87 protein-coding genes and 1 tRNA gene (2 of these 88 only partly in view) are annotated in these 115,343 nt (G+C 39.5%); 53 read left to right on the forward strand and 35 right to left on the reverse strand.

Annotated elements, in window-relative coordinates:
• From Q4597_RS00960 to Q4597_RS00985, 6 genes are all read right to left on the reverse strand, one after another.
• Positions 1 to 4, reverse strand: partial view of an NAD(P)/FAD-dependent oxidoreductase gene (locus Q4597_RS00960; RefSeq protein ID WP_303404415.1) — the 5' portion only. It extends 1,271 nt beyond the left edge of the window; only the first 4 of its 1,275 coding nucleotides appear in the window; the start codon lies at positions 2 to 4; its stop codon lies off the left edge, out of view.
• Positions 4 to 699, reverse strand: a complete 696-nt coding sequence (locus Q4597_RS00965) for a glycerophosphodiester phosphodiesterase family protein (protein WP_303404416.1) — start codon at positions 697 to 699, stop codon at positions 4 to 6. Before Q4597_RS00965 ends, Q4597_RS00960 begins: the two co-directional genes overlap by 1 nt.
• Positions 700 to 759: 60 nt before the next feature.
• A complete protein-coding gene (locus tag Q4597_RS00970) occupies positions 760 to 2,538 on the reverse strand; it encodes an alpha-amylase family protein (RefSeq protein WP_303404417.1) in 1,779 nt (592 codons plus the stop codon).
• Between the two features lie 3 nt (positions 2,539 to 2,541).
• Positions 2,542 to 4,845 carry a glycoside hydrolase family 65 protein gene (locus Q4597_RS00975; protein WP_303404418.1) on the reverse strand — a complete coding sequence of 768 codons (2,304 nt, stop codon included), beginning with the start codon at positions 4,843 to 4,845 and terminating at the stop codon, positions 2,542 to 2,544.
• A 31-nt stretch (positions 4,846 to 4,876) separates the two neighbouring features.
• On the reverse strand, positions 4,877 to 5,539 hold the full coding sequence (gene pgmB, locus Q4597_RS00980; protein WP_303404419.1) for a beta-phosphoglucomutase: 663 nt from the start codon (positions 5,537 to 5,539) through the stop codon (positions 4,877 to 4,879).
• Positions 5,540 to 5,612: 73 nt separating this feature from the next.
• Positions 5,613 to 6,644, reverse strand: coding sequence for a LacI family DNA-binding transcriptional regulator (locus Q4597_RS00985; protein ID WP_303404420.1), 1,032 nt, complete (start codon positions 6,642 to 6,644; stop codon positions 5,613 to 5,615).
• 345 nt (positions 6,645 to 6,989) lie between these two features.
• On the opposite strand from Q4597_RS00985, the gene Q4597_RS00990 reads away from it, so the two are divergent.
• The 6 genes from Q4597_RS00990 (at position 6,990) to dinB (ending at position 20,572) form a co-directional block, all read left to right on the forward strand.
• Positions 6,990 to 10,070, forward strand: a complete 3,081-nt coding sequence (locus Q4597_RS00990; RefSeq protein WP_303404421.1) for a SusC/RagA family TonB-linked outer membrane protein — start codon at positions 6,990 to 6,992, stop codon at positions 10,068 to 10,070.
• Between the two features lie 10 nt (positions 10,071 to 10,080).
• Positions 10,081 to 11,673 (forward strand): RagB/SusD family nutrient uptake outer membrane protein, encoded by a 1,593-nt coding sequence (locus tag Q4597_RS00995; RefSeq protein WP_289037196.1) that lies wholly within the window; start codon positions 10,081 to 10,083, stop codon positions 11,671 to 11,673.
• A gap of 234 nt (positions 11,674 to 11,907) precedes the next feature.
• The gene (locus tag Q4597_RS01000) at positions 11,908 to 15,171 is read left to right on the forward strand and encodes a VCBS repeat-containing protein (RefSeq protein WP_303404422.1); all 3,264 of its coding nucleotides are present in this window, start codon (positions 11,908 to 11,910) and stop codon (positions 15,169 to 15,171) included.
• 14 nt (positions 15,172 to 15,185) lie between these two features.
• The gene (locus tag Q4597_RS01005) at positions 15,186 to 16,088 is read left to right on the forward strand and encodes a GyrI-like domain-containing protein (protein ID WP_303404423.1); all 903 of its coding nucleotides are present in this window, start codon (positions 15,186 to 15,188) and stop codon (positions 16,086 to 16,088) included.
• Between the two features lie 294 nt (positions 16,089 to 16,382).
• A complete protein-coding gene (locus Q4597_RS01010; RefSeq protein ID WP_303404424.1) occupies positions 16,383 to 19,355 on the forward strand; it encodes a DNA polymerase III subunit alpha in 2,973 nt (990 codons plus the stop codon).
• Entirely contained in the window at positions 19,355 to 20,572 is a 1,218-nt protein-coding gene (gene dinB / locus Q4597_RS01015; protein ID WP_215913774.1) for a DNA polymerase IV, read from the forward strand. The genes Q4597_RS01010 and dinB overlap by 1 nt, the downstream gene beginning before the upstream one ends.
• Before the next feature lie 73 nt (positions 20,573 to 20,645).
• Here the strand turns inward: dinB and Q4597_RS01020 are convergent, their stop codons facing one another.
• Positions 20,646 to 22,298 (reverse strand): solute:sodium symporter family transporter, encoded by a 1,653-nt coding sequence (locus tag Q4597_RS01020; RefSeq protein WP_303404425.1) that lies wholly within the window; start codon positions 22,296 to 22,298, stop codon positions 20,646 to 20,648.
• Positions 22,299 to 22,753: 455 nt separating this feature from the next.
• On the opposite strand from Q4597_RS01020, the gene Q4597_RS01025 reads away from it, so the two are divergent.
• The 3 genes from Q4597_RS01025 to Q4597_RS01035 all read left to right on the forward strand — a co-directional run bounded on the left by Q4597_RS01025 (position 22,754) and on the right by Q4597_RS01035 (position 28,767).
• Positions 22,754 to 26,101 (forward strand): VCBS repeat-containing protein, encoded by a 3,348-nt coding sequence (locus Q4597_RS01025; RefSeq protein WP_303404426.1) that lies wholly within the window; start codon positions 22,754 to 22,756, stop codon positions 26,099 to 26,101.
• Positions 26,102 to 26,360: 259 nt separating this feature from the next.
• Positions 26,361 to 27,713 (forward strand): vanadium-dependent haloperoxidase, encoded by a 1,353-nt coding sequence (locus Q4597_RS01030; RefSeq protein WP_303404427.1) that lies wholly within the window; start codon positions 26,361 to 26,363, stop codon positions 27,711 to 27,713.
• 187 nt (positions 27,714 to 27,900) lie between these two features.
• The gene (locus Q4597_RS01035; protein WP_303404428.1) at positions 27,901 to 28,767 is read left to right on the forward strand and encodes a hypothetical protein; all 867 of its coding nucleotides are present in this window, start codon (positions 27,901 to 27,903) and stop codon (positions 28,765 to 28,767) included.
• Positions 28,768 to 28,796: 29 nt separating this feature from the next.
• Here the strand turns inward: Q4597_RS01035 and Q4597_RS01040 are convergent, their stop codons facing one another.
• Positions 28,797 to 32,522 (reverse strand): metallophosphoesterase, encoded by a 3,726-nt coding sequence (locus tag Q4597_RS01040; RefSeq protein ID WP_303404429.1) that lies wholly within the window; start codon positions 32,520 to 32,522, stop codon positions 28,797 to 28,799.
• 39 nt (positions 32,523 to 32,561) lie between these two features.
• Between Q4597_RS01040 and Q4597_RS01045 the strand changes: the two genes are divergently transcribed.
• Positions 32,562 to 33,764 (forward strand): Pycsar system effector family protein, encoded by a 1,203-nt coding sequence (locus Q4597_RS01045; RefSeq protein ID WP_215913767.1) that lies wholly within the window; start codon positions 32,562 to 32,564, stop codon positions 33,762 to 33,764.
• Here Q4597_RS01045 and Q4597_RS01050 read toward each other — a convergent pair.
• Positions 33,761 to 36,139 (reverse strand): GAF domain-containing protein, encoded by a 2,379-nt coding sequence (locus Q4597_RS01050; protein ID WP_289060801.1) that lies wholly within the window; start codon positions 36,137 to 36,139, stop codon positions 33,761 to 33,763. The genes Q4597_RS01045 and Q4597_RS01050 overlap by 4 nt on opposite strands.
• A gap of 116 nt (positions 36,140 to 36,255) precedes the next feature.
• On the opposite strand from Q4597_RS01050, the gene Q4597_RS01055 reads away from it, so the two are divergent.
• From Q4597_RS01055 to Q4597_RS01085, 7 genes are all read left to right on the forward strand, one after another.
• The gene (locus Q4597_RS01055) at positions 36,256 to 37,158 is read left to right on the forward strand and encodes a serine/threonine protein phosphatase (protein WP_289060799.1); all 903 of its coding nucleotides are present in this window, start codon (positions 36,256 to 36,258) and stop codon (positions 37,156 to 37,158) included.
• A gap of 45 nt (positions 37,159 to 37,203) precedes the next feature.
• Positions 37,204 to 37,854 (forward strand): hypothetical protein, encoded by a 651-nt coding sequence (locus Q4597_RS01060; RefSeq protein ID WP_215437670.1) that lies wholly within the window; start codon positions 37,204 to 37,206, stop codon positions 37,852 to 37,854.
• 119 nt (positions 37,855 to 37,973) lie between these two features.
• Positions 37,974 to 41,696 (forward strand): two-component regulator propeller domain-containing protein, encoded by a 3,723-nt coding sequence (locus tag Q4597_RS01065; protein WP_303404430.1) that lies wholly within the window; start codon positions 37,974 to 37,976, stop codon positions 41,694 to 41,696.
• Positions 41,697 to 41,874: 178 nt separating this feature from the next.
• On the forward strand, positions 41,875 to 44,940 hold the full coding sequence (locus Q4597_RS01070; RefSeq protein WP_303404431.1) for a TonB-dependent receptor: 3,066 nt from the start codon (positions 41,875 to 41,877) through the stop codon (positions 44,938 to 44,940).
• A gap of 19 nt (positions 44,941 to 44,959) precedes the next feature.
• The gene (locus Q4597_RS01075; RefSeq protein WP_303404432.1) at positions 44,960 to 46,549 is read left to right on the forward strand and encodes a RagB/SusD family nutrient uptake outer membrane protein; all 1,590 of its coding nucleotides are present in this window, start codon (positions 44,960 to 44,962) and stop codon (positions 46,547 to 46,549) included.
• A gap of 75 nt (positions 46,550 to 46,624) precedes the next feature.
• Positions 46,625 to 48,433, forward strand: coding sequence for an alkaline phosphatase (locus Q4597_RS01080; RefSeq protein WP_303404433.1), 1,809 nt, complete (start codon positions 46,625 to 46,627; stop codon positions 48,431 to 48,433).
• Positions 48,434 to 48,446: 13 nt separating this feature from the next.
• Positions 48,447 to 49,550: an acyltransferase family protein gene (locus tag Q4597_RS01085; RefSeq protein WP_303404434.1), complete on the forward strand. Its 1,104-nt coding sequence runs from the start codon at positions 48,447 to 48,449 to the stop codon at positions 49,548 to 49,550.
• A 110-nt stretch (positions 49,551 to 49,660) separates the two neighbouring features.
• On the opposite strand, the gene Q4597_RS01090 is transcribed toward Q4597_RS01085, so the two are convergent.
• Together Q4597_RS01090 and Q4597_RS01095 are read right to left on the reverse strand one after the other, a co-directional pair.
• Positions 49,661 to 51,895 (reverse strand): hypothetical protein, encoded by a 2,235-nt coding sequence (locus Q4597_RS01090; protein WP_303404435.1) that lies wholly within the window; start codon positions 51,893 to 51,895, stop codon positions 49,661 to 49,663.
• A 50-nt stretch (positions 51,896 to 51,945) separates the two neighbouring features.
• The gene (locus Q4597_RS01095) at positions 51,946 to 54,789 is read right to left on the reverse strand and encodes a TonB-dependent receptor (protein WP_303404436.1); all 2,844 of its coding nucleotides are present in this window, start codon (positions 54,787 to 54,789) and stop codon (positions 51,946 to 51,948) included.
• Between the two features lie 178 nt (positions 54,790 to 54,967).
• Between Q4597_RS01095 and Q4597_RS01100 the strand changes: the two genes are divergently transcribed.
• The 5 genes from Q4597_RS01100 (at position 54,968) to Q4597_RS01120 (ending at position 58,488) form a co-directional block, all read left to right on the forward strand.
• Positions 54,968 to 55,654: a response regulator transcription factor gene (locus Q4597_RS01100; RefSeq protein ID WP_215437653.1), complete on the forward strand. Its 687-nt coding sequence runs from the start codon at positions 54,968 to 54,970 to the stop codon at positions 55,652 to 55,654.
• A 111-nt stretch (positions 55,655 to 55,765) separates the two neighbouring features.
• The gene (locus Q4597_RS01105) at positions 55,766 to 56,842 is read left to right on the forward strand and encodes a cell wall metabolism sensor histidine kinase WalK (RefSeq protein WP_303404437.1); all 1,077 of its coding nucleotides are present in this window, start codon (positions 55,766 to 55,768) and stop codon (positions 56,840 to 56,842) included.
• A gap of 10 nt (positions 56,843 to 56,852) precedes the next feature.
• Positions 56,853 to 57,521 carry a tRNA (guanosine(46)-N7)-methyltransferase TrmB gene (gene trmB, locus Q4597_RS01110; protein ID WP_303404438.1) on the forward strand — a complete coding sequence of 223 codons (669 nt, stop codon included), beginning with the start codon at positions 56,853 to 56,855 and terminating at the stop codon, positions 57,519 to 57,521.
• Between the two features lie 2 nt (positions 57,522 to 57,523).
• Positions 57,524 to 58,153, forward strand: coding sequence for a LysE family transporter (locus Q4597_RS01115; protein WP_215913755.1), 630 nt, complete (start codon positions 57,524 to 57,526; stop codon positions 58,151 to 58,153).
• Entirely contained in the window at positions 58,153 to 58,488 is a 336-nt protein-coding gene (locus tag Q4597_RS01120) for an MGMT family protein (protein WP_215437643.1), read from the forward strand. The genes Q4597_RS01115 and Q4597_RS01120 overlap by 1 nt, the downstream gene beginning before the upstream one ends.
• Before the next feature lie 10 nt (positions 58,489 to 58,498).
• Here Q4597_RS01120 and Q4597_RS01125 read toward each other — a convergent pair whose 3' ends face one another.
• Entirely contained in the window at positions 58,499 to 59,845 is a 1,347-nt protein-coding gene (locus tag Q4597_RS01125) for a PAS domain-containing sensor histidine kinase (RefSeq protein WP_303404439.1), read from the reverse strand.
• Positions 59,846 to 59,858: 13 nt separating this feature from the next.
• On the reverse strand, positions 59,859 to 61,226 hold the full coding sequence (locus tag Q4597_RS01130) for a sigma-54 dependent transcriptional regulator (RefSeq protein WP_303404440.1): 1,368 nt from the start codon (positions 61,224 to 61,226) through the stop codon (positions 59,859 to 59,861).
• A gap of 249 nt (positions 61,227 to 61,475) precedes the next feature.
• On the opposite strand from Q4597_RS01130, the gene Q4597_RS01135 reads away from it, so the two are divergent.
• The 11 genes from Q4597_RS01135 to Q4597_RS01185 all read left to right on the forward strand — a co-directional run bounded on the left by Q4597_RS01135 (position 61,476) and on the right by Q4597_RS01185 (position 76,007).
• Positions 61,476 to 62,789 carry a TolC family protein gene (locus Q4597_RS01135; protein WP_303404441.1) on the forward strand — a complete coding sequence of 438 codons (1,314 nt, stop codon included), beginning with the start codon at positions 61,476 to 61,478 and terminating at the stop codon, positions 62,787 to 62,789.
• A 43-nt stretch (positions 62,790 to 62,832) separates the two neighbouring features.
• Positions 62,833 to 64,083 (forward strand): efflux RND transporter periplasmic adaptor subunit, encoded by a 1,251-nt coding sequence (locus Q4597_RS01140; protein ID WP_303404442.1) that lies wholly within the window; start codon positions 62,833 to 62,835, stop codon positions 64,081 to 64,083.
• Positions 64,084 to 64,147: 64 nt separating this feature from the next.
• Positions 64,148 to 64,843: an ABC transporter ATP-binding protein gene (locus Q4597_RS01145; protein ID WP_215437628.1), complete on the forward strand. Its 696-nt coding sequence runs from the start codon at positions 64,148 to 64,150 to the stop codon at positions 64,841 to 64,843.
• A gap of 74 nt (positions 64,844 to 64,917) precedes the next feature.
• Complete coding sequence (locus Q4597_RS01150; protein ID WP_303404443.1) at positions 64,918 to 67,353, forward strand: ABC transporter permease; 2,436 nt, start codon at positions 64,918 to 64,920, stop codon at positions 67,351 to 67,353.
• A 30-nt stretch (positions 67,354 to 67,383) separates the two neighbouring features.
• A complete protein-coding gene (locus Q4597_RS01155) occupies positions 67,384 to 69,813 on the forward strand; it encodes an ABC transporter permease (RefSeq protein ID WP_303404444.1) in 2,430 nt (809 codons plus the stop codon).
• Positions 69,814 to 69,847: 34 nt separating this feature from the next.
• Positions 69,848 to 72,247 (forward strand): ABC transporter permease, encoded by a 2,400-nt coding sequence (locus tag Q4597_RS01160; protein ID WP_303404445.1) that lies wholly within the window; start codon positions 69,848 to 69,850, stop codon positions 72,245 to 72,247.
• Positions 72,248 to 72,276: 29 nt separating this feature from the next.
• Positions 72,277 to 72,939: an ABC transporter ATP-binding protein gene (locus Q4597_RS01165; protein ID WP_289037240.1), complete on the forward strand. Its 663-nt coding sequence runs from the start codon at positions 72,277 to 72,279 to the stop codon at positions 72,937 to 72,939.
• Between the two features lie 169 nt (positions 72,940 to 73,108).
• Positions 73,109 to 74,248: an Mrp/NBP35 family ATP-binding protein gene (locus tag Q4597_RS01170; RefSeq protein WP_303404446.1), complete on the forward strand. Its 1,140-nt coding sequence runs from the start codon at positions 73,109 to 73,111 to the stop codon at positions 74,246 to 74,248.
• 31 nt (positions 74,249 to 74,279) lie between these two features.
• Positions 74,280 to 74,522, forward strand: a complete 243-nt coding sequence (locus tag Q4597_RS01175; RefSeq protein ID WP_303404803.1) for a NifU family protein — start codon at positions 74,280 to 74,282, stop codon at positions 74,520 to 74,522.
• 70 nt (positions 74,523 to 74,592) lie between these two features.
• Positions 74,593 to 75,651 (forward strand): NAD(P)/FAD-dependent oxidoreductase, encoded by a 1,059-nt coding sequence (locus Q4597_RS01180; protein WP_303404447.1) that lies wholly within the window; start codon positions 74,593 to 74,595, stop codon positions 75,649 to 75,651.
• A gap of 26 nt (positions 75,652 to 75,677) precedes the next feature.
• Positions 75,678 to 76,007: a 2Fe-2S iron-sulfur cluster-binding protein gene (locus Q4597_RS01185; RefSeq protein ID WP_215437608.1), complete on the forward strand. Its 330-nt coding sequence runs from the start codon at positions 75,678 to 75,680 to the stop codon at positions 76,005 to 76,007.
• Here the strand turns inward: Q4597_RS01185 and Q4597_RS01190 are convergent.
• From Q4597_RS01190 to Q4597_RS01250, 13 genes are all read right to left on the reverse strand, one after another.
• Positions 76,004 to 77,740: an ABC transporter ATP-binding protein gene (locus Q4597_RS01190; protein ID WP_303404448.1), complete on the reverse strand. Its 1,737-nt coding sequence runs from the start codon at positions 77,738 to 77,740 to the stop codon at positions 76,004 to 76,006. The genes Q4597_RS01185 and Q4597_RS01190 overlap by 4 nt on opposite strands.
• Before the next feature lie 125 nt (positions 77,741 to 77,865).
• A complete protein-coding gene (locus tag Q4597_RS01195; RefSeq protein WP_215913743.1) occupies positions 77,866 to 78,528 on the reverse strand; it encodes a hypothetical protein in 663 nt (220 codons plus the stop codon).
• Between the two features lie 59 nt (positions 78,529 to 78,587).
• Complete coding sequence (locus tag Q4597_RS01200; protein ID WP_289037244.1) at positions 78,588 to 79,325, reverse strand: GDSL-type esterase/lipase family protein; 738 nt, start codon at positions 79,323 to 79,325, stop codon at positions 78,588 to 78,590.
• Between the two features lie 19 nt (positions 79,326 to 79,344).
• Positions 79,345 to 80,661 (reverse strand): gluconate:H+ symporter, encoded by a 1,317-nt coding sequence (locus Q4597_RS01205; RefSeq protein ID WP_303404449.1) that lies wholly within the window; start codon positions 80,659 to 80,661, stop codon positions 79,345 to 79,347.
• A gap of 106 nt (positions 80,662 to 80,767) precedes the next feature.
• Complete coding sequence (locus Q4597_RS01210) at positions 80,768 to 81,166, reverse strand: ACT domain-containing protein (protein ID WP_303404450.1); 399 nt, start codon at positions 81,164 to 81,166, stop codon at positions 80,768 to 80,770.
• Between the two features lie 183 nt (positions 81,167 to 81,349).
• Positions 81,350 to 82,228: a pirin family protein gene (locus Q4597_RS01215; RefSeq protein ID WP_303404451.1), complete on the reverse strand. Its 879-nt coding sequence runs from the start codon at positions 82,226 to 82,228 to the stop codon at positions 81,350 to 81,352.
• A gap of 68 nt (positions 82,229 to 82,296) precedes the next feature.
• Positions 82,297 to 82,890 carry a Crp/Fnr family transcriptional regulator gene (locus Q4597_RS01220; protein WP_289060747.1) on the reverse strand — a complete coding sequence of 198 codons (594 nt, stop codon included), beginning with the start codon at positions 82,888 to 82,890 and terminating at the stop codon, positions 82,297 to 82,299.
• A 70-nt stretch (positions 82,891 to 82,960) separates the two neighbouring features.
• Positions 82,961 to 84,091, reverse strand: a complete 1,131-nt coding sequence (locus Q4597_RS01225; RefSeq protein WP_303404452.1) for a PAS domain-containing sensor histidine kinase — start codon at positions 84,089 to 84,091, stop codon at positions 82,961 to 82,963.
• 290 nt (positions 84,092 to 84,381) lie between these two features.
• Positions 84,382 to 84,765, reverse strand: a complete 384-nt coding sequence (locus tag Q4597_RS01230) for a DUF3037 domain-containing protein (RefSeq protein WP_303404804.1) — start codon at positions 84,763 to 84,765, stop codon at positions 84,382 to 84,384.
• Complete coding sequence (locus tag Q4597_RS01235) at positions 84,755 to 85,534, reverse strand: HipA family kinase (RefSeq protein WP_303404453.1); 780 nt, start codon at positions 85,532 to 85,534, stop codon at positions 84,755 to 84,757. Before Q4597_RS01235 ends, Q4597_RS01230 begins: the two co-directional genes overlap by 11 nt.
• A gap of 114 nt (positions 85,535 to 85,648) precedes the next feature.
• Entirely contained in the window at positions 85,649 to 86,620 is a 972-nt protein-coding gene (locus Q4597_RS01240; protein WP_303404454.1) for an alpha/beta fold hydrolase, read from the reverse strand.
• A 51-nt stretch (positions 86,621 to 86,671) separates the two neighbouring features.
• Positions 86,672 to 87,235, reverse strand: coding sequence for a TetR/AcrR family transcriptional regulator (locus Q4597_RS01245; protein ID WP_303404455.1), 564 nt, complete (start codon positions 87,233 to 87,235; stop codon positions 86,672 to 86,674).
• 167 nt (positions 87,236 to 87,402) lie between these two features.
• Positions 87,403 to 87,483, reverse strand: a tRNA-Leu gene (locus tag Q4597_RS01250).
• A gap of 149 nt (positions 87,484 to 87,632) precedes the next feature.
• Between Q4597_RS01250 and Q4597_RS01255 the strand changes: the two genes are divergently transcribed.
• The 3 genes from Q4597_RS01255 to pth all read left to right on the forward strand — a co-directional run bounded on the left by Q4597_RS01255 (position 87,633) and on the right by pth (position 90,007).
• Entirely contained in the window at positions 87,633 to 88,574 is a 942-nt protein-coding gene (locus Q4597_RS01255; RefSeq protein WP_215437574.1) for a ribose-phosphate pyrophosphokinase, read from the forward strand.
• Positions 88,575 to 88,620: 46 nt separating this feature from the next.
• Positions 88,621 to 89,256 (forward strand): 50S ribosomal protein L25/general stress protein Ctc, encoded by a 636-nt coding sequence (locus Q4597_RS01260; protein ID WP_215437571.1) that lies wholly within the window; start codon positions 88,621 to 88,623, stop codon positions 89,254 to 89,256.
• A gap of 118 nt (positions 89,257 to 89,374) precedes the next feature.
• Entirely contained in the window at positions 89,375 to 90,007 is a 633-nt protein-coding gene (gene pth, locus Q4597_RS01265; RefSeq protein ID WP_252735791.1) for an aminoacyl-tRNA hydrolase, read from the forward strand.
• Here the strand turns inward: pth and Q4597_RS01270 are convergent.
• Positions 89,994 to 90,593, reverse strand: coding sequence for a hypothetical protein (locus Q4597_RS01270; RefSeq protein ID WP_303404456.1), 600 nt, complete (start codon positions 90,591 to 90,593; stop codon positions 89,994 to 89,996). The two genes, pth and Q4597_RS01270, sit on opposite strands and share 14 nt — an antisense overlap.
• Before the next feature lie 77 nt (positions 90,594 to 90,670).
• A complete protein-coding gene (locus Q4597_RS01275; protein WP_303404457.1) occupies positions 90,671 to 94,456 on the reverse strand; it encodes a reprolysin-like metallopeptidase in 3,786 nt (1,261 codons plus the stop codon).
• A 52-nt stretch (positions 94,457 to 94,508) separates the two neighbouring features.
• Between Q4597_RS01275 and Q4597_RS01280 the strand changes: the two genes are divergently transcribed.
• Both Q4597_RS01280 and Q4597_RS01285 read left to right on the forward strand, forming a co-directional pair.
• Positions 94,509 to 95,435, forward strand: coding sequence for a bifunctional riboflavin kinase/FAD synthetase (locus tag Q4597_RS01280; protein WP_303404458.1), 927 nt, complete (start codon positions 94,509 to 94,511; stop codon positions 95,433 to 95,435).
• Positions 95,436 to 96,767, forward strand: a complete 1,332-nt coding sequence (locus Q4597_RS01285; RefSeq protein ID WP_303404459.1) for an HTTM domain-containing protein — start codon at positions 95,436 to 95,438, stop codon at positions 96,765 to 96,767.
• Here the strand turns inward: Q4597_RS01285 and Q4597_RS01290 are convergent.
• On the reverse strand, positions 96,764 to 97,141 hold the full coding sequence (locus Q4597_RS01290) for a VOC family protein (protein WP_303404460.1): 378 nt from the start codon (positions 97,139 to 97,141) through the stop codon (positions 96,764 to 96,766). The two genes, Q4597_RS01285 and Q4597_RS01290, sit on opposite strands and share 4 nt — an antisense overlap.
• A gap of 79 nt (positions 97,142 to 97,220) precedes the next feature.
• Here Q4597_RS01290 and serS point away from each other — a divergent pair, with 79 nt between their 5' ends.
• Positions 97,221 to 98,492, forward strand: coding sequence for a serine--tRNA ligase (gene serS, locus Q4597_RS01295; protein ID WP_303404461.1), 1,272 nt, complete (start codon positions 97,221 to 97,223; stop codon positions 98,490 to 98,492).
• Positions 98,493 to 98,561: 69 nt separating this feature from the next.
• Here the strand turns inward: serS and Q4597_RS01300 are convergent, their stop codons facing one another.
• A complete protein-coding gene (locus Q4597_RS01300) occupies positions 98,562 to 98,873 on the reverse strand; it encodes a hypothetical protein (RefSeq protein ID WP_303404462.1) in 312 nt (103 codons plus the stop codon).
• A gap of 206 nt (positions 98,874 to 99,079) precedes the next feature.
• Between Q4597_RS01300 and Q4597_RS01305 the strand changes: the two genes are divergently transcribed.
• From Q4597_RS01305 to Q4597_RS01360, 12 genes are all read left to right on the forward strand, one after another.
• On the forward strand, positions 99,080 to 100,864 hold the full coding sequence (locus tag Q4597_RS01305) for a tetratricopeptide repeat protein (RefSeq protein WP_303404463.1): 1,785 nt from the start codon (positions 99,080 to 99,082) through the stop codon (positions 100,862 to 100,864).
• A 30-nt stretch (positions 100,865 to 100,894) separates the two neighbouring features.
• A complete protein-coding gene (locus Q4597_RS01310; protein ID WP_303404464.1) occupies positions 100,895 to 102,553 on the forward strand; it encodes a S41 family peptidase in 1,659 nt (552 codons plus the stop codon).
• Positions 102,554 to 102,566: 13 nt separating this feature from the next.
• Complete coding sequence (locus tag Q4597_RS01315; RefSeq protein ID WP_303404465.1) at positions 102,567 to 102,878, forward strand: DUF4286 family protein; 312 nt, start codon at positions 102,567 to 102,569, stop codon at positions 102,876 to 102,878.
• A gap of 4 nt (positions 102,879 to 102,882) precedes the next feature.
• Positions 102,883 to 103,185, forward strand: a complete 303-nt coding sequence (locus Q4597_RS01320) for a gamma-glutamylcyclotransferase family protein (RefSeq protein ID WP_303404466.1) — start codon at positions 102,883 to 102,885, stop codon at positions 103,183 to 103,185.
• A gap of 9 nt (positions 103,186 to 103,194) precedes the next feature.
• Entirely contained in the window at positions 103,195 to 104,058 is an 864-nt protein-coding gene (gene rsmA / locus Q4597_RS01325) for a 16S rRNA (adenine(1518)-N(6)/adenine(1519)-N(6))-dimethyltransferase RsmA (protein WP_303404467.1), read from the forward strand.
• A gap of 173 nt (positions 104,059 to 104,231) precedes the next feature.
• On the forward strand, positions 104,232 to 105,584 hold the full coding sequence (gene mgtE, locus Q4597_RS01330) for a magnesium transporter (RefSeq protein WP_215437540.1): 1,353 nt from the start codon (positions 104,232 to 104,234) through the stop codon (positions 105,582 to 105,584).
• 199 nt (positions 105,585 to 105,783) lie between these two features.
• Entirely contained in the window at positions 105,784 to 106,746 is a 963-nt protein-coding gene (locus Q4597_RS01335; protein WP_303404805.1) for a 2-hydroxyacid dehydrogenase, read from the forward strand.
• Between the two features lie 86 nt (positions 106,747 to 106,832).
• Positions 106,833 to 107,204, forward strand: a complete 372-nt coding sequence (locus Q4597_RS01340) for a VOC family protein (protein WP_303404468.1) — start codon at positions 106,833 to 106,835, stop codon at positions 107,202 to 107,204.
• Positions 107,205 to 107,206: 2 nt separating this feature from the next.
• Complete coding sequence (locus Q4597_RS01345) at positions 107,207 to 107,668, forward strand: DUF1801 domain-containing protein (RefSeq protein WP_303404469.1); 462 nt, start codon at positions 107,207 to 107,209, stop codon at positions 107,666 to 107,668.
• 57 nt (positions 107,669 to 107,725) lie between these two features.
• A complete protein-coding gene (locus tag Q4597_RS01350; RefSeq protein WP_303404470.1) occupies positions 107,726 to 108,112 on the forward strand; it encodes a VOC family protein in 387 nt (128 codons plus the stop codon).
• Positions 108,113 to 108,163: 51 nt separating this feature from the next.
• Positions 108,164 to 108,562, forward strand: a complete 399-nt coding sequence (locus Q4597_RS01355; RefSeq protein WP_303404471.1) for a YtxH domain-containing protein — start codon at positions 108,164 to 108,166, stop codon at positions 108,560 to 108,562.
• Positions 108,563 to 108,575: 13 nt separating this feature from the next.
• A complete protein-coding gene (locus Q4597_RS01360) occupies positions 108,576 to 109,076 on the forward strand; it encodes a GNAT family N-acetyltransferase (protein WP_303404472.1) in 501 nt (166 codons plus the stop codon).
• A 14-nt stretch (positions 109,077 to 109,090) separates the two neighbouring features.
• On the opposite strand, the gene Q4597_RS01365 is transcribed toward Q4597_RS01360, so the two are convergent.
• The 4 genes from Q4597_RS01365 to Q4597_RS01380 form a co-directional block, all read right to left on the reverse strand.
• The gene (locus Q4597_RS01365) at positions 109,091 to 110,902 is read right to left on the reverse strand and encodes a lysophospholipid acyltransferase family protein (RefSeq protein WP_303404473.1); all 1,812 of its coding nucleotides are present in this window, start codon (positions 110,900 to 110,902) and stop codon (positions 109,091 to 109,093) included.
• A gap of 89 nt (positions 110,903 to 110,991) precedes the next feature.
• On the reverse strand, positions 110,992 to 112,242 hold the full coding sequence (locus Q4597_RS01370; RefSeq protein WP_303404474.1) for an aspartate kinase: 1,251 nt from the start codon (positions 112,240 to 112,242) through the stop codon (positions 110,992 to 110,994).
• Positions 112,243 to 112,282: 40 nt separating this feature from the next.
• A complete protein-coding gene (locus tag Q4597_RS01375) occupies positions 112,283 to 112,618 on the reverse strand; it encodes a n-acetylglutamate synthase (protein WP_303404475.1) in 336 nt (111 codons plus the stop codon).
• Positions 112,619 to 112,629: 11 nt separating this feature from the next.
• Complete coding sequence (locus Q4597_RS01380; protein WP_215913716.1) at positions 112,630 to 113,109, reverse strand: GNAT family N-acetyltransferase; 480 nt, start codon at positions 113,107 to 113,109, stop codon at positions 112,630 to 112,632.
• Between the two features lie 110 nt (positions 113,110 to 113,219).
• Here Q4597_RS01380 and fbp point away from each other — a divergent pair, with 110 nt between their 5' ends.
• Positions 113,220 to 114,230: a class 1 fructose-bisphosphatase gene (gene fbp / locus Q4597_RS01385; RefSeq protein ID WP_215437515.1), complete on the forward strand. Its 1,011-nt coding sequence runs from the start codon at positions 113,220 to 113,222 to the stop codon at positions 114,228 to 114,230.
• 81 nt (positions 114,231 to 114,311) lie between these two features.
• Here fbp and Q4597_RS01390 read toward each other — a convergent pair whose 3' ends face one another.
• Complete coding sequence (locus Q4597_RS01390) at positions 114,312 to 114,734, reverse strand: TerB family tellurite resistance protein (protein ID WP_215437513.1); 423 nt, start codon at positions 114,732 to 114,734, stop codon at positions 114,312 to 114,314.
• A 149-nt stretch (positions 114,735 to 114,883) separates the two neighbouring features.
• Here Q4597_RS01390 and Q4597_RS01395 point away from each other — a divergent pair, with 149 nt between their 5' ends.
• Positions 114,884 to 115,343 carry the 5' portion of a ligase-associated DNA damage response exonuclease gene (locus Q4597_RS01395; RefSeq protein WP_303404476.1) on the forward strand. It continues 575 nt past the right edge of the window, so 460 of the gene's 1,035 nt are visible here — the first part of the coding sequence; its start codon is at positions 114,884 to 114,886; the stop codon falls past the right edge of the window.

Below are 115,343 nucleotides of genomic sequence, written 5' to 3' on the forward strand. Positions count from 1 at the left end.
ACATTAATCAATACGTTCTGGATAATTGGTAATAATACCATCAACGCCAAAGCGTTTCATTTGTAGAATATCTTGTGGCTCGTTTACCGTCCAAGGATAAATCTTAAAACCGGCCTCTTTTATCTTTATGTTATTCTCTGCGGTAAGTTTCTTAAAGCTAGGATTAATAGCTTCAGCATTCAATTCACGACCAACCTCCAGTGCGTCCAGTGGGTTAAATTCAATTAAAACAGCAATTCTTACTTCTTTATTTGCCTTTCGCATATCCCGCAACTCATCCCACTCAAAGCTGGAAATAATAAAATCGTTCAGTTGCCATTTACCCGATTTTACTTCGGTTCCCATCATTCTATTCACATCAACGGCCGTATTCCTTCCTTTTAGTTCAATATTCAATTGGGTCTTTCCTGCCATAACATCTAGAACCTCTTGTAGCGTGGGTATTTTATGCCCGCCCTCTACGGTTAAAGATTTTAGCTCGTTAAGGGTGTACTTTTCTATTTCACCCTTTCCATCGGTTAAGCGCTCTACCGTATCATCATGAAAGACCACAATTTCACCGCTCTTTATTTTAAAAACGTCAATCTCCAACATATCCACACCCATCTCCATGGCTTTCTCAATAGAAGCTATGGTATTTTCGGTTTCATGGCCCATGGCACCGCGGTGCCCAATAACTAATGGTTTCTTGTTTTCCATACAACTTGATAGAACTAGTGCACAAAAGATAGTCAGAATTGACAACTTATTCATGATATACTATTTTACAGTGAAAATAAAAGATTCCAGAGGATTAATATCTATGCGTACTTGGGCGGAACCGTTTTGCACTTTTAAGGTTTTCTCCACCCCGTAAAGTACATCAGTAATGATATGTTCCCCATCTGGCAATTGCCATTCGCGAACAATATTTTCCGGAAGTTTCAATTCAAAACCAAACCAGTCATTGGCATCAAAGTTTGAAATGACAATAAGTTTTTCACTATTGGACCAACGTACATATGAAAGTACGTGATGGTTGTAATATTCCGTATGGTCTTTATTATAAAAGTGAATGTCTTGATATGCCCCCATTAGCGCACTACTATTAACGGTAAAAGACAATAAACGCTGATAAAAATCCCGTAACTCAGCCTCTTCTTTGGAGAGCTGGCCACCGTCAAACTTTTTATTGTTCACCCACCTTTGATGGTGCGGCACCCCTATATAGTCAAAAATTGAAGTCCGTGTGGGGCTTCCAAATCCAGCATTTTCCGCAGCAGGCTCGCCTACCTCTTGTCCAAAATAAATCATAACCGGAGCGGTGGTCATAGTGGCCGAAACCACCATTGCAGGTTTTCCTTTGTTTGCATCACCGGCAAAATCTGGAGAAGCAATACGCTGCTCATCATGGTTTTCCAAGAAATTCAATAAGTGATGTTCAATATCTTGCGTACCGTTCTTTATAACAGGAACGTGATCCGTCCAACCATGGCCTTGCATAATTCCTTTTAGGGAATCGTACATTTCTACCTTATCATAGAGGTAATCCATTTTCCCTCTAAAAATATAATTTCTGTATTCGTGGGGGTTATAGACTTCGGCCATTAAAAAGGCATCCGGATTTTTCATTTTAATATTGGAATTCATGTAACTCCAAAACTCCACGGGTACCATTTCGGCCATATCATAACGGAAACCGTCTACGCCCATTTCTATCCAGTATAGTGCAATGTCCTTAAACTTTTTCCAAGAATCCGGAACAGACCTTTCTTCCCAAAACTCAAAATGGGCCTTATAGTCCTTCCCACCAAAATCATCTGGTAAAACATCAAAATCATAATGACCATCCGGTCTTACCCCATAATTTATTTTTACGGTCTCGTACCAATCATTAAAGTCCGGTTGCGCCAAACGCGAACCATTGCCCGTCCATTTTGCCGGGTTTTCATAAAACTTATGGTCTACCCCTTCATGGTTTTCCCCGCCTAATGGCAAATACCCATCACGCCATTCTGGTACTTGAAAAGGAGTATTGGGAATATAATAAAAGTTATTGTCCCGATGATATTCTACCGATGTATCGTCTGACGCTCCAAAAGGCTCCTTACCCTCAGGAGTTGAACCGCCTTCATACTTCCGTGCCACATGGTTGGGAACGATGTCAATAATTACCTTTAAACCTTCTTTATGTGTACGGCCGATCAAATTCTTGAACTCTTTCAGCCTATTTTCCGGATTTTTTGCCAAATCGGGATTTACATTGTAATAATCCTTTACGGCATACGGCGATCCTGCTCTTCCTTTTACTACATCCGGATCGTCATTAGATATTCCATATGCCGTATAATCATTAATTACGGCATGGTGGGGCACTCCTGTATACCATATGTGGGTTACACCCAGGTTTTTAATTTCCTGCAAGGCCTTTTTTGAAAAATCCGAAAACTTCCCTACCCCGTTCTCTTCAATGGTTCCCCACGGCTTATTAGTTGTATTGGTATTACCGAACAACCTAGTAAACACATGATATACAACCTTCTTTTTATTCCGCCCCATGCTTTAAACTACTTTCACTTGATTAGGGGTTAGCACTACACGTTCCCCATTCAAGCGGATAGACATATCATCCTGACCGTTAAGCAGAAACTCAGTACTACCATTTTTCACGGTTACCTTAAGAATTCTATTTCTAAAGTTGATTTTAAACGAATAGGCCTGCCATTGCTCTGGTATCTTGGGCTCAAAAGAAAGCTTATCGTCTACCACCCTCATTCCTCCAAAGCCTTCTACAATACTCATCCAAGTACCGGCCATAGAGGTAATGTGCAAGCCCTCTTCTACTTCTTTATTATAATCGTCCAAATCTAATCTGGAAGTTCTTAAATAGAATGTGTAGGCTTGCTCCATACGATTCAATTTTGCAGCCTGAATGCTATGTACGCATGGCGATAAAGAAGATTCATGTACCGTAAAAGGCTCATAAAAATCAAAATGCTTTTCCAATTCCTTCTCCGAAAAATGGTCTTCAAAGAAATAAAAGCCCTGGAGAACATCGGCCTGTTTAATATACGGCGAACGCAAAATGCGGTCCCAACTCCATTTTTGATTGATAGGTCTTTGTGTTTTGGGCAGCTCACTAACCGTAATCAGCTCTTTGTCCAAAAATCCGTCTTGTTGCAAGAAAACACCTTTTTCCTCGGAATACGGGAAATACATATTATCCGCTACCTTTTGCCATTGTCCTACTTCATTGTCCGTAAGTTTGACCTTGCCAATTACCCTTTGGTAATCCTCATTATAACCGTCTTCAACCTGTTGTAACTGCTTTATGGTATAGTCAATACACCATTTGGCCAGATAGTTCGTATACCAGTTATTGTTTACATTATTCTCATATTCGTTGGGTCCCGTAACCCCCAAAATAACATATTTGTTCTTGGCCGAAGAAAAGCTGGCTCGTTGGTGCCAGAAACGGGCAATTCCAATAAGTACCTCTAGCCCCATTTCCGGGATATAAGAGTAGTCTCCCGTAAAGCGGTAATAGTTATAAATAGCAAAGGCTATAGCCCCGTTACGGTGTATTTCCTCAAAAGTGATTTCCCATTCATTATGACATTCCTCACCGTTCATGGTAACCATTGGATAAAGGGCCGCTCCATTTGAAAAACCTAATTTCTGAGCGTTCTCAATAGCTTTTTCAAGGTGATTGTATCTGTATTTCAATAAACTACGAGCCACGTTTTGATCTTTGGTAGCCATGTAAAAAGGAATACAATACGCTTCCGTATCCCAATAGGTACTTCCGCCGTACTTTTCTCCCGTAAATCCTTTAGGTCCAATATTTAAACGTGAATCCTTGCCCAAATAGGTTTGGTTCAATTGAAAAATATTGAACCGAATGCCTTGTTGCGCTTTTACATCGCCATCTATGGTGATATCGCTCATCTCCCATATTTTGGCCCAGGCTTGCTTTTGTCTATCCAACAACGCTTCAAACCCTAGATCAAAACCTTTGAGCAAAGCTTTTTTAGAAGCTTCCCTTAATGCAGATGCGTTATGATTACGAGAAACTACATATCCTCCTAACTTATGGAGCGCTAAAGTATCTCCTTGTTTAGCAGTTTGTACATATTCGTGGCCAACACGCAATTCGGAAATCTGTTCCGCTGGATGATGTTCTTGAGCCTCCCCATTAAGGAACAACCTGCTTTCCATGAACGTGCAGGTCTCAAAATGGGTTTTCATAGTATGCGCTTCTATAAAAGCCTGTTTGCCTTCCGAAGTCACCGAAGTGGTGTTCCAAAACTTATCGTCCCAGTTGGAATCTTCATTGGTAATACCGCTATCTAGATACGGAACAAACTTAATTTCCGCATCGCCATTTTCGGGTGTTATTTCATATTTAATAGCCCCAACCTCGTCTAAATCCAAAGACAAGAAACGTGTTACTTTAACGGAAACCTTATTATCATTGGGCAGAACGGCCGTAAAAACACGACGGTACCAGCCTTCTTTCATATTTAGTTCCCTACTGAAATTATCTACTTTTTTGCAGGTATTTAAATCTAAAGGTTCTCCGTTGATGAAAACCTCTATTCCGATCCAATTAGGTGCGTTCAGAACTTTGGCAAAATACTCTGGATATCCATTTTTCCACCAGCCAACGCGGGTTTTATCCGGATAATAGACCCCAGCTATATAACTCCCTTGAAAAGTATCTCCCGAATACGGCTCTTCAAAATTGGCCCGTTGCCCCATAGCTCCGTTACCAATACTGAAAATACTTTCTGATGATTTGACCAATTCTTTATCAAAACCTTCTTCAATAATTGACCAAGGGTCCGCTTTTATATACTCTTGCATTTCGTTTAAATTTAGGGGTGAAAAAATGGGCTTATGCCTTGGCCGACATTAAGCTTTCCAGAAAATCAAGGCTCATCTCCGTAAAGTCGTTGAAATTATAATTCGCTTCGGAAAGAACCTGGGCGTCTCCAATACCAATACTTACCATATTTGCATTGTTCGCCGCTTGTATACCTGCCACTGCATCCTCAAAAACAAGACATTCTTCCGGTGCAACGCCCAACTTACGGGCCGCGATCAAGAATACCTCTGGGTCAGGTTTTGCCTTGGTTACGTCATTGCCGTCTACAATGGCATCAAAATAAGATAAAAGATTTACTTTTTCCAAAATGGGCCGTGCGTTTTTACTTGCCGAGCCAAGGGCAATAGGAATATCCCTTTCCTTTAAAAAATTTAAGACCTTTGGCACATCCGGTAGAACTTCGGACGCATCCATTTTTCCTATGTATTCTAGATAGTCTTCATTCTTTTCAACCATCCAAGTATCAAATTGTTCTTGGGTTGCCGTAATACCTCCAATATCCAAAAGGATTTCCAAACACCTTTTACGGCTTACGCCTTTAAACAATTCATTCTGCTCTTTTGTAAATTCAAAACCCAATTCATTGGCCAGTTTCTTCCAAGCTAAGTAATGATACTTTGCGGTGTCTACAATTACGCCGTCTAGGTCAAATATAAATGCGGATGTGCTCATATAGTTTCAACGTATTAGATTATAATAATAGGTAACTCCTTAAAAAATTAATCCAGCAGTATTGGACCAACATCTATTTATTTATAGTAGAGCCTCTTTCTAGAAGAGTTGCCTCTATAACCTCTGTTTTATAGACTTCCTCTTCATCAAAACCAATTTCGTTCTCAAGCTTTTCAATTAACATCTCAGCCGCCCTTTCTCCCATTTTCTCTCCGTGTTGGGCAACAGTTGTTAATGTTGGAGAGGAGTAGCGGGACAAAAGTCCGTCCGTAAAGCCAATTACCGAAACATCTTCTGGAATCTTAAGCCCCTTCTTTTGAGCTGCGCCCATAAACAGTACTGCAAAAATTTCATTAACACACAACACCCCATCAAAACTTTCATTTTCAACAAAGTTCTCTATATAGGACTCTTCTATTCCTTTAAAAGGCAAAACTAAGGTTAACTTTTCATCATGGGCTATGTTATGGTCCAGAAGAGCCCTTTTATAACCTTCTGCCCTCTTTTCGCTAACGTTAAAATAACTTTCAGTAGTGACCAGTGCTATTTTCTTCTTTCCTTCGGCCAACATTTTCACAGTCGCATCGTAAGCAATCTGTTCATCGTTCATCACCACTTTATCACACTTAATTTCATCAATGACACGATCAAAAAGAACCAACGGAAAACCCTGCTCCATTACTTCTTTTAAATGACTAAAATCATTCTTCTGCTGAGTTTCCGCAGAAACGGACATAATAAAGCCGTCTATACTACCATTGGCAAGAAGTTCCATGTTGAACACTTCTTTATCGTACGATTCATCAGACACACATACAACCACGTTATAGCCATGTTCATTGGCACACTTCTCAATACCCCTAAAAACCGTAGTGAAAAAATGATGTACTATATCTGGAATAACAACACCTATATTCTTTGTCTTTCTATTTTTAAGACTTAAGGCTATAGTATTAGGTCTGTAATTATACAATTTTGCAAAGGCCTTTACCTTTTGCTTAGTGTCAGCACTTATCTCATCGCTATCTTTTAGCGCTTTTGAAACCGTGGAGATAGATACCTCTAATTCTTTAGCTATTTGTTTTAAAGTAATCTTTCGTTTCAAATCTTATGATTTTTGGATAGTGAAAATAAACTATAATATGAGTAAATGACAACCTTCTTAATTTTTTAACAACCTAACGGGTTTAACAGGTGATTTTAGCTCTTCTTCTATTAAAAATAAAACTGTATATTTGGAATTAGATATCAATTCCCCGATTTCAACCTTCACTTATTATTTATTCCATATTTATTCGATATTATAATTATTATAATCGAATTATATAAAAGTTATTAACACGAAACCGTTTTCGTAGTTTTCGCAAGCGCCCGTTCGTGTGTTTTAAGGCCAATTTTATATACATTTAACATTATTTTATAATTAAACTCAACTTAAAACATCTCATTTATGAAGATCATGCTACTAAAAAACCTGATTATGGTTGCGGCTTTCTTAAGCTTTGGCATAACACAGGCTCAAGATGTATCGGGAACTGTTTCCGACGCTAGTGGTCCGTTGCCGGGAGCAAGTGTTGTTATTAAAGGTACAACTAACGGAGCTCAAACGGACTTTGACGGAAACTATGCCCTGAGTGACGTTCCAGAAGACGCTACTTTAGTTTTCAGTTATATTGGCTTTGCCTCTCAAGAAGTAAAAGTAAATGGCCAATCCACTATTAATGTAACGTTACAAGAAGACGCGCAAGCCCTGGATGAAGTAGTTATTATTGGTTATGGCTCTACCACTGTAAAAGATGCTACAGGCTCAGTAGCCTCCGTTACTTCCGAAGACTTTAACAAAGGTGTGATTTCCTCACCTGAACAGTTAATACAAGGTAAGACGGCCGGTGTTCAAATATCACAATCAAGTGGTGAACCGGGAGCTGGAATTTCTTTAAGAATTAGAGGTACTGGTTCAGTAAGAGGAAATAACAGTCCATTATTCGTAATTGATGGAGTTCCTGTTTCTAACGAAAGTGTTTCTGCATCTGGTGCAGATGTTGGAGTTGGAACAAGTGGTTCCAAAAACCCGTTAAACTTCTTAAATCCTAATGATATTGAGAGTATGAGTATCTTAAAAGATGCCTCTGCTACAGCAATTTATGGTTCAAGAGGTGCTAATGGGGTTGTTGTAATTACCACCAAATCAGGTAAAGGCGGTGCTGATGGGCAGTGGAATTTCTCCACAAACCTAAATATAGCTCACGTTGCTGATGAATACGACCTATTGACAGCAGACGAGTTTATAGAGCGTGGAGGAGCTAATTTAGGTGGTTCTACCGACTGGCAAGATTATGTATTTAGAACCTCTGCCTCTGTTGACAACAATTTAGCTTATTCTAAAAATTATGGAAGTGGAAATGTTAGAGCAACTTTTGGATACTCTAAGCAATTTGGTGTTATTGAAAACACGGACCTAGAACGTATTACAGGTAGGATTAATGTAAACCAAAGATTTTTTGAGAACAAATTAACTGTTGGTTTTCAAGGGACGATTTCAAGAATTAATGACAGGGTGCCATTTGTTAGTAGAACTTCCGGTAGTCTTGGTGATTTATTAGCGGCGGCATACTATTCCAATCCAACGCTACCTTCCAACCCTAATGCAAGTGCAGAACCAGATAGAAATCCTGCCAACCTTTTAGAGTATTATGACGATAACACCAATACGAACAGAGTTCTTGGTAATCTTTCTTTAAACTATGATATTACTGATGAGTTTTCTGCCAAGTTAAATGTTGGGATAGACAAATCTGACTCTTCTAGAGGTCAAGTTGCAGGTCCACAAATACTTGCTTTACAAAACGGAGCCGCCAATAATGGTCGTGCCGCTGTAAGCAACTTGGATACAGAAAACCGTTTGATGGAATTTACCGTAAATTATAAAAAAGAGTTTGAGAACTCTAGATTAGATGTTCTTGCAGGTTATTCTTTTCAAGACTTCAACAGAAAAGGACAGAATATTTTAGGGCAAGGTTATGGTAGTTCCGATTTGAACCAAATCATTAAAACTACGGAACAGACGTATGACGACACCAAAAACCTCGCAAATAACTACCAAGCTTACGGTATAGGTGTATTTGCAGATGAACCAGATGCAGGTGATTTATTTAGAATATTGGGTCTTTTTCCAAATCCTAATGTAACCACTCAAGGTTTACCCGGTATTCCTATAGACGCTTTCGCTGTTGACACATTTGACACTACCGATGAGCTTCAGTCTTTCTTCGGAAGAGTAAATTATACTCTTTTTGACAAATACTTGTTTACTGGTACTTTTAGAGCTGATGGATCTTCAAGATTTGGTGACAATAACAAGTATGGTCTTTTCCCTTCAGCTGCCTTTGCATGGAAATTGAACCAAGAAGATTTTATTAACGAAGACACTTTTTCCACTCTTAAACTTAGATTAAGCTGGGGTATAACAGGTAATCAAGATGGTTTAGGCCACGGTAACTATCTTAACAGAACTAGATGGAGAAATGGAATACAGGGCAATGCACTATCCATTTCAGGAGGTTCTCAACTATCCTCTCCCGCTACTTCAGAAATTGCATTTGCCAACCCAGATTTAAAATGGGAAGAAACAACGCAGTATTCATTTGGTGTTGATTTTGGTTTTGGCGCAGATCGTTTTACCGGTAACATTGATTTATACCGAAAAGAAACTAGAGATATTCTATTGAACTTACCTGCTGTACAACCTGCAACTTCACCATTTGTATTTCAAAATGTAGACGGCGTTATCCTAAACCAAGGTATTGAACTAGGATTGGATTATGATATTGTACAATCTGAAGATTTTAACTGGAACGCCAATTTCAACATTGCTTATAACCAAAATGAGTTAACGGATTACAATGGTCCTAATATTCAAGCGGGAGATTTATTCGGACAAGGATTAACAGGTACTACATCACAAATCTTAACTGACGGAAAGCCATTGTTTACCTATAACTTAAGAAATGTAGATGAAAACTTTGTGGTAGATACAGACCCAACAATTCTTGATAAGTCCGGACTTCCTAAAATCACGTCTGGATTCTCTACTGGAGCTTCTTACAAAAATTGGGATGCCTCTTTGTTCTTTAGCGGTCAATTTGGTTTCTATGTATACAACAACACGGCCAATGCTCTTTTTGCGTCGCCACAAATTGGTAGCAGAAATAATTTAAAAAGCACTGTTGATGAGGGTGTAATCTTATCCGCAACCAATCCTAGTACCTACTTCTTAGAAAAAGGTGATTTTGTTAGGCTTCAATCTGCATCGGTTTCCTATAACGTTCCTTTAAGCGGCACAGGATATCTTAAAAGTTTGCGTCTAAGTCTTAATGGGCAAAATTTATTTTTGCTAACTGGCTATAGCGGATTAGATCCTGAAGTAAGTACTTCTAACATTCCAGCAAATGGTTTGCCCTCTGCTGCCATTGACTACCTTGCCTATCCTAGGCCAACAACTTACAGTTTAGGCATTAATGTTACTTTCTAAAAAAATTATTATGAAAAAAATAAAAATTTATATAAGCGCAGTACTTCTAATTCCAATGGCGTTTTCGTGTACGGATTTGGAAATAGAACCTACTGATTCACTAATTACCGATGGGTTTGCAGGCGTTGCCGATATAGAAGGAGAGGTATCAAACCTTTCTAACATTGTTGCCGGAGACCGTTTGGTAAATGCAGCCGGACTCTTTTCCCTAAACGAAGTAACCACAGATGAATACTTAGTTCCTACAAGAGGAACGGACTGGGGTGATAACGGTGCTTGGCTATCTCTTCATAAACAAAGCTGGAATGCAGAATTAGGAGACATAGTTGGAACATGGCAGCAACTTAACAGTGTTACTATCAATGCCACTCGTACTATTAGCGATAAAAGTACAGTTACTGCATCTGGAGACATAACCGAGTTAAAGGCACAGGCTAGATTTTATAGAGCTTGGGCAATGAATTGGATTTTGGATATGTGGAGACAGGTACCTTACAGAAATGTAAACTTACCAAATAGTGCCGTTCCAGATGTTTTAACAGGTCAAGTAGCCATAGATAGTATAGTAGCTGATTTAAATATTGCTATTCGTGATCTTCCGGTTGTAACCGCTAGTGATGATATCACCAGTAAATCTTCACCCACTAGAGCGGCAGCTAACTTATTGATGGCAAAACTTCACCTTAACAAGCACGTCTATCTTGATGGTACTCCGCAACCAGAGGATATGCAAGTAGTTATAGATGCAGTAGATGCAATTGCCGCAGATGGTTACACATTAGCCGCCCCAGGAGATTTCTTTGACATTTTCAGACCAAGTAATGATGTTGAAACTATTTGGTGGTCTCCAGGTGATGCCGGACAAAGAATCTGGCATACCTTACATTACAGCCAAAACTTCCCAGGCGCCAATGATGGTGGTGGATGGAACGGTTTTACAACTTTGGCTGAATTTTACGATTTGTTTGAAGGTCCTGCAGAAACAAACTACCCTGGCGACGGACAAGAGGAAAGAAGAGGATTGGTACATGATGCAAGTACTGCAAATGCCGAAAACCTAGGTATTGGAATAGGGTTCTTAATTGGGCAACAATACGAGCAAGATGGTACTCCATTAAACGCAAGAGATAACGTAGACGGTGTTCCCCTAGTATTTACAAGAGAAGTTGAACAAGCGGAATATACTTCTCCAGCCGACAATGCTCTATTGGAAACGTCTGGTATTAGAATGACCAAATACCACCCTAATGAAGAAGGAGGAGATAGAAGAACCCATATTGTAAGATATAGATATGCCGATGCCTATTTAATGAAAGCAGAAGCAATGTTTCGAATGGGCAATGATCCTTTAACCCTAATTAATGATTTAAGAACTGTGAGGGGTGCTTCTAGCTTAACTACAATTCAAGAAGCAGATTTATTAGCCGAAAGGGGTAGAGAATTGTATCAAGAACAATCAAGAAGACAAGACCTCATAAGGTTTGATCAATACCTAAGAGCATGGAACCTTAAGGATGCGGGTGATTCGCATTTGGAAATATTTCCAATTCCACAAGCTGATATACTTGCAAATCCAAACTTGGTTCAGAACCCAGGTTACTAAATTCTTTAATATTTAAGTGTTTAAAAGGCCGCCTCCGGGCGGTCTTTTTACATCTAGGCAAATAAAGTAAATCGATTTCTCGCCGTAGATTAAATAGATTCTAACTAGTAGATGTAAATCCTATAATTTATTTGCTTTCTACAGGAATTGCTATCTTGCATAGTATATAAAAGAACCCATTTCGTTAACAAGTACTGCAATTAAATTTAGAATAATCACGCTTTTAAAATATCGATGAATAAATCCATTCTATTAATTTTCGCATCTCTATTTTCATTAATAAGCTGCAAAAAAAAAGAAGGCAATTTATTTGAAAATCCTTCTTCGGAACAAACCGGGATTCTATTTGCCAATGAGCTTACAGAAACCGATGATCTGAATATTTTGGAATATCTCTATTTCTATAATGGAGGCGGTGTTGCTGTAGGAGATATAAATAACGATAGCCTTCCTGACATTTTCTTTTCGGGCAATCAAGTAAAGAACAAACTATACTTAAACCGCGGTGATCTTAAATTTGAGGATATAACGGAAAAATCCGGAATAGCAGGAAATAGTGATTGGAATACAGGTGCTGTTATGGGCGATGTAAATGGTGATGGATTATTGGACATATATATTTGTGCCGTTGCGGGTATTCAAGGCCTTAACGGTTATAACGAACTCTTTATTAACAATGGCATCTCTAGTTCAGGGGAAATAAGCTTTACCGAAAGAGCTGCGGAATACGGACTTGATTTTGACACCTACAGTTCTTCAGCGGCATTCTTAGATTATGACCTAGACGGAGACCTAGACATATATTTGTTGAACCATGCCGTACATACCCCTGAATCCTATGGCCGATCGGAGTTAAGGTTAGAAAGAAACTATCAGACTGGCGATAAACTTCTTAGAAACGATGGAACCAAATTTACTGATGTCAGTGAAGAATCCGGAATTTTTGGCGGCGCAAATGGATATGGCCTTGGTATTGCCATCTCTGATTTTAATCAAGATGGATGGCCGGATATCTATGTGGGAAATGATTTTCATGAAGACGATTATTATTACTTGAATAATGGGAATGGGACTTTTACTGAGAGCCTAAAAAAATATTTTGGACATACCTCTAGGTTTTCTATGGGTAATGATATTGCAGACATCAATCATGATGGCATGCCAGATATCCTTTCATTAGATATGCTACCCGAAGACGAGAAAGTTCTTAAATCTTCTCAAGGTGATGTTGAACCACAAATAATGAAACTCCAAACTGCAGATTATGGTTATCATTATCAATTCAGCCGCAACATGCTGCATTTAAATAGAGGTAATCAGTTTTCAGAAATTGGTTTACAATCAGGAATTGCAGCTACGGATTGGAGTTGGAGCGCACTATTTGCAGATTATAATCAGGATGGGGAACAAGATGTTTTTGTTTCCACAGGTATTCCAAAGCGCCCTAACGACCTAGACTACATAAATTTTGTGTCCTCTGAGCAGATAAGGAATAAAATAACCAACACTAAATTAATTGATCGCCAAGCCTTAAATAAAATGCCTTCAGGCAAAACACATAACTATATTTTTAAAGGTGGCCCCAAATTAAATTTTGTTGATAAATCTGGAGACTGGATTACAAAGGACAGCTTGGTTTCCGGTGCTACCGCTGCCGCAGATTTTGACAATGACGGAGATATAGATTTGGTAATTAATAATGTTAATGGGCCCGCTTCGCTTTACATTAACAAAACCGACCAAAAAGCGAATTACTTAAAATTAAATTTACGCTTTTCAGGAAAAAACCCTTACGCCATTGGCACCAAAGTATACTCATACCACAACAGCATATTACAATTTAGAGAGCTCTATACGGTAAGAGGGTTTCAATCTTCTTCGGAACCAATTATTCACTTTGGTTATGGAAATTATAAAAAAATAGATTCCCTCAAAATTGTTTGGCCTGACAGGACATATCAAATTATAAAAGACATAGCGGTTAACCAAACCCTTACTATAACTCCTCAAGACCCCAAACCTTTTGATTACAAATCACTAAAACCTAAACGCCAAAATTTATTTGAAAGGGTAAGTGGCAATCTAGGTATTAATTTTAAGCACAAAGAAGACAACTACTCTGATTTTAATAGACAAAAACTTATTCCTTATCAAATTTCAGATCGTGGTCCTGCAACCGCTATTGGTGACTTAAATGGAGATAATCAAATTGATATATTTTTTGGCGGCTCAAAATATATTCCTCCTAGAATTTTTATAGGATTAGATTCTGTTTTCGCTGAAAAAGTTATTCCTTCAATAACCAAAGACTCAATAAAAGAAGATGTGGTTGCCGTAATAGCAGACTTTGACAATGACTCCAAAAATGACTTGTTTGTGGGGTCTGGCGGCGCTGACTTTTTTGACAAATTAAAGCCTTTGTTAGATACATATTACAGCAATAATGACTCTGTATTTGAAACAAATTTATTACCTGAATATTTTGAAAACGCATCAGTTTTAAGGCCGAACGATATAGATGGAGATGGAGATTTGGATTTATTTGTAGGTAACCAAGTTGTAACTAACGATTTTGGAAAAAGCCCATCTTCCTATATTTTAATCAATAATAATGGTGAATTTTCAATTCAAGGAAATGAAGGATTAAAGGACGTTGGAATGGTTACCGATGCCATTTGGGACGATGTTGACAATGATGGTTTAAAAGATTTAATTGTGGTAGGTGAATGGATGGCTCCAACTTTCTTTAAGAACCAAAATGGAACTCTAAAAAGCATTTCTCTCCTAAACGAGGACTTAAATGGTCTTTGGCAAAAGATTTTGCCCTTTGATATTGACCACGATGGAGATACCGATTATCTCTTAGGTAATTGGGGAACCAACAGCAAATTTAAAGCATCCCCCAATCATCCGATGCGATTATATTATGGAGATTTTGACGAAAACGGTCAAACGGAAACGATTACCGCTTTAGAAAAGAACGGAAAGTACTTTCCACTTGAAGGCCTAGCCAATCTTTCATCTCAAATTGTTAGCCTTCGAAAAAAATTTACTAATTATTCCAGTTTTGCCGGCCGTACCGTTGAAGAAATTTTTGACAAAGAAACTCTCCGTAAATCCACAATTCTAGAAGTAAACGAACTCCAATCTGGTTATTTAAAAAACACAGATGGCAATTTTTCGTTTGTCCCATTTAAAGAAGAACTGCAAACCTCTCCTCTATTTTCATTTTTAAAATATGATTTTGACAAAAATGGTACCGAGGAAGTATTGGTTGCAGGCAATTATTTTGGAGTTAAGCCATACCATGGTAGATTTGATTCTTTTCCCGGAGCTATAGTTCAAAATGAAAACGAGATACTATTAGGAAATGAAATTGGTCTTGACTTTGCTCAAAAATCAATTAGACATATGAATATTATTGATTTAAAAAAACAAGCTTACCTTTTGGTTACGATAAATAATGATAGTGTTCAAGTATATAAATTAAATAACTAAAAGCTCTTATTTATATGCTAAGAAAATTTCTATTGGGCGCTGGGCTTATTTTACTAACAGCCTTGGTTTGGTATCTTTTTCTAAAACCAGAAGACTATCTGGCAACTCTCAAAATAAAGGCCAATCCCGGAACAATTAATCAAACTATAAAATTATGGGAAAGCACTTTAGAAGATTCCCGTATTATTGACCAACATCAATTAAATACTTTTGAACACCAAATTACAATCAATGACTCTACTTTTAATTACAAGTGGACCATTGAAAAAATAGACGACTCCCTATCCTTGACACAAGCTCATATAACGAATGTAAACCACTCCCTAAAAAGCAAATTACTAATGCTTTTTACAGATACTGATTTTGAAAAACGGTCAAAAAAAACAATTTTTCAATTTCACGAAAAAATCCAAGAACACCTTGATAATTTTAAAGTAACTATTATAGGCAAAGAGGTATTGTCAAATGCTTTTTGCGCCTACATTCCTTTAGAAAGCACCCAATTTGAAAAGGCTTCAAAAATGATGTCTAACTATCGCTTATTGGACAGGTTCGCTCTAAATCCAAATGTCCAAACCGATGGCCTCCCTTTCATTGAGGTTACCAAATGGAATATAGAAAAAGATAGTATTACATATAATTTTTGTTACCCCATCAAGAAAACAGACTCATTACCGGAACATAAAATTATTAAATACAAGGAGTTTAAGGGCGGCAATTCATTAAAAGCAGTTTATAACGGCAATTATATTACATCTGACAGGGCTTGGTACAGTCTATTGAACGAAGCTGAAAAATTAGGTATTAAAACTACTGGCACTCCTGTTGAAGTATTTTTTACCAACCCGAATATGGGGTCTAATGAACTTGAATGGGTGGCTGAAATATATTTACCCATAGTTGACAATAAAGATTAATGAAGATAGAAGTGGAATTATAGTAACACCACCATATACAACAGTAAAGAGGCCCTACATCATAAGGGCCTCTTTATGTTATAACTAACACCTAACTATTTATATCTCCAAATTTTAACACAATCAAATTATGGATATAATCCAAATAAAAGGAAATATTCCATAAATTAGCTATTCCACTTTTATAAGGATAGCTATGCAAATTTTTCGTCCACAACTTACCCCTTATACATTCTCACAAACCATTGATTCGGCTTCAATTGGGTATAAAAAAACTATAAAGACCTAAAATATATGTATCTAAACTGCCATACATATTATAGTCTTAGGTACGGTACCATCAAAACTGACGAACTTCTAAGTTTAGCCGCCCAAAACGGCTGTAAGACTTTAGCGTTAACGGATATTAACAATACTTCCGCCGGTCTTGATTTTGTTCGTTTAGCCCCTAAATATGGTATAAGACCTATCCTAGGAGTTGATTTTAGAAATGGTGCAAGTCAGCAATTTATCCTCCTTGCAAAAAACAATGAAGGTTATAAAAACATCAACTCTTATCTGTCCTCTTTTTTACACCAACCTGGTCTAGCCATACCTGAAAGACCTATTGAAATTGAAAACAGCTATATAATCTATCCTTTTGAAAAGGCAAGGAATTATAAGCTAAAGCAAAATGAGTATTTAGGAATTTCCTTAAAACAATTAACTGGCTTAAAGTTTTCAAAACAGAGCATTAACAAAGACCGTTTGGTACTACTCCATACCGTGTCTTTTCAAAGTAAAAGGGGATTTAATACCCACCGTCTATTAAGGGCCATTGACAATAATACGTTATTGAGCAAGTTGCCCGTACATGAACAAGGCCAAGAGACAGATCAATTTTTATCCGAAGATAAAATCAAACTTATTCACATTGATTTTCCGGAGATACTAGAAAACACATTGCGATTACTAAATAATTGTAACATTAAATTTGACTTCTCCGAAACCAAACCAAAGAACCAACGTGCATACTCTAACAATGAGGAGTTGGATTTTCGATTCCTTCAAAAATTAGCCCAACAAGGTATTCCATATCGTTATAAAAATGCAGCTCCGCAGATTTATACCCGTATAGACAAAGAATTGGCCATCATTAAGGAAAAAGGATTTGTTTCCTATTTTCTGATCAATTGGAAAATCTTAAAATACGCCCGTAGTAAAGGGTATTTCTATGTAGGCCGTGGCAGTGGGGCCAATAGTATTATAGCATACCTTTTACGCATAACCGATGTAGACCCAATAGAGCTTGACCTTTATTTTGAACGCTTTATAAATATACATCGTAGAAATCCACCTGATTTTGACATTGATTTTTCTTGGTCCGATAGGGACGATATTACTCAATTTATGTTCAAACAATTTAAGAACACTTCTCTTATAACCGTTTATAACACCTTTAAATTCAAGGCGTCCGTACGTGAACTGGGAAAAGTTTTTGGGTTACCAAAGTCCGAAATAGATATACTTACCAAAGGAAAATTCAATTTTAACCAACTGGATAATTTATCTCAACTGGTTTTAAAATACAGTCAATATATACAAGGCTTCCCAAACTACTTAGGTATTCATGCCGGAGGCGTTTTAATTTCCGAAGAACCCATTCATAGCTATTGCGCCACATTTATGCCTCCCAAAGGTTTTGCCACTGCACAAATAGACATGGTAGCGGCAGAAGATATTAGATTATACAAGTTTGATATTTTGAGTCAGCGTGGTCTGGGAAAAATAAAAGATGCCGTTGAAATTGTAAGAAAGAACCATCCTCTTCAAAAGCCCATAGATATTCATAATATTAAACGGTTCAAAAAGGACAAGCGCATTAAATACCTTTTAAAAAACGCCAAGGCCATAGGATGCTTTTATGTAGAATCTCCCGCCATGCGAATGCTTTTAAAAAAGCTGCAGGTAGATGATTATTTGGGCTTGGTGGCAGCTAGTTCCGTTATTAGGCCCGGTGTGGCAAAATCAGGAATGATGCGTGAATACATTTTACGTTACCGAAATCCTGAACGAAGAAAAGATGCTCATCCTGTGCTATTGAATATCATGCCCGAAACTTTTGGGGTCATGGTCTACCAAGAAGATGTTATTAAAGTAGCACACTATTTTGGGGGACTGAAACTTCATGAAGCAGATACGCTACGCCGTGGCATGTCCGGTAAATTCCGGTCGCGAGATGAATTCTTAAAAGTAAAACAACAATTTTTTGACAACTGTAAGGCCGATGAAAAGCCTGATGCCGTTACAAGTGATATATGGCGCCAAATTGAAAGCTTTGCCGGGTATGCTTTTGCCAAAGGACATTCTGCTTCATATGCCGTAGAAAGTTACCAGAGCCTGTTCTTAAAAGCGTACTACCCTCTAGAATATATGGTGGCAACGCTCAACAATGGCGGCGGATTCTATAGCCGTGAACTTTACGTTCATGAAGCAAAAATGCACGGAGGTATCATCCAAGCCCCGTGCATCAACCAAAGTGAATATCTGACCACTATTATGGGCAATACCATCTATCTTGGTTTTAGCTTTCTAAGAAGTTTGGAAACCCAAACTATAGAAAAAATATGCACAAACAGAGCCCGCTATGGCCCTTTCAAAAGCTTGGACAATTTTATTGACAGAGTTCCTGTTTCAGTAGAGCAAATTGCCATACTTATTAAAATTAATGCATTCCGTTTTACCGGAAAAAACAAACGAGAACTTCTATGGGCCGCCTATTTACAAACGAGCAAAACCCCAAAGGAAGAGCATGTTCCTACCCTTTTTCAACCCAAAAAAATATCCTACAAAACCCCTGAGCTAAAAAGTTCAGAATTAGAAAATGCATTTGATGAATATGAGCTGTTAGGGTTTCCCTTATGCAACCCTTTCGATTTGCTGGCAAACCCTAAAGAAAACACCTTAAAAGCAAACCAATTACTTCACTATAAAAATCGGGTAGTTACAATTGAAGGTTATTTAGTAGCTACAAAAAACACTTCAACTTCAAACGGAAAATCAATGCATTTTGGAACTTTTCTAGATAGGAACGGTGATTTTATAGATACCGTTCACTTTCCTCCCATAGCCGCAAAATTCCCTTTTAGGGGAAAAGGTATTTATTCTATAACCGGTAAAATAACCGAAGAATTTGAATGTATTACTATTGAGGTTATCAGCATGTACCACCAAGCAATCATTGAAGACCCCAGATATTCCGAAAACCCTAAAACCAGTGCCGTATAATGCCAGAGGAAAGAGCTATAGTACATATGGATCTTGATACATTCTTTGTATCGTGCGAACGCTTGTTGGACAGTCGCCTGAATAAAAAACCTATTTTAATAGGTGGTGTCTCTGACCGAGGCGTAGTAGCTTCATGCAGTTATGAAGCGCGGAAGTTTGGCATACATTCGGCCATGCCTATGCGTATGGCCAAGCAATTATGTCCGGAAGCTATAGTTTTAAGGGGCAATGCAGCCACCTATAGTAAATTTTCCAATTTGGTTACAGATGTGATTAAGGACAGCGTTCCCCTTTATGAAAAAAGCTCGGTAGACGAATTCTATATAGATTTAACGGGAATGGACAGATTCTTTGGGTGCCACCAAATAGCTATTGAACTTAGGGAAAAAATCATGAACGAGACAGGGCTACCCATCTCCTTTGGATTATCTATAAACAAGACCGTTTCCAAAATTGCAACGGGAGAAGCCAAACCCAACAACCAGATTAGAATTTTTAAAGGCACCGAAAAGCCTTTTTTGGCCCCATTATCCGTTAGAAAAATACCCATGGTTGGTGAAGTTACCTATAAATCGTTATGTGATTTGGGAATCAAAAAAATAGTAACCGTTCAAGAAATGCCAATGCAATTAATGCATAAGGTATTGGGGAAAAACGGGTTGTCTATTTGGAAAAAAGCCAACGGTATAGACAACAGTCCCGTGATTCAATACCACGAGCGAAAATCCATTTCTACGGAACGAACCTTTGACAAGGATACAACGGACATTAAAAAACTTAAGAGTATTATTATTGCAATGACCGAAAATCTAGCTTACCAATTACGAAGAGGCCATAAATTAACCGCCTGTGTTACCTTTAAAATTAGGTATTCGGATTTTCAAACCTATACACAACAACAGCGAATACCATATAGTTCTTTGGACAGCAGCATCTTGCCCGTAGTCTTAAACCTCTTTGAGAAACTGTATAATAGACGTCTGCTGGTACGCTTGATCGGGGTTAGGTTTAGTCATTTGGTAGAAGGAGGACATCAAATTAATCTGTTCGAAGACAATGAAAAGCAAATACGTCTAAGCTTGGCCATAGACAAAATGCGTGAACGGTACGGAGACCGTTCCGTTATTAGTGCCGCTGGTATGGAAGCTAAAAGTATTAGCCGATGGAACCCGTTTTCAGGAGAACCGCCTCCCCTTTTGCCCAACAGAAGAAGGTAATAGTGTATCCTGAAAAGAAAAAACCTTGCACAGAAGTAATCCGTACAAGGCCTTAAATTATATAAGCTGTTCTTTATTTTGCAAAATAGACATATAGTGCCACTACGATAAAGCAGATTGCAATACCCACCTGCTTCACATATTTGTAAGGCTCAATAGAGACTTGTTTGGTATACTCCAATTCAAATGGTTTTTCGTTAGGATATATTTTACCTATAACCAACATAATAGCCGCATTCAACACGAACAAAATAGCCATAACGTGAATAAAGTGTGGATAAGCTTCCGCTTTCACCAATGCCAATGCATCAACATCTGTTATACCGGCCGCAGCGGCCTCTTCCAACGCCCCATCAACAAACATGGGCTGTAAATAAAATTGACTGAAACAGTACAATACAACACCAGCAATAATACCGATTTTTGCCGCGATGGCAGGAACCCTTTTTGTAAGATACCCCACCACGATTATCGTAAATATTGGAATCGTATAAATACCGTTCAACTCTTGCAAGTAGGCAAAAAGACTGCCTGCATTAGATATTAACGGCGCAATAAGCATAGCGCCTACTGCCAAAACAACACCAAAAATCTTACCATATTTTACCACCGTTTGTTCCGTAGCTTCCGGATTAATATGCTGCTTGTACACATCAAGCCCAAAAAGGGTTACAGAGCTGTTCAACACACTGTTAAACGAACTCAAAATAGCCCCAAAAAGTACTGCTACGAAAAACCCTACCAGATACTTTGGCAATACTGCATTTACCAATGCCGGATACGCTTGATCTGGCATTTCCAGTCCACCTTGAAAATAATGGAAAGCAATAATACCGGGAAGCACCACGATTAACGGTCCTAAAATTTTAATAAAAGAAGCTAGCAATAACCCCTTTTGACCTTCGGCCAAGTTTTTCGCTCCTAAAGCTCTTTGAATAATTTGCTGGTTTGTACCCCAGTAGAACAAGTTAATAAGCATCATACCCGTAAACAGAGTTGAAAATGGCACACTGTTAGTTACTTCTCCTGTTGAATCAAACTTCTCAGGATTTGCTTGATAAAGGACATCCAAACCTTCAAATACACTTCCATCACCAATAGCCATCAGTCCAAAAACAGGGATTAGAAGTCCGCCGATCAAAAGTCCAACCGCATTAATCGTATCTGACACCGCTACAGCCTTTAGTCCTCCAAAAACGGCATAAATAGAACCAATAATACCAATACCCCATATACTTAAGTTCAGTGCCGTACCATCGGAGACACCCAACATCGTAGGTAAATCAAACATAGTACTGATCGCAAGCGCTCCAGAATATAGAATAGTTGGCAACAACACCACAACATACCCTGTAAGAAACAAGATAGACGTTAGTGTTTTTGTTGTTACATCATACCTATCTTTAAGGAATTGAGGAACCGTAGTTATACCCCCTTTTAAATACCTTGGCAATAAGAAAATGGCAGTAACCACCATAGCAATAGCCGCTAAAGTCTCCCAGGCCATAACCACAATTCCTTCGGTATAAGCTTGTCCGTTAAGACCAACAATTTGTTCGGTAGAGAGGTTGGTCAATAACAATGACCCCGCAATAACTCCAGCCGTTAAACTCCTTCCTCCTAAAAAGTAACCGTCCGAAGAATTTTCATCGGTTGTACGTGTTGCAAAATAAGATATTATGGCCACCAAAGCGGTAAAGCCTATAAAGGACAAAATTCCGATCATTATAAATTGGTTTGATATTTCGGTTAAATATATTGGATTATTTACGAAAAACTTAAAGATTAACGGACAATAAATACGAAATCACGTTTGACACAAAAAAAGGATGAAATTTCACGGGACTGTAATTTCCTATACCTCTGGGCATTGATTATCTTGCAGACGATTTTGACTATGAGAAAAGTACTATTTTCAATTTGGGTTGGGACGCTGTCCTTTTTAATGATTTCCTGCTCAGAAAAAAAGCAAGAACCCACTACTTTATTTCAAAAATTAGAAGCCGCTCACCAATAACAAATCACTATAAATCAACCGAATGCAAAGTTTCATTTAATTGAAATTTACTTACGAAAACGATAGAGTTCAATAATTTTCAAAAAAGCCTTAACCAACTATTGCAGAAGCACCCACAATTCATGATATTGCAGTAGATGATACCACACAATACTCCTTTTAGCATGAACGGCAAAACATTTTTTTTTGGATTTTTTTTGATATTTGCTTTTCTAATACATGTTTCATGTAATTCAGAAAAGGAGAAAAAAACTACCGAGACTCCAAAGAAAGAAACCTTATTTAGTCTAATCTCGGGAGAGGAAACAGGTATTGATTTTATCAACGCCGTAGAGAACCAGAAGAATTTTAACATTTTTAAATACCGTAATTTTTATAACGGAGGAGGCGTAGCTATCGGAGATATCAATAATGATGGATTGGCAGACATTTACCTTTCTGCCAATATGGGGCCTAACAAACTTTACCTGAACAAAGGCGATTTTAATTTTGAGGATATTTCTGAAAAAGCCGGTGTTACTGGCAACAAACCGTGGTCTACAGGAGTGGCCATGGCAGATATTAATGCAGACGGTTTACTTGACATTTACGTAAGTAATGCAGGGAACATGGAAGGCAACAACCATGATAACGACCTTTACATCAATAATGGAGACCTTACTTTTACGGAAAAAGCAAAAGAATTCAATCTTGCGGAAACTGGTTTCTCCACACATGCCTCTTTTTTTGATTATGACAAAGACGGAGACCTAGATGCCTACATCTTAAATAACAGCAACATACCCGTTAGCAGTTTGGGCTACGCAGAACAACGTAGTGTTCGGGCTCAAGACTGGGAGGGTGTTCCACACATTTTTAGAGGTGTTGGCGACATGCTTTTACGAAACGATAATGGAAAATTCACGGATGTAAGTGAAGATGCCGGCATTTATGGTAGCTTAATTGGATTTGGTCTTGGTGTTATGGTAAGTGATATTAACGGAGACCTTTGGCCGGACATCTATGTTTCTAACGATTTTTATGAGCGCGATTACCTTTACATCAATCAAAAGGATGGCACCTTTAAAGAAGAAATAAAAGAATGGACCTCTCACTTATCGCTGTCGGCAATGGGCATAGACATGGCCGATATCAACAATGATGGTAATGCGGACATTTTTATTACAGATATGCTTCCGGAAGGTGACCAGCGGGTTAAATCGGTTATGGAATTTGAAGGTTATAATGTCTTTAAACTAAAGCAGAGCAAAGATTTTTATCAGCAGTACATTCAAAATACACTACAACTGAACAATGGTAACGGTTCGTTTTCGGAAATAGCATATCATAGTGGTGTAGCAAAAACAGATTGGAGTTGGGCCGGATTATTATTTGACATGGACAATGATGGTCTACGAGACATATTTATTACCAATGGTGTAAACCATGACCTTACCGATCTTGATTTTATAGATTTCTTTGCCAATGAAATCATACAAAAAATGGCCCTTACCGGTAAAAAAGAATCTATAGATTCCATTATAAACAAAATGCCAGTTGCTCCACAGCACAACTATGCCTATCGCAATAATGGTGATATTACATTTAACGATGCAGGGGTAGAATGGGGATTTGAGCTACCTAGCTTATCCAACGGTGCGGCATATGGAGATTTAGATAACGACGGTGATCTTGACTTAGTCGTGAACAATGTAAACATGCAATCGTTCGTATATAAAAATAACACTAGTGAAACAACGGACAACCATTATATTAAGCTAAAATTTGAAGGTCAAGGCCAGAATCCGTTTGCAGTAGGTGCCAGTATTAAAATGTACTACGAAGACCAAATTGTCTTTCAGGAATTGATTCCCTCACGTGGTTTTCAATCTTCGGTAGATTATGTAATGGATATTGGTCTTGGGGAGACCACTACGGTTGATTCTCTTCGTGTTATTTGGCCCGATGATTATACGCAGAAGCTGGAAAACATTTCTGCTGATCAGCTTTTAACATTAAAACGATCGGATGCCACAGAAAAATATGTTCCACAAAAACCATCGAACAAAAAGACACTACTCACCGAAATAAACGAAACAAAGTTAGAATCACACGAAGAAGATTCGTATCAAGATTTTGATTATGAAGGACTTATTTCCAAACTTATATCTCAAGAAGGCCCTGCATTAGCAATAGGTGATGTAAATGACGATGGTAACGAAGATATCTTTATAGGAGGAGCCGAAGGCCAATCCGGTATAGTATACACCCATTCCGGAAACGGGAAACTCTCAAAAAAACCGCTGAACTTAGATATTGATTTTGACGATACAGCCGCTGCATTTTTTGATGCCGATGGAGATGGTGACCAAGATTTGGTCATAGGCACAGGTGGCAATCGTATTAACAAGGAAAATTCATATAAGCCTAGGTTATACCTGAATGACGGAAGAGGGAATTTCAGCAAAAGTACGGAGGACCTACCCTCGGCCTTTAAGAACATTTCGGTTATTTCGCCACAGGATTTTGATAATGATGGTGATATTGACCTTTTTGTTGGCTCCAGAAGTGTGGTGGGCACTTATGGTGTAGATCCGGACCATCTGTTTTTGGAGAACCAAGGTGAAGGAAAATTCATTGATGCCACCGAAAGGCTAGCATACGACCTTAAAGATGCCGGTATGGTTACGGATGCGGTTTGGGCAGATGTAGATGGTGACAATAAGAAAGATTTGCTAACCGTATCCGATTGGGGCAGACCTAACATTTATAAGAATTCCGGAAGAAGACTTAGTCGGCTTTCTACATCACTTGACAGCTTATACGGTTGGTGGAACACGGTAGAAGCCGTAGATCTTGACAAAGATGGCGACATGGACTTAATATTGGGTAACCAAGGTACAAACGTGCCCTATGAAGCCGATAAAGAGCACCCCATGAAACTATGGATTAACGACTATGACAACAATGGCACATTAGAACAGATTACTACTCGCGGTTTTGACGGAAAGGATTATCCCATCCACCAGAAAAAAGAATTGACCGGACAAATCGTATCCTTAAAAAAGCAAAGTTTAAAAGCTTCCGAATACGCCAAGAAAACCATAGGAGAACTTTTTCCAAAAGAAATTTTTGACCGTAGCATCGTTAAAGAAGCCAACACTATGGAATCCGTAATTGCAATTAACGAAGGCGGTGGCAAATTCACTATTAAAAAATTGCCATCGCGTGTTCAACTATCATGTGTCTGCGGTATTACTTGTGCCGATATTGATAAGGACGGAAATTTAGACCTTATCATGGCCGGGAACAACTTTGAGTTCAAGCCACAATATTCCCGTTTGGATGCCAGCTACGGTAATGTGCTTTTAGGTGATGGAAACCTGAACTTTAAATGGCAAGATTATAACACCAGCGGGTTTTTCCTCAAGGACGAGGTAAAACATCTGAAACAATTTAAAGACAAAAATGGAAAAACCTTTCTCATTGCTGCCATAAACGATAGTGCACCTAAAATTTATGCTTTAGACTAAATATCATTTTCAAATATTTCAAACAAGCTGGAAAACTGAGCTTAGTACGTTTTCAACCAACCTTATCTCAATTCTTTTCCAGGCACATTGATTAAAGCTGAAAATAATGTAATTTTAAGCGCTAAAATCGGGTTAGACCTTAGTCAAAAATCCGTAAGTGATTTGAATATCCTTAATCTAGGAACAGAAAAATACCTCTTGGTTACCTTAAATAACGACAGCCCCCAAATCTATAGGCTGAAAAGAAAACAAAAGACAAATGAATAAGATTTTTATCGTACTCCTTTCGCTTGTTTTTGCGATTTCGTGTAAAGCCCCGCAAAAAGAAGAATCTATTACTATTAGCCCAGAAGACCTTAACGCTTCAATAGACCAGGTAACGGAGATTATGATTCATGATATATTCTCGCCTCCTGTAGCCAGTAGAATTTTTGCCTATCCTAACGTTGCCGCTTATGAGATTATGGCTATGGCCAATGACGATTACAGACCGCTGGCAGGACAACTAAACGGACTCACATCTATTCCTGCACCAGATACTACCAAAGTCATCAACTATGACCTTTCCGCAATGGTGGCACATATGGAACTAAGCAAAAGGCTGATATTTTCAGAAGACCGGATGGAAGCTTTACGCGATAGTCTTTATACGATATGGCAAGGCAAGAACCCAGTTCTGTTCAATAGTTCCAAAGAGTATGGCCTACAGGTAGCGGACCATATAGCCCAATGGATGAGCAAAGACAATTATGCACAAACGCGAACCATGCCCAAATTTACGGTAGATGCAGACGATGAAACAAGATGGCAGCCTACTCCTCCTGCTTACATGGACGGTATTGAACCCCACTGGAATAAAATAAGACCATTTGCAATAGACTCAGCAGCACAATTCAAACCAATTCCTCCACCGGCATTTTCCCTTGAGGAAGATTCCCATTTTTATAAAGAGCTTAAAGAAGTATATGATATAAGTAATAAAATTACAGAAGAAGGTGACGCTTCCGAAGAAATTCAAATTGCTCAATTTTGGGATTGCAACCCTTATGTTTCGGTTACACGGGGTCACCTTATGTTCGCAACCAAGAAAATAACTCCGGGAGCACACTGGATGGGTATAGCAAAAATTGCAGCGCGCAAAACCAACAGTGACTTCCATCAAGCCTTATACGCGTATACCAAGGCCTCAGTAGCAATGGCAGATGCGTTTATAAGCTGTTGGGACGAAAAGTACAGAAGTAACCTTATTCGCCCTGAAACCCTGATAAACCAACATATAGATGACAGTTGGAAACCGGTACTACAGACCCCACCATTTCCCGAGTATACAAGTGGCCACAGCGTTGTTTCCGGAGCGGCTTCAGTAGCCCTAACGGATGTTTTTGGCGAAAATTTTGCTTTTGATGATGATACAGAAGTGCCTTATGGCCTTCCTGTTCGTAGTTTTACATCCTTTGAGCAAGCTGCCAATGAAGCTGCAATCAGTAGAATGTACGGAGGCATTCATTACCGAGCTGCGGTTGAAGTGGGCGTTAAACAAGGTAGGGACTTAGGCAAGTTCGTAGTTGAAAAACTCAAAATGAAAAATAGCAACGCAATGGCCCAAAACTGAGCCTAACTTTTTTATAATTAAACTCTGCTATTGAGAGCACAACTCCCTATAAATTTAAGGACATCCGCTTAATCATCCTGCACAAATAGCACGGAAACAAGTTAGAGTGGAAAGCTGAAATTTTCATGCCTATACAAGACCAAAAAGAGGAATAGAGTGTACCTTTGCTCCCTAAAAACACGTTGCAATGAAAGTAATGGCAAAACACTTTTCACTCCAAGTCATGGCTCTTTTTCTTTTTTACAGCTGTTCCAATCACGGTCAGTTAGCTTATGTAACAAAGTTACCAAGTAGTCTAAAAGAAAATTCCGGGATAGCTACGTACACAAATGATGCAGCATGGTTCATTGAGGACAGCGGCAATGATGATGTCATTACCAAAGTGGATTTCAAAGGAGAAATCCTAAAGGAGTTTAAGGTAAAAAATGCCAAAAACCATGATTGGGAAGACCTTACGGAAGACAAAAAAGGCAACTTATACATAGGTGACTTTGGCAATAACGCTAGTGACCGTAAAGATTTGGTAATCTATAAACTCCCCAACCCCGAATATGAAACCGGAGACCATATTACCGCGGAGCAAATAGCCTTTAAATACCCCGAGCAAAAACGTTTTCCTCCTAAAAAAAAAGAGCGTTATTATGATGCTGAAGCGTTCTTTCACTATAACAACTACCTTTATATTTTTACAAAAAATAGGGCTAATCCGTTTAGCGGAGAATCGCTAATATATAGAGTTCCCGATACCAAAGGAGATTATGATGCCGAATACTTGGGCAGGTTAAAAACATGTGATGACTGGGATACTTGTAAAGTTACTTCTGCCGATATTTCTCCCGATGGAAAAACTGTAGTTCTCTTGGGCTCAGGAAAGCTATGGACCTTATCTGAATTTGATTTGGAAAATTTACCCGAAAGCACCTTAAAAGAAACGGACCTCATGGTACGTACCCAACTAGAATCTGTGAGTTTTGTAGATAATACTACCCTTTTACTTTCTGATGAAGAGACAAAAAAAGAGGGCGGAAATCTATATAAGTATACTCTTAAATAAACGCCTGCCCCCTGCTATTCATTTTTACGCTAGAAACCAAAACCTACACCAAAGGAAAAGCGCAAGCCATCATCACTATTGAAAAGTGCCATGCGCGCTGTGACAATATCAGCTCCATTGAGAAAAAATCCGCCTCCGTATGAGGTATGCCATTCTTTGGAATTTTCCATGGGCAACCACACCCTTCCATAATCAAAGCCACCATAAAACCCCATGGCCAATGGCAGAAGTTGTGTCTTTATTTTCTTAAGACTATATCTGATATCCGTATTTTGATAGTACGATTTTTTACCGGTAAACCGTTGGTTTCTAAATCCCCTTAATCCATCAATACCCCCAATACTGGCGGCTTGATAAAATTCATAATCGTCGCCTATATTAAAATGTGCCTTCCATTTTGTAGCTAAAACCAATCTACCACTAGGTATTAACTTATAATCAAAAGCAAGACTGGGAATAACATAACCAAAAGCATTTCCGTTATCGGTACTTCTTTTATATCCTGCTGCAAGCGATGTAGACATTCCCATGGTTGGAAAAGCAGCATTATCCGTATTGGCATACGAATACTCCGCATCAACACCTACAAATTTATTTCCGGTCTCATCTCCTTTAGCCTGATAGTAAGTGTTGATAAATCTATCATCACTCTCTTCTACCTCTATGGATTCGTAAGATACACCAGTTTTAAACTTAGCCCCGTATTGACCTCGCCATACCAAGGCCGGAGCAAATTTAAGTGTCTGTAAACGCACTCGGTTATAATCCATTCCCAAATCGTCATCAAAATTCTCGGTACTATTACCAAAATCGAAAAAATTGATAGCAAAGTTCGGACTGGTAAAACGAGCTCCCAAGTGTAAATTCCAATTTTCAAAAACATGGGCAAACTCACCACTGTACCCTAGTTCAAAACCACTGGTCGCAAAGTAAAAGGAAGCATCTACCTTATGTTGTTGGGTAAAAGGGTTCTGCCTGAAACCGTTGTACGTATAGGTATCACTAATTCCTATTTTAACGCCATCATCAGGGTTATAACCAATAGTAGGTATAATTTGATTTACAGAATTCCTAATTTGCAGTGGCAGGTAGTTATTGGTGTTATAATCATCCGTAAGTTTTAATTTGGCGCCGCTCAATTCCTCTATGGTGTTTTTCTTTGTTTTATAATCGTAAACAGCTATGTTACCGCCTTGGCCTACCCTATAAATATCATTGTTCTGGCCACCCACCAGACGTATCTTAATAGCACTTCTTTCATCTCCGTTTACCTCAAATATATCATCATCATCCAGCCCATAAACCCAAACTTCTTTGGTGCTATTTTTATTGAAAACCTTGGAGAAAAACAACTTGTTCTTTTCACCTTTTATATTCCTATAGACCTTTACCTCTGTTTCTTTATCATTCAAGACGTTCACCTCAAACCAATCATCCTTATCGGTTCCTACCACTACCGCATATTTGTTAAGAACGCCATAATAGGTCTGCGCAGTTTCTTCAATTTTAGCGGATCGCGCCAATAAGATTCTTTTAATTTCTGCTACCGTTTCATCCCTCACCTCCTTAGGAAAGTGGGTAAACGCTTTATCAATGACTTCTTCGGTAAGGTTCTCCCGAATGAACTTAGCCTGTTCTTGCCATTGCTCTGGGGTCGTTTCGGTCAAAAGCGCCATATCCAAAACATAGGTTTTTGGCGAAGAGTTAAAACCTTTTACGTTTCTTATTTCTTCATTAAAACCTTCCATTAAATGTAAAGCCGGAATTATCCTTGTGGCCAGATTCATAAAAAAACCATCACCATGTTTAGAATACACCATATCACGGTCTCTAGGCACTGGTTTATAAAGAACCTTATCATTTTTCTTATCCTTAAATTCTGCCCAACGCCATTGATCTACATGACGGTCCCAATCGCCCATAACCATATCAAAAAGTCGCGCTCTTAAATACATTTCAGAGTCTACGGCATATTTCTCATCGTCCCGTAAATCTTCCAGCATGCTATTCGTACTTTTTAGTTCATTGGCGTACCCAAAGCTTTTTAGATTTCCATGACCGTCACCGGCATGTTCCTCTATCATATATAGCTCATTTCCAAAGGATTCATTAAAATCCTTAAGAGCTGGTTGCTTTGGCACATAATAAAGTACCGGATTTGTATGGTATAGTCCCACGGCATCGGATAGCTCTGCCGTAGTAAAAGGCCCATAAGGGTGAGATCCTGTGTAAAAGTCAAGAAGGAAATTTTCTGTATAGGTATTTTCAAAATCACCCATTACGTATTGCTCCTGAAAGGCCATGGCCTGCAAATACAGTTCCGCATCCTTACGAAGGGCCCGCATTACAAATTCCTTACCATCCTTATCCCTTAGCCGCAATGATTTTGATTGATGTCCTCCTCCTTTATGAACGGGAACAAGACCTCCCATAAGAGTATCCAAATTTACCGTTGGGGCTTCAACCTTTGTGGCATAGTATTTACGGTACCGGTCTCCCCATAGAAACTTGAAGAAACCACTTCTATCTATTTCATCCTCGGAATAAACCGAAGCTTTTACCGTAGCCGGAAATTTCTCATCATACTTGCCTTGAAACAACTTTCGGTCCGGTGGTAATACTTGTGAAGTGAATAAAAATTCCTCGTCCTTATTACCATCTACTCCAAAGTATCTAACTTGAGAAGAACCGTCCGTATAAACCTCCAAGGTAGTATAACCCCTTTGCCCTGTGGATAATTTGCTCCCGTTCAAGAGACGTGTAGTTCCCGTTTTGGCCCCGGAACCACTCACTATTTGAGGGGTATTCTCCTCCACAATAAATTGCAACGTATGTTCGTGTCCCGAAGCCAAAATAACTTTTTCCGAATATTGGGCCAAGGTCAACAACCGCTTCCTGAGTTCTGTATACCGTTTGTTACTCATATCTTCTATAGATGCCCCTGTAGTTCTTCTTAAAAGATTTACAAAACTTCCTAGAATAGGCAAAGGACCAACTTTTCCTTTAGGATACAAATGTGCCTTTGTGGAATATTGACCTCCGTGCGGACCGTAGCTAAACATAGGATGGTGCATAGCGATTATAGTGGTGTTCTGCCGGTTGTCTTTAATTTCGTCTTCGAGTTCCAACCAAAACGCATCTCGTGTTTTAATATCGCATTTATCATTAATATCAGGGCGCTTGTCCCAATTGGTCAAGTACCACTCCGTATCTATTGCAATTACGGTAATGTTATCCGTTACCTCTATGGTTTCTATAGGACAACCATCTTCGGGAAAAAAAACATCTTTACTGTCTAGCTGTTCCTGAATGTAATCTTGTTCTCGTTCCAAACCTACCAAACCTTCCGTATACCAATCATGGTTGCCCGGTATAAAAATAGGGGCTCCCTTAAAATTATCCAGAGTCTTTAATTGCGCATCCAAATCGTTCTTGGCCTTAATGTACGCTGCGGTAGAGTCTTTAGGGTCCGGAAGCCCTGCAGGGTAAATATTATCCCCTAAAAATAGTGCTGTACTATTTTCGTTCGCCTTATCTAACTTGCTCTTGAAAATTTTAAGCGCATCGTTCATACCGTTCATAGGAGATAGGCCGGCGTCTCCAATGAGGTAAAACGTATGGGCTACTGTTTTGGTGGTAGAAACATCCTCTTTACCTTCCTCATTAGCGTATTTGGTCTTGGAGGTCGCACATCCCACGAACAATACCACCAATGCTATTAAAGCAAAATGTTTGCCCAATAGAATACTATTCATTCTCAATATTTTGTAATTTGGAACCATAAATATTTTTTTATGCCGGATTTACTATCAAAAACCGAAGAATTTGCAATCAACCTATTAGTCAAAGATTTAGATACCAACTATTTGTATCATAATCTTAGGCATACTCAACGAGTTGTCAAAAGTACTAAAGAATTGCTTGATTTCTATAACTTAAACACTGTTGATAGTGACGCAATAACACTAGCCGCATGGCTTCATGACACAGGCTACACCCGTGGTGTTGAAAATCACGAAGAAAGCAGCTGCGAAATAGCTAAAGAATTTCTTGCAAGCCAAGATTGTAGTGCACAAACCATTGAAACGGTCTGCAATCTTATTATGGCTACAAAAAGAGGCTATGAGCCGCAAAACCTAATGGAAGAAATCATTAGGGACGCAGATGCATCCCATCTGGCGCAATCCAGCTATGGGGAAACCTGCGAAATGCTGCGGCAAGAATTACAATTATTGGGTCTTGCAGAGCATTCACCAAAGGAATGGCGTAGAGCCAATATTAAGATGTTCCAGACAGAGCATCGTTTTTATACGGACTACGCACTTAAGAATTGGCAAGAAGGCAAGGACGATAACCTTAGAAAATTAGTAAAGCGCGATAAGAAACAAAAAAAGACCCTAAAGAAAGAGGAACTTAAAGTTAAACTAAAGAACCAAAGTCCGGAAAGGGGCATACAGACCATGTTTCGTGTTACTATGCGCAACCACCTAAAGTTGAGTGATATTGCGGATACAAAGGCGAACATTTTGTTATCCGTAAATGCAATTATTATCTCATTAATGCTTTCCAATCTTATACCAAAATTAGACAACCCCTCTAACGATTATTTGGTTATTCCGGCAGGTATTTTTGTGCTATTCAGTGTTATTTCCATGATTATGTCCGTTATGGCAACGCGGCCCAATGTTACTAGTGGTGAGTTTTCCAAAGAAGATGTACAGCAGAAGAAAGTGAATTTATTGTTCTTTGGAAATTTTCATAAAATGAAACTTGAGGATTATGAATGGGCTATACAGGAGTTGATTAAAGACCAAAAATATGTTTACGACTCCCTAACCAAAGATCTTTACTTTTTGGGAGTTGTATTGGATAGAAAGTACAAACTATTACGTTGGACCTATACCATCTTTATGATAGGAATGACCCTATCCGTAATCGCATTTTTTGTAGCGTTGAAATTCTACGGTCCCGAAAGAATAATTGAGTTACCTACCTAAGCCTTTAATTCGTTCATAAGGTCTTCATAGGTATACGTCTTTTCCTCATTGTTTTGCTTGGTCTTGTAGAGAATGTCTGCCCTAATGGCTTTCAATCCGCTAACACCTTGTAGACCTTCTAGCTCAACAATCTCTACCTTTCCGGTAAAATACCCTTTGGAGCGGAGAAATGTGATGTATCTTAGATACTCTAGCTCATCTTTTTTCTGCGAATAGACAATGACCATTTTTCCCGCTTGGGTCAAACGTTCATTGGTTCCTTTTATATAGGATTTATCTATACGCTTTTTGATAATCTCGTAACGCGCGTTATAGGTACCATCTACATCAAAACGTTTCTCATCCATTCTAAAACGTATAGAAAGTGAGGTACTGTACACCAATATAAGCGATGCCACGTCTAAGGGCACCGGAAGTTTAGGCTTTAGGGCATAATGCGCATTCTCCATTTCGCACATGACCTGTAACTGCCATAAACGAAGGTTATTGAGATAAAGCATATCAAAATCGCGATCACCTACGATTTCTTCGCCTATATACATGTTATGCTCAACACCATCTGTTTTATATCTTTCAAAATAGTGAGGAAACATGGCTTGGGCATTCTTCTGCTTTTTATCCATTAACCCCGCCAGCTTCATATTGATCTGTGTAACGCTCTCATCATAGTTACGTCTGTGATCGTAGTAAGACTCCGTACCCATATCAACCGACGATTCATAGAAAAGAATCAGGTTCTTCAAGTTCTCATCAGTTTTTTTTAAATGAGAGAAAACAGGATTTATTTCTTCGGTTACAAAATTAAAGATGGCCTGTTCACTATTGGTGTGGAGGCTATCCTTAATACTGTCCGTATGATTATTTACCCTAAACATCAACTCCTCATAAATAGGCAGCTTTGTTTTCTGCCAAGCCTCTTCAAGGACCTTACCAATAGTAGACAACTGAATCATAAGGTCCCGTTGTATAGCTATGTTTCTAGCTTGGGAAGAATTTTTTATATCTACCTGCCCATACAAAGGATATACATCCTTAAAAACAATTTCTCTAAACGTTGGATTTCTTCCTTCGGTAGAATCTTTTACAAAGCGTTTAGCTTCTTCCTCAAAACGCCAGTATACGGAATCGTGTACCGATGTACATTCATTTTGGATCACGGCATCAATCAGGTTGCTCTCCTCAATTTTAGAACGCAATACCGCAGATACGATAAAAGGCATTATATCCTCTAACTTATTAGCATTAACACTGTTAAGGGCATTAACTTCATAAGCTACAAGTTCCAAAATTCCTAAAAGGTTTCCATTTTGCCCAATAGGTGCCAAAATAGCACTTTTGATACCTTGTTCCTTTAATCCCTTAAAAAGAGACATTTCGTCAGCAGTTTCATAATACCTATCTACGTCCGAAATGGCAAAATAACTATTCTCCTCCAGCAATTTATGATAAGACTTTTGGCACAAGGTACTGGCACAGGCTACTGAATCCCTTTCCCTTAAGAGGAAACTTTCCATACCACTGGCATACACCCTCTCAAAACGATTGTCTTTGGCATTGTACTCTACAAAACCAGCTTTCATGTTGGGCGTATTGAAGAAAGACCTAAAGGTTTCCTGCAGATTATCCATGAAATTCTTGCTGTTTCGCTTGTCATTAGCAATCAGGCTAGATTTTATTTCAGAGATAGAATGCTCCGCCGTAACATCAAACATATTGGAGATAACAAAACCTTTTGAAACAAAACTATGTGGTGGTATTTTCTCTTTCCACAAGTCTATATTATCAAAATTGTCCAACAACTCATCCACATCTTTCTGAGTGAGCTCCTTTGCCTTGTCCGTTGGCAAAATCTCCATAAAATCTGCATTGTACAGAATTCTATAGTGACGCATTACACCGTTTTTATCCGGTATATCGTAAAAAAACGGTCTTTTAAAATCAAAATTGAACCCGTAATGAAAATTAAGGATTACGGTACATGCCACAATATACATTTGGTGTTCGGGCAAATTCCGCATTTGAGGCAAGAAGTCATCACCTCCGGCATCTTTTAATATTTTCTTAAACCGCTTAGAGGAATTAAAAATGATATTGTCATAGGGCAAAGAAGCCGCCTTTATTTCGTTGTTGGTAAGAACTTCAGAAAAGATATCCTGTAAAATTATATTAATGACATCCTTGTGTTTTTCAAGCAAAGTAACGTCATTAAACCCTGCCCGTAATTCCGGGTAGGGTTTGGCCGCATCTATAATGCGCTGTGCCATTTTCGCAGCCGTAATGTTATCGCTTTTGGCCATAACATCATACTGCCGCAAAAGCTTATCAAAGCTAATGAGCTGTATAATTGGCAAATCTATTTTACTATCTTCGTTCATCACGGTTCTTATAAGTCGCAAATACCTCCTTAAAGTTACAAAAGAAAATAATGTTTTGTTAAAACAAACTTTATGCCTTTCGTCGCTTTTTTTAGATATTTATGCAAATTTACAATATGTCGTCCAATACCCGGTTATCCAGAGCATACCAAAATGCCAAAATGGTACCTTTTGACGATGAATCGAAGTTTATCCTCTTTAGCGACTGCCACAGAGGTGACAATAGTTTTGCAGACGACTTTGCCAACAACCGAAACATTTACTTTCACGCACTAAATTTCTATTTTAAGGAAGGTTTTGATTATTGTGAAATAGGTGATGGTGACGAGCTCTGGGAGAACCGTTTTTTTGAATCTATATTTGAGGCCCATAAGAATGTATACGGACTATTGAGAAAATTTCATTTAGGCCGTAGACTACACATGATTTGGGGAAACCATGACATGGTCTACAAAGACCCACATTATGTCAAAACACATTTAAGCAGTTATTTTGAACCCATAGACGGGGAATCCAAAGAGCTTTTTGAGGGCATTACATACCACGAAGGCATTATACTCCAGCACAAGGACACCCAACAAGAAATCTTTTTGACCCATGGTCACCAAGCGGATTGGTGGAACTATACTTTTTGGAGATGGAGCCGTTTTTTGGTGCGCGTTCTTTGGAAACCGCTACAGGTTTGGGGTATTGCAGACCCCACAAGCCCGGCCAAAAATTACAAGGAGCTCATTAAAATAGAGCGCCGTATTAAAAGGTGGATTTTAAAAAATAACTTGTTGATTACTATTGTTGGGCACACCCATAGACCACGCTTTCCGGAGCCTGGTGATATTCCGTTTTTTAATGATGGTAGTTGCGTTCACCCACGCAGTATTACGGGTATTGAAATAGAAAACGGCAGCATTTCACTGATCAAATGGCAGATATCAACCACAGATGATGGTACACTCCGTGTTGTACGGGTCTTATTGGAGGGGCCACAAAAGTTGACGGACTACCAGAAAGCAAAAGGTTAGAAGAATACGTATCTTTACCGCTACCATTAACTAATATTAAATTACATGTTTAAAAGAACACTATCCATTGCCCTTATTGCATTAGTACTTACTTCTTGCTGGAAAGATAAAAGCCCAGAAGACCTTATTCGTCTAAAAGATAAATTCAAGTCTCAGGTAAATGCTTTTGAGAACAAGAAAGAAACGGCCAACAAGAACGTGAACAAAGGCCTAGAATCGCTCAATGCATTAAAGAGTGCACTGGAAGACACAAAGAACGAAGACAAGGAATTTGCAAAGGTATATGGCGATTGGGAAAAGGTAGACCGCCGCGTACAAAACCTTAACAAAGAATACGAAGATTTAAAAGAGAAGGCCTCTAATCTTTTTGCTGCAATGGAAAAACAGACCAACAGCCTAAGTGATGAGACCAGCAAAAAAACGCTTTTAGGAGCCATTAAAAAAGCAAAGACCAAATACAACGGTACTTTGGCCAATACTTCAAAAGCTATTGACAAACTAAAACTTTTACATGGCGATGCCGTAGAGGTCGTAAAAGCTCTAGAAGTGGCTGCCGCCCTAAATTCCTTTGACAATATAAACGACCAGATGAAAAGTATAGAGGGCCGTGTAGATGGTATTATGCAAGAACTGAACGTAGCCGTTGTGGAAAGCAAAAAACTGTACGAAAAGAAGATTACCGAATTAGGAGAATAAGTCCCTAGCGTGAATTGCTCTTTTTTGACGGAAAGCTTCAAAGCGCCCCATTATATTGAAAACTGTGCAGAAAACTAAATTTCATTATTTTAGCGCTAGCCCCAATAAAAAGCAGTAGTATGAAACGGTCCCCTCTTCTTCTTTTAACTCTTTTTTTGTGGATGCTGGGCACATCTGTTTTTGCCCAGCACATAAAATTCAAGACCCTTAGTACTAACGACGGACTCTCTAACAACTCCATTACAGATATTGTTAGTGACCATGATGGGTTATTGTGGATTGCGACTTGGGACGGTCTTAATAGTTATAACGGTAATACGTTTACGGTTTACAAACACGACTTAAAAATCCCCAAGTCAATAGCCGGAAACAATATAGAAAGGTTAAAAAAAGACCGCGAGGGCCATATTTGGATACTCACCAAAGAGAAAAAGCTAAGTAGGTACATTGGTGACGGACAGTTTCAAAATTTTGTTTTTGATGATGCACCCAAATACGTAACGCTTACTAAAAATGGCAATATTGGAATAAAAACCAGTAAGTCCAGCTATACATTTACGGAAGGAAAATTTGTTAAATCCGAATTTGTTGAGGGGAAGCTAGAAGACAAAGGCACACTTAAGGGCATCTTGCTCAGCAAATATCCAAATTCAATTATAAACGATGTTCTTAAAGACCGATCCGGAAATATCTGGTACGCCACAAGAAAAAACGGCGTTTATATTATTCCAAACAATGCAAGTAATAGAGATAACGAGCAAATAGACCATTATTTCCATGACCTTTATGACCCTTATAGCTTTAAAAGTAATGAGGTAGAGAAAATATATGAAGATGGTTTTGGCAACATTTGGTTAGGGCATAAAGATGGCGGACTAAGCATGGCCTATACAGGCTCCGAACAGATTACGACCATAACGCCCCATCCCTACGAATTCCCGCACCTACCTAACGAAACTATACGTGCCATTACAACAGATTTTAATAGTCGTATTTGGTTGGGGTACTATACAAAAGGCGTATTCTATTATGATCAAACAAAAGAATGTTTTGTAAAGTTCAAGATCAAAGAGGTGGCAAAAAATTCGGATTGGGAACGCATCCGTTCACTGTACACTGATAAATCGGGAGAAATCTGGATTGGCACCTATGCCGGCATTATCCGGATAAAAAACGGAAACTATTCACTTTACCAATCAAAAGATATCCCGGAGCTACCCAATGACAGGAACTACTCCTTTCAAGAAGACAATGCCAACAATATATGGGTAGCCTGCTGGGGCGGAGCGGCCAAATTCAACTTAAAAACAAATCAGTTTGAATCGTTTAAAGGACAAGAAGCCCTAAGTTCTTACCATATTAGAAATATAGCATACGCAGATAACGAACTTCTGATAAGTACCGAGAACGAAGGTCTACTTCTATTGGACATCCCTTCAGGAACATTAAAAGACATTACGATTAATGACGGTATTTTGGGCAATAGCGTCTATTCCTCTTTTAAGGACAAGCAGTCCGGATATTACTGGATTGCCAGTTTAGGTGGCATAAGTATATATGACAAGAAAGACCGCCTAATTCATAATATTACCGAAAAAGAAGGCTTGCCAAGTCACATGGTTTATGGTATGCTTTTAGATAGCGACAAAATCTGGATAAGCACCACCAAAGGGATAGCTGCCGTTGACCGAAATGACTTTTCTGTAACGTCTTTAAATATGGACGAAGGCTGGCAAGGTAGAGAATTCTCCGAAGGCGCCTATTACCAAGATCGAAAAGGCTCTATATTCTTTGCCGGAATAAATGGCCTAAACCACTTTTCTCCCACAACTATCAATATTACCAAAGAGCTCCCTAAGCTTAAAGTGCATATTGACAATAGCAATGATTTTTCCCAAGGCATAACAAAAAACTATACCGAAAATTCTATAGAAGTATCCATAGAGCCCATTGTTTTTACTAAAGACCCCAATAACCAAATACTTTACAAATTGGTGGGATATGACAGTGAGTTTAAATCCTTCTTAGACTCCCCTATTCACTACACGGATTTGCCCGATGGAGAATACATTTTTGAAGTAAAAAATTCTTTGTCCCAAGACCTTGCTTTTAAAAGTATACCTATAGTAATCCAAAAACCGTTTTACAAAACTCCTTGGTTCTACATTTTGCTGTTGGCCACCACTCTTTTAGCATTTACGGGTTGGGTATTGGTACGAAACCGAAACATTGCAAAAAACCAGAAAAAACTAGAGCTTAAAATTGAAGAACGAACGCAAACCATAAACCGCCAAAAGGAACGATTAGTTAAAGTAAACGAAACCTTAGATGAGAAGAACAAGGAAATAAACCGCCAAAGAGAGGAGCTTTTAAATTCCTATCACCAACTTAAAAATGAAGATTTTGAAATTGAAAAATTTAAGACCTTCGTCCTGTCCGAATTTAAGGAACCGGTTTCCAAGATTATAGAGAACTCAAAACAACTTGAGCAAAATGAAGGCGTAAAACAGAATATAAACAACGAATCCAACAGGTTGATTACATTGCTTTCGGAATGGGATTACCTTACCAATATGAAAGATATTGGAGACCTTAAAAAATCGGCAACCAAAATAAAGCAATCCATAAAAATCTTAGTTGACGGACTTTCGGCGCACGCCAAAAAATCAAAAATAAACTTAGATTACTCCCTAAATATAGAAGACCAATGGGTTGAGTTGGACTCTCTACGCTTTAAGCTATTTTTTAAATATCTTTTTAATGACATCTTAAAATACATTTCCAAGAACAGCTTTTTAAAAGTAATTGTACGAACGGTAGATACGTCATTAGAACTTGTTATTGAATCAAATAGTAAAGTCCTTATTGATAATTTTTTCAGCATACAGCATTATAGTCCTTACTATAGAGCTGCTAACACCCTATTAACGGCCATGGAAGGGACTCTGAACGTAAAAAACGAAGAAAACCTGACCATTTCTGCACTGTTGCCTATAAAAGTAGTGGACACCAATCAAAAAACGGAAGAGGTATTATGGAAACACTTAGACCTGAACCAAAAACTACCATCTGACAAAAACAATATCCTTATATTCTGTAATGACAACGATTACCTACCTGCCTTTCAGTTGTTTGACGACCCTGAAAACAATTTAGTATTTGAACGTACCTCAGCAGCAATTTCCTCCGCTATTAAGCATGTGAACATTTACTGCTTGGTGTTGTACAACATTACCATTGACGAGCAGTTGGTGCAACTGTTTCATCTTACCAAGAACAATGGAAAACAAATGGCGCTTCCTACCCTTTACATATCCGAAGATATTGACCACGCCCTACGAATACAGACCACTGAGCTTGGTGTAGATGCCTTTATACAATTGCCTGTTAGCAAATCTTTTATTCAAAGTAAGCTCACAAAACTATTATCCGTTAGAAAAGAATTTGCCAATCACAATGCCAAACACTTGTTTTTAGAAACACCTTTTACAGAAGACCAAACTTTATCCGTTAATGAAAAATTAGTAAAAAAGGCACTGAAGCTTATAAATGAAAACCTTCACGACCCATCTTTCAACGTTCAGAAGTTGAAAGAAATGCTTTTTGTATCCAAAATAAAATGTTACCGCGCCTTTAAAGAAGTACTGCAACAATCCCCTTCCGACGTAATTATAAAACTCAGATTGCAAAAAGCGGAATATCTCCTCCAAAACCGCTCATTGAACATTTCTGAAATAAGTACGGAGTGCGGTTTTAACGACCCAAAGTATTTTAGCCGTCTATTTAAGAAGAATTTTGACTATAGTCCAAAAGGGTATAGGGCAAAAATGGCTCAACCTTAGTGTTAACCGCATATTATCACAAGGTTACGTTAGGATTACTGTAACCAAAGTGCACCAAAAAGAAACCATACAACCCCATTTTTGAGTCATAAGTACACCTTTATGATTCTTTTTTCATCTGGTAAAGAAACGTCTCCACCTACTTTTGGTAGATAACCAATTTTAAAATTCTACCTAAATGAAAAAAGTGTACTTATCTCTGCTAATAACATTAGGATGTCTTTCCTTTTCTTATTCGCAGGTAACAGTAAAGGGAACGGTAGTTTCCGAAACGGACGGAATGCCCATTCCTTCCGCATCAATTATTGTAAAAGGAAATGTCCAAGTGGGTACTTCTACTGATTTTGATGGCAATTTTACATTGAACCTTTCCGAAGAAAACGGAACGTTAGTAATCTCCTCTTTGGGTTTTGCCACTCAAGAAATACCATATTCCGGAGGTGAAACCTTAAACATCGCTATGACCGAAGAGGCCAGTTTTTTAGATGAAGTAGTACTTATAGGCTACGGCTCATCCAGAAAAGGCGATTTAACCACGGCCATTGCCACAGTAAACAACGTGGAGACCATTGCTTCCCGGCCCGTATCCAACGTTACAGAGTTTTTACAGGGTAATGTTGCCGGTGTAACCGTATTGTCTCAAGGAGGAGATCCTACCGCTAGTGGCAACGTTGTTATTAGGGGACTGGGAACTTTCGCCGATGAAAGTCCGCTTACCGTAGTTGATGGTGTTCCTTACTATGGGCCCGCTATAAACCCTAACGATATAGCATCCGTTTCCGTTCTTAAAGATGCAGCCTCGGCTGCTATTTATGGAGCTCAAGCCGCATCCGGTGTTATCGTTATTCAAACTAAAAAAGGAAAGTCCGGCAAACCTCGTGTAACCGTAGATTATTACGGTGGTATACAAGAAGCTACAAACTTACCTACTCCATTAACGGCGCAACAGCAATCTCAGGTTTACAATACCGCAGCGGACAACGCCGGAACCCCAAGACAATCTGCTCACGACCCAGAACAAAACCCTTATGGGCAAGTAAACCGTACCAATTGGGTAGACGCTATTTTTAGACCTGCGGGCATCAACAATGCAAATGTTAACATAAGTGGCGCAGGCGATAGCATGAACTACCTAACTTCATTTGGTTACACCAAAAGAGATGGCCTTTTAGAAGGAACAAGTTCAGAGCGCTATAACTTTAGAGTGAAGTCAGATTTTGACCTTTCCGATAAAATCAAAATAGGCGAAAACGTATATTTCTCAAAAACCGAAGCCGTAGGAACCAATACGGACAACCCGTATTCAGGAACCATAATAAACGCCATTTACATGCCTTCTGCCTCTCCTACCCGTTATGAAGATGGTAGTTTTGCAGGTGTTGCCCCAGAGAACCTTTCCCAATTTGCAGGGGCGTACGGAGATGTGTATAACCCTTTGGCCTTGTTATTAAGACCAACTACTACAGCTCCTACCAACTTTTTAAATGCCAATGTCTTTTTACAATATGATATTGTAGACGGTCTAACTTTTAAGACTACTTACTCCTATAGTTACACAGATTCCGAATACAAAAGATTTCAGCCTAAAGTACCGGAACTAGGCCGCTCCAACCCTAACAACTATCTTGAGCAAAGTAACGCTACAACCAACCGTTGGGTATGGGACAACCAGTTAAGCTATAAGAAATCATTTGGCAATCACAATCTTGATGTTACCGCTATCTATTCCTCACAGCATACCGACTTTGAAAAACTTACCAGCAAGGGAGAAGGATTTAGCAACGAACAAGCGTTCAACCAATACTTATCCAACGCTTCCATTATACGAAACCCCTCAAGTCAGGTTTATGAAGATGCACTAACGTCTGCCATTGGTAGGGTTATGTACAATTACAAAAACCGGTACTTTATTTCAGGAAGTATCAGAAGGGACCAAACGTCTCGTTTAGCCGCAAACAACCAAGCGGACAACTTTCCATCTGCCACCGTAGGCTGGAGATTATCGGATGAGTCATTCTTTAATGTTGAAGCTATTAACGATTTAAAATTTAGGGCTTCATGGGGACAAATAGGAAATATTAATTCTGTAGGCTACTACTCTTTTGATGTTCCGTTGAATACAACCGTAGTAACCATTGGCGAGGATGCCTCTTTTGATGACAAAGGTGCATTTGTGGGCAAACAATCTAACCCTGATTTAAATTGGGAAGTATCGGAATCCGTTAACTTTGGTCTGGACGCCGCACTTTTCAACAACACGTTAAGCCTTACTTTTGATTATTTTGAAAAAAGCACCAAAGGAATGATTCTTCCTGGTCTTGAAGACCTTAACCAAGGTACGAGCGCTGCAGATGTTAACGGAGGAGAAGTTAAAAACAATGGTTTTGAAATATCCGCAAGTTACTCTAACAAAATAGGAGAGCTAGATTTCACGGTTAATGCCAATACCAGTGTGCTGGACAATGAGTTGGTAAACCTAGACGGTTATAATAAAAGTGGTATAGATTTTATTGCCCATACGGACAATGTTAGAGGGGTTCTTAGACCTTATCGTTCAGAAGTAGGTAGAGCTTTATACTCTGTTTATGTAGTACCTCAACTGGGAGTTTTCCAAAATCAGGCAGAAATTGATGCCCATGTAAAAGATGGCAATTTAATTCAGCCTAACGCGCAGCCTGGGGATTTTAAATTTGCGGATAGCAATGATGATGGAAAAATAGACGATAATGATAAGGTTTTCTATGACAGTTACCAGCCAGATTTTACCTATAACTTTGGCTTGAACCTAAATTTCAGGAATTTTGACCTAGGCATGTTGTTCCAAGGGGTTTCTGGTGTTGAAGTGTTTAACGGCTACAAATTTTCCACCTATAACGCATCACTTACCGGATATAACTTAGACAACAAGGTACTAGACGCATGGTCATCTTCAAATACCGGAGCAACAACTCCAAGATTATCTACAAAAGATGACAACCAGAACTTTGGACTAGCTTCTAGCTGGTACCTTGAAGACGCATCGTACTTAAGAATGAAAAACGTAACCCTTGGGTACACTATCAATGACCGCATTATGAATTCCGTATTGCCTGGTTCATCATTACGTTTTTACATTTCTGCGGAAAACTTATTCACGATTACGGATTACACAGGAATTGACCCTGAGGTTGGTGGCAAAGGATTGGATATTGCCAGATACCCTCTTTCCCGAACAATTACAGCAGGATTGTCTTTATCGCTTTAACAACAAAACATTTAGAAAAATGAAATTCAATAGAATAAAAATAATGAGCTTGGCAATAGGCTTTGCCGGACTTAACCTAATTACGTGTTCGGACGATTTTACCGAAGTTGACCCTTTGGGAAGTACCTCGTATGCCAATTTTTGGGCCACTGAACAAGATGCTGCGGAAGCGGTTAACAGTATGTACGAATTCATGACGGACCAAGAAATGTTCTCAAGAGGATTCTTCTGGTACATTAATGCTTCGGACGATATGATTACCGGTCGTATTAAAGCTTCCGCCGATAATATCAAGGATTTTAACATCACCGGTGGTGAAGGAGGTTACACCTCTACCTGTTACCCCAAAAGCTACAAGGTAATCCGCCGCGCCAATGATATTATCTTGAACATCCCCAATATGGACATCAGCGAAACGCTAAAAAACCAATATTTGGGAGAAGCCTATTTTATGCGCGCTTTTAGCTATTTCTGGGTAGCCCACACCTATGGAGACAACGGCAATAATGGTGGAGTTCCTATTGTTACAGAAGAAAACATGAACGATGAACCCGGTAGTTATTCCAGACCGGCAAGTGTGGTTGAAAATTACAAACAGATAGAGGCAGATCTAATGAAAGCTTCAGAACTGTTACCCTTGTTCACAGACTATTCATCCGAGAATTATGGCCGCCCGCATAAAGATGCCGCATTGGCGTATATGGCCAAAACCAATCTTTATTGGGCACAATATGACGCCGCTAGATATGCTGAAGTTGTAAAATATGCAGATGCCGTTACCAATAGTGGTTCGGGAAGGGCATTGATCAATACGGGCAATCCATCTCAAGATTTCCGTGAACTGCACAGCAACCTGAACAATTGGACCAGCGAGTACATTTGGTCCGTTAACTCCGGAGTGGATAAAGGTAGTATCCTAACAGGTGTTATGCTTGAAAACAAAGGCTGGGGTAAATACAATGGCTGGGGCTATTACACTCCTTCCGAAGGACTTTATAACGAGTTTGAAGATGGCGATGCCAGAAAAGCGGTTACCGTTCTAAATTTTGGTGATGAATTTACTTTTTTCGGTGAAACCAGAAGGTACCAATCAGAAAACTCCTTATCCGGTTTTCAGTTCAATAAGTACATGTACGAATTCCAGTTTGAAAATCCCATAGGTACATATTTGAACAGCAATGGAGATGACCCTTCAACAATTTATAATGTTCCTTTAATGCGCTACGCGGAAGTGTTGCTTATGAAGGCCGAAGCACTTATCATGGATGGTAAAAATGGAGATGCCCCATTGAATATGGTTCGGGAAAGAGCAGGTCTTCCAGCCATTACAAACGCTACCATAGAAGATTTAAAACACGAAAGAAGGGTTGAACTTGCCGGTGAATTTGCTAACAGGCATTTTGACTTAGTTCGTTGGGGCGATGCCGCAGAAGTATATGCGCAACCCATCTACGGCCGTATTTACACAGACCGTTCCAATCCAGACTCACCATATACCTCAGAAATTGTATGGCCTGCAAGAAATTTTGATGCTTCCTACATGAATGTTTGGCCCATACCTAGTACCGTAATTGAATCATCCGGAATCCCCCAAAACAAAGGATGGTAGTAGTTAGTTCGTTAGTTTAGTTTTTTTTACGAAAGAGTGTCTCTTAACGGGGCACTCTTTTCTTAATTTTAAAGTATGTACAGATTTAAAACAAAGTATTCTCTCCTATTGGCGCTTTTTTGCATTACCTTTCTTAATGCACAACACAGCAGAAAAATCCTAATTCATTCGCACAACGACTATCTACAGAACGTACCGTTTTGGAAAGCATATTCAAACGGTCTTGATATTCTTGAGGCTGATATTTTCCTGAAAAATGGACAACTGAACGTAACCCATACCGAAGCAGAAATTACAAAGGGCAAAACCTTACGGACGCTTTATCTTGACCCTTTAAAATACGCCATTGAGAACAATATTGGCAACCCCACCAACCTTACTTTAATGTTGGATATTAAATCCGATGCCGAGCCTACTTTAAAAAAGATACTGGCCGAACTTAAAAAATATCCCGAAATCATATCAAGACCTGATATAAAGATTGTGATTTCTGGTCATAGGCCCAATCCCAACACCTATGACTCCTACCCCAACTATGTGTATTTTGACCATCAAAAGTTAGAAAGCGACCTTGATACCAGTGATTGGAAAAAAGTAGCTTTTATAAGTGTTGATTTCAAAAATTACTCGGAATGGAACGGCAAGGGCAGGCTTACGCAAGAAGATTACAAATCAGTATCCGAAGCCATAAAAAAGGCCCACAACCTCAACAAACCGTTTCGTTTTTGGGGCACACCGGATTCAAAAACTGCGTGGAAAGCCTTTTCGGATTTAGGAGTGGATATCATAAATACGGATATGCCCTATAAATGCGCCACATATTTGAACTCCCTTGAAAAACGCACCTATAAAAACACGGTCAAATCGGAAGTTTACCATCCTTCTTTTATAACGGACCAAAAAAATACGCCCATTAAAAATGTTATTCTCCTTATTGGAGATGGCAACGGTCTAAGCCAGATTTCTTCTGCTGTTTTGGCCAATGGGGGAGAGCTTACACTTTCACAGTTAAAGAGTATTGGGTTTATAAAAACACAATCTTCCGATGATTTTACTACGGATTCGGCCGCAGCGGGCACAGCCTTGGCCACTGGAGTCAAAACCTACAATAGGGCTATTGGGCTTGACCCGGAAAGGAAACCCGTTGAAAACATGCCGGAATATTTCTCTAAGTATAACTTTGTGTCCGGTATCATAACAACCGACCATGTTACAGGAGCAACGCCTGCTTCTTTCTATGCCCACCAAAAAGACCGTTCAGATACAGAATTAATAGCCAGTGACCTTTTCAAAAGCGACTTGTCCCTTTTTGTGGGAGGCGGAGCCAAGGATTTTAAATTCGATTGGAAAAATACTGAATTCAATATCCTGAACAACATTGACGAAATAGGAAAGAACCAATCTGAAAAAATAGGTCATTTTCTTTCTGAAAAAGGAGTACCCGGAGTTTTGGAAGGTCGTGGTAATGCACTAGCCATAGCCACCAAAAATGGTATTGAATTTTTGAACTCTAAGGACAAACCGTTTTTTTTAATGGTTGAAGCCGCCCAAATAGACAGCAACGGGCACTATAACAATGTAGGTGGTATCGTTACCGAAGGAATTGACTTTGACAGGGCCATTACCGAAGCCATTAAGTTTGCGGATACTTCCGGCAACACTTTGGTTATCATTACGGCAGACCATGAAACTTCTGGTTTTAGTATTCCCCAAGGCAACCTGGAAGAAGGTATCATTGAGGGCACTTTTACTACCTATGACCATACGGCCACTATGGTTCCTGTTTTTGCCTATGGCCCCGGCTCACAATTGTTTCAAGGAACATATGAAAACAACCATTTGTTTGAAAAGATCAAAAGAGCGCTTAACTTAGGGGATAACTAAAAGTAACCGACCTATGAAAAGATTTAAAGCACTCGATGTATTCCGGGGATTGACTGTATGCCTGATGATTATTGTTAATACCCCTGGCGACTGGAGTTCTACATTTTCACCTCTGTTACATGCCAAGTGGCACGGCTTTACCCCTACCGATTTGGTTTTTCCCTCATTTTTATTTGCCGTAGGTAACGCCTTTGCTTTTGTAAAGACCAAATGGGGAGAAAAGCCTTTCTCCGAAGTATTCAAAAAAATTGCAAAGCGCACTTTACTCATATTTTTGCTTGGGTATACCATGTATTGGATTCCCTTTTTCTCATGGACCGAAACAGGGGAACTAACCCCTATTCCTTTTAGCGAAACTAGAATTCTAGGTGTGCTACAGCGTATAGCCCTCTGTTACTTCATTGGTGCCGTGATGATATACTTTTTAACCAATAGGCAACTGATTATAGCTTCAGTTTTATTATTACTAAGCTACTGGGGGCTGTTGTCCGCATTTGGCGACTATACCCTTGAAGGAAATTTTGCCAGAACCGTAGACCGTCTTATACTAGGCGACAGCCATCTATATATGGGCAATGGTATACCGTTTGATCCAGAAGGCCTTTTAAGCACACTGCCTTCCATTGGTAACGTCTTGGCAGGCTATCTTATAGGCAAGTATATTATTGATGGCGGGATGAATTACGAGAAGCTGGCAAAAATGCTATTGATGGGTGCCGGTCTATTGGTGGTTGCTTATCTATGGGATTTAGGTTTCCCGGTAAACAAAAAATTATGGACAAGCTCTTTTGTAACACTTACCGTGGGTCTAGACATTGTAGTGTTATCCGTTCTTATCTATACCATAGACTTTGTAAAAAAGCCCGTTAACTACAATTTCTTTGAAGTATTTGGGAAGAACCCCCTTTTCATTTATCTACTTTCGGAATATGTAGCCATTGGCGCCCTCTTTATCCGGGTTAATGGTGAACAATCTCTTTATAACTATGTGTACGAAAAAGGTTTTAGTTGGATTGGTCCTTACTTTGGTTCTCTGGCCTTTGCTTTGGTTTTTATGCTCTTTTGTTGGAGTATAGGCTTTTGGTTGGACAAGAAGAAAATTTACATTAAGGTCTAGTTGCCACTTATTTACGAAGCTTGTAAAATAGTACTTGTATTACATAAAAATAGGACATAAAAAAACCCCGCAATTGCGGGGTTTCCTATGTAAAGTTGAAATCGTTTTTCTTAGTTGATTCCTACAGTCCATCCAGCAGCCCAATCAGGCTCACCAGCTTTATTACCTGCACCACTTGCATCTCCTTCTGTGTAGAAGTCTGTGTTAGTACCAGCATAGTTAGTAGCACTGAACTCAGCAGCAGGGCTAGCAAATTCAATAGTTGTAATTGAAAGTGCATCTGAATCAATTCTAGCGTTAGCTTCAGTATCCGTATTTTTTACGTTGATACCTAAATCAACACCTTCTGTATAGAAGTTCTCTACAGTGAAGCTACCACCACCTTCTTTAAAGAAAAGGGCACCTTCACTTACAGGACCTACAACCGTAATATTTTTCAATGTAGTAGTTGTTACAGGAGTAGCATCTCCGTCATCACCGTTGTTAGAACCTTCAATACCAGCTTTGGCACCATCCTTAATGTACCAGTTAGTACCGTTACCTGTCCAACCATCGGCAAAATCTATTGAATCGTCACCACTTCCTATAGAAACAAGGTTAACACCATCAACAGCTCCACCAAAGAACTCGATACCGTCATCTCCACCCATGTAAGACTGAACGTTTTCAAAAGTAGTTCCAGAACCCACACCGAATAAAGAAACACCGTTAAACTCTTTATCGTTAGAGAAAGTAGCACCAGTATACTCAACTCTCAAGTATGTAATGCTACCTGAATTATCTTCAGCGTTTGCACCACCATAAGTAAGGTCACCTACCTCTGTAGTAACGTCAACACCTTTGTTGGTTGGAGCGTCACCGGCAATAACCAAACCACCCCAGTCTCCTTGGGCAGGATTTTCAGCACCGGATGTCATAACAACAGGAGCAGTAGCTGTACCGTTAATGTTAATAGTAGCACCTCTTTCAACACCTATGAAGGCAGCAGTACCACCTGTTGCAGTAATAGTAGTTCCTGCAGGAATTGTAAGCGAACCACCTTCTTTAACAACGAATCCGCTAGTTAAAAGATACTCTACGTTAGCGTCCAACTCAACATCACCGGAAATTTCACCAGCAAGGTTCAACTGAGAAGCAGCAGCGCTATTGCTTAAACCTGTAGTCCAACCAGCAGCCCAGTCAGGAGCAGCAGCACCGTTACCAGCACCTGTAGCCACACCTTCTACGTAGAAGTCAGCATTAGTACCTGCGTAATTAGTAGCAGCAAACTCAGCTGGAGTATCAGCAAATTGAATGTTAGAAATCATTAGATCATCAGCATCAATTCTAGCATTAGCTTCAGTATCCGTATCTTTTACGTTGATACCCAAATCAGCACCACTAACAAAGAAGTTTTCAACAGTAAAGTTACCACCACCTTCTTTGAAGAAAAGAGCACCTTCACTTACAGGGCCTACAACAGTAATATTTTTCAATGTAGTAGTTGTTACAGGAGTAGCGTTACCATCATCACCGTTGTTAGAACCTTCAATACCAGCTTTAGCACCTTCGGCAATGTACCAGTTTGTACCGTTACCTGTCCAACCATCGGCAAAATCTATTGAATCGTCACCACTTCCTATGGAAACAAGGTTAACACCTTCAACAGCTCCACCAAAGAACTCGATACCGTCATCTCCACCCATGTAAGACTGAACGTTCTCGAATTTAGTACCAGAACCCACACCGAATAAAGAAACACCGTTAAACTCCTTATCGTTAGAGAAAGTAGCACCGGTATACTCAACTCTCAAGTATGTAATACTACCAGAGTTATCCGCAGCGTTTGCACCACCGTAAGTAAGGTCACCTACCTCTGTAGTAACGTCAACACCTTTGTTGGTTGGAGCGTCACCGGCAATAACCAAACCACCCCAGTCTCCTTGGGCAGGACTAGCAGAACCTGAAGTAAGCACTACAGGAGCAGCAGCTGTACCGTTAATGTTTATTTTTGCACCTCTTTCAACACCAATAAAAGCGGCTGTACCACCTGCGGCTTTAATAGTAGTACCTGCAGGGATAGTTAATGTAGCTCCAGACTTAACTATGTAAGCACCTGTAAGGTTATAGGCCGTAGCTGCATCTAATTCTGTATCTTCGGTAATATCGCCTTCTAAGTCTTCAGAAGTTCCAGTTGTAGAACAAGGCTCACAAGAACCTCCACAATCAATATCAGTTTCGTCACCGTTCTTTATACCATCACTACAAGTGGGGTCGTTTGTCGGCAAATTGTCATCATCGCTACAAGAAACCACAAAGGTCATTGCAGCTAGACTTAGCATTAAAGAGAAAATTGTTTTTTTCATTTTCTGAAAATTTAAATAGTTAGGTAATTTATTATGGTTAAAACTCGTATTTAGAAGCTGAATGTTAACGTAAGGGATAGATCAGACCCTCTCTTATAAGACAAATCGGTTACAGGACCATCTTCCAAGAATCCAGGAACTGCCGGGTTTACGGTATCCAAGTCTCCTTCTGCGTTCTCAGTAACTCTTTCAATAAGTGGGTTCAATAGGTTTTTAGCGCTAATTCCAATTTTAAAGTGTTCGTTCAATTGCATGGACGAAATGAAATCCAACGTTACAAACCCTTTATCCATCAAATGTCCACGTCCTGTACTACCAAGAGCATAAAGTCTTTCTGAAAAATAGTTAGCGGCTATAGTAGCGTTAAGGTCTTTGTTGTTCTTAAGTTCTTTGTAGAAACTAATATCTCCGTTTACAATAATATCCGATGCACCTTGTAGTGGCGCCTCCGTATTGGTAAAAGCAGCTGCCAAACTGGTTTCGCTGGCCACTTTTTCAGATTGTAATTTCTGGTTGGTGTTCAAGTAAGAGATGTTACCCCCAAGACTTAATCTTTCTTCAAGAAAATCATCGGCAATCTCAATCTCGTTTTCAAATAGGTTTACCCTAGCTTCCAATTCTAGACCAAAAGCAGTAGCGCTATCCCCAGTGTTGGCATAACTTAAATCGTTAGCAGCAGAAACTACAAGGAAAGTGTTGATAGGATTCTCTATATACTTGGCAAATACTCCAAAAGAAAGAATCTCGCTTGAAGTAGGGAAAAGCTCCCATCTTAAATCAAAATTGTAGTTGGTAGAGTTTTCCAAATCCGGGTTACCGTAAGAATCCTGCGTAATATCTTCTTGGAACAAGAAAGGAGCTCTTTCTTTAAACTGTGGTAAAGTATAGGTCTTACTTGCTGCAAACCTTAAGTTCTGCTTCTCGTTCAACTCATACTTGAATGCTAAAGAAGGTAGAAACTCAAACGTATCTAATTTACTTGAATCCTCACCAAAAGTTGTATTCCAGTCTATCTCCTGAGTTATTTGTTCTCCTCTTAAACCTGCAAACAAAGTAAGTTTAGGATTGAACTTGTATTCCAAAGTAACGAAAGCCGCATTAATCTGCTGCTCCCCACCAAAGGTCTGTGGGTGTAACGACCCAGGGATAGAAGCGCCACCTCTAAACGTTCCTATTTGATAAAGACCTGCACTTAATGGGTTTTGATCATAATATTGATCAATTTGTCTAATATCTACCTCTGGCTGGTCATTTGGTCTTAAAAAACGATAGTTGAACTGTGTTGCGTCAAAATCTACCGACTTAAACCTACCGTTATAACCAACAGTTAATTTTCCATCAAAACCTTCGTCTTCATTTTCTTTAAACTTGTAAGTAGCCGAAAGGTTAGCTGCAATTTCCTGCTCATCCAACTCTTGGAAAAAGCGGTGGTTTTCAGAAGCGGCCGAAACCAACGCAAATGATTTAGGACCATCAGGATTGTTGTTCCGTACCGGTAAAACCGTGTTTTGGCGTCTGTCCGGAACTAAGTTTTTTACGTAGTTATAGGCTCCTCCCCAGTTCACATCAATATTTTCTGAAAGATTGTGCTCTCCCAATAACTGATGTACATATAAAGTGGTTCTTTCAAAAGTGGCACGTTGAATAAATCCACCACCTTCCGGTGCATCATCTTCCCTATCCAAGATTCCGAAAAACTCTTGTTGCTTTTGGCTAGAGTTGTTCAATACCAATAGATTGTACTTAATGTTATTGGCATTATTAATTCTATACCCTACGTTACCCATTAATGTAGTGGCCGTAGAATAATCAAAAGTAGTAAAGTCAAAAGCAGAGTTAGGAAGACCGTTACCAACGTTTGGCTGACCGTTGTTGATACCTTCGTTATAACTATGCTTGTTACTAAAAGACGCTACCCCAAAAATGCTCAACCTAGATTCTTCGCCTATAGTATAGGAATCACCCCCTTTAAGTGAAAAGCTTGAATTAACCGGAGTACCTACAGCTTCCCTGTCCCAACTGGTATCAAAAGTATCGGAAAAAGGATTGTTTGGAATATCCGCGTTATAGAATCCTGAAAAATCAGGACCATCGTTCAAATAGAATTGATTAACACCCAAGGCTTCAGTGTTACCACCAACAGAGGCACTAACATCAAAAAAACCATCACCATTGTAATTTCTGGAAACAATATTAACGTTTGCTCCACCAAAATCTCCGTAATTGGCTGCATTGTATGTCTTATCTATTCCAATAGATTCTATAATGCTTGAAGTAAAAACACCTAGATCGATGTTCTTTTTTGAAGTGTTGTTAGAAGGTAACGGAAGACCGTTCAATGTTGTAATATTGAACCTATCTCCCAAACCTCTTACGTAAACATTTCCGGAACCTTCTTCTTTAGAAATTCCCGTTACTTTAGTAACTGCAGTGGCCGCATCGCTAACACCTTTACGCGCTAATTCCTGGGCACCAATAGAAGTTTCTAGGGTAATCGCTTTTTTCTGGTCAAGTAAAAGTGCCATTTCAGAATCCTTTCTGGAAACCGTGGTTACCACAACTTCACTCAATTCAAATCCGCCGCCAGCACTCATCGGCACATTTATTGTTGTTACTTTTCCAGCTTCAACCACTACATCTGGAATGTCTACAGTTTCATATCCTAAATAACTATAAGATACAACGTAAGTTCCCGGCTCAAGACCTGCTATTTCATAAAGTCCATCAAAATCCGAAGTTGTACCTGTAGTAGTTCCTTTTATCACTACATTAGCGAATGGCAAGGGATCGTCATTCATCTCTTTATCAGTAAGTTTACCGATAATACTCCCAGTGTCTTGGGCGCTTAATTGAATTGAAAAAAGGCAAAGGGCAATAAAGTATATTAGTCTCATTATCTAGTTTTATAACGCCGCAAATAACGCCACGTGAAGTAAAAGTCGAGTTACGTGTATGTTAAACCTTTATTGCAATAAGGTTAGGTTTATGTTACTATATTAAATCAACGTTAAGAGACTTTGGTATGTCGGTATTATATTTACTTTTGACGAATTAACCATCTTTACAGACCTTATGAAAAAGAAAGACATTAAGATATTACTTGTTGATGATGAGCCGGATATACTAGAAATAGTAGGTTATAATCTTACTGCAGAAGGCTATCAGGTCTTTACCGCCAAGAACGGAGTGGAAGGTGTGGCCATGGCAAAGAAAAAACAACCACATTTAATTATCTTAGATGTAATGATGCCAGAAATGGACGGTATTGAGGCATGCGAAACCATTCGTGCCACTGCCGGACTGGAAAATTCCATCATTACTTTTCTTACCGCCCGCGGCGAAGACTATTCCCAAGTAGCAGGTTTTGATGCCGGTGCGGATGACTATATTACCAAACCAATTAGACCAAAAGTTCTAGTAAGTAAGGTTAAAGCACTTTTAAGAAGGTTAAAGGAAGAAGCGGCCCCACAAGATGATATTGTAACCGTAGGTAACATTATTATAAATAGAGAGGAATACAAAATAATCAACGACGGCGAAGAGATTGTTCTTCCTAGAAAAGAGTTTGAACTTTTGGCCCTACTCACCTCCAAACCTAGTAAAGTTTTCAAAAGAGAAGTTATTCTTGACAGGGTCTGGGGTAACGAGGTTGTTGTTGGTGGGCGCACCATAGACGTTCACATTAGAAAACTTAGGGAAAAAATTGGCGAGGAGCATTTTAAGACCGTAAAAGGGGTTGGCTACAAGTTTGTTCTTTAATTAAGTCTGTCCATTAATTAAGTTATACGTCTTTTTTGTAGTAATTTTGGGCGGTGACTCGTTCCATGATTATACATACCCGTTTTTTGGCACAAACAAAATCGTTTTCTTATGCCCGCTAAGCTAAGAAGGTCATATCGCTTTGCGCTAAGGTCTTCTTTTATGATTTCCGTGGCATTTGTTTCGCTTTTGGCATTGTTCCTACATCTTTTCAATGCTTTTAATTGGACGGCAATCATTATTTCTGCCCTACTACTATTTCCTATTGCCTTCATTGTTTTACAGATACGAATAGAAAGGTTCATTTATCGTCGTATTAAAAAGATTTATGATGATGTTGCCATGTTGGAATCATCATCTATTAGCACAGGCCCCATAACGACAGATATGAAAACCCTAACCGAAGAGATAGGGAAGTTTGCCCAAGACAAGCGTGTAGAAATAGACACCTTAAAAATTAGGGAGGAATACAGAAAAGATTTCCTTGGCAACGTATCGCACGAGCTTAAAACCCCTCTTTTTACCGTTCAAGGTTATATAGAAACCCTCTTGGATGGTGCCATTAACGACAAAAATGTACGCCGTAAATATCTGCAAAGAGCCAATAAAGGCGTAGACCGGCTCATATATATTGTTAAGGATTTAGACCTCATTACCAAATTAGAGGTGGGAGACCTTAATCTTAAAAGAGAACCGTTTGATATTATTGAACTTATACAGAATGTCTTCGACCTCTTAGAAATGAAATCGGCAAAGAAGAAAATCACACTCACTTTTGATATGGAGTATGATGAACCCATAATGGTCTTTGCGGACAAGGAAAAAATACAACAGGTAGTAACCAACTTTTTGGTTAATTCAATTAAATATGGTCATACCAATGGCACTACCGAGGTAAGTGTTGAAAACCTCATCAAAAACAAAGTAATCGTTAGGGTAACCGATAATGGCGAAGGTATTCCCAAACAACATATACCGCGCCTATTTGAACGTTTTTACCGCGTAGACAAAAGCGGTAGCCGTACTGAAGGTGGGTCGGGTCTTGGTCTTGCCATAGTAAAACATATTGTAGAGGCACACGGAGAAAAGATATATGTAGAAAGTGAAATAGACGTAGGTTCGGAATTTTCATTTACTTTGGAAAAAGCAAAAACTAATACCGAGACTAAAGTCTTACCTAAAATTTAATTTTACACTATTGGGAAGCAAGAACAAACTTAAGCGGTTTAAAGAGAATGAAACCTTTTCAAATGTAATCCAACCTAACCGGGAAGCGGTAAAGCAAGGGTTCGAAAAAAGAGGAAAGTGGAATGATTTTTTTGGAAATGACAACCCAATTGTACTAGAATTAGGGTGCGGCAAGGGAGAATATACCGTAGGTCTGGCCAAACAAGACCCTAGTAAAAATTTCATTGGTATAGATATTAAGGGGGCCCGCCTTTGGCGAGGTGCAAAAACCGCTCTGGAGGACAATCTTAAGAATGTAGCTTTTTTAAGGACACAGATAGAACTTATAGACGAACTTTTTGCCCAAGACGAGGTTTCCGAAATCTGGATAACTTTTCCCGATCCCCAAATAAAATACAAGCGAACAAAACATAGAATGACCAACGAGGCTTTTTTGGGCAAATACAAGAAAATTTTACGCCCAGATGGCCTTATGCACCTAAAAACCGATAGCGAGTTTATGCACGGTTATACCTTAGGACTACTACATGGTCTAGGATTGGAAGTGAACTACGCCAACCACGATGTGTACAAAAATGAGGGCAGTCCAAGAGAAGTGTTGGAACTTCAGACTTTCTACGAAAAACAGTATCTTGAAAAAGGTAAGCCCATTACCTATATTCAATTCAAGGTACATTAAGCATGCAGCATCTTTTGATTCTTTTTTTTGCTACTTTTTCGGCAGCTTTTATGGCCACGGTACCTCCTGGTCTTTTGAACATGAATGCCGCAAAAGTTAGTGTAGAAAAGGGTAAACTTAACGGAATTATTTTTAGCTTGGGAGTAGCCGTAATGGTTATTCTACAGGCAACTATAGCAGTTTACATCTCAAAATTCCTTCATAAAAACCCAGAAGTTGTAGATATACTTCTAAAAATTGCGGTAGTGGTTTTTGCCTTTTTTATGGTATACTTTTTTGTAGCCGCCAAGAGAAATAAAGTACAGAAGATAAAAGCGGTAAAGGTTAGTAAAAAAAATAGTTTTTTTAAGGGCGTACTTTTAGCAGCGTTAAATCTATTGACCATACCCTATTATAGCGGACTTAATATTATGTGGAATGCTTCCGGGTGGATCAAGTTTCAAGTTTGGGATATTCTTGTATTTATTCTAGCGGCGGGTTCGGGCACTTTTACCGTACTTTATATGTATACCGTTTACTTCAATAAGCTTGAGCACAAATCAAATCGATTTTCGCAGAACAGCAATTATATTCTTAGTGCTCTTATGTTGGTTCTATTGATTATAACCATTCTAAGAATTATATTTAGCTAATGAATCCTGATAACAAAAATTTCTTCCAAAAAGTATATGAAGTGGCCCGGCTCATTCCAGAAGGTCGTGTTACCTCATATGGGGCAATTGCCAAATATTTAGGTGCCGCCCGTAGTGCCCGTATGGTAGGTTGGGCCATGAACGGAGCCGGCAGTATGCCAGATGTACCCGCCCATAGAGTGGTAAACAAAATTGGTTTACTCACAGGAAAACACCATTTTGATGGCACTAACCTTATGCAGCAGCTCTTGGAAAATGAAGGAATAACCGTAGTTGACAATCAAATCATCAACTTTGAAAAGCATTTTTGGGATCCTTTTAAGGAGCTAGGTTAAAGTTCTTACCTTAATCAAAAGTGAGTGTAAAAACAGTTTGGTCCCGGGAAATTACTTGAATAGTTCCCTTATGCAAGCGCATAATCTGCTTAGACAAACTTAACCCTATACCGGTTCCCGTATTTTTAGTTGTGAAAAAAGGAACGAAGATTTCCTCTACTAGGTCTTCAGAAATTCCCGGGCCATTGTCCCGCACCTGCACAAACTTCTTTCCTTTTCTATTGATACCGGCTATAAAATCAATTTTCCCGTTTTGCTGATTACCAATGGACTGCTGTGCATTTTTACCCAAATTCACCAATACCTGAGTAATCTGCTTTACATCAATATAAAGTTCCAAATCTTGCGGGTCTATGGCAATTGAAATTTCAATAGGGTCTACTCCGGACTTATTACCCAATAAGAGCTTTACCTTTTCCAAAAAGTTCTGCGCACGTATCAATTCCCTATCAGGTTCCGGTACACTTAAAAATTTACGGTAAGAGTGCACAAAATTCATCAAGTCGCTTCCTTGCCCCTTAATAACTTCAAGCCCTTTAACTGTGCTCTGTAAATGTTGCTCTTGCAATTCCTCTATGGCCAGTAAATTTTCTCCCTTTTTATAATATTTTAATATCGATTCCGAAATTGAGGTTATGGGGGTAATGGTATTCATAATTTCGTGCGTAAGCACCCGTATTAACTTCACCCAAGAGTCCGTTTCCTTCTCGTCCAGTTCTTTACGTATATCCTGGACCACCACCAATAGCAAAGGCTCGCCATCAAGGTTCATTGCTGTAGCTTTTACGGCCAGTTCCTTCTTTTCACGTTCATTGGTCAACTGATGAATACTACTTTCAAACGGATTTAGATCTTGAAACTTGGCGTACAATTTTTCGTCTATTTGCTTTAATTGTTTCACATGGTTCAAGGGGTGATAGTTCAGCAATTTTTCAATTGTAGGATTTGCATAAAGAATATGCCCTTTGGGGTTGACAGTCATAATCCCAATATCTGCCTGTTTTAAAATTTCTTGATAAAACTGTTCCTGGGCCTGCTTTTTAAGGTGAATATCTTGCACCATAGCGTTGAGCATATTAAGGCTATGGTTCAGTTCTTTTAGTGATTTACTGCTTAGCTTTTCTGGAAACCGAAGAGTAAAATCCTCATTCTTTATGGCATCAAAAAAATATGCTATTTTTCGGTTGGTCTGGTTTACATAGTAAATAAGGGAATAAATCTGCACTACAAGCAAGCATAGGGCAAAAGCTACCAAAATGTACTTTTCCCCAAAAAACAAAAATCCTACTGCCAATGCGGTCAAGGACAAGAGAACCGTACGGAGAATTAATTGCAGATAAATGTGTTTACTTACCATTTGCTAAATGTGCTTATTTCCCTATTTTCTTTAATTTGTTGTACAAGGTTTGCCTAGAAATCCCCAATTGTTCTGCGGCCGCACTGTAGTTACCATCATTTTGCTCCAAAGCACTGTTGATCATTAAGAGTTCCATTTCCTCCAAGGTATTGGGACCGTTTAAATTTGTGGCAACCGTAGATTTATTGCTCAGTAAAAAATCTTCGGGTTTTAGTATGTTCCCTTCCGATAGGATTACGGCTCTTTCAATAGTATGCAAAAGCTCCCTGATATTTCCTGGCCAAACATACCCCATTAATTTATCTTGCGCCGCTTGATTGATTCGAAGTCCAGGTTTACCATATTTAGAAGTAAATTTTTTCAAATAGAAATCCGCCAGGACCAAAATATCCTGATCGCGTTCCCTAAGTGCCGGCACCTCTACTCTAATGGTATTTATCCTGTAGAGCAAATCCTCCCTAAAGAGACCGTCCGCTACCATTTTATCCAAATCTTCGTTCGTAGCACATATCAACCTAATATCTACTGGAATAGCTTTATTGGAACCTACCCGAACAATGGTCCTGTTCTGAATGGCGGATAACAGTTTAGCTTGCGCCTGCAATGAGAGGTTTCCTATTTCGTCCAAAAAAAGAGTTCCTTCATTTGCCGCTTCAAACTTACCTGCCCTATCCTCTTTGGCATCGGTAAAAGAACCTTTGGTGTGGCCAAAAAGTTCGCTTTCAAAAAGGTTTTCTGAAATGGAGCCCATATCCACGGAAATAAAGACTTCGTTATTTCGGCTAGATAGCTTGTGAAGTTCCCTGGCAATTAACTCCTTTCCTGTACCATTTTCTCCTGTAACCAGAACATTTACATCGGTTTTAGCAACTTTAGACACCAATTTTAGCACTGCGTTCAAGGCTTTTGAATTGCCAATGATGTAATTCTTATTTTGATTGATAACCTGCTTTAAATGGCTTTCCTTCTGTTTTAGCTCCTTAACCTCTTTCTTGGACTTTCTAAGTTCATACGCTGATTTTACTGTGGCCAATAACTTATCATTGTTCCAAGGTTTTAAAATAAAATCAGAGGCACCTTCTTTCAAAGCCTTTACGGCCAAATCTACCGCACCATAGGCAGTCATCATAACAACCGAAGTCTGCGGGGCTTTTTTCTGTAACTCCCGTAACCAATACAGCCCCTCATTTCCTGTATTTACCCCAGCCGAGAAATTCATGTCCAACAGCACCATATCTATTTCATTAAGATTAGGGAAGGACGTTATCTGGTTAGGATTTGAGATGGTCTGTATAGAGCTGTACTCAAATTGCAACAAAATTTCAAGAGCGCTAAGAACGCTCTTGTTATCATCAACAATCAAAATTTTTGCATCTACCATAGTAATCTTGTTCTACCGTAAACTAAACGGTACCTAGTAAAACTACAATTTCAATATTATAAATTTTTAACAGTGTCTAAAAATTTGACACTTGCTGTACATATATTTTACAAACCAAAACGTCAACAGCGAAATACAAATTTACAGTACGTTGATTTTCAGTTATTTGTAATATTGGCACGGGAATCGTATTAAGTTTGGCACACTTGATATATTATGAGCATTATTTTTAAATACTTAATTTGGATTTTGTTACTAATCTCCGCCAAACTAGCCGGCCAAGATTCGTGGACCTTAGATGCCTGTGTGGCCTATGCTTTGGAAAACAACCTGCAATTGAAAGATTATTCTTTTAACACCAATTCCAATGAGGAGACCTATAGACAGTCTATTCGTAACCTTTTGCCCACGGTTACGGGTTCCGGAAATTATGTAATCAATTTTGGGCGTAGTACCGATCCCTTTACCAATGATGTGGTTACTACAGATTTTTTCTCCAACCGTTACACGCTAGAAGGTTCTGTTGACCTTTTCAGGGGATTTCAGAAAATGAATAACATAAAGGCTACCAAACTTCTGTACAAAGCTACTCAAGAAGAAAATCTACAGCAACGTTACTTACTGGCCTTTAGAGTAATGCAGGCTTTTTACGATATTAGATTTTTTAAAGGATTAGTAGCCATATCAAAAGAACAGATGACGGTATCCCAATCCAATTACGATCTGGTTGCCAAACAAATAGAATTAGGACTCAAAGCCGGAGCCGACCTGTACGAGGCCGAATCGTTATTACTTACGGACAAACTGAACCTTACACAAAGTAAAAACCAATTGGCCGCGGCTAAGCTTCAACTGATACAAGAAATGAATCTAGAAGGAAACAGTGAAATAGAGGTACAAGACGGTCTAAACCATACTATGGAACCCGAAAATTCGCCCAATGTACAATCGGACAGTATATATGCCGAAGCAAAAGAATTTATGCCCATGCTCAAGGCCCAAGAGTTACGGGTAAAAGCTGCCAAAAAGCAACTGGCCATAGAAAGAGGTTCCTTATACCCGTCACTATCTTTATTCTCAGGAATTTCAACCGGATATTTTGAGACCACAAGAGATTCACTTGGTGTTACCGTTCCTTTTAGGGACCAGTTCCGAGATAATACATCGCAGTTTATAGGGGTAAGTTTAAGCGTACCCATCAGTAATGGATGGGCCGCTCGTTCCCGTATCAAACAACAGAAAATTGAAAAATTACGAGCCGAAAACAATTTAAAGGTACAGGAACAACTCGTCTACCAGACCATTCAACAATTGGTACAGGAATATCAATCCCTAGAGGTTGAGCGCGAGCAGAGCGCACAAAAAGTACAAGCGCAGGAACTGGCTTTTACCATTGCACAAAAGCGGTATGAAAAAGGCCTTATTAATGCCTTGGAATTATTTACTGCCAAAAACTTGTTTGCCAGTGCCCAAAATGAAAACCTGCAGGTAAGGCTCAGGTCGGAAATCAATCAAAGCACTTTGGAGTTTTACCGAGGCCTACCGGTTTTTGATATTGAATAAAGAATAAATAAAGACTAGCTAAAAACGACAATTATATAGCACAATGGATATACAACTAGAAAAGAAAAAAGGATTACGCCCCAAACATTACGGCTACATTGCACTGGCAATACTACTGCTTTTTGTGGGTTATCAACTGCTTTTCGCCAGCTCCGTCTCTACTTTTCGGACTGATAAGGAAAAACTCTCCATAGCCTCAATAACCAATGGTAAGTTTGATGATTACATTACCATTAGCGGCAATGTGGCTCCAATTGCCACCATTTACATGGATGCCTATGAAGGGGGCCGGGTTAGTGAAAAGCTAATTGAAGAGGGCGCTATCGTCAAGAAAGGGGATATAATCCTAAAACTGGATAATATTAACCTGTACGAGCAAATACTACAAAGCGAAAGTGGGCTGGCCCTGAAGCAAAACGATCTACGCTCTACGAAGTTAACTTTTGATTCAAGACAAGTTGAAGGGCGAAGGTCTTTGGCTACCGCAGCCACGGAATTACAACGATTAAAACGAAATTTTGAACAAAACGAAGCCCTGTTCGCCGAGGAACTCATATCCAAGGAAGCCTATCTTACCGCAAAAGAAAACTACGAACTTTCTCAAAAACAGTACGATATCATAAAAGTACAGACCGAAAACGATGACCAGCTTAGAAAAACCTCCTTGCCCGTTCTGGAAGCGGACCTTAACCGAATGCAGAAAACACTGGGTATGGTCTATCAGCGGCTAGACCACCTGAACGTACGTGCACCGGCAGACGGTCAACTAGGTTTTCTTGATGCAGAAATAGGCCAAAATATAACTCAAGGACAACGTATTGGACAGGTAAACGTACTTACGGATTATAAAATTGAGGCGAATATAGATGAACACTATATTGACCGGGTAAAAAGAGACTTAGTGGCCGTTTTGGAACGCAACGGCAAGCAATTTCCGCTGCGGGTACGAAAGGTATATCCCGAGGTACGCAACGGTAGGTTTAAAGTAGACTTGGTCTTTACGGAAGAGAAACCTGTAACCATCCGTACCGGACAGAGCTACAACATTAAATTGCAATTGGGAGAATCTAGTGACGCCTTGTTATTACCTAAAGGAAGCTTTTTCCAAAGTACTGGTGGGCAGTGGCTGTTCGTAGTTTCCCCGGATGGCGGAGAAGCCATAAAACGCAATATTAAAATAGGAAAACAGAATTCAAAATATTACGAAGTCATTGAAGGCCTCCAAGCCGGTGAGAAAGTGATAACCAGTAACTATGACTCTTTTGGCGAAGCCGAAAAAATAGTTCTAAAATAGCATCAAACTGTCACTACACACACAAAGCGTCATCTTTATAACAACAACTAAAATCAAACTAAAAATGATACAGATAAAAAATCTTAAAAAGAGTTTCAAGACCGAAGAGGTAGAGACCTTGGCCCTGAACAACGTAAACCTTAAAGTTGAAGAAGGCGAATTCGTTGCCATTATGGGGCCCTCCGGCTGCGGAAAATCTACACTTCTTAACATTATAGGCATGCTAGACAGCCCAAACGAAGGCTCCTATGAATTTGCTGGTCATGAGGTAAGTCGCCTTAAGGAACGCCAACGCACAGAACTAAGAAAGGGAAATTTAGGCTTTGTATTCCAGAGTTTTAACCTTATTGATGAGCTAACCGTTTATGAAAACGTAGAACTGCCCCTAATTTATCTAAAGATGGGTAAAGCGGAACGAAAACAAAAAGTACGTGAGGTTTTGGAGCGTATGAAAATTGCACACAGGGAGAAGCACTTTCCACAACAACTTTCCGGTGGTCAACAGCAACGTGTGGCCATTTCAAGAGCGGTAGTAACCAACCCTAAATTGATTCTTGCCGATGAGCCTACTGGAAACTTGGATTCCAAAAACGGTATTGAAGTCATGAACCTATTAACGGAACTTAATCAAGAAGGAACCACTATTGTAATGGTAACGCATTCCGATAGAGATTCGCATTACGCTCATAGAGTTGTAAATCTATTTGATGGTCAAATTGTTACCGAAAGCCAGAACAGGGCTATTGGTGCCATTATGTAAAGGAGTTTATTCATCAATCAAAGTAATTCAAAAGGTCCCCTAATCAAGGACAACCAATTGTAAAGACGAAAATCATGTTCAGAACATACCTTAAAATAGCATGGAGAAGCCTTAACAAACAACCATTTTTCACTTCGTTGAACATATTTGGTCTTGCCATTGGTATGGCCGGTGCACTGCTCATTTCGTTGTACATCTATGAGGAATTGAGCTATGATAAAATGTTTCCTGATGCCGAACGGATCCACCGTGTAAACAATAATATAAAATTTGGTGGGGACGAGCGTCAATTCGCCGTTACTCCTGCCCCTATGGCTGAAGCCCTCAAATCCGACTTTTCTGAAATTGAGGTAGTAACACGCTTTAGAACCCGTGGTAGCGCCCTTGTGCGCAAGGCCGATGATTTGGCAAACGTAAAGGAAGAACATACCACCCATGTAGACCCCTCTTTTTTTGAAATGTTCGGCGTAGAGCTGTTGGCGGGGGATGTAAATACAGCTTTAAAAGACCCGAATACCTTGGTCTTGACCAGAACGGCCGCTATAAAGCACTTTCCGGTCACCAATGCGGTGGGGCAAAATATGGTGCTTAACAATGAGGAAAACTATACCGTTGTTGGGGTTATCGAAGATTTTCCGCAAAATTCCTTTTTGAAAGGGTACACCGTTTTTGAGGCGATGGCCGGATATGAAGATGCCGTAGTGGGCAATTGGGGCAGTAACAATTACCAAACCTTCATTAAGTTGATCCCCACGGTCAATGCAGACGATATTCAAGAACAGTTGCGCGGCTTTTTGGGCAAATATGTTATTCCTGGTGTTCAACAATTTATGCCGGGCATAACGGAAGCGCAATTTAAGGCGGCCGGCAATCATTTAATCTTTAGCACCATTCCTTTGACCGATATCCATTTAAAATCTCATAGGGTGGCGGAAATGAGTGCGAACAACGACATACAGAGCATATATATCCTTTCTTTTATAGCTGTTTTTCTTTTGGTCTTGGCCAGTGTCAATTTTATGAACCTCTCTACCGCCCATTCACTAAAAAGGGCAAAGGAGGTCGGGGTTAGAAAGACCTTGGGATCCAATAAAAGGGACCTAGTACGCCAGTTTTTGGTAGAATCGGGATTGGTATCTTTTTTGGCTTTGGGCTTAGCCTTGGTTTTGGCCCTTGTAGCCTTGCCTTATTTTAATACCCTTGCCGATAAAAATATTTCAATACCTTTTCAAAATCCCGTTTTTTGGTTGATTTTGTTGGCTTCCGTTGTTGTCTTAGGATTATTTTCAGGAAGTTACCCTGCTTTTTTTATGTCGCGATTTATGCCTGCAACGGTATTGAAAGGAGGTAACGGAAATAGTGTTGAGAGCGGTAAAATTAGAAATTCCCTTGTCGTATTTCAATTCGCCATTTCGGTTTTTTTAATTGTTAGTACCTTGGCGGTATATCAACAACTAAAGTATATACAAGGCAAAGATTTGGGCTTCTCAAAAGACCAGGTCCTGATCGTAAATGACGTGTATGCGGCAGGAGACAAGGTATCGTCGCTCAAAGAACAGGTGAAACAATTGAGTTTTGTTGAAAATGCTACGTTGAGCAGTTATTTTCCTACTCCCTCGTCCCGTAGTGATACCACTTTTCTTCCTGATTCAGGTGAAACCAGTGTGGAATCTTCCATTAATATGCAAACCTGGGACGTTGATTACGATTATGTTTCCACTATGGATTTTGAATTCGTGGCAGGCCGAGATTTTGATAGGTCCTATGGTAATGACTCTACGTCCATCATTTTAAACGAAACGGCTACAAGAATAATGAATTTGAGTCCGCAAGAGGCTATAGGCAAGCGCTATACACCAGATTTTGATTCTGATGCTCCAACGTATTATACCGTTGTTGGGGTATTAAAGGATTTCCATATAGCTTCACTAAAAGAAGATATCGATGCCGTAAGCTTGCACTTGGGAGATGAGGCTTATGCCATGGCAGTAAAAATTAAGCCTGGCGATTTTGCCAATGCAATTGCTCAAATTGAAGGGGTCTGGAATACTATCGTACCCGGTGAGCCATTTGATTATTATTTTATGGAAGATGCCTTTAATGATACTTATGCCAGTGAACAAAGGTTAGGCAATATCTTTATCATATTTACGGTACTCTCCCTTTTAATTGCCTGCCTGGGACTCTTTGGCCTTGCAGCCTTCAATGCTCAAAAACGCACCAAGGAAATAGGGGTTCGGAAGGTTTTGGGCGCCAGTGTTGGGCAGGTTGCTTATGCCTTAACTATAGACTTTTTAAAATTGGTCGGACTTGCGATCCTGGTAGCCCTGCCGTTAGGCTGGTATGCTATGAACAGATGGTTGGAAGATTTTTCCTACCGCATAAATATTCCATGGTGGATATTTGGTCTGGCGGCATTTTTGGCCGTTCTCATATCCGTAATCACTGTAAGCTATCAAAGTATTAAGGCAGCCCTAGCAAACCCCGTAAAAAGTTTGCATGCAGAGTAAAAACATCCATCAAACAAAAAAAAGAAAACCATGTTAAAGAACTATATAAAAATAGCTTGGAGAAACCTACTGAAGAACAAACAGCAGACCATCATAAATTTGCTAGGGCTTACTTTAGGTACCGTGAGCTGTCTTACTATTCTATTGTATGTCTTTGCTCAGTTTGGATATGACCAGCACCACAATGAAGCGGATACAATTTACCGTGTAGAGACGATAATAGAGCGAAATGAGCAAGAAAACTATGAAAGTTCAACCTCATCTCCTCCTATAGCTTTTGCCCTTAGAGAAGATTTTGCCGAGGTAGATGAAGCAACGCGTGTTGTTCTTACCGATGTTTTTTATAGCACTTTAATTCGTGCTTCGGAAAGTAAGGATGCCTATTACGAGCCACGGGTTTATATGGCCGATTCCACTTTTTTTAAAGTTTTTGATTTTGAATTTATTGAGGGCAATAAGCTTACCTCGCTAAACGAACCCAATGCGGTAGTACTTTCTTCCTATTTAAAACACAAACTGTTCGGAAACCAAAATGCTATGGGCAAGACCATAGTTTGGGGCACCGGAGAAGATGCCCTCATCTTGACCGTTAAGGGCGTTTTTGATGAAAAAGCGAATAAATCCCATCTGAATCCCAACTACATGGTAAGTATGAGCACCCCGGGCATGGGAACTTTTGTGCAAACTTTTGAGAGTTTTGCCACCAATAATTTTGTGCATAGCTATGTAAAATTATCCGCTAACGGTAATATTGCCCAATTTCAAGCTAAAATGCCCGGATTTATTGAGGATAGGGCCACCAAGGACCTTGCTGATGCAGGAATGAGCAGTAAGGCCTTGGAATTAAAAAAGGTTACGGATATTCATTTACGTTCCAATGGCCGTAAAAACCAATTAGACAAGGTTTCGAGCATTACATACCTGTATTTTCTTTTGAGCCTTGCGTTTTTTATTCAACTGGTAGCCTGCATAAACTTTATTAATCTCAGCACGGCAAGAGCAAGCAGACGCGCCCGCGAAATAGGGGTACGAAAAGTAGTTGGTGCAGGAAAAAATGCCCTAATGAGGCAATTTTTGGGCGAATCGTTACTCTTATCACTTTTCGCCATACTGATCAGTATACCTATCGTAATTTTGTTACTGCCATTGGTAAATGAGCTTACCCAGGAATCCCTTACCTATTTGAATCTTTATCAATGGAAGTTAATATTGGTTCTTTTGGCGCTGGGAATAGGTACAGGTTTGGCTGCCGGCATCTATCCTGCTATTATTCTATCCTCAATAAAACCCGTAAATGCCCTCAAGGGCGGAACTATAATGCAATCCGGAAACGGTACTCTAAGAAAAGCGTTGGTCGTATTCCAATTTGTGGTTTCCATTGGCTTGGTAGCTACAGTAATTATCATTTCCCAACAATTTAGGTTTACTCAGGAAAAAGACCTTGGCTATACGAAAGACAATTTAATTGCCCTACGGATAGGCACGGATGACGCGTCTAGTAAATTTGAGTCCTTAAAATCTGCATTTTTGAATATTCCCGGAGTAACTGATGTATCTAGTGGAAATTATGCTCCCTCTGAAATTATATTGGCTGATAATGGATGTTATCTTCCCGGAGGAAACAGCGAGAACAGAACAGTTGTAAATCGTAACGGCGTAAGCGACGGATATTTTAGAACCATGGGCATTCCTTTTTTGGAGGGACGCGATTTTACGGAAGCGGATACCGTAGACCAAATTATTGTGAACGAGGCCACCTTAAGGGCTTTCAATATTAAACAAGAAAATGCCTTAAGCTCATCACTCATGCAGGGTTCCGGAGAGGATACTTTTGAAATGCGAATTATTGGTGTTGTGGCAGACTACCATTTTGCATCCCTAAGGGAAGAAATTGAGCCCCTGTTTCTTCATAAGGAAACGGCACCAAATTGGTTGTTTTTAAAAACAAAGACCAATAATTATAGTGAACTACTCACCCAACTGGAAGGCCAGTGGAAATCTACCGTAAGTAACGTTCCTTTTGATTATAGGTTTGTAGACAAAGAGGTAGAAAGACTCTATGATGAGGAAAAGCGGCTTGGCTTTATCTCCGTAGCTTTTACCGTGCTGGCTATCTTCATAAGTTGTTTAGGACTTTTTGGGCTTATTTCTTACGTTACGGAACAGAAGAAAAAAGAAATCGGTATTCGTAAGGTACTTGGAGCAAGCGTACGATCGGTAGTGCAACTATTAACTCGCGATTTTGTAACGCTAGTATTGATTGCATTTCTAATTGCTTCACCTATTGCCTACTATTTCATGTCTAGATGGCTAGAGGGTTTTACGTATAGAATTGAAATTGAATGGTGGGTATTTTTGGTCAGTGGCGGTTTCTCCCTCATTATAACATTGTTGACCGTGGGCATGCAAAGCCTAAAATCTGCTGTAGCCAATCCGGTAAAGAGCTTACGAACGGAATAAGCAAAAACATCAATCCAATCAAAAAACAACAATCATGTTCAAAAACTATTTAAAAATCGCCTGGCGAAACCTTCTGAAGAACAAAGGCTATTCTGCTATCAACATTGGCGGGTTGGCATTAGGAATGGCCGTTACCCTAATTATAGGTCTCTGGGTGCACGATGAACTCTCGCATAATAACTATTTCAGTAAAAAAGAACGTATTGCGCAGGTTTTTCAATCCCAGACCCTTAACGGAAATACAGGTAGTGGTCCGGCCATACCTCGCCCATTGGAAATGGGCCTCAGAAATGGTTACATGGACAATTTTAAACATCTGGCCATGGCTTCCTGGAACAACTCCGTCTATCTCAATTATGAGGACAAAAGCCTTTCCAAAACAGGAAATTTTATGCAAGAGGAGGCTCCGGAACTTCTTGGTCTTACTATTCTTAAAGGCGAAAAAAACGGATTACGAAAAATTAACTCAATTATGCTTTCCGAGTCTGTTGCACAAGCCCTCTTTGGAGAAGAAAACCCTATCGGTAAAGTGGTGAGGGCCAATAGTCAGTATGATATGGAAGTTACCGCAGTGTTTGAAGACATACCCATGAACAATTCATTTAATGATTTGGAGTATATCATGCCATGGGAAAAGTACCTGACTATTTTTGAATGGATCCAAAATGCAGAGGACCAATGGGGAAACAACTCGTTTCAGATGTTTGTTCAGCTTGCGGACAACACCAGTATGGAACAGGTTTCTGCCACCATAAAAGACGTTAAAAAGAATCTTAACGAAGATACCGCAGAGTTCAACCCACAGCTATTCTTGCTACCCATGAAAGATTGGTACCTAAGGAGCAGTTTTGAGAATGGAAAACAAGTAGGCGGGCGCATTAAATACGTATGGTTATTTGGCATTATTGGTGGCTTTGTACTGCTTTTGGCCTGTATTAACTTTATGAACTTAAGCACGGCCCGTTCCGAAAAAAGAGCCAAAGAAGTAGGCATTAGAAAATCAATAGGCTCACAACGCAACCAGTTGATTTATCAGTTTTTGAGCGAATCATTTTTAGTAGTTTTATTCGCATTTTGTTTGGCCATACTGATCGTGCTTCTTTCTTTGGAAGGATTTAACGATCTGGCAAAAAAAGAAATAGCCTTCCCTTGGAAAGACAGTCTGTTTTGGGCAATTTCATTCGCTTTTATCCTATTCACCTCTTTACTGGCAGGCAGCTATCCGGCACTCTATCTATCCTCTTTTAAACCGGTAGATGTTCTAAAAGGAACGATGACAACGGGTAAATACGCAGGGCTGCCCCGCAAAATATTGGTAATACTACAGTTTACAGTGTCCGTTGCATTTATCATAGGTACCGTTATCGTAATGCAGCAGATTAATTACGCAAAGGATCGCCCCGTTGGTTATGATAAAGAAGGTTTGGTACAAATACCAACAATGAGCCAGGATTTTGAAGGTAAATATGATTTAATGCGAAGTGAATTTTTAACATCCGGTGCGGTAATGGAGATGTCTTCTTCAAGCGCTCCAACTACCCAAATATGGTCTAACCGAGGCGGTTTTATTTGGGAAGGAAAACCCGAAGGCTTCCAAGAAGATATAGCGTGGACGGATGTTAGCCCTGAATATGCCAAATCCTTAAACCTAAAAATTCTTGAAGGAAGGGACTTTTCAAGGGAATTCGCCACAGATTCAAATGCGGTGCTTATTAATGAAACGGCCGTAAAGTATATGGGGCTTACGGATCCTGTTGGGAAATTTATAAAAGACGATGATGTTGAAGACCCCTTTCCTCCCCTAAAAATAATTGGCGTGGTACAGGATATGATTGCGCAGTCTCCTTACGAACCCGTAAAACAAGGTATTTATGCCTATGACAAACATGGTAATGCCAGCTTTTACAATTTACGGTTAAATCCTGACAATAGCGCTAATGAAAACATTTCTACTATTGAAAATATATTTAAGTCCCATTTTCCGGACATCCCCTTTCAATATGATTTTGTAGATTCTGAATATGGCGAGAAATTCGCCGCAGAAGAGCGTATTGGAACACTTTCGGCCATTTTTACAGCACTGGCCATTTTAATTAGCTGTTTAGGGCTGTTCGGACTCACTTCCTTTGTAGCGGAACAGCGTAAAAAAGAAATAGGGGTACGAAAAGTTTTGGGAGCTTCGGTTTTCAACGTTTGGAACATGTTATCCAAAGACTTTCTAAAACTAGTGACCATTTCTTGTTTCATTGCCGTTCCAATCTCATACTATATTATGAATGGCTGGCTGCAAGACTACCCCTACAGGGTAATACTTGAATGGTGGATTTTTCTCTTGGCCATAGTAGGCGCTCTTGCCATAACCATTCTCACGGTAAGTTTTCAAGCCATAAAAGCGGCCAATTCAAATCCGGTCAAAAGTCTAAGAATGGAATAAATAGGAGATACTAATAAAAGAACGAACACATGTTACTTCAACTAAACCATATTTTTAAATGGGTTCAACAAGGTGGGCAAAGAGTCTTCTTGCTGAAAGACATCAATCTACAAGTAGAAGAAGGAGAGTTTATTTCTATTATGGGGCCCTCTGGGTCTGGAAAATCCACTTTACTGAACGTCATAGGAATGTTAGATGATTTTAATGAAGGTGAATATAATTTTCTTGATGAATCCGTACATCAACTTAAAGAAAAGCATAGAGCCAATTTGTATAAGGAGTACATCGGTTTTGTATTTCAGTCTTATCATTTAATTGATGAATTAACCGTCTACGAAAATCTGGAAATGCCTTTATTATATAAAAAACACTCCAGTTCTGAACGTAAGGCCATGGTAGCCGATATGTTGGACCGTTTTAATATTGTAGGCAAAAAGAACCTGTTTCCCTCACAATTAAGTGGCGGCCAACAGCAAGTGGTGGGCGTGGCAAGGGCATTAATATCAAATCCAAAACTTATTCTTGCCGATGAACCCACAGGTAACTTGAATTCTCAGCAAGGAGAAGAAATTATGCAACTTTTTAAACAGCTTAATGATGAAGGGGTAACCATTATTCAAGTAACACATTCAGAAAAAAATGCCGCTTATGGTAAGCGCATCATTAATTTATTGGATGGGAGGATGGTGTAAGCCCGTTTATCAAAAAAAATCAGCCTAAGTTGAGGCCCAGTTTTATAGAATATTGTGCGAAACTAAACCTCCATAACCAATACCTATCTGCCCATATTACATTTCAATGCAAACGCTTTAGTTTCTTGCCCTTATGCCGTATCTTTGTTCTTTAGAATGATTTTATATAATGAAGATTGATAAAAAAGCAGTTTTAAAGGCACTAGAGAACATTACCGTACCCGGTGAGGGACAGAATATGGTAGAAAGCGGTGCGGTTAAAAATATACAGATTTTTGGCGACGAGGTTGAAGTTGATATAACCATTGGCAATCCCAGTCTACAGGCCAGAAAAAAGACCGAAGTAGAAATCTTAAAAATCATACACCGAGAGGTATATGAGAAAGCAAAGATAAAAGTCAACATAAAGGTAGATGCTCCGGCAAAACCCAAGACCAATGAAATTAAGGGCAAACCATTGCCCGGCATTCAAAACATTATTGCGGTAGCTTCCGGAAAAGGTGGTGTAGGTAAATCTACAGTTACTGCAAACTTGGCGGTAACCCTTGCAAAAATGGGTTTTAAAGTTGGTGTTTTAGATGCGGATATCTACGGACCGTCCATGCCTATTATGTTTGACGTTCCCTTGGAAAAACCATTAGCGGTCAACGTTGGTGGAAAATCAAAAATGAAACCGATTGAGAATTATGGCGTAAAGCTATTATCTATCGGGTTCTTTACCCAGCCCAACCAAGCGGTTATTTGGCGTGGTCCCATGGCTGCAAAAGCCTTGAACCAAATGATTTTTGATGCGCATTGGGGTGAACTGGATTTTATGCTGATTGACCTTCCTCCGGGAACAGGAGACATTCACCTAAGCATTATGCAAGCAATGCCCGTAACTGGGGCCGTGGTGGTAAGTACACCTCAGAACGTTGCCTTGGCGGACGCTAGAAAAGGGGTGGCCATGTTCCAACAGGAGTCCATAAATGTTCCCGTATTGGGAATAGTGGAAAATATGGCTTATTTTACACCTGATGAGCTTCCTGACAATAAGTACTATATTTTTGGTAAGGAAGGAGCAAAAAATCTGTCTGAAGATTTAAACGTACCTTTCTTAGGAGAAATTCCATTGGTTCAGAGCATTCGCGAAGCGGGTGACGTGGGAAGACCAGCGGCCTTGCAAACGGCCACACCGGTTGAAGAAGCTTTTGAAGAGGTTACAAAAAATGTAGTGCAAGAGGTTGTGGGCAGAAACAAAAGTCTTCCCCCTACCGAGGCAATTAAGATAACAACTATGGCAGGCTGTTCTGTCGTTAAGAAAAAATAATATGACATCCGAAAATATGACATCCGAAAATATGACATCCGAAAAATTAAAACAGAATGTTGAAAAAGCCCTAGAGGAGATTCGTCCTTTTCTACAGAGTGATGGAGGTGATATTTCTTTGATCTCTATTGATAACGAAAATTCTGTAAAGGTAAGGTTAGAGGGCGCATGTGTTGGATGTAGCGTTAATCAAATGACCCTAAAAAGCGGTGTGGAAATGACCATAAAAAAGTACGCTCCACAAATTGAAGAGGTCATAAATATTGTAGCCTAAATCCTGATTTTAGTCATATTCTTACAGACGTTTTAACCCTAATTTTGTCTGACCTTTAATGTAAAACTCAATGATCAAAACAGACTTATTGATTATTGGAGCTGGCCCAACAGGGCTTTTTGCCGTTTTTGAGGCAGGCCTATTACAGCTCAAGTGCCATTTAATTGATGCACTACCACAAGCCGGGGGCCAATGTTCCGAAATCTATCCCAAAAAGCCCATTTATGACATTCCTGGTTTCCCCGAGGTATTAGCGGGCGACTTGGTGAACAATTTAATGGAACAAATAAAACCTTTTGAGCCTGGTTTTACTTTAGGCGAAAGAGCACAGACCATAGAAAAATTAGAGGACGGCACTTTTATTGTGACGACCAATAAAGGAACCAAACACCACGCTCCTATTGTAGCCATTGCTGGAGGCTTGGGTAGTTTTGAACCTCGCAAGCCACTTCTTGAAAACCTCCAGAAGTACGAGGACAATGGTGTTGCCTATATCATTAAGGATCCTGAGGTTTACCGAAATAAGAAAGTGGTAATTGCAGGAGGAGGAGATTCCGCTCTGGATTGGAGTATATTTTTAGCCGATGTAGCCTCAGAAGTTACTTTGGTACACCGCAGAAACGAGTTTAGAGGTGCATTAGATTCCGTAGAGAAAGTGCAAAACCTCAAGAACCAAGGTAAAATAAACCTAATTACCCCTGCTGAAATCGTTGCTCTTAAAGGCGAGGAAACCCTAGAGGCCGTTTCCATTAGAAAAACAACAAATCCTAATGAGGATGTTACCTTAGAAGTTGATAATTTTGTGCCGCTTTTTGGTCTTTCTCCCAAATTGGGACCCATTGCAGATTGGGGCCTTGATATTGAAAAAAATGCCATAAAAGTAGATACGTTCGATTATCAGACTAACGTACCGGGAATATATGCCATAGGCGATGTTAACACCTATCCAGGGAAATTAAAATTGATTCTCTGTGGTTTTCATGAAGCAACATTAATGTGCCAAAGTGCGTACCAGCGTATTTACCCGGATAAAAAATATGTAATGAAATATACGACCGTAGGCGGCGTAACCGGTTTTGACGGAAGTAAAAAAGAGGCGCCAAAGGCGGTTGTAAAATCCATTGATTAGTAAAAGTTTATAATTCAAGAATATTAATGTCCGACATAAAAATAAAAATAACCGACCGTGATGGTGTAACCCATGAGGTAGACGCCCCAACCGATATGAACATGAACCTTATGGAAGTCGTACGTTCGTACGAATTGGCCCCTGAAGGAACTATTGGAATCTGCGGTGGTATGGCCATGTGTGCTTCTTGCCAATGCTATGTAGAATCCGATCATGAACTTCCTGAAAAGTCCGATGATGAAGATGCCATGTTGGCCGAAGCTTTTGACGTTAAGGATAACAGCCGTTTGGGATGCCAAATTCATATGACCCCAGATTTAGACGGTCTAGAAGTTGAACTGGCTCCTGAAAGTTAGATTCTTGCCTGGTAGGTAAACAAGTTGTAGTACCTACCTTCTTTTGAAACTAGCTCGTCGTGGGTACCTTCTTCGGCAATTCTACCATTTTCAATAACTAAAATCTGATTCGCTTTTCGGATGGTACTTAACCTGTGCGCTATTACAAAAGTGGTACGCCCTACCGTTAAAGCTGCTAAACTCTTTTGAATCAAGGCTTCGCTTTCTGTATCCAAATTAGATGTAGCCTCATCTAGAATTAAAATTTTAGGGTCGGCCAAAACGGCCCTTGCAATCGCAATACGTTGGCGTTGCCCCCCGGAAAGCTTAACACCGCGCTCCCCTATCAAAGTGTCGAGTCCATCTTCAAACCTATCTGTAAACTCATTTACATAAGCAGCTTCAACCGCCTGTTGCAATTGCTCTTCAGAAGCATTTGGTCTAGGAAACAGAATATTCTCCCGTATGGTTCCCTCAAACAGAAAATCGTCCTGCAAAACCACCCCTAAATGTTGTCTAAAACTATTTAGGTTTACTTTAGAGACGTCCTTACCGTCTATAGTAATCCTTCCCGACTGAGGGTTTAAAAAAGTAGCTGCCAATCCTGCAATGGTAGATTTTCCCGAACCAGAACTCCCTACTAAAGCGACTACGTTTCCGGATTTCACCTCAAAGTTAATGTTGTGCAACACCTCCTTATCTTCCTCATAGGCAAACGAAACATCATCAAAAACAATATCCCCTTTAATCTCATCTAGAACAATCGTTCGGTTTTCCTCATCTGACTCGGGGATCATATTCATAAGTTCTTCCGTACGGTCCAATCCGGCCAGTGCTTCGGTCAACTGACTACCAATATTGCTCATTTGAACAATAGGAGCTATCATCAACCCTAACAAAAAGGTAAAGGTTAAAAACTCACCAATGGTAAGCTCATCCATCATTATTTTATAACCTCCTATACCCATAATACCCGTAGTGGCAATCCCTAAAAGAAAGGTTGAAGAACTGGTCATAAAAGCAGTGGCGGTCAAACTCTTTTTTACATTTTGAAAAAGCCGGTCTACTCCCTTTTCAAAAATTTTATTCTCTTGCTCTTCCGCATTAAAACCCTTGATTACGCGAACGCCACCCAAGGTTTCCGTAAGTCTACCCGTGACCTCGGCATTTATTTTTCCTCTATTTCTAAAAATGGGTCTTATAATCTTAAAAGCCTTTAACGCTATAATAGCAAATATGGCAAGAGGCACCAAGGTGAACACCGTCATCGTCCAACTGATCCGCAATAACAATATAAGTGAAACTACAGCGGTAATGGTTCCGCCAACAAGTTGGACCAACCCAGTACCGATAAGATTACGGACCCCTTCCACATCGCTCATAATACGGGAAACCAAAGCTCCGGATTTTGCATTATCAAAAAAGCTTATAGGTAACGAGAGTACCTTTTTCTGCACTTGAGCCCTAAGCTCAGAAATTAGAAACTGCGCCTGCACACTTAAGATTTTAGTCAATAAAAATGAGGTTACCGCTTGTACCAAGATTGCTAAGGCAACAGCACCAACAAGTAATTTTAAAAAATCCAGATCTTTATTGGGTATAATATCGTCCATTAAATATTTAAGGGACATAGGTGCAACAAAACTTGCTGCCTTACTTATTACAATAAGAACAAGACCTATAAACACAAGATTTCGTCTGGGCCAAATAATGGTCTTAAATGCGGTAAGGATACTAACTTTCTTTTCGGCCATGGAAGATGTTTTGAAGAGGGCAAAGTTACGGTAAAAACAGTGACTTTGCTTTTTAAGAAAGTTATCTAAATCATAAAGCTAAACCACTAGCGAATATTGAGAATACACAGCGTAATCTAGAAAATTTAATCTTCCGCTTCCTTTGTAACGATCAAAGTAGCTTTAGAACCTTCGGAGAGCAACCATTTATTCGCATAGATAAGCTCTCCCTTATCATCATAAACGTTGATTTGTGCGGTGTTAGGAGGAGAAGAACCCACATTAAGGGCCTCAAAATCTATACGGTTAAAACCTTCTTTTAAGTCAACGTTCACACCTTTAAAAGAGCCGGTCAAAAGAATATTAGGGTCGGCCACATCACCGTTAACATATATTTTTACACGATCCCCATCTACAAATTCGTGATCACGACAAACGATACCCACAAACTTCCCGTTGTTTTTTACATCGCCCAAATACATATCTGCAAAGTGCTGTTTAGAACCTTCCTTGGGTTGTCTTGGCCCTACTTTTGGGTCTATTTTCATACCTGCCCCGGCCTGAACCAGTTCGCGGTCATCGATCATCTTTACAGGGTTGCGTTTTGCAATATCAAAATCTACCTGAGGCTGGTCATCCACCACGGATGGTATTTTTAACGAAGTGCCTTGATCAGGCTTGGCGTTATCATCAATCTTATTGGCGGCATCAATCTTAAGGTCTTTCTTTTGAGGAATATCCGTCTGGGCCATCCCCGTAAGGGAAAACAGCAGTGCAGCCAATACCAGTACCGAATATTTTTTGATCATTGTATAAAAAATGCAAGATAAAGATAACAAATACCCTGCCATAGGGGCTTAAGGCAATGTTAAAACGATAAATTACTAAAAATCGTATCGGCAATCAATCTATGTCCTGTTTTATTAGGATGTATAGGGTCTTTGCCATAACACTCCTTTTGACTTGCAAAGAGCGGTTTCCTAATATTTATCTCGGCATTGGCGTAAGGATGCTGCATTTCTAAAATGATATCGGTAAACTTTTCAAGCACTTCCGCATCATATTTAGGATAGGGATTTTTATAACTATAGGACATTGCATTTTCATTTTTTTCACTGGACTTGGCCAAGGGCGGAGGTGTGAGTAAAATGGTCTTGATATCCCTTTGACGCATTTTTTCAAGAAAAGAATAAACGCCTATTTTAAAGCTTCTGAACAGTTCATCGGAAGGTTTTCCGTAAATACCGTCATTAATACCATAGCAGAAAAGGGCCACATCAATAGAGTTTTTGTCCAAAATCTCATCCAATCGTTCAAAAAGGTATGGCCTAGGGCCGGGATGATCCTGTTCTGTAAGTCCGCTTACGGTTTCACTACTCTTCCCAAAGTTGATAAACGTAATATTGAGTTCCGGTTTTTCTAGATTGAATTTTTCCTGAAGCATTTCAACATAACCATGCCCGCCCGCGTACGTAATGCTATCGCCAAAACAACCCACAACCTGGTTTTTCTTTAATTGAAATTTGGAGTTATCAAAGCACCCCATTAGGCTAGTACCTACAACTGCCAGTGCCGTTCTATTAATGAACTGTCTTCTTTTCATCATCGTGCAATGATTCAATAATTTATATAAAAATATCAAGAATGAGCACACCTATGAGCCCCATAACGCCCACTGTGGTTTCCATTACCGTCCATGTTTTTAAGGTGTCCTTAACCGATAGATTAAAATACTCCTTATAAAGCCAAAACCCGCTATCATTAACATGGGACAACATTAGACTTCCCGAGCCAATTGCTAAAACCATTAGCTCTGGACTAACATCTGTATTGGCGATTAACGGCAAAACAATACCCGCCGCTGTAAGACCGGCCACCGTTGCAGAGCCTACACAGACCCGAATGACCGTTGCTATAAGCCATGCCAAGATAAGTGGAGAAATAGTAGAACCTTTTAGCATTTCACCTATATAATCGCTCACCCCACTATCTATAAGCACTTGTTTTAACGCTCCCGCACCCGCTATAATCAAAAGTACCATGGTAATACCAGAAACGGCACTGGAAACGGAATCCATTACATCTTTCATTTTTTTACCCCTAGCCAGTCCCAAGGTATAAATGGCCACCAGAACAGATATAAGCATTGCCATTACGGGATTACCCAAAATATCAGTTGCTTTTCTAACAGCATTCCCTTCGGGCAACAACAAGGTCATTACAGACGCGAAACCGATAAGAATTACAGGAAGCAGTGCCGTAAGAATACTGGTAGCCGTACTTGGCATTTCATCATCCGTTAAAACTCTTGGATTCAAAAATTCCTTTAGGGGAGTTGCCTCTACATTTTTAATAGCGCGTGACAACAGCGGCCCTGCAACGATAATAGCAGGTATGGCCACTAGAATACCATACAATAAGGTTTTCCCGATATCGGCATTAAAAATAACCGCTATACCTGTAGGCGCCGGATGCGGAGGAAGGTACCCGTGTGTTACGGAAAGAGATGCCAACATGGGCAATCCCACATAAATTAAAGGAAGCCTGGTAGCTGCGGCCACTGTAAAGACCAAGGGTATTAAAATAACAAAACCCACCGTATAGAACATGGGAATACCCACGATAAAACCCGTAAGCACTACGGCCCATTGAATGTGTTTCTTTCCAAATTTTTCTACCAACTGGGTAGTAATACGTTGTGCCGCCCCACTGTCTGCCACCAACTTACCCAACATGGCACCTAGACCCAAAATTAGAATTAAGTATCCAAGCGTATTTCCAATACCTGACTGTATGGATTTGGTTACCGTTTCAAAATCCATTCCTTCTGCCACCCCAACCAACAGGGAAACGATAATGAAGGCGATAAAGGCATTGAGTTTAAAACGGGCTATTAAAATGAAGAGAATGAAAATTCCGGCAATAACAATGGCAAGTGGCATGGGCTAGATTGGTATTAAGCCCTCTAAGATACTAAATTAGATAACAAATGAAACTTGAAAAAAACACTTAAGCCCTTCTTTTTAAGTTGATGGATTCTAAGGTTTATTAATAGTTTTCTGAAAGTGCCTTTAATACGTAAACCGCTTTTTCACCCACCTTGTGGTCTACAAAAATATGGTCATGATAGTAAGCCGCAACAACGTTACAACTGATGTTATTTTTTGCCAGTTCCGAAGAAAATAGCGCGGTAAGCCCTACTCCTTCTAATGATGAGTGGATTTCCAAAGTTATCCAAGAAGCGATGTACTCATACGGAAGTTGTAAAGCATCGGCTTTTTGCTTGGCTATAATTACCGTAACACCCTCCTCTTCTTTAAATTCGCAAATTGTATCCGCTCTTGAGATGTGATCCACATTGGGCAACGTTACAAATACGTATTCACCCTCATTTAACTTGGGGGTCATACCTTTTATCATTTCCGCTAAGTTTTTTTCTCCTGCCATTTATTTCAAATTATAAGAATTGTGCTATTTCCAGCCAACAACCAGATACTAAAACTACATTGGTTTAAATTTCTATACAAACATATAGATACTTGGCTAATTTGTTGATTTCAAATACGATAAAGTCCAAAAAAAGAGAGAACCATAGAATTCTCCCTTTTAATAATACTGGAACAAGCCCTATTAACCTTCTAAATACCCAAACTTACCATTATTAAAATCATGAAAAGCTTGCATTAACTCCTCTTTAGTATTCATAACAAAAGGGCCATGAGCGGCAATTGGTTCGTTTAGAGGCTCACCACTCAATACCAACACCAAAGCGTCTTCAGATGCTTCCACCGTAAAATCTTCACCATCATTAGCCATAAGTACCAAATGATCTGTAGGAGCATGTTCTTTACCGTTCACTGTAATACTTCCTTCAATCACTAACACAACCGTATTGTAATTTTCGGGAAAGGAGAAGTCCGCTTTAGCTCCGCTTTTTAAATGGGCATTTAACATATGAATTGGTGTAAAAGTAGACGCAGTTCCTTTTGTGTCTTTGTACACACCAGCTATTACCTCTATTTTACCCGCACCGTCCGGAAGTATATAGTTACCCAAGTCTTCCTTTTTTAATGCCTGGTATTTGGGTGCGCTCATTTTGTCTTTTTGGGGCAAGTTTACCCAAAGCTGCACCATTTGAAAATCGCCCCCTTTTTTTGCCCATTCCTCCTCATGATATTCTTTGTGTAATACTCCGCTTGCAGCGGTCATCCATTGCACATCACCTTCACCAATTACGCCACCACCTCCGCTACTGTCATGGTGGGCTACCCTACCTTTATAGGCAATGGTAACAGTTTCAAAACCTCTATGCGGATGAACGTCCACCCCTCTAGGATTATCCGTTGCTGAAAAGTGAAAGTTTGAATTATAATCCATCATTATAAACGGATTCATTCGCTGCATATCCAATCTAAATCCGCTAGGGATAAAGTTATGTACCCTAAAACCATCCCCAACAAAATGTGGGTCTCTTGGTTTTGCCACTAATTCTACTGTTCTTGTTTTCATATCTTTAAGATTTTATACCACAAAAATATTGCGATAGGCCAACCTGAGCATTGATGTATGATAAGAACCTATTTTCTGAAATTTTTATCCGCAAGACTTTTTCTTACCCTGCTTAGGCTTTCTGGCGTAATACCCAAATATGATGCTACCATGGTTTGGGGCACACGCAAAAGAATATCCGGGTACATTTTCACAAATTGCAAGTATCTTTCCTCTGCAGACGAACTTAAAAGTCCGTTTACTCTTTTCTGTAAGTGTCTAATATGGTTGTGCAACAACCGGGTATTGAAATCTGTAAAAGATGGTATTTTTTCCGATAAATCCTTAATGAACCTCTCGTCTATCAATACTACCCGACTCTCTTCCAACGCTTGAATATAATAAACCGAAGGTGAATTAAAATAGCTGCTCTCGCGGTCCGTAACAAACCAATTTTCCGGAGCAAAAGCTATAACGTGCTCTTTACCCTTAGCATCTATAGAATACTGTCTTAGCAGGCCCTTTTCCACGAAAAAAGTATGGGTACAACGCTCTTCCCTGCGCAATAAAAAGGAATCTTTTTTAATGGTTTTAGTTGTACAATTATCAAGAATTGCCAAAACCTCGTTCTCATGAACATTAAGATTTGTAGTTAAAAAAGTCCTTAAGGTAGTGCTGTTCATTTTCCTTGTTCAATTCTAGTCCTAAAACTAAACAAATACGAACAGATTATGACAATGTCATTAATCCAAACTACTCAGATATATTTAAGGGAATTGTGAATTTAAAGTCGCTGCCCTTTCCAAAAGTACTTTCCGCCCAAATTTCACCTCCCAATTTTTCTACGAACTCTTTACAAAGAACAAGACCAAAACCAGACCCTTTTTCATTTGCCGTACCCACGCAAGCCATATTGGTATTAATCCCGAACAATTTTTGACATGTATCCTCGCTCATTCCTACACCATTATCGGAAACCGTGATTTCTACATAGGTCTCACTGGCTTTAGATGATACATTGATATGCCCACCAGGTTTAGTAAACTTAATTGCGTTTGAAACAAGGTTACGCACTACAGTCCTTATAATTTTATGATCAGAATTAACGGAAATAACAGCCTCTTGATTATAATTAAGAGAGATACCCTTTGTGGATGCAATGACACTGGATAATTCCAGAGTTTCCTCTATTATCTGATTAATACAAGTTCTTTTGGTTCTGAAATCTATCTGTCCCGTTTGGGATTTGGCCCAATTCAAAAGGTTATCCAACAGGTTAAGACTGTTTTTGGTAGTTCGATCAATGAGGGTTAAATATTCTTTAGATTGAGCAACATCATTTTTTTGCACGGAATCATTCAATAAATCCGATAGCAGGCTTATATTGTTAAAAGGACTTCTTAAATCATGGGCAATGATAGATAAGAGTTTGTCCTTGGTAGCCGCTACCTCCCTTAATTGGGCCTCGCTTTCTAGCAACTGCTTTTCGGCCTTTTTCATTCCGGTAACATCGCGAACTACGCAAATAAGAAATTTATCACCTCTTTCATCAATATACCGAGACTTTCTTGTGGATATAATCTTTGTTTCCGCACCCCTCACCGTTATATTCTCTTCACTGATATTCTCAACACCATCGGTCAAAACCTGTCTATCTACCTTTAAAAAATAATCTCTCTCTTCAGGTCTAACATCTTCGGCAAGCGTTTTACCGATTATTTCTTCACGAGACATATCCATCATCTTACAGAAAGCATCGTTCACTAATATCAATCTACTTTGACTGTCTTTGACGAACACAGAATCTCCCATATGGTCTAGGACGGTTTGGGTATATTTTGCCTCTGTATTTAAGTCAATATTCCGATTTAGGGGTTCACTCATTTCTCCGTTTAAAATTATAAAAATAATCAAGGAAGCAGCTACCAACACTACCAAGAGTATAGCTTTAGACCTATCTCATAACTTCTACGGGGGGAAGTAGAAATCTGTTAATTAAGGATTAACAGTCCCTAAATTTAACATTTTTTTTAGAAAAGTGCTATTGAAAGCACATGTTTTGAAATTCCAGCGTTACTCTTAATATGACATATAGATGAATACAACATGCCGCAACCCTGTTATTCATTAGACCAGACCAGCATACACCTAAAGTTGCTCGTTGCTAAAAATAATTACAGAACATGTCTCAAAAAAAGGTTTTCTAGCTCTTCCTCTGGGGCCAAACAAAGTCCTGGGTGGGGTTTTGAACTTTGTATAATGGTACTTTTAGAAGCTGTAAGCCAGCGAAATCTTGATGGTAAATCTAATTTACCTATAGCCCCTCCTTTGGGTTCACCCTCACAAACCAATTCCCAAGCGGCCAAATATGCTTCTATAGCCTCAAAATCTATTTCATTTGAAAACGCCCGGATACGTTGGCGGTCAATAACGAATTTCATTTTAAGAAACTTCTTTCGTTTTGAAAACACGATAGCTCCTATATTAATAAATTCCTCCCGCTCTACCTTTGGCACCAACCTTATAATGGCATACTCGTATGTAACCCTATCTTGCATCATCCGCCTCTTTTACTAACACATCTAACTTTCCCAATCTTGTGTTCAAAAATTTCATGTAGGCATTACGCTTCTCATGAGGTGTTAACGGATCAGACTCACTAGACAGCCAATCTTCAGGTATTTTAGAAACAATTTCCGTAATGACTTCTTCACTTATTCTTTTCTTAATGATACCGGAAGCTTGGGGCAATTGAGTGGCACGTTCTAACAGCACATGGTCTTTAATCGCGGGAAAGGTCCGCTCCAGATGCGTTTCCCAAGTTTCCCAATTATGGTGAAAATAAAAACTGGAACCGTGATCGATCAGCCATAATTCTTTATGCCAATTCAGCAAGTTGGTATTTTTAGCCGTACGATCTATATTACTAATCATACTATCTAGAAGTACAACTTTAGAAGCGCTTAAAGGGTCTGCAACAGAAACTAAGGGGTCATAAACAATAGCTCCGGACAGAAAATGTAATCCAAGATTTAAGCCTACGCTAAATTTGAGCAAATCTTGGATTTCCTCATCAGGTTCGGTCTTACTGAAGCTATCGTCTAAGTTCATAAAAACAATTTCCGGCACCTTAAGATCCATGGCACGGGCAAGTTCTGCGCCAATAAGTTCGGCAATTAAAGCTTTTTTTCCTTGACCGGCCCCTCTAAACTTTAAGACATAAAGAAACTCATCGTCTGCTTTAACTATACCAGGTAGCGAGCCGCCTTCCCTTAAGGGTTTTATATACTGTACTACGTCTACAGTTCTAATTTCAATTGCATTCATATGTGCTAAGGTAATGAAAGTTGTGTTTTACGATTGAGCTAGGTTATAGTTATTACGGCAAACAAAAGAAGCCTCACAAAATGAGGCTTCTTTATTAGTTTCGTTTGAGGTTTTTCACTTTTTAAGCTTACTCAAAAAACTTCTCATTTTGGGGATGATTTTATCCGCATCTTCTTCCAAAGCAAAATGACCGGTATCGTAAATGTTATAATCAATATTTTTTACATCTTTTTTAAAGGCAATCGCCCCACTCTCTGGAAAAAAGGCATCGTTCTTTCCCCAAACAATTAAAAGTGGCGGTTGGTTCTCCCTTAAATATTCCTGCCATTTTGGATATAGCTTTACATTATTTTGATAATCATAAAACAAATCTAATTGAACGGCATGAGCTTTAGGTCTGGACATTCTCAAATAATCTAAATGCCAAGTATCCGGGTTAACCTTTTCGGGATTACGTGTACCATGCGTATATTGCCACTTAAGCCCTTCTAATGAAAAAGAGTGTAATAATGCTTTTTCAGATTGCTCGTTTCTATTTGCCCAGAATGCTTTAGTATCTTTCCACGCTGCTCCCAAACCCTCTTCATACGCATTACCGTTCTGATTTATAATTGCTGTAACCCGCTCTGGATGGGCCGTAGCAATCCTAAAACCAATTGGAGCGCCATAATCTTGAATCATTAACGCATAGGAAGTAATTTCCTTTTTTTCCAAAAAAACATCTATTGTAGCGGCAATGTTATCAAAAGTATATTCAAATGCACTAGCAGCTGGAAAATCGCTATTTCCAAAACCGGGATAATCCGGGGCTACTAAGTGATATTCATCAGATAATTGATCTAGTACTTTTCTATATTGATGAGAGGACGTGGGAAAACCATGCAGCAAAACTATAGTCTCATTTTCTGGGTTACCTGCTTCTCGATATGCTATGTTAATTCCGTTAACTTCTAAAGTTCGATACTTAATTGTTGTCATATTTTCTTTGCTTTTAAATATTAGATTCGATTTTTCTACATCTGGCATTGTTTTCCCAGACATAAATAGTGGCACAATAACCAAAGCGTAAAGAATTAATTTTTTCATAGTTTTAGTATTTATTACCGAATGTTCGGTAAAATTTAATGGTAAATTTTTTTATTTGTTTAGATACCTAAATTCAATATTCTTTAAAGTTTGTTCAAATATCTCTAAATCATTCAACCCTTTAGTAACTACAAGACTACCTTGAATTTCCAATAAGGTCTGTACCGCATATTTTTTCGCTCTTTGATCGGTCAAGCCCAAATCCTGACCTAATTTTTTGAAGGCATCAATCCAATGCAACATGCCTTTCCCTATTTGCTCACCAAATAATTCCAGACCAGAACCTAAAGAAAATGCCCTTAAGATGCATGCATCCTTTCCATTGGTATAAACACCCCTAATACTATCCAAACCGTTAACCAATCGTTGTGCGGGAGATACACTATCATCCCGTAAAGCCTTGAATACTTTTTCTTCTGCTCGTTCCCCTAAATAATCCATAACAGCAATAGCCATACCCTGCTTTCCATCCGGAAAACGATGATACAAACTAGCTTTTTTAAGTCCTGTTTTCTGGGCTAATTCAGAAAGACTAGCCCCGTCATAACCTTTTGACCTAAAAACACCTACTAGACTTTCAATAATTTGTTTATCCAGTACTTTCTGTGGTCTCATGGGGCAAATATATAAATTATTTGATTTTTACCAAACGTTCGGTAATAATTTTTTATTTTTTGTCACCAAACCTAAAATATCCTTTTCTACCCATCCTATATGGTTATTTGGATTTCAGGTATAAAAAAAGCTGAGAATAAATTCTCAGCTTTTCATTTTAAATCTTGTACTCGAGGTGGGAATCGAACCCACACTCCAAAGGAACTGGATTTTGAATCCAGCGCGTCTACCAGTTCCGCCACTCGAGCATTAAAATCGGACTGCAAAAGTAAAAATTTTTTTCTTCCCCACACAAAAAAATAACAACATTTATGCTTTAGCAAGACAAATAAATTTCTAAATTTGCACCTCGCTAACAAAACGACTTGTCAATAAACTAATTCACAATACGTTACCCATGGCTTACCAAGTTCCCGAACCTAAGATTTTCGCATGTACCCAAAGTACTGAGTTAGCAAAAAAAATAGCCAAGTTTTATGGGGCCGAATTAGGCAACGTAATCTTCTCTAGATATAGTGATGGTGAATTCCAACCTTCTTTTGAAGAGTCCGTTAGAGGCACCCGTATTTTCATTATCGGTTCAACAAACCCTAGTTCGGAACACCTAATGGAAATGTTACTAATGCTAGATGCCGCCAAGCGTGCCTCTGCTAGACACATAACCGCTGTAATGCCTTACTTTGGTTGGGCAAGACAAGACAGAAAAGATAAGCCAAGAGTGCCTATTGCGGCAAAGCTAATCGCCAAAATGCTTGAAGCAGCAGGTGCTACACGAATTATTACAATGGATTTGCATGCCGATCAAATTCAAGGTTTTTTTGAAAAACCTGTTGACCATTTGTTCGCATCCACTATGTTCTTACCGTACCTTAAAAGCTTAAACCTGGAAAACCTGACCATAGCTTCACCAGATATGGGGGGTTCCAAAAGAGCTTATGCGTATTCCAAAGCATTGTCTAGCGATGTAGTAATCTGCTACAAACAACGGGCAAAAGCCAATGTAATATCGCACATGGAACTTATTGGCGATGTAAAAGGAAAGAACGTGGTCTTAGTAGATGATATGGTAGATACTGCCGGAACATTGACCAAGGCTGCCGATTTAATGATGGAAAGAGGTGCACTAAGTGTTAGGGCCATTACAACTCACGCCCTATTATCCGGTGATGCCTATGAAAAGATAGAAAAATCTCAACTATCGGAACTGATCGTTACAGATTCTATTCCGGCAAGACGGGATTCGGATAAAGTAAAAGTATTGAGCTGTGCAGAGTTGTTCGCAGATGTTATGCATAGGGTTCATCACAATACTTCCATTGCATCAAAATTTTTAATGTAGCTCAAAGGGCTACTTAATTTAGAGTATTAATTTTTTAAACTATATAATGAAGTCAATTAAAATTAAAGGATCAGAAAGAGAAAGCGTGGGCAAGAAGGCAACGAAGGCCCTACGTAATGCTGGACAGGTTCCTTGCGTAGTATACGGAGGGGAAAAACCATTGCACTTTTCAGCAGATGAGTTAGCGTTCAGAGATTTAGTCTACACCCCAGCCGCACATACCGTAAAGGTTGACTTAGGCGATGTTAAGGTAAAAGCGATTATGCAAGACATTCAGTTTCACCCAGTGACTGATAAAATTTTGCATATCGATTTCTATCAACTTTTTGATGATAAGGAAGTTACCATGAACATTCCTGTTCGTTTAGTAGGTAATGCTCCTGGTGTTAGAGCTGGTGGTCGTCTACTTTTTAGAAAGAGAAAACTTGCCATTAAAGCACTTCCGGACAACTTGCCAGATTATTTTGATATTGATATATCGAAATTGAAAATTGGTGAAAACATTACCGTTGAATCTTTATTGAAAGATGAATTTACTATCCTACACCCAGAAACAACTGTGGTGGTTCAAGTTAAAACGCAACGTACCGCAGTGGCCGTTGATGACGACGAAGAAATTGAAGGAGAAGAAGGAGAAGCTACTGAAGCAGCAGCTACTGAAGGTGGTGAAAGCCAAGAATAAATTTCAATTGAAGTTTTATAAAAAGCGCCCTAATTTAGGGCGCTTTTGTATTTTTACAACTTAAGGTTGCCGCTTGGCATCTACTTTAGAACATAATCATGTACAAGAACCATTTATTATGTTTTATCAATTTCTAAAATCAATTTTCAACAAGAGCAAAAGTGTTCTAGAAGAAACCGATACCATGAAAAAATACCTCATCATTGGCCTAGGGAATATAGGTAGTGAATATACAGAAACCAGACACAACATTGGCTTCAAAATATTGGATGCCCTAGCAAATGATGCCAGTTTTTCATTTGAAACCGCAAAATTGGGAGATATAGGTCTTTTCAAAATTAAAGGGCGTAGCGTGCTTTGTCTGAAACCATCTACCTATATGAACCTTAGCGGTAAGGCCTTAAAATATTGGATGGACAAAGAAAACATTCCTTTGGAAAACGTATTGGTAATCACTGATGACATTAACTTGGAATTTGGCACTATACGCCTAAAGACCAAGGGAAGTAATGGTGGCCATAACGGCCTTAAGGACATACAGAATGTACTACAGACCACAAACTATAACCGACTAAGATTTGGCGTAGGTGCAGATTTTGGAAAGGGAAGGCAAGTTGAATATGTTTTGGGTGAATGGACCGAAACTGAAAAGAATGCGTTAACAGAGCGCTATGAAAAGACTACAGAGCTTATAAAATCCTTTGTTCTGGCCGGTGTTGCCCGCACCATGAACCAATTTAACGGGTCTTAAATTCCGAAACCGAACTGGCGGAACTATTTCCTTCTTCATCGGTTGTAACAACTTTCCAGAAATAGACTTCTCCAGAGGTTACTTCTACCTTTAATTCACTAACTCCGGCATCCGTACTTTTTAATAAGTTGGTAGGTGGGTTTTGGGTAGAAAAATAAATAGCGTACGCCTCTATATCATCATCCAAATCCTTGCCTGACCACTTTAAACTTACCTCATTATTAACATCTTTAAATGCAGTGGATCCTTGTACCGGAAATGTCAATTCTGCAGGAAAAGGCACGTGACTAATTTCTGAGCCAGGATTATAGAACAACCAAGAATCACTACTTGTTGCCGTTGTGGTTTCTGAATTTTTTGAAATTACCACCCAAGAAAAAGGGGTACCCTTTGCCAATGACAAGGTTTCTATAGTATTAGATGTATTTTTTGACTGAACGGTACCTGTATTGAGATTCGTAACCTGTAGCTCATAATCTTCCGTATGGTCTGCCGCTTTCCAATTAAAGCGAACAATACTACTGGCATCGCCATCACTTTGAACGGGTGTGCACTCTGAATTTTTAGCAGGGGCAATCAAATCCACTTTTTCAGGCGCCTTCGGCGAGTCTTTTTTACAACTCGAAAAGAGTACTAATCCCAACAGTATAAAAGTTAGTATCCTCATCGTTTTATCACTTTAACCGATTCACTAATTGTTTCTCCCTTGATTTTCACAATATACATTCCGGAATGCAATACCGAAAAATCCAAGTCTACTCCCCCACCTCTTGGTGTACTCTGTTCACTTTTCATCAAACTACCTCCAATAGTAAAGATATCTATTCTTACTTTTTCCGTAGATGCCCCTAATAAAACGCGTGTGCTTTCATTAAACGGGTTTGGAAATGCAATAGGTTTACTCCCTACAAAAAATTGGTCTTCATAAATACCTTGACATGAAATACCCGTTGATACCCGCAGTACATTACCCCCTGATTTCAAATCTAGGGTAATCTCGGATTTATCGGTCAGTAGCGTTTCACCATTTAATTCAATAGTATACAGGTCCGCTCCTTCCATAGATAACAACAACTGCTTTCCATCTAAAGAAACGGAGGATGTTACCCCCAAAGGTTCTGGTTGGGATACGGTTACCTGAGCACAAAAAGGTTCATAATCAAATCCGGCACCTGAAGCGTTTACACACAACGTGTATACTCCCGAGTTTAAATTTGAAAGCGAGAACGAGTCCGTAAACATATCGGTTACATCTACACTGTTACCAGATATAGTTACCGTATAATCCATAAATGTTTTAGCCTCTATAGAAATGACCCCATCATCATTATTTCTGCAGGACTCACTTTCTACCGTAATCTCAAAATTATCGGAAGCAAACCTATGCACCTCACAACCGGAGGAGTCCACCTCCGCCCCTTCGGGCGTATTAGGGCATAAATCGTCTCCATCATCAAAAACACCATCATTATCTGCATCCGGTCTAAATTCGCCTTCTACACAAATATCCAGAGAGAACTCGTTTATCACACCTCCATCCCTAGAGGCATTATCCACTACCGTTAAGGTCCATTCACCCAATACGGACTCGCCTTTAAAAGAACTTAGCGAACCTAATGGTTTTACCGTACCCTTAATTGCCGTTGTAGCTGTAGCTCCACAAGAGAAACTAGAAGCACTATCATCAAAAATTGCATCTACATTCCTTAGATTGCCGCATGAACTAGAAATTAACGGAACCACTGTATTAGATGGAGATGTTAGTGTTACGACCAAATCCTCAAGGTACTCGTGATCAATGTTCAACCTTACATTTATATCATCTACCTTTAAATCTTCAAAAAAGGCAATTTTTGAAATTACCGTGGTTCTTTCCGTAGCACTTATTTCCAAAGGAAGGTCTCGCGCAGGCTTATTGGCACAATCTACTTGTATGGTAGTGAACTTACGAACTGTACTGTAAGGTCCTTCGCCACATACGTTTAAAGGCTTTACTCGCCAGTAGTATTCTTCCTGATTATTAAGTTCCGTAGGCACGTAACTATTTGTAGTAACCGTGACCAATTCTACCAGATTGGCAAAAGCGGCATCGGTTGCAATATGCACCTCGTATGAAGTATAAGAAGCATCCTCCTCCCACTGTAGCAACTCTGTTGTTGCGGCATCTACTAAATTATTGGCAGGAGCCGTAATCGCTACTGCAGGAAAGTCCGTGTCGTATATCTTTAAGTCTAGGATAATTTCTTTTGTTACGCTAGCAGAGACAGCTGTGATAGTCAATGAATACGAGCCTTCAGGAACGTTTTCGGTATTTTCGATTAACATATCCACTCGGGTTCCGTCTATTGAAACGGTATCCGGCATAAAAGTAACCCCTAAATTATCAGGCCCATCCGTTACCTCAAAAGTAACTTCTTCATCAAAACCCAAATAAGTTTCATAGTCAAAAGGAATCACAAGGTCATCAAAATGACAAGCTTCATACTCCAATCCTGAAAAGTTCATTACAAACTGTGATGCCTCAATGGTAAAATCAGTAGCATTCACAGCATAATACACATTGTCCGAAGCTTTGACCATAACCCGGGCCTTATCCGTAGCAATACCCGGTACTACCACTTTATGAGACCCATCGTTAACCACACCTGATGCCAAGGGAACCGTAAAAGTTACACCGCCGTCAGTAGAAAGCACAAGGTCTACATTTTTAGTAGCAACCGGCAACTTATCCGTTCCGGCAACGTCCCAATCTATCTGCAACACTTCACCCGCCACATAAGTTTCGGCAGATGCTTGCGAGGTAACCTGAAAAGGCCCGGCACTGTTTACAACGGCAAGATTCATTAATTTGGAAACCACTTGGCCTCCACCTGGTGCATTATCCCTAACCGTAAAAGCAAAATTCATCTCTCGCTCAACGTCCGATACTGTTTCCCAAGCAGAACCTCTCGTAGGGAAGGTCTGCACCAAATTACCACGAACTACTTGTGACAACATTGGAAAGTATCTTACAGGTGCCAAACTTGGAAGTCTAGACCTGAAATTTGCACCGCTTGCATTATTTGGACCAAAAGAGGCCTGAGTAACCACGCCGTTGTCTATTTGTTCCCATGTATAGGTCAGCACATCTCCCGCATCAGGATCTGTGGCGCTGCCCTCCAATATAAAAGCAGTGGATTTTGGTATCACATAATCTTCCAAATCTGCAACAACGGGAGGATTGTTGGAAATACCCGTAACCTCCCCACAGGTTTTTGTCTTTAGATTATCTATAATTTGTTTAATACTAACGTAATGAAAATAATCGTCTCCGCTGGCCGCTACGTCATCTACATCCGCTATACCTGCGTAGCCCATAATGGTAGACCCACTACCCGGCTCTACTTGAACCAAGGTTCCTTCAAATTCATGTGACCAAGTGTGGTTTGCCCCTAATTGGTGTCCCATCTCATGGGCCACAAAATCCAAATCAAACTTATCTCCTTTAGGCACTCGGCTGGATGAATATGCACTACCCTTTCTATTGGTTACACAAATAGCCCCAATAAAACCGGCGTTACCCCCATTTTCACCTTTATGAAACACATGCCCAATATCATAGTTTGTTTCTCCTATCTCACTGGTCATTACCGCCTGGCCCTGATCGCCCAACAAGCTTAATGTACCCGTATACGGGTCTGTAGCCGCATTGGTATAAATTATCTTGTCCGTTTCTGCTACAAGCTCCAAACGCACTGCTAAATCCGTTTCAAAAACCTCATTTACCCTTGTTATAGTGGCATTGATACTTGCTAGTGCATCAACCACTGTACCACCATGATATTCCGTATATTCCGCAGTTGCCGAAACGGCCAACCTGTATTTTCTAAGTACACGGTCATCAAGAGGTTTGGCCGTTAAGCTGGCACCGGCGGACAAAACCTTTTCTTGGGTACTACAAACAAAATCTTCATCATCTGCACTTTTAGCACTCCCGGAATACACCATATAGGTATCTCCCTCTACCTTCTCAATAAAACTGTTCTCTCTTTTTTCCGAAGAAATAATCATGGCCTGCACTTCCTTTTGAGAAATACTAAACCGTATACGGTTTTCCCTATTATTTACATCATAACCAGAAAATGATTTTATTTCTGGGTATTTTTTTGAAAGTTCTTCGGACAAAACGGGCGTTTCACGAACACTATACGCTACCATTTCTCCGTTAGAATTAGGAAAATGAACAATTTTTGAAACACTCTTTGACGTTGTAGAACGCTGCAAATCCTGCTTAAAAAGTTTCTCTTGTAAGGAAAAAACTTTTGCGTTCTGCATGTTCAACCCCTGCGAAAATCTCTTGTAGGAAGATTTTTTCATCGAAGAGCTTTCCCAATATTCGCTCTGTGCCGAGGCGGAAAAGGAAAGAAATGCTATGGTAATTGAGAAAACAAGACGTAATTTTGTAACCATCAAGGGGGTTTAGAACAAAATCAAATATAAGTCTTTTTATTATTTTTAACAGGTGGTAACAGTCCAAAGCATTTTCAAAAACGATAAACGGCATTCGACTGCCATTACCATAGGCACTTTTGACGGTGTTCATATTGGTCACAGAAAAATACTGGAGCGTTTGATAAATAATGCCGCTGCACTAAACCTTAAATCTACCGTATTGACTTTTTTCCCGCATCCGCGGATGGTTTTGCAAAAGGATGCAAACATAAAATTGCTCAATACCATTGAAGAAAAAACCAAAATATTAGAGGAGCTAGGATTGGACCAATTGATCATTCATCCTTTTACGCAAGAATTTTCCCGTCTCTCCGCCACCGAATTCGTTCGGGACAACTTGGTGAACCAGCTGCAGATAAAAAAAATTATTATTGGTTACGACCATCGCTTCGGCAGAAACCGAAATGCCAATATTACCGACCTTAAAGCTTTTGGCAGCACCTTTAATTTTGAGGTGGAAGAAATATCGGCACAAGAAATAGATGAAGTATCCGTAAGTTCAACCAAAATACGTAAAGCGCTCCAAGAAGGCGATATTACCACGGCAAACAGCTACCTAAGCTACAACTATATGCTTACGGGCACTATACAAAAAGGAAAAGGCCTTGGCAGACAACTTGGTTTTCCTACCGCCAACCTCCACATTTCGGAATCGTATAAATTGATACCCAAAAATGGGGTCTACGTGGTTAAAAGTCAGCTTTTAAACAAAACCGTTTACGGGATGATGAACATTGGCTACAACCCTACCGTTGCTGGCAAAGAGAAAACTATTGAGATTAACTTTTTTGATTTTGACCAAGATCTTTACGGTCAAAAACTACAGATAGACATTCTACACCGCATACGCGACGAGCACAAGTTTGAATCTGTAGAAGCCCTAAAGACTCAACTGGAAAAGGACAAACAAACCTCGCTCTCCCTAATCTTAGAATAAATGCTGAATCGTTTTCTCTTTTCGAAAATCGATAACTCGCAACTGATTATATTCCGTATTTTTTTCGGAATACTTGTTTCCCTAGAATGTTATGGCGCCATTTTAACGGGTTGGATCAGAAGAACGTTAATAGAACCAAAGTTTACCTTTAATTTCATTGGCTTTGATTGGCTCCAACCTTTACCGGGGTTTGGCATGTACTACTATTTCTTTGTTATGGGTACAATGGGCGTACTTATTGCCCTAGGCTACAAATACCGATTTGCCATTATTTCCTTTACCCTTATGTGGGCGGGTGTTTACCTGATGCAAAAGACATCGTACAACAATCATTACTATCTTCTGGTACTTATTTCGCTCATCATGTGTTTTCTACCGGCACACCAAAGTCACTCATTGGATGTAAAGCGAAACCCAAACTTAAAAAGCGACAGTATGTTCGCTTATGTAAAGTGGATTGTGATTTTTCAGCTACTTATTGTTTACACCTACGCTTCTATTGCCAAACTATATGGCGATTGGTTAGATTTTGGAATTGTTCGCATTCTAATGCTCAACAAAGCTAGCTACCCTATTATTGGAGGCCTATTGCAAGAGCCGTTTATTCATAGAATTATTGGGGTCTCGGGTATTTTTTTTGATTTATTGATCGTTCCCGCCCTACTTTGGAAGCCCACTCGAAAAATTGCCTTTTTCGCTTCTGTGTTTTTTCACCTGTTCAACTCCATTGTTTTTCAGATCGGTATTTTCCCGTATTTATCGTTGGCTTTTACCGTATTCTTTTTTGAGCCCGAGACCATACGGAATATCTTTTTTAAGAAGAAAAAACCTTACCTGCTTCAAAAGGTAGAAGTGCCATCCTACAGAAAACCACTACTTGTTATAGGAGGCATTTATTTTCTAATACAAATTACGCTCCCCGTAAGACATCATTTTATAAAAGACGATGTTTTATGGACAGAGGAAGGGCACAGATTAAGTTGGCGCATGATGCTCCGAAGCCGCACAGGAACCGTAAAATTCTTGGTAGTCAATCCAAAAACCGGGGAACAGACCGTAATCAAAACAAAAGATTACCTCTCCAAAAAGCAACAGAAGAGAATTGCGGGCTACCCAGATTTTATATGGCAGTTTGCCCAAAGGTTAAAAAAGGAATATGCCAAAAAAGGAGAACATATAGAGGTGTACGCACAAAACTCTAAAGTTAGCGTAAACGGAAAACCTTACCGCCCGTTTATAGACCCTAAAGTAGACTTAGCCAACACCAAGTGGAACTACTTTTGGCATAATGAATGGATTTTTCCATCACCTACCTACGAAAAAAAACCTTAGAATTTTTTAGCCCGCTTGCAAAGTTGTAACGGCATGCCCCATGGGTCACGTAGCATTACAAGATGCAGACCTTCACGCTTTACTTCCTCAACAAGAGTGGCTCCTTCAGCAACAAGTCTTTGTTTATCTGCTTCGGCATCATCAGAAACAAAAGCCACATGAAATGTTGCGGGGTGGCGCTCCTCAAAGTTACTTAGCGGTTCTTCCGGCTTTTGGTACAACTCTAGCATCACCCTCCCAGTAGAATCGGCCAAAAAGGTCATAAAAGGAGGCTTTTCCTGTCCAACAACAACAGTTAACCCTAAATGCGTCACAAACCAGTCTACTCTTTTGTGTATATCCGTAATGTTCAGTGCAAAATGTTCAAAAACCATAAAATAATAAGATTATAACGGCCGTAAATGTATTGGTTTTTAATCATTAGTTTAAATTTGCAGACTAAATTTAAGAGCAATGTTACAGCTACAGGTCGTTAGAGACAAAAAAGACGACATCATAAACGCATTAAAAAAGCGCAATATAGATGCCGCACCATTGATTAATGAAGTGTTGGAGTTGGATGAAAAAAGACGTGCAACACAAACTTCCTTGGACAACACCCTAGCGGAAAGCAATAAACTTTCTAAAGAAATAGGCATGCTCTTTAAGACTGGAAAAGCCCAAGAAGCCAACGTTCTCAGAGAGAAAACAGTGACCTTAAAGGAAGATTCCAAAAGGTTGGGCGAAGAGCTTAATACTATTTCCGAAAATTTACAGAGCGTTCTTTATAAAATACCTAACGTTCCCCATGAATCAGTTCCTGCAGGTAATTCAGATGAGGACAACGAAGAGATTTTTAGAGAAGGAGACATACCTACTTTAAATACCGATGCTCTACCCCATTGGGAATTGGCAAAGAAATATGATATCATAGATTTTGAATTGGGCGTAAAAATTACAGGTGCCGGTTTTCCCGTATACAAAGGAAAAGGTGCCAGATTGCAACGTGCCCTAATCTCTTATTTTTTAGATAAAAATACAGAAGCAGGTTACACCGAAATGCAAGTACCCCACTTGGTTAACGAAGCATCCGGTTTTGGAACTGGGCAATTACCTGACAAAGAAGGGCAAATGTACCATGTAGGAGAGGACGACCTTTACCTTATTCCAACTGCCGAAGTACCGGTTACCAATCTTTTTCGTGACGAGATAGTTACCGAAAGCGATTTCCCTATCCGCTATACGGCTTACACACCTTGTTTTAGGAGAGAGGCAGGAAGCTACGGCGCACATGTTCGTGGCCTTAACCGTCTTCACCAGTTTGATAAAGTGGAAATTGTTCGGGTGGAAAACCCCGCTAATTCGTACCAAGCCTTGGATGGCATGGTAGAACATGTAAAAAATATCCTTAGAGAACTAAAATTACCATACCGCATTCTAAGACTTTGCGGCGGTGACCTAGGTTTTACGGCAGCCCTTACTTTTGATTTTGAGGTGTTTTCCACAGCGCAGGACCGTTGGTTAGAAATTAGCTCTGTTTCCAATTTTGAAGCCTACCAGGCCAACCGACTAAAACTTCGGTACAAAGACGAAAACGGAAAAAGCCAGTTTGCCCATACATTAAACGGAAGCTCTTTGGCCTTACCGCGTGTTTTAGCTGGGATTTTGGAAAATTATCAAACTGCTGATGGTATTCAAATACCCGAGGTATTGGTGCCTTATTGTGGGTTTGACCGTATAGATTAATTTTAGGTCCAAGAAAATAAAATCGGCCAGAACAGTTATCCGTTCTGGTCGATTTTCATCTAACACAATTTACAACTCTCCCTCTCCTACTTCTTCTCCCGAAGCATATACCACATAATTCTTATTGGTAGTATTGAATGTTACCCTAATTGGTTTTTCATTTCTAACCAAATCTAAATAATCACTATACCTATCTATAGGCTGATATCCTACCCCAGTTTTTATACTCTCGTTATACGTATTCCCGGAAAGGTTTCCCTCTCTAAAAATCAGATATAACCTATATCCGTCCGCACAATACAAATTAATTCTACCGGAATTCTCCCCATTAGGATAAAGGAACGCCGCGTAACGATCACAATTTTTTACAAATGTTGCCATAACTCTATATGTATTTAAATGAAACAAATAACAATTTGATTATAAATGTATTACACAATAATAAAGGTCAAATATGGTATTGTACGAACAGTCTATAATCTTGTATAAATTGAAACAAATACGTTTTAAAGCCTATTTACTCCCAAATTATAGTCCCCTTAACAGATTCTTTTCCCAAGCTGACTTAAATTTGTTAAATTTCATATATGAAGGCTCTCCATACTATCGCCATTCTTCTTATTACCTTCTCTACTGTGGCCCAAGATGATTTCTTGGCCAAACAGTATTTTAATGATGGTGATTATGAAAAGGCCGTGGTGTACTATGAAAAACTAACGGATAAAAATCCTAGTAGAACAGATTATACAGAAGCTCTTATAGCCACCTACCAACAATTGGAACGTTATACGGATGCCGAAAACTTTTTACTGAAAAAATTAAAAAATGCCAGGGCATACCCTACGTTATTTATTGAAATGGGGTATAATTACAGATTACAGAACCAATCGGAAAAGGCCAAGGCATACTACGAGAAAGCAATCGCTAAAATAGATGAAAATCCTAATTATGGATATGGTATTGGCTACCGCTTTCAGAAATACGCTTTGTTAGACGAAGCCCTTAAGGCCTATACCAGGGCTATGGAACTCAACCCTCAGCTGGACTATAATTATCAAATGGCCCGTATTTATGGAGAACAGGGCAATATTGAGAAAATGTACGTATCCTACTTAAGACTCATTAGCGAGGGCAAAACATCAAAATCTAACGTGCTTCGTAATATTGACGATTTTATAACTGCGGATGCTGAAAACGAGAACAACCTTATCCTTAAAAAAACGCTATTGCAGAATGCACAAAAGAATCCGGATATTCTTTGGAACGAGCTTTTGAGCTGGCTATTTGTACAACAAAAGCAGTATGGTAGTGCCTTTCGTCAGGAAAAGGCTATTTACAAACGCTTGGAAGGTTCTAATATGCAACGCCTCAATGCCCTCGGGAATTTAGCCCTTGAGGATTCCGAAACCGAGACCGCTCAAGAAATCTTTCAATACATTGCGGATAACAGTGCAGACGAGGTCACTAAACTTAACGCGCAACTGAACCTTATAGACATTCAACTTTTTGAGCCCACAAAAAAAAGTTTAGAAGCGGTAGAAAAGCAATTTAACGAGCTGATAAACATTCATGGTTACAAGGCCCAGACTTTACAATTACAGGTTGCCTACGCCAACTTTTTGACCTTTAAACAAGAAACTCCAGAACAAGCCATCAAAATTCTAAAACAAAGTTTAGAGCTTCCGTTAAACGCCCGTGGAAAAGCTTTCGTAAAACTAGCGTTGGGAGACATTTTGGTATATGATAAAAAATTTAATGAAGCGCTCATCTATTTTTCACAAATACAGCAAAATCTAAAAAATGATGTGCTGGGGCAAAATGCACGGTTTAAAGTGGCCCAGACCAGTTTTTACAAAGGCGATTTTGATTGGGCCCTCACCCAACTAAAAGTCCTCAGAAGCTCAACATCTCAGCTTATAGCCAATGATGCCATGCAGCTGAGTTTATTAATTTCGGATAACTCACTGGAAGATTCAACCCAAACCGCCCTTAAAAAATATGCCCGGGCAGACCTTTTGGCCTACCAGAATAAAACTAAAGAGGCCATCACGGAACTTAATGACATTCTTGAAAATCATAAAGGCGAAAAAATTGAGGACGAGGCCCTTCTAAAACAAGGTGAACTTTTAGAAAGCACCAAAGCCTACGAAGCTGCCGAATACAACTACCAAAAAATAACTGAATTCTACGCCAATGGTATTCTAGCGGACGACGCGCATTTTGCACTGGCAGAACTCTATAGAAATAAACTAAACCAACCTGAAAAAGCTAAGTCGCATTACGAGAAAATTATTTATAACTATCAAGACAGTTATTATTTTCCACAGGCGAGAAAGAATTTTAGAATGTTGCGAGGTGATGCCGTGAATTGAGATAGCTATCTAAAAACAAAACAATAGAGCATGGGCAGATTCACTTTGATTTTTCTAATTACACTATTTTTTTCGGGTCAGGTGATAGCAAAACCCATCCCACTGAACGAAACCGAAAAACTGGCTTTGGTCGGCAAAGTCTGGGGTTTCCTAAAATATTACCACCCCAATGTAGCCAAAGGAAAATTCAATTGGGACGAACAGTTATTCACAATTCTCGCTAAAACTGAAAAGACAAATTCCAAAGAAGAACTATCACAAGTATTAATAGACTGGATAGGTTCACTTGGTGAAATAAAACCCTGCAAGTCTTGCCAAAAGCCCACATCTACGGCCCGTTTCAATAAAAACTTTGATCTATCGTGGATACAGGATAACCCGCTCTTTTCAAAACAGCTTTCCGATAAACTCCGGTTTATAGAAACAAATAGGTTTCAAGGCGAGCACTACTACGTGACCACAGCGAAAAAGACAACAAAGGCACAAAATATCATTATCCAAAATGAACCGGAATATCCAAACTTCCTATGGAAAGATAAGAGCTTAAGGCTACTAGCCTTATTCAGATATTGGAATACGGTTGAGTATTTTTTTCCGTACAAATACCAGATGGACATCCCTTGGAATGATGTATTAACACAAATGCTGCCTAAGTTTCTTCACCCCGAATCTGAATTGGATTACCATTTGGCTATGCTAGAACTAGTGGTACATATTGATGATAGCCACGCGGGTTTAAGTACAGACATACTAAATGAATATTTTGGCAATAAGTACATTCCCGTAATCCACAGGATAATTGACAATAAAGCTGTAATCGTAAGACCTTTTAACGATTCATTGGCCCGACTAAACGATTTAAAAATTGGAGATGTCATTAGCAAAGTGAACGGACAGAACGTTATTGATGTTTTTGAAGAAGGAAAAAACTATATACAAGGCTCCAACCACGCCGCCAAGCTTGCTTTTGCCCGGAACAAAATTTTTAATGGCAGTACAGATTCGGTCACGATAGAACTATTGAGGAATGGAAAACCCATTACCAAAAAAATAGGAAGGTACCCGTTTGACGTCTTCAATTACGAGAGACCCACAAAGAAAAAATATAAAATACTCAATAATACTATTGGCTACGTGAATATGGGAGAAGTTACCCAAGAGGACGTCTCGCAAATGATGGATAGTTTAATAAACACAAAGGCTATCATTTTTGATATCCGTAATTATCCTAAAGGCACTCTATACCGAATAGCGAATTACTTGAACAGTAGTCCAAAAGAATTTGTAAAAATTATAGTTCCAGATTTAGGTTACCCAGGTAGGTTTAAGTGGACAAAAACATTAAAATGCGGAGGTAATGGTAAGAAACATTATAATGGGAAAGTTATCCTATTGGTCAACTCACAGACAATCAGCTATGCCGAGTTTACCACCATGGCTTTTCAGACATACGACAATGTAATGACAATTGGCAGCCAAACCTGCGCTGCGGATGGAGATCTTAGCCCAATTGGATTCGTAGGCGGTTTTAAAACAGGAATTTCCGGGACAGGTATTTTTTATCCTGATAAAACGAAAACCCAAAGAGTTGGCGTAAAAATTGATGTAGAAGTAAAACCTACCATTAACGGTATTAAAGAAGGAAAGGACGAGGTATTGGAAAAGGCATTAGATTTGCTAAAAGACTAAAAAAACCAACAATATGTACATATACAATGTAACAACCAATATAGAAGAATCAGTTCATGACGAATGGCTGATATGGATGCGTGAAGTCCATATTCCGGACGTATTGGCTACGGGCAAGTTCCTGAACGCCAAAATGAGCAAAATTCTAATAGAAGAGGATATGGGCGGGGTTAGTTATTCGGTTCAGTTTACAACGCTGAGCAGAGAAGTACTGGAGAGGTATTATTCTGAGGACGCTCCCAAATTGCGCGAAGATGCACACAAAAAATTTCCAAATAAATTCGTTTCGTTCAGAACCGAAATGGAAGTGGTAAGCGAACATTAGTACCATGCAACACCTTTTTACTTACGGTACACTTAAAGACCTGAACGTTCAGGAACAGGTTTTTGGCCATACCTTAAAAGGAGAGCAGGATGTTTTAGAAGCGTTTAGAATTTCCCCTGACAAAATAATGGGCAGATACCTCGTTGCCGAAAAAACGAACAGTAGGGAAGACCAAATTGAGGGCATTGTTTATGAGCTTAAGCAAAGCGAGTTAACAATGGCCGACCTCTATGAGGGAGAGGCATACAAAAAAATTGAAGTCGGCTTAAAATCGGGCAAAATAGCTTGGGTTTATGTAAAGGCTTAAAAAGAAAATATGGGCAAGAAAAAGAAGAAGCAGTACGAACAGACACATACAAAATCATGGAAAGAAGACAGTCCGGTCAAAGCTAAGAAGCACTTAGGCCAACACTTTCTAAAAGATGAGGGAATAGCCCAAAAAATTGCGGAGACCCTTTCTTTGGACGGGTATAGGAATGTAGTTGAAATAGGGCCTGGAACGGGTGTACTTACCAAATACCTGTTGCTGCAAGACATAAATCTAGTAGCAATGGATTTGGATGCCGATTCTATTGTCTACCTCAATCATAGTTTCCCCTTGGAACACCCCAAGGCAATGGCAGGAAAAAGTACGCTTCAGGTAATTGAAGCCGATTTTCTAAAGTATGATCTTACCGAGATTTTTGGTGATGAGCAATTTGCCATAACGGGAAACTTCCCCTATAACATATCTACACAAATTGTTTTTAAAATGCTAGAAATGAAAGCACAGGTGCCTGAATTTTCCGGTATGTTCCAAAAGGAAGTTGCCAAACGCATTTGCGAAGGAGAAGGCAACAAAACCTACGGCATTCTATCCGTGCTGGTACAGGCCTATTATGATGCCGAATATTTGTTCACGGTTTCGCCCCAAGTTTTTGACCCTCCGCCAAAAGTACAGTCCGGGGTGCTCCGTTTGGTACGTAAAAAGAATTTCACGTTAGATTGTGATGAAAAATTATTCTTTAGAGTGGTTAAGGCCGCATTCAACCAACGTAGAAAAACCATAAGGAACAGTTTAAAAGTATTTGACCTCTCACCGGAACTTAGGGGAGATATTATTTTTGACCAACGTCCCGAGCAACTTAGCGTGGCGGATTTTGTTGCACTTACAAAAAAAATAGCCTTGAATCTAGACTAGGTATTTTTTGGTCTGTATATACTTTATTTTCTCAAAATTATAATCTTGACAAATTTATAGGGTGATTTTTATCTATAAAGCGTGCTAAGAAATCGTAAAGAGCACAGTGCTTTAAGCCTTTTTCTTTAGCTTTGCCGCAGTTTCTTCATAAATGCTTTATATGATAAGATAGGATGACGCCATTTAAACTCACAGATGAACTTCTAGCTGAAATCGAGCAGCTAATTGAATCCCGAGGAGATACCAGCTTGGTAAACCTGATGGAGGAAATACATTATGCCGATATTGCCGAAATCATCAACGAGTTAAACGAAGATGAAGCCACCTATCTGATCAAACTTCTTGAGAGCGATAAAACTTCCGATGTCCTAACAGAATTGGACGAAGATGTACGGGAGTCCATCTTGAACAATCTTTCCGCAAAAGAAATTGCAGAAGAGCTGGATGAGTTGGATACGGATGATGCCGCGGATATTATTGGAGAACTTCCCAATGAGATTATCCAAGAAGTTATTTCCGAATTGGAAGACCGGGAACACGCCAAGGATATTGTAGACCTTTTACGTTATGATGAAAACTCTGCCGGCGGACTTATGGCCAAAGAGCTCGTAAAAGTACGCGAGAGCTGGGACGTACTCAAATGCGTAAAAGAAATGCGCGCCCAGGCCGAGAACGTTACCCGTGTCCACTCCATTTACGTAGTAGACGATACGGACAAACTAAAAGGACGCCTATCTTTAAAAGATTTACTTACTACCTCTACACGCACACACATTAGTGAAGTGTATATTCCAAAAGTTGATTCGGTAAACGTTAACGAAAAACCCGAGGAAGTAGCAAAAATCATGTCAAAATATGACTTGGAAGCCATTCCCGTAGTTGATGAAATAGGAAGATTGGTAGGCCGTATTACTATTGATGATATTGTAGACGTTATTCGTGAAGAGGCCGAGAAGGATTACCAAATGGCTGCCGGTATATCTCAAGACGTAGAGGCAGATGATAGCATTTGGGACCTTACCCGAGCACGACTACCTTGGCTATTTTTAGGCCTAGTGGGCGGTATTGGCGCAGCGGGTATCATGGGCGGTTTTGAAGAAATGATCAGCAAACATGCCGTATTGTTCTTTTTTACCCCGTTAATTGCGGCAATGGCCGGTAATGTTGGTGTACAATCCAGCGCCATAGTTGTTCAAGGTTTGGCCAACGATGATTTAAAGGGCAGCGTTGGGAATCGCCTTATAAAAGAGTTGCTTTTAGCACTCCTGAACGGTACTATCCTTGCTACCATTTTATTACTTTTTACCTGGTTATGGAAGGGTGATTTCCTCACCTCCCTATCCATTTGCCTCTCTTTAATTGCCGTTATTCTAGTGGCGGGCTTCATTGGTACCTTCATCCCATTGTTTTTGCATAAAAGAGGCATTGACCCTGCGATCGCCACAGGACCGTTTATTACGACCAGTAATGACATTTTTGGTATCCTCATTTATTTCTCCATTGCAAAATTGGTGTTGGGCATCTAGACCAAAGCATGTATTTCATTACCTTTGTTCGCTATTCAGTGGAGAAGACCATTTAATTATCATCCATCTGAGTAAAAAGAATACCGCCTCAGGTAGACCAAACATCTTTTCAATATATGAGCCGTTCCATATGGAAACAACAGGGTTTGTATGATTAATTTGAAAAGACACAAAACGCCAGAACACTATGGAAGGAAAAATGAAGATTTTACATGTGGATGTCAACCATCCGCTCTTAATAGAACAGTTTAATGAACTAGGTTTTCAGAACGATGAAGACTACACTTCTTCTAAAGCAGAAATTGAAGCTAAAATTCATGAATATGACGGACTCATCATTCGTAGTAGATTTAGTATTGATAGTGAATTTCTGAACAAAGCGTCCAAACTTCAATTTATAGGAAGACTGGGTGCGGGACTGGAAAACATTGATGTACGCCATGCCGAAGCCAATGGTATATTCTTGGCGGCGGCGCCTGAAGGTAACAGAAATGCTGTAGGGGAACATACGTTGGGAATGCTTCTGTCTCTTTTCAACAAACTACAAAAAGCAGATAAAGAAGTTCGCTCCGGAAAATGGGACCGCGAAGGCAACCGTGGCATAGAACTAGATGGCAGAACTGTTGGCATTATTGGGTATGGCAACATGGGTAAGGCATTCGCAAAAAAACTACGCGGTTTTGATGTAGAAGTTATTTGTTATGACATACAAGGTGGTGTAGGCGATGAAAATGCTCGCCAAGTAGGTATTATGGAACTGCACCAACGTACAGATGTATTAAGCCTACACGTACCCCAAACGGAACTTACCATTGGCATGATCAATACAGAGTTCATAGAAAAATTCCACAAACCGTTTTGGTTATTGAATACGGCAAGAGGTAAAGCTGTGGTTAGTGAAGATTTGGTTTCAGGCCTTAAATCGGGTAAAGTTTTGGGTGCCGGTCTAGATGTATTGGAGTACGAAAAGGCCTCTTTTGAAAATATGTTCACGACCCACGCCAATGGCACAGCAGACCTTAGTCAGATGCCAGAAGCGTTTCAATATCTTATTCAAGCAGAAAACGTATTGCTCACACCCCATGTAGCCGGATGGACCGTAGAAAGTCTAGAAAAACTGGCACAGACCGTAGTAGATAAGGTAAAAGCAAAATTTTGCTAACTTAGAAGACCATAATCCAAATTGCATGTACGTTCCCCCGATCGGATTATGGAGCGTATAGTTTGTTCATCCAAAATCAAAAAACAATGCAATTAGGTAACTTTTCGGTAAGCCTGAATGTCCTTGACATTCAGGTTTCAAAGCAATTTTACGAAACTTTGGGCTTCTCTGTTTTTGCCGGAGATATTGCTCAAAATTGGCTAATCATGAAAAATGGTGATGCCACTATTGGTCTATTTCAAGGCATGATCGATAAAAACATCCTTACTTTTAATCCCGGGTGGAATTCCAACGCAGAACCCTTGGATTCTTTTACCGATGTTCGGGAACTTCAGGCAAAGTTTAAGGCCCAAGGTTTACAATTAGATGTTGAGGCAGATGAAAGTTCTTCCGGACCGGCTTCCTGTATGCTAAAGGACCCGGACGGAAATCCTATTTTAATTGACCAACACGTTTGATCATGAATTATAAAGCAGATTCACCTGAAGCTTATATAGCACAGCTTCCTTCCGAACGCCAAGAAGTCATATCCAAATTGAGAAAAACAATTTTGGACCATCTTCCTACTGGATTTGAGGAACAAATAAGCTACGGAATGCTTGGTTACGTAGTACCGCACTCCCTTTATCCAGACGGTTACCATTGCAATCCCAAACTTCCACTTCCCTTTATAAACTTAGCTTCTCAAAAGAATTTTGTAGCATTATACCATTCGGGAATTTATGCTAATCCAGAACTCTATGATTGGTTTGTAACGGAGTATCCAAAACATTGCAAACGCAAACTGGACATGGGCAAAAGCTGCATTCGGTTTAAATCTATGACAGACATACCTTATGAACTCATTGCTGAACTCAGTACAAAAATGAGCGTAGACGATTGGATCGCATTGTATGAAAAAAATACAAAAACCAAAAAGTAACTATATTGACTACCATCTACCATTAGCAATCATTTCATAAATTTAGAACGGATTCATATGAAAAACAGAGTTACAGGTTTAGGAGGCTTCTTTTTCAAAACAAAAGACCCTGACGGGATAAAGACATGGTATAAAGAACATTTAGGACTTAATACGGACCAATATGGTTGTACGTTTTGGTGGAAAGATAAAGAGGGAAACGACTGTTCTACCCAATGGAGCCCTATGAACGAGGACACCAACTATTTTGAACCTAGCAAGAAACAGTTCATGATGAATTTTAGGGTTGAAAATTTGGTTGAGTTGCTTGAGGCTTTAAAAGAGGAAGGGGTTACCGTTGTAGGCGAAATAGAGGAATACGAATACGGTAAGTTCGGGTGGATCTTAGACCCCGAAGGCAACAAACTAGAATTATGGGAGCCTATTGACAAGGCTTTTTTATAATCGAAAAAACGACTTACATTTAAGAACAGAATAACCAAAACAACCAACACGATGTCCGACGAAAAAAAAGAATTTGGAAAAGACTTTGCAGAAGATGCTAAAAAAGCCGCAAACGAATTTCAAGAAGAAGTAAAGAAGACCTTTGACCCTAACAGTCCTGATAACGGCAAAATTGTGGCCATTGTGGCACATATTACAATAATAGGGTGGATCGTAGCACTCATAATGAACTCGCAGAACAGAACAGAATTTGGAAGTTTCTACATTAGACAGACCCTTGGCATCTGGCTGCTGACGATTGTTCTGGGTATTATCCCCATTGTAGGTTGTTTTGCCGCTGTGATCGGACTGGTATTGATCGTTATGAGCCTTATAAATGCGGCCAGCAATAAAATGGACCCCACAGTTGTGGTAGGTGAGTATTTTCAAGATTGGTTTAAAAGTCTATAACTTTCAACTTTTTATGGTAGAAATTCAGTTAAGGGCCATGCTCCCCGAAGATTGGCCTTCCGTTTCTAAAATTTACGTTGATGGCATGGCAACCGGATACGCCACGTTTGAACAACAAACTCCCACATACCAAGCATGGGATAAAGCGCACCTTGGTCATTGTAGAATAGTAGCTATTGAAAAGGAAAAGTGTTTGGGTTGGGCGGCACTTTCGGCGGTATCTAGCCGCTGTGTTTATGGAGGTGTTGGCGAAGTCAGCATTTACATCTCTGAAGAGGCACGGGGAAAAGGCATAGGTTCAAAACTTATGCAAGCCCTAATCATGCAAAGCGAAGAGAACGGGCTATGGACACTTCAATCCGGTATATTTCCCGAAAACAAAGGAAGCATCAAACTTCATGAAAAAATGGGTTTTAGGTATATAGGAAAACGTGAGCGTATTGGCAAAAGAGACGGTCTCTGGAAAGACAACCTATTGTTTGAAAGAAGAAGTACTGTAGTGGGCGTAGATTAACTTAAAACAGCCCCCTAAACGTTTTGTTGCGCCTCCATAAACTTACGCTCCAGTTCCGCCTGAAACTCCTCCATTACAGGTTTTACCGTACTCTCGGGCAAATCTGCGATCTTAATGTACATTAACCCATCTATGGCGTTGTTAAACAATGGATCTACATTGAATGCGACTACTTTCGCATTTTGCTTGATGTATTTTTTAATGAGAACGGGCAACCTAAGATTTCCTGGTTCTACCTCATCGATCAATTTATCAAACTTATTTAGATCGGCTTGAGTCTCATCAAAAACGAACTCCTTATCGGCGTCCTTCAACTTTACCTTAAATTCTTTTTTAGGTCGTACATACTGGGCTACATAGGGATCCCAATAGTTACTCTTCATAAACTCGATCATTAACGATTTAGAAAAGTTGGAAAATTGGTTACTGATACTCACACCACCAATTAAATATTTATGTTCCGGATGGCGCAGCGTAGTATGTACAATACCCTTCCAGAGCAAGAACAACGGCATAGGTTTTAATTGATATTCCTTTACGATGTAAGCCCTTCCCATTTCTATGGACTTGCTCATCATACCAAAAAGTTCAGGCTCAAACCGAAATAAATCTTGAAGATAAAACCCATCTATGCCATATTTTGCAAAGATTTCAGAACCGAGCCCCATACGGTAGGCTCCAGCAATTACTTTTGCCTCGTTATCCCACAAAAACATATGGTGATAGTACGCATCAAACTCATCAATATCTATAGAATTGTTGGTGCCCTCGCCAATTTCACGAAAAGTAATCTCTCTTTGACGACCAATTTCTTGAAGCGTAAACGGAATTTCATCCGCAGGTGCCAAAAACACCTCATAGTTCTTGCTTTGCACCATTCGCCTATCATTCTCAACAAGCTTTTCGATCTCGGCCTCTATAACCTCTCCTCTAACGGGCTGGGCGATTTTTCTTGGCTGTTTGGGTAACTTTAGAGATGTGGGTATTTGATCTATTAACCTCTCCTTTTCATAAGCATTGGCCAATATGTATGTTTTTCTCCGCAATAACTCGGAATACTCTTCCAACGTTTCCTGTTCTTTCTGAGTTGCCACGGAAATAGGTTGACCAATACGTACTTTAATAGGTCTGTTTCTTTGCGAAAATACTTCGGAAGGCAACTTTGCGGTACGGAACACCCCACTGATTTTTGCCAAGCGATAAAACAATTTACTATTCTTGGCGTGAAAATAAATGGGAACAACAGGCACCTCTGCTTTTCTAATAAGTTTAATTGCCGTTTCTTCCCAAGGTTTATCTACCGCTATTTTACCCTCTTTGCGAGTAGACACCTCCCCTGCAGGAAATATCCCAACGGGGTGACCTTGCCTTAGATGCAACATGGCATTCTTAAATCCCGAAATACTGCTCTTGGCCTCTTTACGGTCTTCAAACGGATTTACCGGGAAAATGTACTGTGCCAAGGGTTTAAAACGCTGTAACAAGAAGTTGGCCATTACCTTATAATCTGACCTATGGCCCAGCATCAACTTTAATAAGACTATGCCATCTATCCCTCCTAAAGGATGGTTGCTTACTGTAATGAAAGGTCCTTCTTTTGGCAAACGTTTTAAGTCTTCATCGGGTATTTCATAATCAATTTCATACTCTTCAAGAACGGCATCCAAGAATTCCGAGCCCTCTAGATGGCTCATCTTATCATATTTCCTGTTCATGTTAGAAATCATCGTGACCTTAAGCAGTATCCAAGCCGAAAACGTACCAAAAACCCCGTATTTATCAAGTTTGGTAGCTTTGGCCACTTCTTTTGCGGTCACTAAACCCATAGTTCTTTTATCAATTAGGTGACCGCTAAGATAGGAAAAACACTAGAGGAGACTCCCTTTTTAACAAATTTAGACTTACACGGTCAATATTACTTTACCACCAACTGTAGTGTCTCCTTACCCCGTTGCTCTAAAAGAACTTCATGTCCGTTTTGCAAAGACTCGATAGCCTTTTCATCAAAATGTCTTATGGTATAGAGAGATACGCCTTCATGGTGCACGACCTTGAACCTACTTTTAAGCAAGTTTAAAAGATCCTCTAAACGTCCAAAACGATTATCTACACAAACCGAAAAACTAATTGCGGAATTCTGTATCAGATCTACCTTCATCTTGTGATCATGGAACAACTTAAAAAGTTCACTTATACTATCTTCTACAATAAACGAAAAATCCAATGAGGAAAGCTTCATTAGAACTTGGTTTTTCTTCACGATAAAACAAGGCACTTTTGGCTCTATGCCAACTCCTTTACCTACCGTGGTACCAGGATCTTTTGGATTTAGAAATGATTTTACGTGAAGCGGAATCTCTTTTTGCTGCAGAGGCTGTAACGTTTTTGGGTGTATTACTGATGCTCCGTAGAACGCAAGCTCAATGGCCTCACGATAAGATATGTTGTTCAGCAGTTGGGTTTCGGAAAAATACCTTGGATCGGCATTAAGTACACCGGGTACATCTTTCCAAATAGTAACCGAATCCGCATTTAAGCAATAGGCCAATATAGCCGCGGTATAATCCGAACCTTCCCTACCCAAAGTAGTTGTAAAGTTATTGTCATCACTACCTAAAAAACCTTGGGTAATGTTCAATTTGGATTTATCTATACCTTTGGAAATGCGGTCTTGGGTCTTCTCCCAGTTTACGGAAACATCACGATAACTGTCATTGGTTTTTATAAAATCTCGAATATCTACCCAGTTGCTTTTTATCCCTACATCATTCAAATAGGCATTGAGGATAGTTGTTGAAATTAATTCGCCATAACCCACGACTTGATCGTACACAAAATTATAATTGGGCGATTTGTTCCAAGCCAAAAAGCCTTGTACCTCATCAAACAAACCTTTGACCAAAGCAAATACCTCATGGCCATTGTTTGAAAAAAGGTCTCTAAGAATAGCATCATGATATGCTATTGTTTCTTGAAAAGCAGCCGTTAAAGCGGACTTATCATTAAAATAGGCATTTACCGTTGCTTCCATAGCATTAGTAGTTTTGCCCATGGCGGATACAACAACCATAGTATTCCCATGGCCTGTTTGCCTTAGTACATTCACCACGTTTTTTACTCCATCAGCATCTTTTACCGATGCACCGCCAAACTTAAATACTCGCATATGTTTTACTATTTATCTTAAATTTTTTATACTAAAAAGATTAAAGCTCCTCTAGAATAGATGTTCCTCGGGAACCATCTCCAGAGGTCCACTGCCAACTTTCATGTAGCTTTATTTTTCCTTCTTTGTTTATTTCTGGCTTAGACAAACATGTGCCTGTCATTAATGCTCCATCTGTATTTACTTGATGGTAGCGCATGTCTATATTTCCGTTTTCATCTACCAAACCTATGAGATGGCCTTTTACAATCTTACCTCCTGCATACTCAGAAGTGAGAATGTTGCCTGTCTGGCGATACTTAAAAATAGTCTCTTGTGTGGTTTCCCCGTTATCGGAATTATGCACCGGGCGGAACCTTTTACCGTCGTAGTTCATTACAATAGACCTTATTGGAGTTCCAAAAATGTTTTAATGCCGTTCTCGTCTAATTGCACCACGTCCCAGTCGCGCATTACCCTTGCCCCATTTTTTTCATAGAAAGCAATGGCCGGCTCGTTCCAGTCCAATACTTCCCAACAGATTCTTCGTACACCCAAGTCGTTCCCATAATTGACCACTTCTTTTAAAAGGGCACTTCCCAGGCCACTACCACGCATTTTTTCCGTAACAATGAGGTCTTCTAGGTGAATTACCGGTCCTTTCCAAGTAGAGTATCTTGGATAGACCAAAGCCATACCCACAATCCCTTCTTGGGTCTCACCAACAAAACAGTGAAAAAGTTTTTTTTCACCAAAACCATCGTTTTTCAAATCCTCTACGGTTACCTCAACAGCATTGGATTCCTTTTCAAAAACAGCTAGTTCTTTAATTAATGTCAGTACTTGCGGCATATCACCCTCTTGGGCTTCTCGAATTGAATAGCTCATAATTGTTATAAATAAAACACGAAGTTATAAATTTAAACATTCAAATCTAAACCAATGGAACATAGTTTCACAAAATAGCCGATATTTGTGGTCAAATAAACAGCCTAAACATGCACCATAAAAAAAACCAAACGCTCGGAGAGTTTATTATTGAAAATCAAGATTCGTTTAAATACTCATCTGGAGAGCTTTCAAAATTAATCAATGCCATTCGTTTGGCGGCAAAGGTGGTTAACCACGAAGTAAATAAAGCCGGTCTAGTAGATATTCTTGGAAAAGCCGGTGAGACTAATATTCAAGGGGAAGACCAACAGAAGTTAGATGTCTTTGCCAATGAAAAATTCATAAATACCTTAGCTAACAGGGAAATTGTTTGTGGAATAGCTTCTGAGGAAGAGGATGATTTTATCGCCATTAACAGTAACGACGAGGATAACCAAAACAAATATGTAGTACTGATAGACCCTTTGGACGGATCGTCTAACGTAGACGTGAATGTTTCCGTAGGTACTATATTTTCTATCTACCGAAGAGTTACCCCAGTAGGCACACCCGTTACCATTGAGGATTTTCTACAACCCGGAAATAAGCAAGTAGCTGCGGGATATGTGGTGTACGGAACTTCAACCATGCTTGTTTACACTACGGGAGATGGCGTAAACGGATTTACATTGAATCCCGCTATTGGCACCTTCTATCTATCGCACCCTAACATGCAGTTTCCTGAAAACGGAACTATCTATTCCGTAAATGAAGGTAAATACGTGCATTTTCACCAAGGGGTAAAAGATTATATTAAATATTGCCAGGCCGAAGAAGGAGACAGACCTTATACCTCAAGATATATTGGCTCTTTGGTCTCCGATTTTCATAGAAATATGATTAAAGGCGGTATCTACATGTATCCTAAAAGTAGTGTAACCCAAGAGGGCAAACTGCGTCTTTTATACGAATGTAATCCTATGGCATTTTTAGCCGAACAGGCCAACGGACTGGCAACTGGTGGTAAAACCCGCATCTTGGATATTGTTCCTACAGAATTGCACCAACGTGTGCCTTTCTTCTGCGGAAGCAGAAAAATGGTAGAAAAACTACAAGAATTTCTAGACAAATATCATTGATCGCACCAAATACCCCAAAGCATTCTAAAAACAAAAAAGCCCGGAAAATAAATAGTTTCCGGGCTTCTTTTATGCTTTACCTTAGTGTTTCAAAAGGTATAAATAATCATCAAAATCTATTCTTCCGCTAAAAATAGCAACAGACTTCTCAATTACCTTATCGGCCTGCTCTCCTGAAAAACCAAGTCCGATAGCGTACTTTTTTAATAGTACCATTTCCTCATCATCTATGTGATGGTCAGAAAAGATAATACGGAAAAGGTCATAAAGACGCTCCAATCTGTTTTCTGAAGTATGTGGTGGGTCAATAGGATATTTATTCTCCTTTTTCATCACCTCTTTATACTCGGATTCAGTTATATCAAACTTTGCCGCAAAACGGTCCAACATACTTTTTTCTTCCGAGCTTATTTCTCCGTCTACACTAGCCAAAGTTGCAATAGCCGCAAAATGCGCTAAGTTTCTTCTGTGCTCTCCACTAGTATATAAATCTGCAATTGCCATATGTATCAATTTTATTGGCAGCAAATATAATTTTTTTAGAGGTCATTCCCTTCCTCCCATATGATTATTTTGACCCTGTCTCTTGGCATTAAACCATATCTTAATGTATACGGATGGCATTTCAGAATATTACGTAACTTTCAATGAACATGAAAAAACCGCTTCTTGAATTCACAGATAAAGGTATTTATTGCAGTGCCGCCAAGGTTTATCTAGACCCATGGAAACCTGTAGATAAAGCCATAATCTCTCACGGTCATGCAGACCATAGCAGGTGGGGGCACAAGCAATATATTACACATCATAGAAATGTACCTATTATCAGTCACCGTCTAGGGGAAATTAATGTTTCCGGTAGGGAATGGGGAGAATCCTTTACCATCAATAATGTAAAATTCAGCCTTCATCCTGCTGGCCATATAATCGGTTCATCACAAATTAGAGTAGAGCACAAAGGTGAGATATGGGTGTTTACTGGAGATTACAAAACCGAGAACGACGGTATCTCTACCCCCTACGAATCCATCAAATGCGATACCTTCATTACGGAATGCACTTTTGGTCTACCCGCATTTAAATGGACTCCCCAACAAGAGGTTTTTGAAGATA

Origin of the sequence: Zobellia sp. 1_MG-2023, from assembly GCF_030549125.1 — a bacterium.
Lineage (GTDB): Bacteria > Bacteroidota > Bacteroidia > Flavobacteriales > Flavobacteriaceae > Zobellia > Zobellia russellii.

Bases quoted from the DNA above. Each gene is read 5' to 3' on its own strand.
- Q4597_RS00965 (WP_303404416.1), bottom strand. From the start codon at position 699: ATGGAAAACAAGAAACCATTAGTTATTGGGCACCGCGGTGCCATGGGC.
- Q4597_RS00970 (WP_303404417.1), bottom strand. From the start codon at position 2,538: ATGGGGCGGAATAAAAAGAAGGTTGTATATCATGTGTTTACTAGGTTG.
- Q4597_RS00975 (WP_303404418.1), bottom strand. From the start codon at position 4,845: ATGCAAGAGTATATAAAAGCGGACCCTTGGTCAATTATTGAAGAAGGT.
- pgmB (WP_303404419.1), bottom strand. From the start codon at position 5,539: ATGAGCACATCCGCATTTATATTTGACCTAGACGGCGTAATTGTAGAC.
- Q4597_RS00990 (WP_303404421.1), top strand. From the start codon at position 6,990: ATGAAGATCATGCTACTAAAAAACCTGATTATGGTTGCGGCTTTCTTA.
- Q4597_RS00995 (WP_289037196.1), top strand. From the start codon at position 10,081: ATGAAAAAAATAAAAATTTATATAAGCGCAGTACTTCTAATTCCAATG.
- Q4597_RS01000 (WP_303404422.1), top strand. From the start codon at position 11,908: ATGAATAAATCCATTCTATTAATTTTCGCATCTCTATTTTCATTAATA.
- Q4597_RS01005 (WP_303404423.1), top strand. From the start codon at position 15,186: ATGCTAAGAAAATTTCTATTGGGCGCTGGGCTTATTTTACTAACAGCC.
- Q4597_RS01010 (WP_303404424.1), top strand. From the start codon at position 16,383: ATGTATCTAAACTGCCATACATATTATAGTCTTAGGTACGGTACCATC.
- dinB (WP_215913774.1), top strand. From the start codon at position 19,355: ATGCCAGAGGAAAGAGCTATAGTACATATGGATCTTGATACATTCTTT.
- Q4597_RS01020 (WP_303404425.1), bottom strand. From the start codon at position 22,298: ATGATCGGAATTTTGTCCTTTATAGGCTTTACCGCTTTGGTGGCCATA.
- Q4597_RS01025 (WP_303404426.1), top strand. From the start codon at position 22,754: ATGAACGGCAAAACATTTTTTTTTGGATTTTTTTTGATATTTGCTTTT.
- Q4597_RS01030 (WP_303404427.1), top strand. From the start codon at position 26,361: ATGAATAAGATTTTTATCGTACTCCTTTCGCTTGTTTTTGCGATTTCG.
- Q4597_RS01035 (WP_303404428.1), top strand. From the start codon at position 27,901: ATGAAAGTAATGGCAAAACACTTTTCACTCCAAGTCATGGCTCTTTTT.
- Q4597_RS01040 (WP_303404429.1), bottom strand. From the start codon at position 32,522: ATGAATAGTATTCTATTGGGCAAACATTTTGCTTTAATAGCATTGGTG.
- Q4597_RS01045 (WP_215913767.1), top strand. From the start codon at position 32,562: ATGCCGGATTTACTATCAAAAACCGAAGAATTTGCAATCAACCTATTA.
- Q4597_RS01050 (WP_289060801.1), bottom strand. From the start codon at position 36,139: ATGAACGAAGATAGTAAAATAGATTTGCCAATTATACAGCTCATTAGC.
- Q4597_RS01055 (WP_289060799.1), top strand. From the start codon at position 36,256: ATGTCGTCCAATACCCGGTTATCCAGAGCATACCAAAATGCCAAAATG.
- Q4597_RS01060 (WP_215437670.1), top strand. From the start codon at position 37,204: ATGTTTAAAAGAACACTATCCATTGCCCTTATTGCATTAGTACTTACT.
- Q4597_RS01065 (WP_303404430.1), top strand. From the start codon at position 37,974: ATGAAACGGTCCCCTCTTCTTCTTTTAACTCTTTTTTTGTGGATGCTG.
- Q4597_RS01070 (WP_303404431.1), top strand. From the start codon at position 41,875: ATGAAAAAAGTGTACTTATCTCTGCTAATAACATTAGGATGTCTTTCC.
- Q4597_RS01075 (WP_303404432.1), top strand. From the start codon at position 44,960: ATGAAATTCAATAGAATAAAAATAATGAGCTTGGCAATAGGCTTTGCC.
- Q4597_RS01080 (WP_303404433.1), top strand. From the start codon at position 46,625: ATGTACAGATTTAAAACAAAGTATTCTCTCCTATTGGCGCTTTTTTGC.
- Q4597_RS01085 (WP_303404434.1), top strand. From the start codon at position 48,447: ATGAAAAGATTTAAAGCACTCGATGTATTCCGGGGATTGACTGTATGC.
- Q4597_RS01090 (WP_303404435.1), bottom strand. From the start codon at position 51,895: ATGAAAAAAACAATTTTCTCTTTAATGCTAAGTCTAGCTGCAATGACC.
- Q4597_RS01095 (WP_303404436.1), bottom strand. From the start codon at position 54,789: ATGAGACTAATATACTTTATTGCCCTTTGCCTTTTTTCAATTCAATTA.
- Q4597_RS01100 (WP_215437653.1), top strand. From the start codon at position 54,968: ATGAAAAAGAAAGACATTAAGATATTACTTGTTGATGATGAGCCGGAT.
- Q4597_RS01105 (WP_303404437.1), top strand. From the start codon at position 55,766: ATGCCCGCTAAGCTAAGAAGGTCATATCGCTTTGCGCTAAGGTCTTCT.
- Q4597_RS01115 (WP_215913755.1), top strand. From the start codon at position 57,524: ATGCAGCATCTTTTGATTCTTTTTTTTGCTACTTTTTCGGCAGCTTTT.
- Q4597_RS01120 (WP_215437643.1), top strand. From the start codon at position 58,153: ATGAATCCTGATAACAAAAATTTCTTCCAAAAAGTATATGAAGTGGCC.
- Q4597_RS01125 (WP_303404439.1), bottom strand. From the start codon at position 59,845: ATGGTAAGTAAACACATTTATCTGCAATTAATTCTCCGTACGGTTCTC.
- Q4597_RS01130 (WP_303404440.1), bottom strand. From the start codon at position 61,226: ATGGTAGATGCAAAAATTTTGATTGTTGATGATAACAAGAGCGTTCTT.
- Q4597_RS01140 (WP_303404442.1), top strand. From the start codon at position 62,833: ATGGATATACAACTAGAAAAGAAAAAAGGATTACGCCCCAAACATTAC.
- Q4597_RS01145 (WP_215437628.1), top strand. From the start codon at position 64,148: ATGATACAGATAAAAAATCTTAAAAAGAGTTTCAAGACCGAAGAGGTA.
- Q4597_RS01150 (WP_303404443.1), top strand. From the start codon at position 64,918: ATGTTCAGAACATACCTTAAAATAGCATGGAGAAGCCTTAACAAACAA.
- Q4597_RS01155 (WP_303404444.1), top strand. From the start codon at position 67,384: ATGTTAAAGAACTATATAAAAATAGCTTGGAGAAACCTACTGAAGAAC.
- Q4597_RS01160 (WP_303404445.1), top strand. From the start codon at position 69,848: ATGTTCAAAAACTATTTAAAAATCGCCTGGCGAAACCTTCTGAAGAAC.
- Q4597_RS01165 (WP_289037240.1), top strand. From the start codon at position 72,277: ATGTTACTTCAACTAAACCATATTTTTAAATGGGTTCAACAAGGTGGG.
- Q4597_RS01170 (WP_303404446.1), top strand. From the start codon at position 73,109: ATGAAGATTGATAAAAAAGCAGTTTTAAAGGCACTAGAGAACATTACC.
- Q4597_RS01175 (WP_303404803.1), top strand. From the start codon at position 74,280: ATGACATCCGAAAAATTAAAACAGAATGTTGAAAAAGCCCTAGAGGAG.
- Q4597_RS01180 (WP_303404447.1), top strand. From the start codon at position 74,593: ATGATCAAAACAGACTTATTGATTATTGGAGCTGGCCCAACAGGGCTT.
- Q4597_RS01185 (WP_215437608.1), top strand. From the start codon at position 75,678: ATGTCCGACATAAAAATAAAAATAACCGACCGTGATGGTGTAACCCAT.
- Q4597_RS01190 (WP_303404448.1), bottom strand. From the start codon at position 77,740: ATGGCCGAAAAGAAAGTTAGTATCCTTACCGCATTTAAGACCATTATT.
- Q4597_RS01195 (WP_215913743.1), bottom strand. From the start codon at position 78,528: ATGATCAAAAAATATTCGGTACTGGTATTGGCTGCACTGCTGTTTTCC.
- Q4597_RS01200 (WP_289037244.1), bottom strand. From the start codon at position 79,325: ATGATGAAAAGAAGACAGTTCATTAATAGAACGGCACTGGCAGTTGTA.
- Q4597_RS01205 (WP_303404449.1), bottom strand. From the start codon at position 80,661: ATGCCACTTGCCATTGTTATTGCCGGAATTTTCATTCTCTTCATTTTA.
- Q4597_RS01210 (WP_303404450.1), bottom strand. From the start codon at position 81,166: ATGGCAGGAGAAAAAAACTTAGCGGAAATGATAAAAGGTATGACCCCC.
- Q4597_RS01215 (WP_303404451.1), bottom strand. From the start codon at position 82,228: ATGAAAACAAGAACAGTAGAATTAGTGGCAAAACCAAGAGACCCACAT.
- Q4597_RS01220 (WP_289060747.1), bottom strand. From the start codon at position 82,890: ATGAACAGCACTACCTTAAGGACTTTTTTAACTACAAATCTTAATGTT.
- Q4597_RS01225 (WP_303404452.1), bottom strand. From the start codon at position 84,091: ATGAGTGAACCCCTAAATCGGAATATTGACTTAAATACAGAGGCAAAA.
- Q4597_RS01230 (WP_303404804.1), bottom strand. From the start codon at position 84,765: ATGCAAGATAGGGTTACATACGAGTATGCCATTATAAGGTTGGTGCCA.
- Q4597_RS01235 (WP_303404453.1), bottom strand. From the start codon at position 85,534: ATGAATGCAATTGAAATTAGAACTGTAGACGTAGTACAGTATATAAAA.
- Q4597_RS01240 (WP_303404454.1), bottom strand. From the start codon at position 86,620: ATGAAAAAATTAATTCTTTACGCTTTGGTTATTGTGCCACTATTTATG.
- Q4597_RS01245 (WP_303404455.1), bottom strand. From the start codon at position 87,235: ATGAGACCACAGAAAGTACTGGATAAACAAATTATTGAAAGTCTAGTA.
- Q4597_RS01255 (WP_215437574.1), top strand. From the start codon at position 87,633: ATGGCTTACCAAGTTCCCGAACCTAAGATTTTCGCATGTACCCAAAGT.
- Q4597_RS01260 (WP_215437571.1), top strand. From the start codon at position 88,621: ATGAAGTCAATTAAAATTAAAGGATCAGAAAGAGAAAGCGTGGGCAAG.
- pth (WP_252735791.1), top strand. From the start codon at position 89,375: ATGTTTTATCAATTTCTAAAATCAATTTTCAACAAGAGCAAAAGTGTT.
- Q4597_RS01275 (WP_303404457.1), bottom strand. From the start codon at position 94,456: ATGGTTACAAAATTACGTCTTGTTTTCTCAATTACCATAGCATTTCTT.
- Q4597_RS01285 (WP_303404459.1), top strand. From the start codon at position 95,436: ATGCTGAATCGTTTTCTCTTTTCGAAAATCGATAACTCGCAACTGATT.
- Q4597_RS01290 (WP_303404460.1), bottom strand. From the start codon at position 97,141: ATGGTTTTTGAACATTTTGCACTGAACATTACGGATATACACAAAAGA.
- serS (WP_303404461.1), top strand. From the start codon at position 97,221: ATGTTACAGCTACAGGTCGTTAGAGACAAAAAAGACGACATCATAAAC.
- Q4597_RS01300 (WP_303404462.1), bottom strand. From the start codon at position 98,873: ATGGCAACATTTGTAAAAAATTGTGATCGTTACGCGGCGTTCCTTTAT.
- Q4597_RS01305 (WP_303404463.1), top strand. From the start codon at position 99,080: ATGAAGGCTCTCCATACTATCGCCATTCTTCTTATTACCTTCTCTACT.
- Q4597_RS01310 (WP_303404464.1), top strand. From the start codon at position 100,895: ATGGGCAGATTCACTTTGATTTTTCTAATTACACTATTTTTTTCGGGT.
- Q4597_RS01315 (WP_303404465.1), top strand. From the start codon at position 102,567: ATGTACATATACAATGTAACAACCAATATAGAAGAATCAGTTCATGAC.
- Q4597_RS01320 (WP_303404466.1), top strand. From the start codon at position 102,883: ATGCAACACCTTTTTACTTACGGTACACTTAAAGACCTGAACGTTCAG.
- rsmA (WP_303404467.1), top strand. From the start codon at position 103,195: ATGGGCAAGAAAAAGAAGAAGCAGTACGAACAGACACATACAAAATCA.
- mgtE (WP_215437540.1), top strand. From the start codon at position 104,232: ATGACGCCATTTAAACTCACAGATGAACTTCTAGCTGAAATCGAGCAG.
- Q4597_RS01335 (WP_303404805.1), top strand. From the start codon at position 105,784: ATGAAGATTTTACATGTGGATGTCAACCATCCGCTCTTAATAGAACAG.
- Q4597_RS01340 (WP_303404468.1), top strand. From the start codon at position 106,833: ATGCAATTAGGTAACTTTTCGGTAAGCCTGAATGTCCTTGACATTCAG.
- Q4597_RS01345 (WP_303404469.1), top strand. From the start codon at position 107,207: ATGAATTATAAAGCAGATTCACCTGAAGCTTATATAGCACAGCTTCCT.
- Q4597_RS01350 (WP_303404470.1), top strand. From the start codon at position 107,726: ATGAAAAACAGAGTTACAGGTTTAGGAGGCTTCTTTTTCAAAACAAAA.
- Q4597_RS01355 (WP_303404471.1), top strand. From the start codon at position 108,164: ATGTCCGACGAAAAAAAAGAATTTGGAAAAGACTTTGCAGAAGATGCT.
- Q4597_RS01360 (WP_303404472.1), top strand. From the start codon at position 108,576: ATGGTAGAAATTCAGTTAAGGGCCATGCTCCCCGAAGATTGGCCTTCC.
- Q4597_RS01365 (WP_303404473.1), bottom strand. From the start codon at position 110,902: ATGGGTTTAGTGACCGCAAAAGAAGTGGCCAAAGCTACCAAACTTGAT.
- Q4597_RS01370 (WP_303404474.1), bottom strand. From the start codon at position 112,242: ATGCGAGTATTTAAGTTTGGCGGTGCATCGGTAAAAGATGCTGATGGA.
- Q4597_RS01375 (WP_303404475.1), bottom strand. From the start codon at position 112,618: ATGAACTACGACGGTAAAAGGTTCCGCCCGGTGCATAATTCCGATAAC.
- Q4597_RS01380 (WP_215913716.1), bottom strand. From the start codon at position 113,109: ATGAGCTATTCAATTCGAGAAGCCCAAGAGGGTGATATGCCGCAAGTA.
- fbp (WP_215437515.1), top strand. From the start codon at position 113,220: ATGCACCATAAAAAAAACCAAACGCTCGGAGAGTTTATTATTGAAAAT.
- Q4597_RS01390 (WP_215437513.1), bottom strand. From the start codon at position 114,734: ATGGCAATTGCAGATTTATATACTAGTGGAGAGCACAGAAGAAACTTA.